A 115343-nucleotide genomic window follows, 5' to 3' on the forward strand; every position below is an offset into this window, starting at 1 on the left:
AATTACCGTATAGACTACCTTAAAGAGTTTTCTAACCATTTTTCAATAGGAGTTGGTTTACGTAAATGGACACAGGAACCCGCAGGATCCTTATATTTTGACAACAGTATAAACGGTTTGGCCAACCGCGTTCATGATCTTACCACATCTGAAGCAACGCTTACATTACGCTATGCACCGCACGAAGAATTTTATCAGGGCAAAGTGTACCGTAAATCATTTATTAATAAATACCCAATTATCACCCTCAATTATACTAAAGGCTTTAAAAACGTTTTCAGGGGTGAGTATGATTACAATGACATATCACTGAATATTTACAAACACGTTTTCATGAAGAAACTTGGCGAGGCTGATATATGGATTGACGGTGGTAACACTTTCGGGCAGGTACCTTACCCATTACTTACCATACACCGCGCTAACCAAACGTTTGCGTATGATCCTATCTCGTACAACCTCATGAATTTCCTGGAGTTTGTAAGTGATCACTATGCAAGTATCAACGTTGATCAGCATTTCAAAGGGTTGCTGTTTAACCGTATTCCGCTGTTAAAAAAACTTAAATGGCGCGAGGTAGCCTCTGTAAAATCTTTATGGGGCGGCATCCGTGATGAAAATAATCCCGACCTTCATCCATCACTATACGAGTTTCCAAAAGAAAGTAACGGCGCACCTATTACCTACGCTTTGGGTAGCAAGCCGTATGTTGAAGGCAGTGTAGGTATCGAAAATATTTTTAAGGTTTTAAGGGTTGACCTCGTTAGGCGTTTTAACTACCTCGATCATGCAAACATTGCCGATTGGGGTATCAGAACCCGTATACAATTTATTTTTTAATTAATTTAGCGCCGGAATTTCCGGTTTAAACAAATGGCACAGCAAACATCGTTACGTACAAATTTGCAGTTAGGCATTTACCGCGTAATCGATCCTTTTGTAAAGGTTTTGATTAAAGTTGGCCTTACTCCAAACGCAGTAACCCTTATAGGTTTTATTTTAAATATTGGTGTAGCCGGCATATTTATATGGGGAGCTGAAGAATCAACCCGCGACGATTTATCAGAAGTGGGCTGGGCAGGTGCGTTAATATTATTTGCAGGCTTGTTTGATATGTTAGACGGACAAGTAGCCCGTCTGGGCAATATGAAATCTGTATTCGGTGCCCTGTTTGATTCTGTTTTAGACCGTTACAGTGAGTTGATTATGTTTTTAGGCATATGTTACTACCTCGTTGCCAACCATTATTTCTTAAGCTCAATATTTGCCTTTGTAGCCCTTATAGGATCAATGATGGTAAGCTATGTACGTGCCCGTGCCGAAGGTTTAGGCGTTGAAATAAAAGGCGGGCTAATGCAGCGTCCCGAACGTGTGGTGACCATTGGCCTGTTTGCTCTTATTTGCGGTGTTACCTCGGCCTACATAGGCGGCGATTTTAAATGGTATATTCCAGGTATCAAATATCACGTATTTGAAACCATGTCAATATTCACTGTGCCAATTACCATATTGGCAGTACTAACCAACCTTACCGCATTCCGCCGCCTGATGGATGCAAAAAAAGCTTTAGGCGAACTAAATAACCAAGGTTGAAAAATTAGTAAATGAAACTGAACATCAAAATTGTATTAAGCGGCATTGTTTTAATGCTTGCTACCATTAACGTTGCCCAGGCAGGCAGTATACCTGCCGATACCGTTAAAAACATAAATGCACTGCCAGGCAACCCATACCCTGCGCTGCCTGCAGCTGTAAGCAGGTTGTTTTACGTACAACGTACACCCAACTCTAACACCATAGTTTACGAGCTGAATTTAGATAAAGACGGTAAACCTGATGAAGAAACGCCGGTACACCCCTACTGGATACGTTACCATGATAAAGGTGAGAAAGCAGAACTCAATTTCATTCAGCGAAAATTTGCCTATGGCGTTACCTCAAAAGCCTTAGGAAATGGCAAATATGATATCAGATTTGTGTCATACAAAAAATTTCCGCTTACGCTGATGAAGGGTGCTGACGGAAAATATCATATCTTCGCAACTGTTTCGCAGCGCCAGTTTATTGTTAACCGAATTTTTTTGAGAATAGAAGGTGGCTCATTTTGGGTTCCGAATGTGCGCTTTGTGGAATTTAAAGGAACAGACCCGGCAACCGGTAAAGAAGTTACTGAGCGTTTTAAACCTTGATTAGTGATGAAAAAGAATTACGTTTCCAACTCGAGTGAATCTGTGCGTATGTTTAAAAGCGACCTTTTAGAAGCGCTTTCAAAAGTACACTGGACAGTGCCCCTTTACGTTTTTATACCTATTATAGGCTTTTTAAGTTACTGGGCATTCACCCATACCGGCATTACTGTAGCCGGCTTTTTTGGCCTTATGGTGGCCGGGCTTGCTTTTTGGACTTTTGCCGAGTACATTTTACACCGCTACGTATTTCATTTTGTGCCAAAAGCTGAATGGGCTTTACGTATACATTTTATTTTTCATGGCGTTCACCATGATTATCCAAGTGATGCAAAACGGTTAGTAATGCCCCCATCGGCAAGTATACCAATGGCAACTATATTGTTTTTGCTATTTAACTGGATATTACCTGAGGGATATATCTTCTCATTTTTCCCTGGTTTTCTTATAGGTTACCTTGTATATGATATATCTCATTACGCTATACATCACTTTAACTTTAAAGGTGGTATGTGGAAGCGTATTAAACAACATCATATGCTGCACCATTACCAAGACCCAAGCAAAGGTTACGGTGTTAGCTCACCAATTTGGGATAAAGTTTTCGGCTCTGATTTCATAAAAAAGGCTAAATGAGTTTTGCCCTATCGAAGGGTGCCCCGGTAACTTTTAAAAACTTTTTAATTGTTACCCTGGCCGCTGTTTCTTACCTTCTGGCATCTTACTTCCTTGTTGGGTTTAAAAGTGATCAGATTGTGTTAATCTGTATCTTTTATACTCTTTTCTATGCCTCAGGGGTTACCCGCAAGTTTGTGCTCGGCTTTTCGATATTCATTGTATACTGGATCATCTTTGATTACATGAAAGCTTTTCCAAACTACAATTACAAAGCTGTTCACTTGTCTGAGCTTTATAATTTTGAGAAGCATCTATTTGGCATGGAACAGGCTGGCACTATAGTTACACCAAATGAGTACTGGCGCATTCATGGCACCACTTTCTTAGATATTTTAACAGGACTATTTTACCTCTGCTGGATTCCGGTTCCGCTCGGCTTCGCAGCCTATCTGTTTTTTACACGTAAACGTGAGTTCCTCTATTTTTCGTTAACATTTGTACTGGTAAACCTGCTTGGGTTTGTGGTGTATTACACGTATCCGGCTGCACCACCGTGGTATATTCAATATCATGGCTTTCACTTTTTTAAGGCTACCCCCGGCAATACAGCAGGTTTGAGCAAGTTTGATGCGTACTTTGGCATCTCGCTTTTTAAAGATATCTATTCCAAAGGTTCTAACGTATTTGCGGCAATGCCATCGCTGCACTCAAGCTATCCTTTAATAGTGGTTTATTACGGTTTAAAAAATAAACTTGGCTGGGCTAATATTTTTTTTATAACGGTTACTGTAGGTATATGGTTCGCTGCTGTATACACCAGCCATCACTATTTTCTTGATGTACTTGCTGGTATTACTACTGCTGCATTAGGTATTGCGTTATTCAACCTCATTGTAACAAAATCAAGGCTTATAACTGGTTGGCTGAACCGTTACGAAGCTATAATTCAATAATTTAGGTCCTAATTTTCCACAATTTTACTCCTTATTGTGGATATCCGTTAATCAGGCATGTGATTTGTATATTAAATTGTACATATCATTTCTGATTATGAAAAAGATTTTTTTACTACTTACTTATATATCAGCATTTACTGTAGGCGTTAAAGCCGATACTTTAGATAGCCTTAAACAGCAATTACAGCTTACTACCGATGATAAGGCAAAGGCTATAATATATAATAGCATGGCTGATTGCTACCTGTCATTTAAAACTGCACCCAACAGCTATACTAAACGCATTAACTACGAAAATGCTGTTAATTATACCATGCTGGCCATGAAAACATACTACAAGTATAGTGATACTACGGGTATGATTTATAGCTATAGCAACCTATCGCGTGCATACCGTTCGCAGCGTAAGTTTGCACAAGCTAAATGGTTTATTCTGCAAGCCAATACCCTCTCAAGACACCAGAAGGCTGTACCGTCAATCATAAATACTCTTGTTGATTTGGCTGCCATCAAAATTGATATCAAAGATTACAATTTGGCAAAAAAAGACTTGAAAGAGGCTCACCGCCTAGCAATGAAAAACAAATTAGCTGAACAGGACTCATCTGTAAAAATTGCTTATAGCCGTTTATATACCTTTATTCAGGTACCTCCTGCCGAAAATGTATTCCAGGGGCTTGATGAAACTATCAAAAATGAAGAGTTAGCATATGCAGCTAAGCAAAAAAAACTAGCTGCTCTGGCATCTTTAAAACAACTGAAGAAAACACAAACAGGCAAAAAGAAATTGCTTGCAGCAACTGCAGCATCAAAAATACCTGTACAACAAATTAAGCTAACGGCACCAACTATTAACTGGGAAACCCCTTCAAGTAAAACAAATACTGATAGTTTGAAAACAGTTTCGTTATAGCTGTAAGCTTGCAATAACCATTAAACAATAAAAGCAGCACTTGGGGTGCTGCTTTTTATTGTTTAATGTAGTGCCTTGCGCTTTAACAGGCCGCCGGTAGTATCATCAATACTGTGCTGTATAATAAACGCAGCAGGATCTATCTTTATAATCTTCTCCTTTAATGCCGGTACCTCTAAGCGGGTTACTACGGTGAATATAATATCTCGTGTTTCGTTAATATGACCGTCCTTACCATAACCGCTTTTGCCTTGATAAATGGTAACACCGCGTCCCATTTGCATGGTGATGACCTTTCGTATTACCTCACTTTTTAATGATATTACCGTTATACCGGTGTACTGTTCAATACCATTCAAAATCAAATCAATCATTTTTGAAGCCGATACGTAGGTTAGTATGGAGTACATGGCTCGCTCAATACCTAAAAAATATGCAGCTGTAGAAAAGATGACGATATTCAGAATTAATACAATGTCACTTATTTTAAGTAGCTGCGCCTTACGGCTCAAAAGTAGTGCAGCTATCTCGGTACCATCAAGCACCGCACCGCCGCGCATGGCAAAGCCAATACCCACTCCAATAAACACACCACCAAAAACCGCTGTTAACAGCTTATCAGGCGTTATATCAGGAAAATGCACAAATGCCACACACAATGATAACCCGATGATGCCTACAGTACTTTTAAATGCAAACTGTGCACCGAGCCTTTTATAGCCTAATATCAAAAACGGGATATTCAGCAACACAATATATATGGCAATAGATGTATCGGTTATATTGCCTATAAGCATTGATATACCCGTTACCCCACCATCAATAAAGTGGCTCGATAATAAAAAACCCTTTAACCCTAAAGCCGCCGAAAAAATTCCTAAAACAATTAACAACCAGTCTATAGCAATCTTTTCTTTAGTAACTTTCATATTGTAGTTGTTGCAAAATATTTTTAAATTTATATTAATGAATACCTGTTACAACACAGGTTTGGCGGTAAGATACAAAATCGGGCTTAATTTTTGATAAGAATGGGTATGGAAGGTAAGCAAAAAACGATACTAATTGCAGATGACGACCAGGCTATTGTTGACTCCATGACGGCTATACTTGATCATTCGGGGTATGAGGTATTAAAAGTTTTAGATGGAACATCGGTAATGCAAGCTGTTAAAGCACAGCCCGATTTGATATTGCTTGATATTCAGATGCCCGGCCATGATGGGCAAGCCGTATGTAAGCAGCTTAAGCGCCAGGCCACCACTAAGGATATTCCGGTCATCATGGTTTCGGCCAGTATGGATGTGCGGAACAAGGCTGCCCAGGCAGGCGCTGATGATTATCTTGAAAAGCCATTTGATATGGATGTTCTACAACAGAAAGTATTTTCGCTTTTAAACAGATAGCCTCGGCAACAGGAAAAGATTTATATATTTACGAAAGTTATTTAGCATTTATATAATTCAAACCGACCTTATTCATTAATGAAAAACCTTTCAACATGGGCATGTTGCGCAATCCTGTTGCTTAGCGCATGCAAAAAAGAGAAAATTCAACCCGATTTTTCTTTAACAAAATCTAACTATTACTTAAACGAACCTGTTTTATTTGACAACAAATCTGTAAACGCAAGTTCATACACTTGGGACTTTGGAGATGGAACAACCTCAAGTGAAACCAGTCCGATACATAACTACACCAAGGGGGGCGTATTTCAGGTGAAATTAAGCGCGGGTGATAAAAACATAGTTAAAAGCGTTAGAATTTACCCGGGTACATCAAGCTACCAGGTAGTCAATCAAACAACTTCAAGCGTACCACTGGCATCATTTGGTTTAGATGCTGGTAACAATTTGCAAGACTTTAAGGATCACGGTACAATGATCCCAAATGCAAAATCAGATACTGCATATACCATTTATACACAGGTTGGTATTGGCGGTTACATAGGAAGTAAAGCATTTATAGCTATACAGCCTTATACAATGACCAAATTTGGGCATAGCACTATAGCCATAAATAACAATACTCAAATTTACATGGGTACTTCGGTACAGGCAACCGCTATAAGCGTTAAAAATAAAGTACCGCAGGCAGCAAAATCTATTGCTGACGTTATCACCGATTCAAAATAAAAAACACCATTTAATGAGCTAAAAACTATCAAAAGCCAGCAACTGCCTGGCTTTTGTTGTAACAATAAGCTTTACTTATTGCGTTTGTTAATAAACGCTGATATAATTCTTATCTTGCCAAGATTATAAACATTGCGTGTGACTTTCAAAGACTTTAATTTTAATGAGCAGCTAACCGAAGGCCTGCTGAGCATGGGTTATAAAACGCCCACCGCCATACAACAAAGTGCCATACCTGTTGTAATGGAAGGCAAGGATGTTATTGCCTGTGCGCAAACCGGTACAGGTAAAACTGCTTCATATTTATTACCTGTTTTAAATTTAATTGGTGAGCATCCTAACCACCAAATTAAAGCTTTGATATTAGCTCCTACCCGCGAATTGGCTCAGCAAATTGATCAGCAGGTTGAAGGTCTTGCTTATTTTACCGAGATAAGTTCACAGGCCATTTTTGGTGGCGGTGATGGCATTGCATATGAGCAGCAACGCCGTGGAATTGACAACAAAGTTGACATATTGATTGCTACACCTGGTCGTTTAATTTCATTCCTGGCATCGGGTTCACTTAAGCTAAATCATCTTCAGTATTTGATTCTTGATGAAGCCGACCGCATGTTAGATATGGGCTTTCAGGAAGATATTATGCGCATTATTAGCCATTTACCGGCTAAACGCCAAACGCTGCTGTTTTCGGCAACTATGCCGGGCAAAATAAGGCAACTGGCGCGCACTATTTTAAATGAGCCCGAGCAAATAAACATTGCTATTTCACAGCCTGCATCAGGCATTAACCAGCAAATTTACAAGGTGCATGATGAGCAGAAAACCAAGCTTTTGGTAAGTATTTTAAAAAGCGGCGCATTCAACAGCATCATTATATTTTCATCTACCAAAGACCGCGTTAAATCCCTTAATAAAGAACTTAAAGCTACCGGTCTTAAAGTTGACGCATTCCATTCAGACATTAAACAAAGCGAACGCGAAGACATATTACTTGATTTTAAAAACAAGACGCTTCCTATTATAATTGGTACCGATGCACTTTCGCGCGGTATAGATGTTGAGGGTATTGACTTAGTGGTAAACTATGACGTACCGCCCGATCCGGAAGATTACATACACCGTATTGGCCGTACTGCCAGAGCAGCTACCACCGGCACCGCAATAACTTTTGTTAACCAGCGCGATTTCAGGCGATTTCAAAGTATACAACAGTTAATTGATCGCGAAATTGAGGAAGTAACGCTCCCGCCCGAATTTGGAGAAGCACCGAAGTTTAAAGCTGATGCAAACAACCGCCCACGCCGTGGCCGGGGCAATAACCGCAGTAATAACAATCGCAACCGTAAACCCGGCAGCGGCCCAAAACAGCAAGCCAAAGGGCAGTAATCTTATTGTAACCGTAGTTGCTGGCTACAAAACATAGCAATGGTTAATGAGTTACTACTTGGCCTTTAATAATTTTTAACACCCCATTTACTGGCCCAGGCTGCATATCGGTTTATCACCTTTTGCGGGCTATAAGTATACCACGCATAACCAGAGCGGCGCTCGCGCAATACCTCGGCTAATGAATATACCACTTTACTATCCCTGTTGCAGAATAAAGGTTTACGAGTATCTATTTCGTAATAGCGTGTCCAAATTTGTGGCGCGTTTATATCTTCTACCACTACTCTATCGGTGCGTGATATGGTAAACTTACTGGTATCAGGCTTAGCCTTTATCGTCTCTACCCTTGTACCTTTAATTGCCGATGCTTTGAACCACGCTACAGCGCTTTGCACGGCTTTTATAACCCTTGGTGCTGGCTTATCTAACTGCATCAGCAAAAGCACAATGCCAACGCTCTCTGCACTGCAAATTGCTGCCGGCTCAAACGCCCGTGCCCAGGCAGGTTTAAGCGTATACTCATCATGTTGCTGACACCATGCAGCAGAACCTACTTTATCGGTAATCTGCGTATTTAAAATACAGGTTATACCTTTATTAAAAGCCGCTTTTACGCTATTGCGCAACTGCTTGTCCAAAAAACCGTACTCGGTATCATTCTCACCAATTTCTTTTAGTAGTTTCATAATACCGATGAAAGCATCATCATTGTAAGTTATGTGGCTGCTATAATTTTTTTGAAGCGGATAATACTGTGGCCATCCGCCGTTACTGTACTGCGCGTTAAGTATAAATTTAATACCCTTTACAGCCGTTTCCTTAAACCTTGCAGCATGCGTAACGTTATAAACACCTGCCAGGTAAGCCACATGGGTGTACGAGGTGCCATTGTCAAATGTGGTATTTAAAATATTTTTAGCGCCTTTTATGCTATCTAACTGCTGTGGGGTAAGTATGGCCGTCATATCATAGTTTTTTGGCCAGCCTCCGTTTTCCTTTTGATATACTATGATGTTATCTCCTATGGCCTCTAACTGGTCTGCCTTGTATTTAGGTTGATTCTTCTTAGGATTGATAATATTATGCTTATCAGCAATGCCATACCAGTGCGATGCACTGCTGGAGAAATTGCTGATATCAGTATTTTTATGAAGCTGGTTTTGTGCAAACATTAAATTACTGCACAAAAGCGCAAAGGCTAACAGGAAAATTCTTCTCATAAAGGTTGCTTAAAGGTAATTAATACCCATTTATAAACAATAAGTTCCTGACGTAACTTGCTTACATATATGTAACAACAGCGTGACTTTAAGTTGATATGAGGTTTACCTATATTGGCTTTATGAAACTAAAACTTAACTCACTGACCTTTTTACCTGCCGTAGCTTTGCTCTTATCAAGCAGTTTTGCGCACGCTCAAAACAGCGTTATTGATCAGATTGTAAAGGAGGGCAATGAAAACTCTCAGCTCGAAACCCTGGCACGCGAACTAATGGACGGTATAGGTCCGCGCCTCGTGGGCACTCCGCAAATGCTCAAAGCAAACGAATGGGCTGTAGCCAAATACAAAAAATGGGGTGTAAGTGCCCGCAACGAAAAATGGGGTGAATGGCGTGGATGGGAACGCGGCATCTCACATATTGACATGGTTTATCCGCGCGTAAAATCATTAGAAGGTACACAGCTTGCCTGGAGCCCCGGCATGGGCGACAAAACAGTTACTGCCGAGGTAATTGCCCTACCCGACCTTGCAGATTCAGCTGCTTATCAGGCATGGTTACCATCTATCAAAGGTAAGTTCATTATGATATCAATGCCGCAACCAACCGGCAGGCCAGATTATAACTGGAAGGAATTTGCCATGAAAGAGTCGTTTGACAAAATGCAGGCCGACCGCACGGCCAAAACAACCGCATGGGCAAACCGCATCAAAAAAACAGGTTTTACATCACGTACACTTCCGGTAATACTTGAAAATGCCGGTGCCGCAGGTATAATCACCTCTAACTGGTCGGCAGGCTTTGGCGTTGATAAAATATTCAGCGCTTATACTAAAAAGGTTCCTACAGTTGATGTAGCTTTAGAAGATTACAGCTTACTATACCGCTTAACCGAATCAGGCATTAAGCCCAAAATAAGCATGCACACCGAATCAAAAGAACTGGGTGTAGTGCCAACCTACAATACCTTAGCCGAAATTAAAGGCGGGGCTAAGGCAAACGAGTACGTAATGCTTTCAGCTCACTTCGATTCGTGGGACGGAGGTACTGGTGCTACCGATAATGGCACCGGAACACTTACCATGATGGAGGCAATGCGTATTTTGAAAAAGGTATATCCTAAGCCTAAACGTACCATTTTGGTAGGTCATTGGGGAAGTGAAGAGCAAGGTCTTAACGGTTCACGGGCTTTTGTAGAAGACCATCCGGAAATCGTAAAAAATCTTCAGGCATTATTCAATCAGGACAACGGCACCGGAAGAGTTGTAAACATTGGCGGACAAGGTTATGCTAAAGCTGCTGACTATATAACCCGTTGGTTAAAGCCAGTACCATCATACATACGCGATTCTATAAAAACGAGCTTCCCGGGCGTACCAGGAGCAGGCGGATCAGACTTCGCTTCGTTTGTTGCTGTTGGCGCTCCCGGCTTCTCATTATCTTCATTAGGGTGGAGCTATGGAAATTACACCTGGCACACTAATCGCGACACTTATGATAAAATTGTGTTTGATGATGTACGCCGCAACGCTATACTAACCGCCATACTAATTTATATGGCCAGTGAGGATGCAGAAAGAACATCAACTGAAAGAGCACCTTTAGGCACCAATCCACGCACCGGCCAGCCCTTGAAATGGCCAGAGCAGGTTAAAGCAACCCGCCGCGGTGGACTTGATTAGTCTGCAAACGGATATTACACTTTTTAAAAGCGCTCATCTAAACTGATGAGCGCTTTTCATTTAAAGCAATACCAACAAATATTTTACAGGATTTAGGCATCAATTTTCGTATACAGATAATATTGTATAACAGGTTGTAAACATATTACACTAAACTTTATTGCACAGGTAGCATATTTGATATGTATACCCAATTAAACTAAATCGAAGTTTATTTATAAACCTGTTAAATGAGTAAAAAAGTATTAAGCACAATGATGCTGATGGCCACCTTTGCGGCGGCAAAAGCACAATATCCTGTTATTCCACCTGCTGTGCAGGCTAAAGCCGATTCAGCGCTTGCGGTAGAAAAAAAGTTAAGTGATGATGCATGGAATAAAGCACAGGCAGTTATAAAGCGCGACGAGAAAAACGGAAAACCTTTCGTTCCGTGGGCATCTAAGCCGTCTGATTTGCCTCAAGCAAAAATACCAGCCTTCCCGGGGGCTGAAGGCGGAGGAGCCTATACTCCCGGCGGTAGAGGTGGAAAAGTATACGTAATAACCAGCCTAGCAGACAGAGGACCAGGTACTTTTCGCGAGGCTTGTGAACAAGGCGGCGCACGTGTTATTGTTTTTAATGTAGCCGGTATTATTAAACTTAAAAGCCCGGTAATTATACGCGCACCGTACATTACCATTGCCGGCCAAACTGCTCCGGGCGATGGCGTTTGCATAGCCAATGAATCGGTATGGATTGATACGCACGATGTAGTTATACGCTATATGCGGTTTCGCAGGGGCGCTACAGACGTTGCTCGTCGTGATGACGGTTTGGGCGGCAATCCGGTTGGTAATATTATCATTGACCATGTTTCGGCAAGCTGGGGTTTAGATGAAAACATGTCGCTTTACCGCCATGTATATGATCGTGGTGGAGAGAAACAGGAAAAGTTACCTACAGTAAATATCACCATTCAAAACTCAATTTTTTCTGAAGCTTTAGATACTTACAATCATGCTTTTGGCAGCACTATAGGCGGCCTTAACAGCACGTTTATGCGCAACCTTTGGGCTAACAACATTGCGCGTAACCCATCGGTAGGTATGTATGGAGATTTTGGCTTTGTAAATAATGTTGTGTTCAATTGGTGGAACCGCAGTGCCGATGGTGGCGATGACAGGTCATTATTCAACTTCATCAACAATTATTACAAACCGGGGCCAATTACTCCATTAAATCAGCCCGTGGGTCATCGCATCTTAAAACCCGAGGGTAGCCGTGAAAAAGGCCGCCATGAAGTTTACGGGCGTGTGTATGCTAACGGCAATATTGTAGAGGGAAATGAAAAAGTAACCAAAAACAATTGGGATGGCGGTATACAAATTGGCAATATGCCTGATGCAGGACGTTACACCGATAGCATTAAAGCTGACAAGCCGTTCCCTATGGCAAAGGTTAAGATAGTGACAGCTAAAGAGGCTTACGACTACGTGCTGGCAAATGTTGGGGCTACCCTACCGAAGCGCGATGCCGTTGATACGCGCATTACCCAGGTAGTTAAAACAGGTAAAATTATTTACGAAGAGGGAACTGATAACACCATAGGTAAAGAATTTATTAAACACCGCCTACCGGCAGATTCATACAAACAAGGTATAATTACCCACCCCGATCAGGTTGGCGGCTATCCTAACTATAACGGCACGCCTTACAAAGACAGTGATAATGATGGAATGCCCGACAGCTATGAACTTGCACATGGCCTTAACCCTAAAAACGCAGCTGACGCAACACTTGCAGCAAAAAACGGAAGTGGTTATACCAATATCGAGGTTTATTTGAACAGTGTGGTTCCACTGGCAAAAGTGGTACCCGGAGCAAAATAATTAAGTCATTTTTTTTACGGCCTGCTATTTAAAATAAGTAGCAGGCCTTTTTTATGCTTCATACAGTAAGTAATATGCAGTTTGTTGCCTAACCGTCGCTCAAAACAAAAGCGATAACAACCTTAGTCATTATCGCTTCAAGAGTCTTTATGTATTATAGCTGTTAATTACCACCGGCGCCTTGTGCCGAACCAATAGCAGCAAGCTCTTTACCAGTTTTAGTTGCACCGGCTGCAAGGTTTGGAGCCGACACTTTTAACTTTTGCCCAGGTAAAGGCTTTTTACCTTTAACGTTATTCCAAATACGTAAGTCTTCTTCGTCTATTCCGTATTTTCCAGCAATAGTGCTGTAGGTTTCACCTCTTTTTACAATATGAGAAGTACCTCCTTTAGCAGTTATAGCTATATCCTCTTCGGGTTGTGGGGTGTATATCTTTTGTATAGGTGCAACCACTTCACCGTTTAGGGCGGCGTAAAGCTGAGGATACTGCTCTTTGCCAATTTGCGGTATAACAATACGGCGCGGAGCCTTGGTTGTTCCGTTGATAACGCGTTTGGTATATGATGGATTAAGCAGCGATAATTGGTTCACATCAATACTTAAGGCCTTAGCAATGTTACTCAATGATATAAACTTGTTAACCATTACCGTATCAGTGTTCATAGTAATATTGCAGGCTTGTGGCACAATGCCATGCTCGTTATGGTACTTCATAACATACATGGTTGCTATAAAGGCAGGTACATAACCGCGTGTTTCGGCTGGTAAATATTGCCTTATCGACCAAAAATCAACCGCATCTGCTTGCTGCATAGCGCGCTCAACACTATTTTTACCACAGTTGTACGAAGCAATTGCCAGCAGCCAGTCGCCAAACTCCTGGTAGGCATCGCGCAGGTATGCAGCAGCCGCGTAACTTGCCTGTATAGGGTCGCGGCGCTCATCAACATAATTATTCATATCCAAACCGTAAATTTTTGCGGTTGAATACATAAACTGCCATGGGCCGGTAGCGCCTACGCGCGATACGGCATTAGGATTTAGCGCCGATTCTACTATAGACAGATACTTGATTTCGTCAGGAATACCGGCATCTTTAAAAGCCTTTTCGTAAATAGGGAAATAGTATTTGCTTAGGCCTATAATACGCCCCATTTCATCTCTCCGGCCTGCAGATGTATAATTACTAATGTAAGCTTGTACAAATTCGTTATAATCAAGCTGCACATCGCCCTGAATTGCGTCAAGACGAGTACGGTACGGAGAATTTTGGTAAGATATTTGCTTTAACTGTGTAATTACAGGCGTATTAACTGCAGCGGGCCTATAGCTTTGCATATAGTTAGGCCTAAAATTTTCTTCATATAATGAAGTATCGGTGTATGCAGGTTGGGCAAGTGAGGTTAAAGACTGAAAAGTAGCAACACAAAAAATGATCGTAAATAATTTCTTCATTCTCAAGCTTATAATTACGCGTATTTCGATAAATTACTAAAGTATTAACTTTTACGCAATCCAGCAAAATAAGTTGCAAAGTTTAACAAATCGGCTTCGGCGAAGGCTTTGGTAACCAGTTGTAACCCTAACGGTAAATTTTTGCTATTGTTTTGCACTGGCAAAGATATAGCCGGCACACCGGCAAGTGATGCCTGTACTGTAAATATGTCTTCCAGATATGTTACTACCGGATCAATATCAGTACGCCCTATCTTAAACGCAGGCTCGGGCGCCGTAGGTGTAAGTATGAAATCGTATCGCTTTAAAATCTCATCGGTGCGCTCTTTAATAAGCCGCCTTACTTTTTGCGCTTTAGCGTAATAAGCGTCATAATAACCTGCACTCAGCACAAATGTACCAAGCATAATACGGCGCTTAACCTCAGTTCCAAATCCTTCAGAACGTGAACGCTTGTAAGTACTGGTCAAATCAGTTGCGTTTGCACTGCGGTAACCGTAATGAACACCGTCGTAACGGGCCAGGTTTGAAGATGCCTCGGCCATAGTAAGTATGTAGTAAGTTGGTACTACATAGTCCAGGTATTCAAAAGATACCGGTTCAACGGTATGTCCATCTGCTTTAAGCTGTTCAATAGCGGCTAAAAGGGTTTGTTTAACTTCAGCATCAAGCCCTTCGCTATCAAACACTTCTTTTATATAGGCTATTTTCCTTTTTTGATCAGTATTAATTTTCACGGCACTATAGCGCTCAACAGGCTTGCGCGATGCTGTACTGTCATAATCATCAGCACCGGCTATAACTTCAAGTATCAATGCAGCATCCTCTACCGAACGGGTAATTGGCCCCGGCTGATCAAAAGAAGAAGCATATGCGATAATACCATGCCTCGAAACGCGCCCGTAAGTAGGCTTAAGCCCTACCACACCACAAAAAGAGGCAGGCTGACGGATTGAGCCGCCAGTATCTGTACCGATGGCAGCATGGCACATACCTGCCTGCACAGCTACCGCCGAGCCACCTGATGAACCACCCGGAACGCGGCTTTCATCGGCCATGTTTTTTACAGGGCCGTAGTATGAATTTTCGTTTGCACCGCCCATGGCAAATTCATCACAATTGCACCTGCCAATAATAATGGCATCCTCGGCAAGCAAACGCTCCACCACGGTTGATGAAAAAATTGATTTGAAGCCATGTAAAATTTTTGATGAAGCAGTAACTTCATGGCCTTTATAACAGATGTTGTCTTTAATGGCAATCACCATTCCGGCAAGGCGTCCAGTGGTTTCGTTGCTTTGCAGGCGAAGATCCAAGGAATTAGCTTGTGCAATTGCTTCCTCTTCAAAAACCTCGTTATAAGCGTTTAAGTGAGCATATTGCTTAATATTAGCGAGGTAAGTATTTACCAGGTCTTTAACAGTAACCGTTCCGGATTTTAAATCGTGCTGAATTTCTATTAAAGTGGTATACATTTTTCCCATAGGCCGCTAAAATAAAAAAACTTATCAGTTGATAATAAAAATTACCAACCAATAAGTTTCAAAAGGTATAAATTACCGAATAAAATTTCCCTTACTGAGAAACTTTACTTTTTTCTTCGGCCGTATCTTTATTAGATGCGTCTTTAAATTCTTTCACGCCCTGACCTAAACCTCTCATTAGTTCAGGAATTTTGCGTCCTCCGAACAGAATTAAGATTGCAATGATGATCAGAATAATTTCTGGTGCTCCTAAACCCATGATTTAATGATTTTTGTTTTTAATATTCTTTTTTAACACTGGTTTCTGCCTTTTCGTGCTCTTCACTTACAGCAGTTGAGTTGTGTGTGTCGGTTTCAGTATCGGTATTATAGTTATTACGATATTCAGGTTCTGATGGTTTTTCGTCGAAGCTGTTTATTTGGTTGTGAATTTCACGCTTAACACCTTCTGACGCATCTTTAAAATCGCGGATTCCTTTACCTAGTCCGCGGGCCAGCTCAGGAAGTTTATTACCACCAAATAACAAAAGGGCAACAAACAAGATGAGTATAAATTCGGGTCCGCCGATATTAAACAACTCCAAAAGCACCGGACTATACATAATGATTTATTTAAAGGTACAAATATATACAATTATAACTTCACAATGTTCATACTTATTGTGAAGCCAACCACGTTTTAGGATTCACAATAGCTCCAGCCTTGTTCAATTCAAAGTGTATAACCGTTTCGCCGGTGAACGGATCGGTTGCTACGCTGCCTAATGTTTGCCGCGTATTTACCTTTTGCCCGGCACTTACACTAACTGAACGTAAATTGGCATAAGCTGTAATGTATGAACCATGGCGAAGCAATACCATATAGCTACCGCTAATATCATTAACACTTATTACAGTACCTTCGAATACTGCACGCGCAGCGGCACCACTTGATGTACGTATATCTATGCCGTGGTTATCATTGCGTATGCCATCACTCACGTAAGGGCCAAAATCCTGAATAATTTGACCGGTAGCAACAGGCCATGGCAGTAAACCCCTGTTACCCATAAAATCATTATTAAGCTTTGCAGCTTCCGGCGTGGCGGTAAGTGCTTCGGTTGCGGTGCTGCGTGTAATTGGCTTTGGCTTCGCCGCCTCGGCAATTTCGGCGGCCGATTTGTTTTCGGCTCTCGCCTTCTCAGCAGCCAGTGCAGCCCTGCGGGCAGCTTCTGCCCTTGCCTCAGCTTCGGCTTTACGGCGTGCAGCCTCAACCTCGCGGGCAATCGCGTTTTGTATTTGCCTGTCTATTTGCCGGCGTTGCGCCATTAAGGTGCGCTGTTGTTTCTTTAAAGTTCCTTCTTGTTTCGAAAGATCGTTCACAACGGCAGTTTGCGTGTTACGCTCTTTACCAAGAGTTTCCCTTTCCTTTTGCTGCTCCTCTAACAAATTACTTTTCTCGTTCTTCGTTCTGTCGAGCTGATTGATTTTTACATGCAGTTCTTTTTGCGTACCCTGTATTGAAGCTGCCTGGCGCTCCCTGTAAGTACCAAATTGCTGTAAATATTTTAAGCGTTTATAAGCTTGATTAAAGTCTTTACCAGCAAATACAAACATCATCTTGTTATACGCACTTTGATTATGGTAGGCAAAAACCACCATGGCAGCGTACTCCTTTTTAAGCTGATCTAACTGGCCCTGCAGTGTATGTACCGTATTGGTGTTTTCGTTTATCTGGCCGTTAAGCTGTCGTATCTCGGAGTTTACAGTTGTAATTTTTTCTTCTCTGAGGGCTATTTGCGCCTTTAATATATTCAACTGCTTAATAGTTGCCTTTTTGTTTTTGCGGGTTTCTTCGTACTCGCGGTTAAGGTCGGCAAGCTCACTGTTTAGCTTCTCTTTTCTACGCTTTAATTCGGCACTGCTTTGAGCATGTACCTGTACTACGCCTAATACGCTTACAGCAAAAAGTAAAACTTTTATAAATTTCATCCGCTTCAAAAATATTGATTTTAGTTGGCAGGTGAAAATCCTTGCGGAATGCTGAACGGATAATCAAGCGGGCGGTTAAACTCGGTACGGTTATACTCCAGTTCGGCCTGAATATTTTTATTGCTCACTGCAGATGCTATACTGATATGTGATGGTATAATGCGGTTATCTGCCTCAACAAACTGGCTATTGGTTACTTTTAATGATTGCTTTGCTGCCTGGTTTGTTAAACTGGTTTGCGTAACTTTTTGGTCAGGACCGATAAGCAGTGAATACACCAAACCCTGTAAACTTCCGTTGATGGTTGAATTCCCTCCTGCTCCGGGTTGTAATTGTCCGTTCTCATTAAGTAACTCATTTATTGCATTACCTATAAGCAGTGCCTCAACAGTTTGATAATTTACCTGCCTGCCTGCATAATTGTGAATATAACTGAAAGGCTTTTTAACGTAAACAGATTGCAGCTTGTTTATCACCTGTATACTATCGGGCGTAATAAGAGCACGGGCAACTTCCAAACCCAAAATTGCAGTAATGGAAACCCATATTTTTTTATCATGCTGAATGCGTATGTTAAGCGTAACATCATTGCTTTTGCCATCAATATTCAGCTTGGTTTTTGCACGACCCGAAAACGTGTTGAACGTAGTTTGCCTGGCCTTAACAGCTTCTATTTTTGCTACAACCGGGTTTGCTGCCTTAGTGGTAGTTGTTGTAGCGGCAGAATCGGCTTTGCGGGTTACCAGTTGCTTTTTAGCTTTACAGCTGAATAATGCGGTTGCTGCTAAAGCTATAAACAGCTTATTCAATATATTTCTTTTCATTTATTTTACGGTCTAATAGTGGTGATGAAGCACCGGCTTGTTTTGCTTTTTTCCAGTTGGCAACGGCATCTTCTGTTTTGCCAAGGTAAAAAAGTATATCGCCGTAATGTTCAACTTGTACAGCACTGCTTTTATTATGCTCAATAGCTTTTTCTATCCATTGCTTTGCCTCAGCATACTTTTTTTGCCTGAATAATATCCAGGCATACGTATCTTCAAACGAAGCTGTGTTGGGTTGCAGGTCAATACTGTGTTTTGACATTTGAGCGGCTTTTTCAAGCTGTTCACCACGTATAGACAGATAATAGGCGTAGTTGTTTAACGTGTACGAATTATCAGGATTGTAAGTTAATGCCTTATCATAAGCAGCGTCTGATTTGCCATTGTCTTTTATCTCGTGATAACAATCACCCAAAGCAGCATAAGCCTGCGATGCCAGGTCTTTATCATCAGGCTCTACAGCAACTACGTTCTTTAGGTAGCTTAACGCCTGTTGTGCATTTTTCTTTTGTAAATAAGATACCCCAACCAGGTAGTTCATCCAAGCCTGGTTTGGAAACATAGATAAGGCATTCTCTCCATGTTTAATAGCTTCATCAATTTTATTCTCGCTTAAATCAAGGCGCACCAATTGTTCATGAACAATGTACATCTCAGGGTTAAGCTGTACCGATTTCATAAAAGCCTCCCTTGCTTCCTTCATCTTATCGTTTTGCGCAAGCATGTCTCCGTAAAGGGCTTGCACGCGCGCCTCATTGGGGTGTATGGAAGCAGCAATGCGGCTAAGCTCAAGCGCGCTTGCCTTAGCGTTGGCATCCGGAAACTTAGGCACATAGCCCATAATTATCCGCACCTTTTGATCAACATCAAGGCTTGATGAATTAAACGCCAGTTCTAACTCTTTATAACTGGCATCCGTATTTTTGAGAGATCTGTATGTTTCGGCTAAAGCTAAGTGCAGCAAGCCATCATCGGGTTTTTTTTGTGCAGCACGCTGCAATACCTTCAAGGCCTTGTCCGGAACGTTGTTTGAGTTGTAAATTTCGGCCAGCAGCAAATAGTACCTGATCTGATCGGGGTTAGTTTCAATCAGCTTTTCCATCTCTGCGGCAGCCTGGTCAAGCTTATTTTGGCGCAGATAAATTTTTTGACGGTTAGCAACCAATTCATCGGTTAAACCAGTCATTTGTTCAAGCTTGCTATAAACACCCAATGCCTCATCATATTTTTTTTCCAGATAAAAGGCACTGGCTTTATCAAAGTAATATTCCGGCTTTTCGGGGTTTATTCTGAGTAACTGATCAAATACATTTTGAAGTTTAGGCAGGTTATTGGTTTTCTCGTAACTATCGGCCAGTGCTACCCAATACCATTCGTTATTAGGTTTAATGGCCACGGCCTTTTCCAATAACTGCTGAGCATCGGCCTGGCTGTTTTGAGCTTTATTAAGCATGGCCAACTGGTACATGGCTGCATCGTTGCTATTATCTAATTGCAGCACGCGGGTAAATAAATCACCTGCTCCCTTACTGTCTTCAATGGTTTTTTTACGTAAGCCCTCAAAGTACAGCTGTTGCATGGCCATGCTATCTGCCGGCGTTAATGATTTTTGCCCCTGAGCCGTACCCGTAGCTTTACTACTGCCTTGAGCAATAGCCAAAGCCGGAACCATCAGTAAACCAAGTATACAGTAAGCCGGTTTATTCATTTTTATACTTTGCCTGTATGCCCGTAACCGCCGGCACCGCGTATTGTTTCACTTAGTACATCAACCTTTTCCCATTCAACCTTCTCATGTTTGGCAACAATCATTTGAGCAATACGGTCGCCGGTGTTTATCTCAAAATCGGTATCAGAGAAATTAATTAATAAAACCTTTATTTCACCCCGGTAATCGGCATCAATTGTACCTGGCGAGTTAACAATGCCAATACCATGCTTAAACGCCAAACCACTGCGCGGGCGTATTTGCGCCTCAAAACTTTCCGGTAGTTCAATATGCAGCCCTGTGGGAATTAATTTACGTTCCATGGGTTTAAGCACAACAGTTTCGGCTACATCGGCACGCAAATCCATACCTGCAGCGTGCAACGTTTCATATGCCGGAAGGGCATTTTTAGAATTATTGATAATACGAATGATCATTACTTTTTTAGGATAGATGATATTTGCCTGCGTTCGGCCAAAAATGCTCCAGCTGCAAATAAAACAAGCAGGCCGTTGCCTATAAACAGGTTGCGTTTAAAAACGCTGAATGATAAAAATACAATTATGATTGAACTTACAATATAAGTAAGGTTTTTTTTGATGTTGTATGGAATTGGATAGTTTTTTTGTCCCCACAAATATGAAAGTACCATCATACTGGCATAAGCAACCAGTGATGCCCAGGCCGATGCCATGTAACTATACTTTGGGATAAACGCCACGTTTAATACAACAGTTAATACGGCACCCACGCCTGATATATACAGTCCGTAACGGGTTTGATCGGACAGTTTGTACCATATGGAAAGATTCATATAGATACCTAAACTAAGGTAGCCAAACAATAGTAACGGCACAACACCTAAACCCGACCAATACGATGGGCCAATAAAGTATTTCAGCAACTCAATATTTGCCATTAATGCCACAAAAATAACAGCAACGGCAATTACAAAATAGTCCATTATAAAGGCATAGGTGGTGCCTGCGTTTTTGTCTTTGGCCTTGCTAAAAAAGAAAGGCTCGGCCCCTAAACGAAACGCCTGAACAAAGAGATTTAAGAAAATGGCAATTTTACCACAAGCCGAATAAATGCCTAAATCTGTAGGGTTTTTAATGAACTTCGGCAGCAGGATTTTGTCAAGATTTTCATTTATAATGAATGAAAAATTGGCAACAAGCACCGGCCAGCTGTAACTCAGCATTTCGGCAAGCATAGCTTTGTCAATACGGGGTTTTACGCCGGCTAATTCGGGCAATAAAAGCAAAAGCGTTACTACGCTGGCAATAAGGTTTGATAGAAACACGTAACCTAACCAACCAGGCCTGAACCAGCTTTTAAAAAATTCGGCTCCCGGCAACTGGTGTTCTATAATGTACGGTAATACAATTATAAAAGCCAGGTTAAGCCCTATGAATGTAAATATGTTCACCAGTTTGAGCAAGCCATAGCGGCCCGGGCGCCCATCGGCCCGCAAACGTGCAAAAGGAATAACACACCAGGCATCAACCACCAGTATAGCTAAAAAATACCGGGTGTAATTGATGTAGTCCTGTGCGGGTGTTTTGGCATCTATACGTACCCAATTGGTTATAGGGCCAATAAAGGGTAGCGTAGCCAGCAGAAATATAATAGTGATTATAAAAATAGCGCCAAACGAGTTGTTGTAAACTGTTTGCTTATCATCGGCACGCTTGTTTAAATACCTGAAGTAGGTGGTTTCCATACCAAACGCCAAAAAAGCATTCAGCAATGATGCCCAGGCAAACATGTTACCAAATATGGCGTAAACGCTTGGCGGATAAGCCCTGGTATATAGTGATGTTAAAAAGAAATTAAGTGTACGTCCGGCTATGGTAGTTAAACCGTACACTGCCGTTTGGCCTGCAAATTTTTTAGCTGTAGACAATTAAGATACCTTTAGTTAATGGCTCATTGCTAATGATAAATGGCCGGTAAAGGAATTATTAACAAGGGGTTTCATTGCCATAATTATAAGCCTATTACCGTAAATTAAATCATCGCTTCACTACTTCAAAGTTACGATAGTTTTTCAGTTCAGTTTCGTTGCTTTTAACCTCGGTTACTTTAGCGTCTTGTGGGCCTTCATTACACCACTCTAAAAACATATCCAAAAACATGGTATCGGCTTCGGCTTCTATATAAACGTCGCCGTTGGGTTCATTACGTACAAAGCCCCGCACGCCCAACTGATCGGCAACGGCCTTTGTTGATGCACGATAAGATACTCCCTGCACCCTTCCTTGTACGGTTATGTTTAAATGCTTTATCATATATAGCCACAAATATCAGTTGCAATTATACGGCTTATGCTGCAATAATAGCACCATTTACAGCAAACGGGTTACCTGCGTTTCGGGCGTAAGTTTAAAGCCATCTAAATTGGTAAGCAAATTTAATCCAGGCGTTTTACCTGGTTCAATGGTGCCTATTTCATCATCAATACCTAAAAACTTAGCTCCGTTTATGGTAGCCCACTCTAGTAGTTTATTTAAAGGCAACGAGGGTATATGCTGTTGTAATACCTGCATTTCGCTTAAAATAGACAGCTTATCGTTTGATGCCAAGCTATCTGTTCCGAGTGTGATGTTGAAACCTTCATCTAAAAACAACTCAACCTTCGGTAATTTCCCTTCAATGTAAAGGTTTGCATTCGGGCAAAAACACCAGGTAATATTGCGGTCAAAGCGCTTTACAAAATAAATGTCTTTTAGGTTTGTGCAGGTGTTATGAACAAGCAACACTTTTTGCTTATTACTTAATAAAGGAATTACTGATTGAATAGAATTGCGTGCCTGCGGTTTAAAATAGCTGATGTCGATACCAAAACCATCGTACAAATCAATAAACTTGCCGTTCTTATAGCGGTAAAACTTATTTTCGTCCTCACACTCTTGGTTGTGCATGCTTAACAAGTTACTGCTTTCAGAATCACTATAGCTTTTAAGCAATTTGAATAGTTCCTTTGATACTGAGTAAGGTGCGTGAGGCACTACCGATGCCGCTAAAGGTTTAAATTGTCTTTGTAATTCAAGTGCAGCTTGAAACGCTCCTTCGGCACGCTCAGGTAAAAAGCCAAAAACCTCAACAAAGGTGTGGTAGTAAATTTTACTGGCTTTTTTTACTCCTACCGAATGGTCACTATTTGATATATCTCCAACGGCAACTATACCATTGTCATACATTTGTTTATCAGCGGCCAGAGTAGCCTGCTGTATAATATCGTCATCAACTTTACGTAATGCCTGCACGGCTCTTATAAATTCAACAAGACCAGAGGCTTTAGGTGTTTGCCCATACAGGTGTGAAAGCTCTACATGACAATGTGAATTAACAAAACCCGGACAAATGATGCCATTGAAGTGTTCGACAGCTACGCCCGGCTGTACATATGAACTTACTGATACTATTTTACCGTATTCATCTACGGTAACAACTCCATTTTTTATCGGATCGGCATTAACAGGAAAAACGTAATCGGCTCTAAAACTTTTCATTTAATGAAATTTAACTTCAATCCCCAACACCAATCTTTAATTTTTGTATCATAGTTGTACTATTGATTCATTTATACAATTAACTTTTAGTTGTTGTTTTTTAATTTTACATTTCCAAAACGGAGTTGTAAAATCACTCAATCAATTTTAAGTATCTTTGTAAGGTGAACGCAAATAAAAGCAAGATTGACATCCGCAGCCTCAGCCTTGAGACTCTGCAGCAACACTTTACCGCCATGGGCGAAAAAGCTTTCAGAGCCAAACAGGTTTATGAATGGCTTTGGAAAAAATCATGTTTTTCATTTGAGGACATGAGCAATATTTCAAAAGAACTGCGCAAAAAACTTACTGATCATTTTGTGATTAATCACATTGTTGTTAATAATTCACAGTTTAGTGCGGATAAAACTATAAAAAATTCTTTTAAATTGCACGATACGCACTTAATTGAGGGCGTATTAATACCAACAACCGAACGCATGACGGCCTGTGTATCATCACAAGTTGGCTGCAGCCTTACCTGCAAGTTTTGCGCTACCGGTTATATGGATCGCAAACGCAACTTAAACCCTGATGAAATTTATGATCAGGTTGTATTATTAAGCCAGCAGGCGCAGCAAAATTACGGAATTCCGCTTACCAATATTGTTTACATGGGTATGGGTGAGCCTTTGCTTAACTATGCCAATGTTTTAAAATCAATTGAGCGTATTACTGCTGAGGATGGCCTTAACATGGCTGCCAGGCGCATAACAGTTTCAACCGCAGGCATTGCCAAGATGATTAAAAAGCTAGGCGATGATAATGTGAAGTTTAACCTGGCGCTTTCGCTGCACGCTGCCAATGATACCAAGCGTAACGAGATTATGCCCATTAATGAACAAAACTCATTAAAGGCTTTGGCCGAAGCGCTTAAGTATTACTATAATAAAACAAAAAACGCAGTTACTTACGAGTACATTGTATTCCACAACTTTAATGATGAGCTGCAGGATGCAATGGAACTTGCAAAGTTTTGCAAGCATCTCCCCTGCAAAGTAAATATCATTGAATATAACCCAATTTCGTTTGCTGATTTTGTAAATGCAGGGGAAGATAAAATTGAAAGCTTTGCTGCTTACCTTCGTAAACAAGGCATTATTACCAATGTGCGTCGTAGTCGTGGTAAAGATATTGACGCGGCATGCGGCCAGCTAGCGGTGAAGGATAAGGCAGCTGCTGCTGTGTAGTTTTAATGCAGTGGTATTTTAATATTTATTTTGCAGCACTCAGCATATTAGTATGTATAACTTGCTACTAAATCCTACCTTGTTTCTTAGCTCCTGGCTCTATCACCAATGCGCAGCACCTATCTGTCCAATTTTATTGATTTGCTATTTCCGAGGCTTTGCCAGGCTTGCAAAGCAAACCTGCTTGGAGGTGAAGATTTAATTTGTACTGCCTGCCTTTATAATTTACCTTACACAAACTTTCACTTACAGACCGAAAACATTGTAGCAAGACAATTTTGGGGAAAAGTTAAACTGGAATATGCCTACGCCCTTCTTTACTTTGAAAAAGGAGGAAAGGTACAACATCTTATGCACCAGTTTAAGTACAATGGAATGCAAAAGATAGGTAATAAACTTGGTGGCATTGCCGGTACCCAGTTAGTTCAAAACAAAGCACTCCTTACAGTTGATTTTATTATTCCTGTACCGCTCCATAAATCGCGTTTGCGCGAACGTGGCTATAATCAAAGTGCAAACTTTGCCCACGGCTTGGCAAAGGCGCTTGGGGCAACCGTAATTGAGCAAACACTGGTACGGGCGGTTAAAACATCAACTCAAACCCGTAAATCGCGCTTTGCCCGGTTTGAAAACATGCAGCATGTTTTTGAATTGCGCAACCCGGCTTTATTGGAAAATAAACACATTTTATTGGTTGATGATATAGTAACAACGGGATCAACACTGGAGTCATGCGCACATGAGTTATTGAAAGTACCAAGCCTCAGATTAAGCATTGCTACTATTGCCTATGCTGTGTAAGCTCAGCTCAATCAGAGTTTTTAAATTTAAATTTAGCCGGTTGCAACTTTATCACAATCAATGGCGTATAAACACCCGGAGCGTTTGATCATAATTAATGGCAGGAGTATGTTGTAAAAGGCTGCTCCTGTTTTTTTGTAAGTATATAAAGCAGAAAGCCGGTTAACTAACCGGCTTTTTGCTTTATATATTTTAGATAACTATTGTTGTTGATACCGACTCAACTTATCATACAGGTTTTTTGGATCAAATGGCTTTAATATAAAATCATTCATGCCCGACTCCTCAATTTGGTTCAACTGATTGCTAAGCATTGATGCTGTTAAAGCAATAATAGGCAAGGTTTTAAAATAATCATCCTCCTTGGCACGCAATACCTGTGTTGCTTCCAATCCTCCCATTTCAGGCATGTGAATATCCATTAGTACCACATCATAGTTGCGGTTGGCCGTAACTTTTTGTACAGCTTCAAGCCCGTTCTCAGCAAAGTCGGCCTGAACGTTCCACTTTTTAAGTACCTTATTAATCAGCAAACGATTAATTTGGTTATCATCAACAACAAGTACATTTATTTTTAATCCTATTTCGGCGCCCTCGTTACTCATAGTGCTTGTATTGTCTGCTTTTTTAAATGTAATGGTAAACCAAAAGGTTGATCCGCGACCTATTTCGCTATCAACATTTATACGCGATTCGTGCAGCTCTACCAAACGTTTGGTTATAGCCAGCCCTAAACCTGTGCCGCCGTATTTACGGGTAGTATCGGTAGAGGCCTGCTTAAAAGATTCAAATATAGTATTTGTTTTATCAGCAGGTATGCCTATGCCCGTATCAGTGACTGCAAACCTTATACGGACCTCCTGTGCACTTTGTTCTATTACTTTAAGGTCAATTGTAACACCGCCATTTTCGGTAAACTTAACGGCATTACTGGCCAGGTTAAGCAGTATCTGAATCAGCCTAGTTCTATCACCAAGTATACACTGAGGCACATCACTGGCTATACTTTCTTTGAAGTAGATTTCTTTACCATTGATGTTGTGACGCATGGAACTTACCACGCTGTGTACCAGCTCGCGTAAATCAACGCTGGTTTTTTCCAACTCAATATTACCGGTCTCAATTTTGGTAAAGTCGAGCACGTCATTAATCAACGTCATCAGGTTTTCGGCCGAAAACTTAAGTATAGACAGGTTTTCCTTTTGCGATTCGGTAGGATTATCTTCAGCCAGCAAATGCGACATACCTATAACTGCATTGAGCGGTGTGCGTATTTCATGGCTCATTACCGATATAAACATGTCTTTAGCACGGCTTAGCTGCAGGGCTGCTTCCTTAGCCTGTATAAGCTCCATCTCGGCTTTCTTTTTGGCCGTTATATCAATAATAACTTCAATATACTTCTTTACTCTGCCTTCTTCATCAAGTATCACCGAATTGATGACCGAGATCCATAATGGCTGGCCATCTTGCCGGTAAACCAGTAAATCAACTTCAAAAGATTGCTTGTTTTTGGAAAGATCACGCGCGTGCTGAATGATGGACAAATCGGTGTGTTCGCCGGTAAGTACATCACCTAAATGCTTGCCTTTTACGTGTTCGATGTTAAAGCCGGTTATTTTTTCAAAGGCATCGTTAATCCACTCAACGTTACCGTTGGCATCATTAATTACTACGCCACTCATGGTGTTACCGGCAACTAATGATAGCATGGTGAGCTGCTCCTCGGCCTTTTTGCGCTCAGCAATATCAACACAAACTGTTATTTGCCGTTCAAGTTCACCTTCCTTGTTAAAGAACGGGCTATTGGAAAGGTAAACCCAGCATGGTGTGCCATCCTTTTTATAAATCTGTATTTCTATTTCGTAAGGCTTATTTTCATCATAAGCCGCCTTGGCAATCTGTAGCACATCAAGGTCAGTGTTTTCACCAATAAGCATATCGCCAAAAACTTTGCCCTTCAGTTCATCAAGTTTATAACCCAACGTATTTTCCAAAGCCTCGTTCATCCAAATGATGCGGCTTTCACTGTCACGTATTAACACACCACTAGGTGATTTTTCTGAAGCAAACGACAGAATTTCAATATCACGTTCGGCAGTTTTACGCGCCGTAATGTCAAGCAGCACTTTTATGTACTTTTCAACCTTACCATCTTTATTAAGCACCGGTGAATTCAACACTGACAGCCACATAGGCTGTCCATCCTTACGTTCGATGCTTACTTCAATTTCAAAAGCCTTACGCGTGTTTAAAAGCTCATCAATACGATCAGTTGTGTGCTGATCAATATAATCACCTTTAAAAACCTCGCGCATTTGCTTATCTGATACATCATCAAAGCTATAACCGGTAATTGTTTCAAAAGCTTTATTAATCCAAATTACCTTGTTTTGGTCATTGGTAATAGCTACGCCATTACTTACATTACTGGCTACTAATGATAATTGCTCAAGCTGTTCTTTAACCTTCTTTTGCTCGGTAGTATCGCGCCCGCTGCCATACCATTTGCCATCGGCATTGATAACGCTCCAGCTTATGCAACGCTCCTGCCCTTTGCTGTTCAGCAGGCAGGTATCCATTTCAAATGAGCGTTTGGTGCGCAGCCCCGTTTCAATAAGGTGAGCAAAATCATTACGTGTTTGCCCCACAACAAACTCCCACAATGAACGGCCTATGAACTGCTCGGGCTTTATGCCCAATGTAGTTTCAACCGCATTGTTCATTAATTGAATTTTGGAAGTTTCGTCGGCTATGTAATGAATTTCGGATGAACTGTTAAAAAGGATATAAAAATCTTCATGAAGCTTAAGATTCCTTTCCAGTTCTTTTTTTTGCTTACGAAGGGTGAGGTGAGATATTACCTCATTGGCTAGAGTGCGCAGGGCATCTTTCTGATTATCATCAAGGTATTTAGGCTGCTGGTCAAAAACACATAGGGTTCCAAGGCGGTAACCGTCAGGATCAATAAGCGGCGCGCTAGCATAAAACTTAACACCGAGGCCACCTTTTACATGCTCATAAGCTGCAAATTCCTCGTCCTGGCTTAAATCAGGAATTTCAACCAGTACATCATTAAGCAAGGTGTAGCGGCAAAAGCTTTCGGCGCGGGGTAATTCACCTTGCGGAAGGCCAACAGCAGATTTAAACCATTGTCGGCGCTCGTCAATAAATGTTATTAAAGCTAACGGGGCATGGCAAATGTACGAGGCTAACCGCGTAATAGCGTCATACTCTGCTTCCGGAAAAGTATCCAGAATATCATAAGTATGCAAAGCCTTTAAGCGTTCATCCTCATTATCAGGAATTACCATACCCCGTGTTAATATCATTTATTTATTTGTTCATCAATCGTACAACGGAAACTTCTCCGTTAACGCATGAACGCTTTTACGTACTTTCTTCAAAGAATGTTCGTCTTCAGGATTTTTTATTACCTCATCAACCAACTCGGCAATTTTCTCCATTTCCTTTTCTTTCATGCCTCTTGTAGTAACCGCAGCAGTACCTATGCGGATACCTGAAGTTACAAACGGAGATTTATCATCAAAAGGAACCATGTTTTTATTGACAGTAATATCAGCTTGAACCAAAGCGTTTTCAGCCGCCTTGCCCGAAATTCCTTTATTACGTAAATCTATTAAAATCAAATGATTATCAGTACCGCCTGATACAATTTCATAGCCGCGCTCAACAAAAGCCTTGGCAATAGCTGCACCGTTAAGTTTTACCTGTAATACATATTTCATGTAGCTATCACTTAATGCCTCATGAAAAGCTACAGCTTTAGCAGCAATAATATGTTCTAACGGACCGCCTTGTGTACCCGGGAATACGGCACCATCCAATAATGCCGACATTTTTTTGATCTCTCCTTTTGGAGTCTTAAGTCCCCATGGGTTTTCAAAATCTTTGCCCATCATAATCATACCGCCACGTGGACCGCGTAAAGTTTTATGGGTAGTAGTGGTAACAATATGGCAATGCGGAAGCGGATCGGTTAATAAGCCACGTGCAATTAAACCGGCAGGGTGTGAAATATCGGCCAGCACCAAAGCACCAACCTCATCAGCCACCTGGCGAATGAATGCATAATCCCAATCACGTGAGTAAGCCGAAGCTCCGCAAATAATCAGTTTCGGTTTCTCGGCCAAAGCGGTAGCACGCAATTGCTCATAATCAATTAAACCGGTTTCTTTAACTACACCGTAAAAGTGCGGCTGATACAGTTTACCTGAAAAATTTACCGGCGAACCATGAGTTAAGTGACCACCGTGCGATAGATCAAAACCCAGTATTTTATCACCCGGATTTAAAATTGCCAGCATAACGGCTGCATTAGCCTGAGCACCAGAGTGCGGCTGAACGTTTACCCACTCGGCATTAAAAAGCTGTTTTGCACGCTCAATAGCAATGGTTTCAATTTCATCAACAACCTGGCAGCCACCGTAGTAACGTTTGCCCGGTAAGCCTTCGGCATATTTGTTGGTTGCTACCGAACCGGCAGCTTCCATTACCTGCTTGCTTACAAAGTTTTCGGATGCAATAAGCTCCAGGCCTTCTTCCTGGCGTTTTTGTTCATCCTCAAGTAGTTCAAATATCAGTTTGTCTTTTTTCATGATCTTTACGAGGTGCCTAAGTTAACTAAAATGAATGGGCTGATTTAGGCGAAATCCAAAAATTATTGTAATCAAGCCCTAATTGAATATCAATCAGTTCCTGCTGAAGCATTTCCAGCATGGCTAAAAAGTTATAAATAAAATGTACGCGGTTTTCGGAGTTTTGCACCATGGCCTTAAAATCAAGCCGCTGGTTTATTTGCAATAAATCGGCTATGGCTTTCTTTTGCTTTTCAATAGTGTACGGGTATTGCACTACGGTGTGGGTAACTTCCTCGGCACGGCTAAGGTACCGGCGGTTTACACGTGCATAAACCTGCATCAAGCGGTACAAGGTAAGGTCAGAAAGTTCTTCGCCTGGTAGGGCCTCGGCTTCAATACTATTCAATTCATCGGCAATATTACCACGGCGCTCCTGCTTAAAGCGCTCATCTTCAAGCGGGCGCAGCTGTTCACAAACATCTTTAAACTTTTTATATTCAATGAGTTTGCGTATCAGGTCTTCCTTACTATCTGTTTCGTTTTCTCCGGTTTCCGCCTCATAACGCGGTAAAAGCATTTTGGCTTTTATACGCATTAGCGTTGCAGCCACAAATATAAACTCGCTGGCAACCTCCATATTGAGGCTGTTCATTTGATGTATATACTGAAGAAAATCGTCGGTAATTTTAGATATGGCTATTTCGTGAATGTCCAGTTCATCACGTTCGATGAAAAAAAGCAGCAGATCAAAAGGGCCTTCAAACTGCGGTAACCGTATAGCAAAACTGTCATCGGCCATGTTGCTGCCAAAGATAGTGTTTTTGAGCGAGTTGTGAGTAGTTAAAGGTGAGTGGTTTTATGATTAAAGCAAGCTCAAAACACAGTTTCACGCAATAATCCGTCGATTAGTATATTAAGCATTCAACCACCTCAACCTACCTTTGCCGGCAGTTGGGATGTTGATATTTTGCCTGCGTTTATATAATACAAACAACCCCGTAGATAACACACCTATCACGCCTTCCACACATACTGCACCACGCGGACCTAACGAGTTAGCCAGCCAACCAATTAAAAGGCTACCAACGGGTATCATTCCCTGGTAAGCCATTACGTAATAACTAATAGCCCTTGCCCGCATGGCCGGTACAGCATGCGTTTGTATGTAAGTATTTATGGTTGATGTTTGCGCCATCATACCAATACCTGTCATGGTCATGAACAGCAACGCTATCGGTAGCTTGGCCGCGTAACCTAAAAGCATTACGCTAACACCAAAAACAAAACTGGCTATAGTCATAATTTTAACAATATGCTTATCGGTTTTTAGAGTGGCCAGATAAACTGCACTTATAACCGAACCCAATCCTGCCGCACTTTCAAACCAACTGAACGTTTTTGCATCGCCGCTAAAAATATCTTTGGCAAAAATGGGCATGAGCGTATTAAAAGGTATAACAAACAAACTGCTCACGGTTAGCATTACAATAAGGCTGCTCAAATCTCGATCGCCCGATACGTATTTGAACCCATCCTGCAATTCAAGCCAAATGCTTTTTTGAGCTCGCGGTATAACTGTAATATTCAGCTTCATCATAAATAAACAGGTAAGCACCGGTACGTAGCTAATAAAATTACCAAAGAAACAGGCATCCTCACCAAACGTACTCAAAATGATACCGGCTATAGCCGGACCCGCTATACGTGCTATATTAGTCATTGTTGAATTTAGCGCAATGGCATTGGGCAGGTCTTCCTTGTTATCAACCATTTCGCTCATCATAGCCTGGCGTGTTGTAATATCAAACGCGTTGATAATTCCTTGTAATAAACTCAGCCCAATTATGGCCGGTATGTTATATACCTTAAATAGTATTAAAAATGCCAGTGCTCCTGCCTGCAGCATGGACACTACTTGTGTAATTACCAGTATTTTGTAACGATTGTGCCTGTCAACCACACTACCTGCATAAGGCGATAGTACCAGCGAGGGTATCAAACTTGCAAAACTTACCAAACCCAGCAGCAGTGCCGAGCCTGTAACGCGGTATACCAGCCAGCTTACGGCTGTTTTTTGCATCCAGGTTCCTATAAGGGATATGGATTGACCATAAAAGAAAAGCTTGAAATTACGGTATTTAAGGGAGCGGAAAACATTCATGCACTATGTCATTCAACCGGTAAACTTTAGTTGAGCGCGAATACCGTGCTACTAACTTTTACCTTGTACAAAGATCGGCATTATTGATACATTTGTAAAATAGATTGTTTTAATGATATTAATTGATAAAAACGATTAATTATGGAATTTCGTCAATTACAGTATTTTGTTAAAGCTGCCGAAACAATGAATTTTACCGAAGCGGCAGCTTCAGTTTTCATTACACAGAGTACGTTATCACAACAAATAAAACAACTGGAAGAAGAGCTGGGGATGCTACTGTTTGACCGCATAGGAAAGCATGTGCGCATAACCGAAGCCGGCCATGTGTTTTTAACACATGCGCAAAAAATACTGCGAGAGGTACAAAAAGGAAAGCAGGCAATTGCCGAGCTGAATAACGCCATTACCGGTGAGTTAAACATTGGCGTATCATACGCATTTACCTCGTTGCTTTTACCTGCACTTGCTCCATTTTCAACCAAATATCCGGGTATAAAAATTTTTGTTACCTATGGTAACCCCGAAGAACTTGAACGTAAATTGCGGCTAGCCGAACTGGACATGATCTTAGCTTTCCATAACGAATCAGATGATGAGGATTTAGAAATGCAGGTGCTATTTAGCTCGGGCATAGTAGCTGCAGTTTCAAAAGACAATCCTTTGGCTAAAAAGAAATCAATAAGTCTTGAAGAGTTAGCACGACAGGAATTGATTATGCCCGGCAAAGGTTTCAGCTCGCGTACTTATATTCTTGATCAGTTTTACCGTAGAAAAATTGAGCCCAACATTAAAATAGAAATGAACGATGTCCATTCCATACTGTCGCTGGTACAAAACGGCAACTGGGCAACCATACTCAACGAAAAAGCACTGCTTGGATGGAGCAACATAAAGGCCGTTAACATAGATATTAAAGAGGTTGAACGCCAATCGTACATTTTGTGGCAAAAAGGGGTATACCGTAAAAAGGCGGCCAAACTGTTTGCTGATGAGCTTTTGCTTGCCATGCAACACAAATAATAATTACTCGTAGCTATCCTCAATTTCAAAATGAGGTATTTTTTTCTTGTTCCAATCGGGCATACCGTTGAATACGGTATAGTATAAATACTTTTTGTTTTTGTCTACACCGGGCATTATCTTTCCTATAGTTTTTTTCACTGCCTCATGCTCGTGCCTAAGAGCAGCTGTATCAGTAACATTAATTTTTGATATGTAGTAGATCATCGGATAGTTGCCCTCTCCCCTATCCTGATTAAATATCTTTATGATCTGAGGCTTAGTATCTACGTCATTCAATACTACAGGAAACTTATACTTGTCATGCACCTCAGTAATAACCTTGTTGTAAAACCCATCCATATCGTCCAGCTCATCATACGTCCACATTGAATTCGGGTCGGCGCACTTATAGGCAAGTTCCATGGCCGTGGTAGCGTTCACTAAGTATCCTTTATCATAGTCTTGCCTGGCTTGTAAGTAAAGCTCGGGTGCTGTTTTACCCCAAATGGTATAAGGTTTTAATTCAAGCGCAGCAACTTTCCACCCGTATTTGTACTTGTTAAATATGGCGGTCAGCAACCATCTATCGCCATTTTGCTGTAAGGTATAGAGTGATATATAGCGTTCCTGAGTTAAAGGCTCGTACCGTAGCGAGTAACTGTTCATATCGTACTTAAATGTTTTAAGCGTTATTATTTCAGGTGTTGGGTGCACAATGTAATATTCGTCAAGCAGTACATTTTTATCATCGCGCATACGAATACTGCACAACTCTATCAGCCTGTTATTGCCCGGCGCTTCTAAAAACTCCTTCGACATGATGTTTTCCAGTTGACGGGGATCATTTGCTTTAAGCGATTTCAGCATCTCTGTGTTTAGCTGATGGAACTGTTCCTGCTTATTGGCAGGTATTTTTTCATTGATCCATGTACCTGGTGCGGGCTTACAGCTTATTAAAACGGTACTTATTAAAAGTAGCCAGGTAATAAATGAAGTTTTGATGTACTGCGAATGCATTTGCGGTGTGATAAGCAACTCAAATATGGAAAATAACATTTGCATTTGTAAATCAATACAATTAACTTTGAAATAAAAAGTACTTTTATTTTAAAAAGCTCTTGAGCTATAATTGCACTGCATGTGCCAAACAATTACAACACTAATTTGTCAATTCAATTACCAATAAAAATGCCTTACTTTGTAAGTTCAATACCGTTTCAAAATTCCATGCAAGTACCAGCCGGCGATTTACTTAAAAAAATTAATTCACCTTCTGATTTAAAGCAATTTAGCGAAGATGATTTAGAGCAGATCAGTCAGGAATTGCGCCAATATATAATTGACGTGGTATCTGTTAACGGCGGGCATTTTGGCGCCAGCTTAGGTGTAGTTGAACTTACAACAGCCTTGCATTATGTTTTAAACACACCATACGATCAATTAGTATGGGACGTTGGCCACCAGGCTTACGGACATAAAATACTAACCGGTCGTCGTGATAACTTTCACACAAACCGCATTTACGGCGGCTTAAGCGGTTTTCCTAAACGTTCAGAAAGCGAATACGATACCTTTGGCGTAGGTCACTCATCAACATCTATCTCGGCAGCGTTGGGCATGGCTGTGGCATCGCATTATAAAGGCGAAACCGACCGTCAGCATGTTGCAGTAATTGGCGATGGTGCAATGACTGCAGGTATGGCTTTTGAGGCATTGAACCATGCCGGTATAGCTAACAGCAACCTCTTGGTTATTCTTAACGACAATAACATGTCCATCGATCCAAACGTTGGAGCGTTAAAAGAATACCTTGCTGATATTACTACATCCAAACCCTACAACAGCTTCCGTGCTGATATTGGTTATGTACTTTCAAAACTTTCGGCCATTGGCCCGGATGCATTAAAATATGCCAAAAAGATAGAGAAAAGCATTAAAGGAACCTTACTTAAGCAAAGCAACCTGTTTGAGGCTTTACGCTTTAGGTACTTTGGCCCTATCGACGGGCATGATGTAAAGCATTTGGTAAAAGTATTGCGTGACTTACGCGATATTCCCGGACCTAAATTGCTGCACTGTGTTACTGTTAAGGGTAAAGGCTACGCCCTTGCCGAAAAAGACCAGACCAAGTGGCATGCCCCGGGCTTGTTTGACAAGATTACTGGCGAAATTAAAAAGACTTACTATGAAAAACCCCAGCCTCCTAAGTATCAGGATGTGTTTGGGCATACCATAATTGAGCTGGCCGAGCAAAACCCTAAAATTATGGGTATTACACCGGCTATGCCCTCAGGCTGTTCATTAAATTTAATGATGAAAGCCATGCCCGACCGTGCTTTTGACGTTGGTATTGCCGAACAGCATGCCGTTACATTTTCGGCTGGTTTGGCCTCACAGGGCATGGTGCCGTTTTGTAACATCTATTCGAGCTTTATGCAACGGGCTTTTGACCAGGTAGTACATGATGTTGCCATACAAAAGCTTAACGTGGTGTTGTGCCTTGATCGTGCCGGTTTTGCCGGTGCCGATGGCCCTACTCACCACGGTGCTTATGATTTGGCTTATATGCGCTGCATACCCAACCTAACGGTATCAGCCCCTATGAATGAGGAAGAACTACGCAATCTGATGTTTACCGCACAGCAGGAAAATGCCGGTCCGTTTGTAATACGTTACCCGCGTGGTAATGGTGTTATGGTTGATTGGCAACGCCCAATGAAAGCTATACCTATTGGTAAAGGCCGTAAAATTTGTGATGGCGAAGAAGTTGCTATTCTTTCAATAGGTGCCATAGGCAACGAGGTAGTTAAAGCCACTGCCGAATTGAACAACGAGGGTTACTACCCTGCCCACTACGACCTACGCTTTGTAAAACCTTTAGATGAAGCTATGCTGCATGAGGTATTTACCAAATACAGTAAAGTAATTACTGTTGAAGATGGTTGCCTTGACGGTGGCGCAGGCAGCGCGGTATTAGAGTTTATGGCCAATAACAAGTATAAGGCCGAAGTTATACGCTTAGGTGTACCTGATGCCGTTATAGAGCATGGTGAACAGCCAGAGCTTTGGGCTGAATGTGGTTTTGACGCGGCCGGAATAATGCGTACTGTAAAAAGCATCGGCATTAATCAAAACAGGCATATTATAGCTTCCTAAGCTTTTCTTTATAAACGATTTTAAGAAGTAACCTTAATTAACTATGGATACATTGCGAGGTTCTTCTATTAGGATTTCTATTGATAACGCTTCCAGCCCGAAAAATAAGCACCTTTCAGGAACTGTTATATATGAGCGCCACGGAAATAAACTCATTGTAAAACTATCTGAAACCTTGCAAAGTGGTGAAATGAGGAGCGACATGATGCTGCTTACACCGCAATTTAAAAAGGAACGCTTCGTTTTCGATACTCCCAAAACGGAGATTATGATCAACGGCACACTAATCAGCGAAGATGATGAGCATCAGCAGCCGGGCATAAGCGGTATTTTGAGTTTAAATTAACTCCTGCTTTTCAAAAATTGGGCTACAAGATCAACCATCATTTTGCCACTAACCTGATTCAGGTGTATGGTATCGGTAGTTACCTGCAGGCCGTTTAATCCTGCATAACTTTCCCAATCTTGTTTAAGCACTCTGGTACGAAAATGCATATTTACTTTAAGCCGCCAACCAAACGGACGGTATACAACCGACTTTGCTACAGGATTTGCCTCAAGATAGGTCGTTATAGCTTCGTTTAACGGCAGGTAGTGCAATGCATACTTTTGCACCAGCCGCTTAATTTTTTCATTATAATTACTTACCACTTTGTTGGCGCTATCCATTAAATCTTCGCCTATAACAGGTAATGATGTTAGCGCAATACTTGCGGTTGTTTCCTGCAATAACGTTACTATAATTTGCTCCAGATTATCAACATACCAAGCCATATCAGGCTCGCGAGGTAGAGCTGCGTTTCTTTTATAAAGCCTTGTGTTACCTTCAGATAGTGTTGCCAAAACATCGTTAGTGCCAACAAGTATTACTATAAAGTTTGGCTGAAGCGTAACAAGCTTATCAATCCGTTTTAGATTATTGTAAGCCAACTCACCGTTTACCCCAAAGTTGTAAAACTCATAATCAGGTAAAAGCTCCTGCTGTAAATCGGCTACCCAGTTATAACTATCCGTTCCCTGTGTTATGCTGTCGCCCAAACAGGCTACTTTTATGCTCGACATAAGTTAAATCTACCGCTGTTTGTGCTTAACAACGGTTTGCCCAAAGCGCTGTGTATCGGGTTTAAGGTTTAATTCATTCATGCGGTCGGTATCAACGTCAATAACAACGCCACGCTCCTGCAGTCCTTTACCGCTAAACTCCACCTCTACGCCCAAATTCAAAAAAGCCTGGCGTATCACATCACGCAAGGTTTCACCTTGCAAAACAGCGTTTAAATCCTCAACCAAAAATTGCGTTTGCTCCCCTTTTACTATACGGGCTACAAAATCGGTTATCTCTTCAACTGTTACCATCTTCTAAAAAAAAATAATCCTTTACACCTGCAAGGCATAAAGGATCACTTAAGCTATTTAGTTATCTTATTTCTTACCCTTTATTAATTTAAGGAGGTATTGCCCATAACCACTCTTGGTAAGCGGCTTGGCAACTTCGGCAAGCTGTTCAGCATCAATAAAGCCCATACGAAAAGCTATTTCTTCAATACAGGCAATCTTAATGCCCTGGCGTTCCTCAATCACTTGTACAAACTGTCCGGCTTGCATAAGTGATGCAAAAGTGCCGGTATCTAACCAAGCTGTACCCCTGCTCAAAATACCAACCTTTAATTTTCCGCGCTTAAGGTATTCCTTGTTAACGTCGGTAATTTCATATTCTCCACGCGGTGATGGTGCTATATTTTTGGCTATCTCCACCACATCATTATCATAAAAATATAAACCAGGTACGGCAAAGTCAGATTTCGGCTCAGTTGGCTTTTCTTCTAAAGATATTGCGTTATTATTTTCATCAAACTCAACTACACCGTAACGTTCAGGATCGGCAACCTGGTAGGCAAACACCATACCTCCTTCAGGGTCGCTGCTGGTTTGCAGTAGTTTTGAAAGACCGTCGCCGTAAAAAATATTGTCACCAAGTACCAAAGCAACCTTGTCAGTTCCTATAAAATCGGCACCTATTACAAAAGCTTGCGCAAGTCCGTTTGGCTCGGGCTGTACCGCATATTCAAAGCGGCAGCCAATACGTGAGCCATCACCCAGCAAGCGCTGAAACTGAGGCATATCATGCGGAGTGGAGATAATCAATATTTCCTTAATCCCGGCCAGCATAAGCACCGACAGCGGATAATAAATCATTGGCTTATCGTAAACCGGCATCAACTGCTTGCTTACAGCCAGTGTAAGCGGATGCAGACGGGTACCGGAACCTCCGGCAAGTATAATTCCTTTCACAGTTAGAGTTTTGTATGTTTTATACGCCTAATATATGAAAAGGTTTACACACCTGCTACCTTATCTTCAAGCTCCTGGTACCACTCCGAGCCATACTTACGAATCAGTGGTTCTTTCAAAAACTCGTGAACGTGAACTTTAAGTTCTGAACCAAAGCTGCACGCCGGGCTGCATATATTCCAGCGGTCATAGTGCAGCACATCAAACTCCGGATAATTGGTTATACGTATAGGGTATAAATGACATGATATAGGTTTACGCCAATCAACCTGGCCTTCTTCCCATGCCTTCTCAATAGCACACTTGGTAATTCCGTTTTCCCAGGTTACGTAAGCGCACTCCTTGTTTGTATCAACGCATGGGGTAGTATAATCGCCTTCAAAATCGGTTACATGTGTGCCTTGTTCTTCAACTGCCTGTATGCCCTTGGCTGTCATGTAGGGCTTTACTTTCGGATAGATATCGCGGAGTATATCTAACTCATTAGCGGCAAGCGGAGCGCCCGAATCTCCCTCAATACAACAGGCTCCTTTGCACTTATTAAGGTTGCAAACAAAGTTTTCGTTAACTACATCTTCGTGCACCAGGGTGCTTCCAACTTCAATCATTTTTGTTTTACTTCTTTATAGGATTTAAAGGGTATTTAAGTCCTTTAGCGGCTGTAAGGTCCATGGTTACACTACCTACAACCAATTCAACGTGTGCTTTAACGGGTATCCGGTTACCATCGTCGGTAACCCAAAGATACAATTTACTGTTCTTTCGAAATATGCGGCCGGGTATTATAGTAGGATTAAACTTTAAACAGCTAAACTTGCCTAATGAGCAATCAACTGTTTCCTTACCGAGGTAAGTAATGGTCATGGCCTGCACTGCATTATCTAAAAAATATTTCAGCTGGAAGGTCTCTCCTACCTTTAGTTTCGACACATCTAAACAACGCGCAAAATAATAGGCTGATGGAAAATCAAAAACCTGCCCGCTAAATGGGTAAGTACCGCTATTGGCCGTTATTTTCCCATTTTGATGGTCAAATACCACCTTATCCTGGTGCTTATATTTTGCCTCGTGCCTGTCTTCGGTATAGTAGTAAGGCAAAAGGGTGCTACGGTCAATGTAGGTTTCGTACCGGTTGCGTACCTTATAAAAAACATCAAAAGTTCCGGCAGTTTTACCGTCGGCTATAATATGCCAAGCTGGCTTGCCCCCTTCAAATTTCGTATCTGTTTCGGCAACTCGTAAATGAGCTTCAGCACCAGTGAACCAGCCGTACTTCAACTTGTAGCTAAGTTCTTCACCGGCCTTAAAGGCCGGTTCGGGCAACTTTGGTAACTGGGCATATACACTAAAAGTAAAAGCAATTAAAATTGGTGTAATAAGCAACAATAACCGCAACTTACTTAATGCAAGTGGTTGACCACCCGTACTCGTTTGTTTATATGTAGTATAACCTGTCATTTCATAAAAAATAAGAATACCTCACATTTATGACACTTATGCAGGGCGGTGGTTTAATGTTAACAAATGTGCCGCTGCTTGTATTAAACAGCAGAACGCAACCGGCATTTAGTCCTTACGTTTATAAATAGGCACTGTTGAACAAGGCTCACCAAACATTAAACTCTTGGCTACCGGAGTAAGCCGTTTTGTTAACTCAACATACGCCGATGTTGGAACGGGTATATCACCGCATCCTTTTAATACAATGCGCTGATCACGGTATTGTTCAAAGTCAACCTTGCTTATTTGCTTCTCAAACAGTACGGTTTCAAGTACGTCCATATCGCCAAATACAACTTCTTTAGCATATGGAGCCATGCGATTGGCCAGTAGCATGTATGCCCAGGCAGGTACAATAGCATCGGCAGTGCAGGTTATACCTACATTTTTGCCTGTATACTGTGACCAATCATGCCCTTTAACAAACTCTCTGAAATCCTTTTCTTTCAAAATTAGTTCCATAAAGAGATTACCTTTTATGTCATAGATTACACGTTCGCCTTCGGGGTAAAAGTCAGCAGGATCGAGTGTAACCAATCCGCTTTGTGCTACCTTGTTTATAAAGTTCTCCTGAATTTCCATAACTCCTTTAAATAAAAAATCCGGAAACAGCTACGCGCCATTTCCGGATATAAAATTAATTCAATTTTTGTTATAAGAACTTATAACGGTAATCTTTTACATTGGCCTTATCTTTCAAAGCTTCAATTAAGCGGCCGGTAGCCTGCTGAGTGATTGCTTGTGAAAGCTGTTGTTTCTCACGAACGGTATTGGTAAGCGCAGGTGGATTCTGGAAACTGTTAAGCGATACCACATAAACACCATGTGAACCATCAATAGGTTTTGAAATTTTGTTAGGCTGCATACCAAACACAGTACCAATAACTTTATACTCTAATGATAAGCCAGGAATTACCGGGTTAGCAAAAACTATGTTTTCAACAGGAACTGCTTTGGCTCCGGCTTTTTGAGCAACCTGCGCAATGTTTGAAGCACCATTTAAAGCTGATGACAATTTGCTACTTAGTTGCTTAGCTTTAACCTGAAGTAAAACCTCTGGTTTAATTTGATCTTTAACATCAGCTAATGATAAAGTGCCTTCTTCTTTAACTTTAGTTAAGTGAGCAACTACATACTGATCGCCCAGGGTATAAACCTGGTCAACAAGATCGCCTTTTTCGGCTTTGTTAAACGCCCATTTCACTAATTCACGTGCGTTATCCAATCCCGGAAGCGCTGATGCTGTACCGGTAACATCATCGGCATTACGTACGGCAAAACCTTGCTTTTTAGCTTCAGCACCAAAATTATCTTTTGACACGCTACCTAAAAATGCCTGAGCTTTGCTGTAAGCGCCTGATTGTGTTTTGTTGCTGGCAACTAATGGTTTATCAACTGTAGCCACCTTAACAACTTTTGATGAACCTTTTTGGCTTAACACATTAATTAAGTGAACGCCAAATTGTGATTCAACAATTTTTAAATCACCAGCCTTGCCGTTAAACGCTGCTTCCTCAAATGATGGAACCATTGCGCCACGACCAAAGGTGCCTAAGTCGCCACCTTTTTCGCCAGACTGTTTATCTTCTGAAAAGTTTTTAGCCAGTTCGGCAAACGGACGGCCACCTTCAATTAATTTCTTTAATGAATCGGCATTTGCACGTGCTTTATCAATACCACCGGCGGTAGCTGCACTAATTAATATGTGACGTGCACTAACCGAGTCAGGACCAACGCGGCTATCAACCAGCTTAGCAATCCTATAGCTGCCGTTGGCAACATATGGGCCGTAAACAAAACCTGGCGCTGCAGTAAACATAACAGAATCAAGCTGAGGCTCTAACTGTCCCTTACGCTGGTAAGCCAAAGGTGCTTTATCCTCTGAGTTTACCTGTACAAATAACGAATCATTTGTGCTTGCTTTAAATTCAGGGATTAATTTTTCAACCTGAGTTTTGATAGCAGCAGTATCTTCTTTTGAAGGTGATGCATTAAAGCTTACATACTCAAAGCTACGAAGCTCCTGAGTGTTTTTAAACTGACCTTTATGCTCATCGTAATAAGCCTGGTAGTCGTTATCTGTAATATTTACTTTATTGTCAGCAAGGCTGCTGTAAGGCAATTCTACATAAGTAAACTTAGCCAGTTTGTTTTTAGCCTCGTAGCTATCTTGTGCCTCAAGCGAGTTAACGTACAAGCCGTTACTTACAAGTGAAAAATACTTTTCGCTTCTTTTACCTTCAATTAATGAAGCAACAAGGGCATTCCATTGCTGTATCATCGGATCGTTTGGTTTAGCACTCTGCATCTGGCTTAAAAAGTTATTCAACGCCTGACGGTTCAGCTGACCTGTTTTTTGATCGGTAAAGTACTGGGCAATTTGAGGGCTTACGTTGTTACCGCTAACCATTGACTTGGTCTCATCGGTACCTACAACTATGGCAAGTTTCTCAAGTTCCTTTTTCAGGATGATTTGGCCAACTGCCTGGTTCCAGGAATTCTCCTGAACGTAATCGGTAATTTGCGGAGTGATGCTGGATTGACCAGATTGCTGCATAAACATTTCGGTGTTTTGCTTCACCTTGTCCATGTACTGCTCGTAGGCAATTTTTTCGCCGGCAACCTCGCCTAATGTATTGCGGTCGCCACTCATAAACGAGCGTCCGTATGTAATTACTTCACCTGCAATAAAGGCAAAAAGCGCAACGCCAATGATCACGACCAAAATCGTGCCCATACGCTCGCGCAAAAAACTCATGATACCCATATAACCTATAAAAAATAAATTTTACTTCTTTTAAAAGAGGGCGCAAGATACAATTTTTACTAAAAAATTGCGAAACAAAAATTACTGCCCAAAGTTTTGATTGACTGGAATTTGACCGGTGGTATTCTTGATGGTCCAGGGGTACATACTTTCGTTGGTATTTGCACCCGTTCCGTATAGTATTGTACCATCGGCAAAACTTAATTGAACGGGTTTGTTAGAGTAAATTGTTTTTTTACCCATATCCCAAAAAAGCTCGTCAGATTTAAAAGTTTCGCCTTGTGCATTTTTGGCTACCACATTTCTGCGCAGCTCAATTATATTTTCATTTTCACGCCGTATGCCATACTCAGCCGTAATTTCGCCATCCTGTTTACGGTTTGCATCGTAAGAAGTGATCTTAACTCCCTTAGGCATTTCCTGATAATGCTTTTCGTTATACTCAAGCATTAACGGGCTTGTTAAATGAAACTTTACTTTGCTCGAATCGCTCGTTATAATATCAAGGCCGGTAGTAGTGCTTACAGGTTTGCTAACCTCCTGCGCCGAAATTTTCTGAATGGCTTTCAGGTCGTTTTCACAAGAGCTAAACAATACTACCGCGGTTAAGGCAAACAGCATGCAGCTCCTTAGCAAAGGACTGGTATTAATCAAACTTGTATTTACGGAACCAGATGTCATTAAGCGTGAAGCCTATGTGAATATTGAAGAAGTTTTCTTTAATCAGATTGTTTGTTAAAGTACCACGCTGACCATATTCGGCAGCGATGTTTATTTTATAAAACGTACCACCATTTGGTGCTAAAGGCAAACCTAAACCAAACGTTCCGGCGTACTGATTAATATTTGTATTAGCAACGTTGATATAGGTTTTATCGTATCTGAAACCTAAACGATAATCAATTAAAGCAAAATAATTATGTAATGCATTTCCGTTAGGCGTAAACTGACCGCCAACGTTTAGGGTTTGGCTATTACGCAACACTTCGCTACTGTTTGGTATGCTTAGTTTTGACCAGTTGCCAATGCTATAATCAGCACCAATTAAAAACTTTCCATCTTTTTGGAATGATATACCAAAGTGATGCATTAAAGGCAACTTAATTTTACCATCATTAAGCACCTGGTTTGAAAGTGTATCAAGCGCTGCAGACTCATCACCCTGCGCTGATGTTTTATACTGGCTTACTATGTTCGTTACCTTTGAGTTTAACGTACTTGATGCCGAACCTGAGTAACCAAAAACAAGATGTTGCTCGCGCTCATCGCCAAAATCAAAGTTAACTTGTGTACCGTAATCAAAGTTTACGCCGCCTATGCTGTTGCTACGTTCGCTACGTGAGTTAAGATTGTTGCCAATAGAAGGTATTTCGGTTGAACGGAACTTGCGCAGGTTACCAAAAATGTAAGAAACGTTACCGCCAAAAGATATGTGCCTGCCAATGCCAAACCCATAACCGGCGTAAGCTTTTGATAGGCCTCCATCGCCACTGTATATGTAATTAACGGCACTAGTATCGGCCGGACTGCCGGTACCGAAGTTGGGTATGCTTTGGCGATAATTGTAACCCAGCTCAGAATATGGTACCAAACCAAAACTCAAAGCCGAGCGCTTGCTCACCGGCGCAGCAAAATTAAAGTGACTAAGCCTGAAGTTACCGTTCCGTTGGCTGCTAACAGCGTTTTGTTTAAGTGTTGAAAAACTACCTAAAACACCAATATCAATTGTTGTAAGATTGATAGAACCGTAAGACGCAGGATTTTGCAGATTGATGGTATTGTAGCCATTAATTTTATTTATAGCGGTTGATATACCACCCATAGCACGGGTTTGCGGCAGCAGGCCGGTATTAATATCACCCAGGCCAAACTGTGAGTATGGCGAACTGGTGGTGGCGGTTGACTGCGCCATTGCACCCAGGGCAACTGTGGTAAATAAAAAAGTAAAACCTGCTCTTATATGCTTAATCATTATGCTCTTGTATAGCTGCGTTCAATCCTTTGAGAACCAGGTACGGTTCAGTTTTAATATAGCCGGCAAAGATGCTGTTTTTTAGTACAGTATCCAAAAAAACACTATCGCCGCCTGTTAGTATAATATTGAGGCTTTCTGCCTGCTTGCTGTAGCTTTGTATAAACCCCAGCACTTCGTATAAAATGCCGTTTTGCACACCCGAACGTATGGCCGTTACGGTATCATCGCCATAAAATTTATCAAACCCGGCATCAGCTTCAACCTGTGGCAAAACGGATGTATAGTGTTGCAATGCTTTAAACCGCATTTGTAAACCTGGTGATATGCTCCCACCATAGTAATTACCGGCGGCATCTATACCATCATAGGTTATGCAGGTTCCGGCATCTATAACCAGGCAATCACTACCGGGGTAGAGGCTTTTTGCACCTAAAACTGCTGCCAGCCTATCGGCTCCCAATGTTTGTGGTGTGCGGTAATGGTTATGTATGCCATAAGCCATCTCGCGGTTAAAATACGTCACCTTGCAGCGTTGCTCTAAATAGCCAACCCAAGGCTCAACTTCCTTTTTTACAGTTGATATAATGGCACTGGTGATGTAGTAGTTAATAAAGAGATGACCAAGATCATCATCCATAACTACCGGGTAATGCCCCGCTCCTACTAATTCCTCACCGTCAAAAACAGCAATTTTGGTAAGCGTGTTACCAATATCGATTACCAGTTGGGCCATTTAGGCTTTAACCAGGCTCAGTATTGATTCAAAAATTGCCAGGCCGTCTTCATTAGCCAACAATGTATCGGCAGCACGCTCAGGGTGAGGCATCATACCAAATACGTTGCGGTTTAGGTTACATACACCCGCAATGTTCTCTAATGATCCGTTAGGGTTGGCTTCGTCGGTTATATTACCGGCCTCGTCGCTATAACGGAATAAAATCTGGTCGTTATCTTTTAATGATTGTAAGGTATCGGCATCAGCAAAGTAATTACCCTCACCGTGGGCAATAGGAATTTTAAGCGCTTTTTGCTCGTCAATTTGTGACGTAATAAGTGAATTTTTAGTTTGCGATACCAGGAAGGTATTACGGCAAATAAATTTGCGCTGTTTATTATGTAATAATGCCCCCGGTACTAAACCTGCTTCGGCCAGTATTTGGAAACCATTACAAATGCCCATTACGTAACCACCTTTAGCAGCGAATTGAATAACCTCCTGCATAATAGGCGAAAACCGGGCAATAGCGCCAGAACGCAGGTAATCACCAAAAGAGAAACCGCCCGGAAGAATTACCATGTCAACGCCTTGTAGATCATGGTCTTTGTGCCATAGGCGAACCACCTGCTGACCCATAACTTTTTCCAAAACGTAGATGATATCTTCGTCGCAATTTGAGCCGGGGAATATAACTACACCAAATTTCATGCTACAAAGCTAATATAACCGCTTGAACATGAACGAATGTAAAAGTTAAAAAGTGTTAAACTGGAAGTAAATTATACTGGTAATCAGTAAAAAAAACAGCGTTTCATACATCCAGCGCTTGCTTGCGTACAAAAAATAATAGGCAAAAAATATTGCAGCGGGTACCACGCATAGTATAAAATGGCTTAACCCAAACATTGGCCGCACGTAATATGATACCGATGCAATAAGTACCATGAAGAAAAACAGCTGAAACGCTTTGCGTATAAGCACGTAACTTTTAAAGAAGTTTTCCTGCAGTTTGAGGGTTCCTAAAACAAATATGGCTATAACCGGAATAAGCGACAGGAAGTCGTACTTATCTAAAACCTGCGGCCCCGCAAACTTGGCACCCAAGGGTAGCCATATTCTATACAGGTAAGGCAACTTATCGGTAAGGTAATATACGACGCCAATAAAGAAAAAGATGGTAAGGTAACCTATTAGCGTAGCCGCCCATTCGCGCCAATCAAACGGACGAAAAATGATCAAACCTATCCACACCACGGCCAAAAAGTAGGTAAACGGAAAATATAATAGCGAACCTACTGCCACCAGCATACCCAGGTCATAAGCCAGAGCTTTTGAGTCGTCAGTTTTGTAAAGCTCAAACAGCTTAAACAACATCCAAATGATTACAAAATTGCACAATAAAGGTGCACTTAAAACCAAAAATGGTGTAAAAAGACCCGATAGTACTACGTACATTAAAGCAGGTAAAAAGCTGGGCCGCCCTAAAAGATTGTAGGCGTTAATTAAATAATTAATTAATATAGCCTGTATAAGCACAACCAGTGCCGCACCCCAAATGCTTAAGTAAGCGGGCAGGGTTTTAACAATTGCTAACGGAAGTAGTGCTCTAAAAAAAGGCTCGGCTAATTGTAATGGGTATTCGTCCGGAACGGCATCACCAAATAGCAGATAAGCTCCCCGCAAAATAATTAGCAGTAATGCCAGCCACAAAATATTAAGCGGATTAAACCTCCTGAAAATATCAATCATGCACGCCTGAATTTCAACAGGCAATATTATCAAAAATATTTAAGCTAAAACAGCCTGCGGACGCGTATATTTCTTAACCATGTCCTCAACAATTTGTGCAGTTTCATCAGGAAAATCAACCTTAATTTGATTACTGCTTTGGATCCAGTTTTTTATGTGGGGTATGGCATGGCTGTTAATACTTGCAATTACAGGTACCCCAAGTTTTGATGCTGCCAGTGCGTTACAGCGTTGCTCATACTGACCGCTCATAGGCACCATCATCACCTTTTTTTGCAGGAAGAGCGCCTCGGCAGGTCCTTCAAAACCGCCGCCGGTAAGCAAACCCTCACAACTGGCCATGCTTTGATTAAACTTTAAATTATCAATTGGGCAAATATGTATGTTACCGGTTTGGTAAGGCTTTTTTTGTCGTTTAGAAAATATATGCCACTCCACTTCGCTTACCTGACTTAACATTTTTACCAGCGTTTTATCATCATATGCAGGCAAATAAACGGTGTAATGACCTTTATTGCAAGGCTCCAGCTGGCGTATTTCACTCCGAATAACAGGGGTGTGAATGAAAGAATCGTATCTATCGAAATGAAAACCTATGTGGTGTGTGGTAGGCGAATAATATTTGAACAGCCATTCGGCATAATTCCAGCGGGCCGGGCGGGGAGTATTAGGCGAAATAAATGAACACTGGTGGCTTAACGACACTGATGGTATACCTTGCAAACGGCAGGCCCAGGCACTTACAGGTTCAAAATCATTTATAATGAGGTCATATTGTTTAAGCGGTAGGTTATGAATATCGCGGTATAACTGCCACAGGTTCATGCGCTTATACGTTTCCCATTTATCAACGCCACCCTTTTTACCAAACACAAAGCTAAAGCCGTGAAACTGATGTTTCAGCGGTTGTGATAATGACACTTCGGCCTCAGTGCCGCTTACAATCAAATCTAATTCGCCATACTGCTGTAATAAAGGCACAATTTCACGCGCACGACTAATGTGTCCATTTCCTGTACCTTGTATGCCAAAAAGTATTTTCATTATAACTTAAAGCAGATGCCGCTTTAGCAAATATAAACGGGTTTTGCATTAAAGCGTTTGCAATAGTATAAACTTACTTTTAACAAACCATAACTTATATGTTAATCATTTGTACGGCGATGCAGTAGCCAGTACCAACCCAGGTTAAAGGCAATAACCGCATGATTAAAAATAGTAGGCAATAACCCGTAATGCTTGCGCATGATATCGAAGCGTTCCATCAAACTTTGGCGATGCTTCTTTTTAGACATGCCTCCTACCAGATATTTAGCCACGTAGCGATTAACATTCACTATTTTCTTCGCCTTTTTGGCGGCCTGCAGTATCCAATCAATATCAGCACTTAGCTGGTATTTAAGGTTGTAAGGTTGTACCAACGCACACTTTATGTAAATGGCTTGGTGGCTGATGCTCATGCCATACCTAAAATCTTCAAACCCAAATTGCTTTGGAGCCTTGTGGCGACGTTGGCCCAGGTTGTTCCCGGCCTCGTCCATCATTTCGGTTTCGCCATAGTAAATATCGGCATCGGGTGCCGTAGAAAAAACCTGCTCAACAGTATCAGGCGCGTAAAAAGTATCGCCCGAGTTCATAAAAATTACATAATCACCTGTAGCTAAAGCCAGACCTTTATTCATGGCATCGTAAATGCCATTGTCTTTCTCGCTTATAAGCGTGGCTATTTTGTCTTTATATCGATAGATAATCTCACGCGTGCCATCAGTAGACAAGCCATCCACAACAATGTACTCAATGTTAGTGTAAGTTTGATTAATTACCGATTGAAGTGTGCGTTCAATGTGCTGCACGTTATTGTATACAATGGTAATAACACTAAGCTTGGAGTTAAACATGCGGCCCTTCCTCCTGCGTTTTGCCAAGAACTCGGTTGTACAATTGCAGGTGCTTTTGCGCTATCACCTGTTCTGAAAACTTTTCCATTACCGTTTGCCGGGACTGTTGTTGCAGCATATTTCTATCAGGATGATGAATTACCCAATCCATCCCATCGGCAAAACTTTCAGATGAACGGTATTCGGCCAGGTAGCCGTTGTAACCGTGTTCAACCATATTGGGTATGCCGCCCGTAGTAAAAGCAACCACCGGTGTTCCGCACGACAGGCTTTCCATCACGGTATAAGGCAAATTATCTTCTAACGACGGAATCAAAAAAACATCTGCCGCGGCATAGCAATTAGCCAGCTTTTCATCATCATTTATAGTTCCTAAAAAGTTAGTCGTGAACGGAAACTCGGGTACGTTCTTCGCATCGCGGTTGCCAAACACCACCAGCTCCACGTTATCAGCTTTTGCACCTAGACGGGTTTTAAGCAGCTCGAGGCTTTCCATCAGGTAGCTGGCCCCCTTATGCAGATCTTTACGCGAAGGCATAAATCCGGTGAGGAAAATAAACTTTTCTTCAGGCAGGCCTAATTTACGTTTGGCTTCGGCTTTGTCAATCGGCCTGAAAACATCTGTTTCGAGCGTATTCGGAATTTGCACGGCAGGTTTATTGTGCATCAAACTGCTTTTCAAAACTGAATCGAGCATCCACGAACTGGGTGCTACCACATTAATGTTTAGCTGCTTGTAAGCCTCATTTTTTTGTTCCCAAATTTTGTGCGAAACATCATTAGCGTCCGGATTTTTAAGCAATGGACAATGGCCGCATTCGCGCAGAAAATGATCGCAAGTGTAACGTACGTGGCAGCCACCGGTAAAGGCATTGCTATCGTGAAAAGTCCAAACGATGGGCTTGTTAAGTTTAGCCAGCTCGGCTAAATGTGCCGGGTTTAAAAAACTGTGATTAATCCAGTGCAGGTGTATCACATCGGCTGCTTTAACATCAGGTTGGTTAATAACCGACCGCCCGAACCAGGTGAATGAAAACGGCGTACGCTTGCTGGGGTTAAGCACACGCTTAGCCAATATCCGTTCGGCAATAATTGTAGCGGCTGTATATGCCTTTTGTATAATGTTGGAGTTAAAAGTTAGTATTGATGGGTTTTTACCAAACTTGTAATGCACCACTACTTTCGAATCTATCCCCTCAGCAAGCAAAGCCCGGTTCAACCTCAAACAGGCCCGGCCGGCTCCGCCATTACCATCATACGTGTTTATGTGCACCACCTTTAACATGGCTTCAAAAATACATTTTATCAGTACTTAAAATTGATTCTCATTCATTATTTAACTCCCTCTCACCTGGAGAAGGCTGGGTGAGGTTTTTTTCTTTTATTTGCAATACAAATGAGCAACGAACTCACCGACCGCAAATTCTGGGCTAATTACTGGGAATCAAAAACAGGACTGGCTTTCCAGGTGCCTGCCAACTACACTTTTCACCAACTATTTAAAAAGTTGCTTGCCGAGAAACCTATCAAATCGGCCATTGAGCTAGGTGGCTTTCCGGGTTATTACGCCATCTTTTTAAAGAAATACTTCGGGCTGGAAACTTCGTTGTTTGATTTTTATGTACATGAGCCTATCCTGAAAGAGGTGTTGGCCGCCAACCAGCTCACCCAACAAGATGTAAAGGTTATAGAGGGCGACCTGTACAAACATGAGCCACAGGAGCAGTACGACCTAGTACTATCATGCGGATTAATTGAGCATTTTAACGATACCAAAGATATCATTGCTCGTCACCTCACCTTTTTAAAACCAGGCGGAACGCTGTTTATTACCCTACCAAACTTTACCGGGGTAAACGGCTGGGTACAGCGCACCTACGATATGGACAATTATAACAAGCACAACATCAACAGCATGAATCCCGGTTTACTAGCCAATTACTGTAAAGAGTTAGGCTTGAAAAATGTGGAGGCTTATTACTATGGCCACTTTTCTATATGGCTCGAAAACATGAAACAGCAAAGTGGTTTGACGAAAGGTTTTTTGAAGGCTTTGTGGTTTGCAGGAAAGGTGTTTACTAAGGTTATGCCTGTAGAGAGTAAGGGGTTATCGCCTTATATTGTGGTAAAAGCGGTTAGGTAGCCTATTAAACTTGTTATTTCGACCATCGGAAGAAACTTTGTTCGACTTTTCATTTATGCTTTTATTCTGTGCAGTGCCCTGTTAGTATAGGTAAAGTAGTTGCACCCAAGCCTGTGGATGTTACTTTTCTTTTATACAAAAGAAAAGTAACCAAAAGAAAACTTGCGGCTACGTTTATTTGCTACGCTAGTGCTGTACTTCAACTTGGGCTTGTACTACCCGCAAAACACTGATGCCGCGTAAGAAGGGTTATGTTAGGTCAGTGCTTTTATCTGAATTAGAATTTACGAATTTTTTAGAATTCACAGAATTATATTTTCTCTCATTAACTATTCAAAGAGCGCGGGGATTTCAGCGCACCCGGCCAGGAGCTGCCTGTGCGGGGGGCAGGGATTGCGATGAATAGGCCTTTTGGTTACTTTGTGGCTATGACAAAGTAACAGCCCCCGCGGCAATTGAGCGGAAAGCGTTAGGCTCGCAAGTTTGCATGGGAGACTTAAAACAAGATTATTTACTCAAGTACTTCTCTTTAACTTGCTTCAAAAACCTCACCCCTCTCTGCCACAAACTACCTTTCCTGTTCTTTAAAAACTGCTTAATAGCAGAATAAGCCTTTTCATCTTCTTGCAATACCGATGGGAACCACGTTACCGGTTGACGGCTAACCTGCACCTGATAAATATCTTCATTATTGGAGTGCACCCCAGTACCGTCATGCCCAATATTTTGAATGAGCGAGTGCGCCGGGTTGAGCGTTAAGCCGCCTTTTAAAAAGATTGAAGCGTACCAGCGTATAGCCCATGAGTTATTTTTGCCAGCTTTAAACTGCTGTATTTGCCTCCAGAAATTCATGGTGCCTTCTATCGAGAACTGGTTGATCTTAGCCTTATCAAACTGTTGTATGAGCTTATCCACATCGGGTTCAAAGTTTTTCCAGGCACGGCTCCAGGTAGCCCAGCCCCAACTGGTAGCAGCACGGTAAAAAAAGGATTGCGTTAAGCCTTGCGCTTTAAGATTGTACATGTAGGCGCCAACATGCATTACTTCCTCGTTAGCCGCATATCGGTCCAAAGCTTCGTTAAAGTATTGAAGGGTATAGGGCGATGATAGCAAATCATCCTCAAAAACGATAACCTTGCCGTAATCATTTACTAAATGCGTTACGCCGCTGATGATGGAGTTGGCAAGGCCTATATTAGTTTCGCGCTTAATAACCGTTACCGATTTAAAGCCCGTAACCGTTTGTGCGTAGCGGCGTATCTCTTCAACTTTTGCCTTGTCAGCCTCTGTTTTAGCACCATCCGAGTAAATGAAAAGGCGCGAATCATTGGCAAGCTGGTTTTTTTGCAGGTAGCTAATGGTGCGGCGCGTATGCTCGGGCCGGTTGTAAACAAAGAGGGCTATGGGTGCCAGGTTTTGCATGGCTTATGAGGGCTAAAAAATGTGGGCTTGTTTATCAGTTTTGCTGCAAAGCACAGTGTAAGCGTTAGCCAACTCTTCCTGCTTACTTTTGCCTAAAAAGGCACCAACAGCACTTTTAACCATAAACTCCGTAGTAATCTTCAAATCAGTCACAAAGCTTTTAGGCTTTTTTTGGTTTATGTAAGTATTGAATTTAGTTACCTCCGGTTCTATCATGGAGGTAAGGTCTGCTTCCACCTTAAAACCCTCGGTTAGCAGCAGGTAACGTAACGATGTTGGCGTATAAACATTAATATGTCCGTAAGCCAAAAAATGCTTAATGCGCCCATCCACATTCTTCTTATAATCGCGCGGAACCTCGATAACACACATCTTTGCTACACGCTTGAGTTCGCGGAGTAACATGCGCTCATGTTCAACGTGCTCAAGTACGTGCGAGAGGACGATAAGGTCAAAGCTGTCATCAGCGAAAGGCAAATGATAACCATCAAACACCTGTACTGATTTTAAGTTGCCAATATTGCGCGATTGAATATACTCCACGCCGCTATCCGAAATTTCGACAGCATGATATTCAGTAGCAAAGTTTTGTTCGGAAAGTATTTTGAGAATACTGCCATCGCCGGCGCCAACTTCGAGCACTTTGGCAAACGTGCGGCCTTTGCATACTTCGATAATATGCTGAGCTTTGTACTTTGCTCCCAGCATGCGCCAGGCCTCGTCGTGCGTTTTGTAAAATTCGTCGTAGGCAGTTTTTACGTTGCCGCTCAGCTTATCATCGGCCATTAAGTTATATTCCTAAACAGTTATCGGGTTTATAAAATACGGTAGTGGTTTTATAGTAAAACAAGCCCGGCGATATTCCACTAAACGGTATCTGCTTAAAGCCTTTATCCAGCAGGTAATTAATACCATCTCGGTAGCCGGGGCGTTCCGAGTCATCGAGCACGATAACACCATTTGCCGAAAGAGCCTCAACGGCCTGTATACAGCAGTTCACACGGTCGCGGCCATCAACAATGATGATGTCAAACTCTTCGCCCAGTTTTACCGGCATACGGCAGTAATCACCGTCGCGCTGTAATTCGCAAAAAATCATTTCGGCATTATCGGGCTTTGTAGATGTTATTTTGTCGAACCATTCCTTATCATGCTCAACAGATACCACAATACCGGTGCGCTGCGCATAAAATATGGTTGAATTACCCGAGCCAAATTCAAATACGGCGTGTTCGGGTTTTAAGCGGTCCTTTATAAAGTCTATAAAAGAATAAGTAACCCATGGAATAGGATTCCCGCGCTCATCAACAGGTGATTGGCTATCAAAAGCTTTAAACCAGCCAATTTTATCTAAATAACCTTTGCTATTGAACGACAACAACGAGCGCAACCTTTTGGGTTGCTTCAAAACATCTATAAGTAACGATAAATTGCTCAACGATTGAATGCTTTTTGAAAAAGTGAAATTAAGAATAAAGATTTTAACATTTGTACTCCCTGACCACGAGTTTTTGGTACAAGCAATATAAAAAACGTAGCTACCGCATAGGCTATGAGCGTTGCATAAGCAGCACCAATGATTCCATACGCTGGAATGAAGTATATATTAAGCACAATGTTAACCAATGCCCCTACCCCTGTGCGCAGCATTGATAGCTTAAAATAACCTTCGGCAATAAGGTATTGACCGCTTGCGCTTCCTAAAAACACAAATATACCCGCCCACACGTGTACCGCTAAAACCGGCGCTCCGGACCAAAATTCGGGATGATTATGAAATGCTATTTTATAAATATAGGATGAAGCAAAGGTCATGAAAATGGCTACCGAAAGACTTATGATGACCATAAGGTCATACATATTTTGCAGGCGTTTATAGTAGCGGTCAATATCTGTTTTCCGGGCATAAACTATAGCCGGAAACACAGATGTTACTACTGCAACCGGTAAAAAGTAAAAACTTTCGCTCAAGCTTACCACGGTAGAATATATACCCAATTGTGCTTCGCCAAGATAACTGGTGATCATGGCCTGATCTATTTTCATATAAATAGATACCAATATAGCCGAAAATGCCAGGGGCCACGATTTTTTGAATAAATATGCTGCCACCGGGGCTTTATACCTCCACTCATTTATACGGTTATGCGTGCTGTGGTAAACAATAATGTATCCTGTTGCAATAATTACAGCATCGAACAACAACGCCCAAACAAACCACAACAAGGGCATATGTAAAAGCACCAAGGTAAGTTTAATGCCTGCCGAGGTTAGGTTACCTGCCACCTGCACATACATAATATACTTGGCTTGCACTTTAGCCTGAAAGTAGCTTTCAATAATATTAAATGCCTGTATAATGGCTGTAAACGCCACAATAAGTACAAACGTGAACGGCGTATTAAGATGTTTGAAGTGAGTGATAACCTCATAAGCTACATATACCAATGGCAATGTAACTATGCCTGCCAGCAAGCGCATCCAAAAGGCGGTACCTAACAGTGTAAATTTTCTTTCAGGGTGATTGATAAGCTCGCGGGTAACGAAGCCATCTAAGCCCAGGGCAGCTACCGCCATTGAGAAAACTACAATAGTCATGGGGTAGTTGAGTATACCATTTTGCGTTGGCCCTAAATAACTGGATAGCACAAATGTATTGACAACCATCTTTATAACCATGCTGCCAACGCGCGCCATCATAAGCATACCGGTATTCTTAAAATACTTTTGAAAAGCCTGCTGATCGAATCCGGGAATACTGGGTATGCGCATATTTTACTGCAAATGTATAAAATGTGTGATTGTACGCTCACTTAAAATGCATTATGCTTAAGGATGATGCTAAATTTTAAGATATTTTATGCTTTTTTGCCTTTACACACATTAGTTTACATATGACAACCGACCATCCATATTTCAAACCATTGCATTCGTACTCACAAGATGGTGAAGACATGCTGCTGCGTTCTTTGTTGAAAGAAGCAACGCCCGGTTATGAAGACTATAAAGGATTTTTTATTGACATTGGTGCTTACCACCCGTTCCGGTTTTCAAATACCATGCACTTTTATGAGCAAGGCTGGCACGGTATTAACATTGAGCCTACGCCTAGTGCCATACAACTGTTTAACCAGTATCGCGAAAACGATATAAACCTCAATGTAGGTATAGGCCAAGCGCACTCCAAACAAACGCTTTATTGTTTTAACGATTCGGCCTATAATACTTTTGATGAACCTACTGCCCGCCAACGTGATAAAGACTCAAGCAGCTTTCATGTGGTTGAAACCGCCGAAGTAGAAATTTACACCCTGGCCGAGGTTTTAGACCAGTACCTGCCGGCCGGACAATCTGTTATTGATTTTATGAGTATTGATGTAGCCGGGCTTGATGTAAAAGTACTACAATCAAACAACTGGGATAAATATCGCCCTAAATTTGTATTGGTAGAGGATGTTGACAACAATTTCAGCCACCTCGATGCTTCTGAAGCACATAGTTTTTTAGCCGACCAAGGATACCGTATTGTTAACAAAACGTTGCGTACACTGATATTTAAGCAAGTATAGATGCTATATATAAAACAACAAAACCCCGACTATTGCCAGGGTTTTGTTGTTTTATATGCTAATTAATCGTTATTGATTAACAAACTTTTTAGCGTTGATTTTACGCTCGTTTTCAGTTAAGTAAATTTTACGTATACGCATGCTCTGCGGCGTAACCTCAATGTACTCGTCAGCCTGAATATACTCCATTGACTCTTCTAATGAGAATTTGATAGCCGGTGCAATACGAACGTTGTCATCACTACCTGATGCACGCATGTTGGTTAATTGTTTACCTTTTACCAGGTTTACAACTAAGTCGTTATCACGGATGTGCTCGCCCAGGATTTGACCTTCGTAAATATCAACACCCGGATCAACGAAGAAGCGACCGCGGTCTTGTAATTTATCAATAGAGAATGCAGTTGTTTTACCGGTTTCCATTGATACCAATACACCGTTTGCACGTCCAGGAATATTACCTTTCCAAGGCTCGTAAGCTTTGAAGCGGTGCGCCATAATAGCCTCACCAGCAGTAGCAGTTAATACGTTGTTACGTAAACCAATAATACCACGTGATGGAATTTCAAATTCTAAGTGCTGTAAATCGCCTTTTGGCTCCATTACTAACAACTCGCCTTTACGCTGAGTTACCAACTCAATTACTTTACCGGCAACATCACCAGGCACGTCAACAGTTAAAACCTCAATAGGCTCACATTTAACACCGTCAATTTCTTTAACAATTACCTGTGGCTGGCCAACCTGCAATTCGTAACCCTCGCGACGCATGGTTTCAATCAATACTGATAAGTGAAGAATACCACGACCGTATACTAAGTAAGAGTCCGGAGATTCGGTTTCAACTACTTTAAGTGCCAGGTTTTTCTCCATCTCTTTGTACAGACGGTCACGTACGTGGCGTGAGGTAACAAATTTACCTTCTTTACCAAAGAAAGGTGAGTTATTGATGGTGAACAACATGTTCATAGTAGGCTCATCAATTTTGATAACCTCTAATTGCTCCGGTTTTTCAAAATCGGCAATGGTATCACCAATTTCAAAACCTTCAATACCTACTACAGCACAAATATCGCCGGCGTTAACCTGCGTAGCTTTGACTTTACCTAAACCTTCAAAGGTGTAAAGTTCTTTAATACGTGATTTTTGGATAGAACCATCGCGTTTAACTAAAGATACCGGTTGGTTTTCTTTAATGGTACCACGGGCAACACGGCCAATGGCAATACGACCTACGAACGATGAATAATCTAAAGAAGTAATTTGCATTTGCAAAGTACCTTCATTATAAGGAGCCGGTGGAATGTTTTCAAGGATAGCATCCATTAATGGGAATATATCCTCAGTTTTTTTCTTCCAGTCGGTGCTCATCCAACCTTGTTTTGATGAACCGTAAATAACCGGGAACTCCAATTGCTCTTCGGTAGCATCAAGGTTAAAGAACAATTCAAAAATTTGCTCATAAACCTCTTCAGGGCGACAGTTTTCTTTGTCAACTTTGTTTACAACTACAATAGGTTTTAAGCCTAAAGCCAAAGCCTTTTGAGTTACAAAACGGGTTTGAGGCATTGCACCTTCAAAAGCATCACACAACAGCAATACGCCGTCGGCCATTTTTAACACACGCTCAACCTCACCGCCAAAGTCGGCGTGACCAGGGGTATCAATAATGTTGATTTTTACATCTTTGTACCTAACAGAAACGTTTTTTGATACGATGGTAATACCACGCTCACGCTCCAGGTCGTTGTTGTCGAGGATAAGCTCTCCAGTTTCCTGATTATCGCGGAAAATGGCGCAGCTATGAAGGATTTTATCAACCAAAGTAGTTTTACCGTGGTCAACGTGTGCTATAATAGCAATATTACGAATTTGATTTTGCATGAAAATGCCTCTTAAATTTTGCGCAAAGATACGCTTAATTTGTTGCATTTAAAAGGTTTGCCTGCTTTTTACAAATTTGTGAATATAATTAATAAACAAGGAGTTAAGGTGAGATAGCGGTTTTACAAATCAGCTGTAATTAAACTATCTTCCTGCCAATTGTGCCTGGTAAAGATAATCGACGTTCAGTTTTTACGTTACCATTATATAACAATCATTAGTTTTGCCATATGAGTTTTCAAACCCTTGTAATTATACTGCTGTTTGTTGCTGCTTTATGTTATGTAGGCCGTATGTTGTACAAAAGTTTGTATACAAAAAAAGGCTGTGGTTCGAACTGTAAATGCGGTGTTGATTTTTCAAATATCGATACTGCTAAATCCCGCTCGTAATTACTCATCTTCTTTTAATGCGGTTTTGCCTAAAACCGTTAGCTTTGCCTTTTTCTGAAACCTATTAAGTGCCAATGGCTCATAAACAGATATTTCAGGCTGACAACCCTAAACGTTGGAACAAGTTTAAATGGCTCAGCCGTGTTATTATATTCGTGCTTTTAAGTGGTGTGGTGGCTGCAGCCATCACGGTAACATCCAAACAATACCCTAGTTTACCTAACCTCGTACCCACACAAAAAAAACTAACTACCGATGAGTTGAATAAACTTAAGCGCTCGGCAGAATACCGCGACTTTAAGGTTGAAAAAGAACGCATTGAGGAAACCCGCCGTGCTTTGAAACGCCATCAGCTCAGGCACCCTAACAACGCCAACCGTATAAACGTAGGTTTTTACCTGGCCTGGGAACCACAGGCATACTTTTCACTTGCCGAAAATATCAAACGACTTGATATGATTGTAAGCGAGGGGTTTGCAATTACGCCCGGTAAAGACACCATTACAGCAAGGCTTGATACCGGCTTAATAAACCTTAACAAGCGCTATAAAAAACCGGTTATAGTAAGGCTTACCAATTACATTAACCTAAGCAATACTGAAGGGCGTTTTGATACGCGCGATGTTCAGCGCATTATAGCTAACAAAAAATTGCGTACGGCCTTTATTAGCAACATTGCCAACAAACTTTCACAGTATAATCTTCGCGGGCTTGATTTGAATTTTGACGATATTAAAAACCGCAAATCAGCCGACTACCTTGCCTTTCAACGCGAATTATATACCACTTTACACGTCAGGGGATTTTTGGTAACGCAAAGCTTTTGGCCCGAGGATGACGAGTACGACCTGCAGTTTTTGCAGAAATATAACGACTACCTGTTTGCCATGGCTATTGACCAGCATAACGAGAGTAGCAATGCGGGTGATATCTCTCACCAGCATTGGGTAGAGGAACAATTGGATGCCGTTTGCCAGAAAATTCCAAGCAATAAAATCATACTCACTTTTGCAGCTGGTGGTTATGACTGGCCCGAAAATCAATACGGCCGATCAATAGGTTATCAGCAGGCCGTGAGTACCGCTGCCGAAAACAAAAGCAAAGTTGTTTTTGATTCCGAGTCTGCAAACCTGATGTACACTTATAAGGGTACCGATACCCTTAAGCACACGGTGTACTTTGCCGATGCCGTAACCAATTTCAACATCATACGCATGGCTGATGATTGGGCAACCGGGGGCGTGGCCCTTTGGCGGCTGGGCTCAGAAGACCCACGATTATGGAGATTCTTTGCCAAAAACCTATCTACAGATTCGCTTAAAAAAACCGGGGTTGATACCCGATGGTTCACCAATAAGGTTGGCCTTAATAATCGTATTGATTATGCGGGCGATGGTGAAGTGCTTGACCTGGTAACGCAGCCCGATACCGGTAAAATCAACGTTCAGTTTAATGCTAAAACTTTTACTTTTACAAACCAGGAGTACCTCAAACTACCTACCAAGTATGTAATAAGGCGATATGGTTATGCACCCGGAAAGATTGTGCTTACGTTTGATGACGGGCCCGACCCTAATTACACACCGCGTATAATTGACATCCTGAAAAAAGAAAAAATTCCGGGTTCGTTTTTCGTGGTGGGTTCAATGGTTGAGAAAAACATACCGCTGCTTAAACGTATTTTTGACGAGGGTTACGAAATTGGAAACCATACATTTTTTCACCCCGATATTTCACAGATAAGTTTACAAAGGGTAAGCTTTGAGTTAAATGCCACCCGTAAACTCATTGAATCTATAACCGGGCACAGCACCGTTCTTTTCAGGGCTCCTTTCAATGCCGATGCCGAGCCACAAACTATTGCCGAGGTTATACCTGTAGCCAAAAGCAAGGAGGAGAACTACATTAATATAGGGGAATTTATCGACCCTCATGATTGGGAACCAGGCGTTACAGCCGATACCATTGTAGCCCGTACTATTAGGCAGGCAAACAATGGCTCAATGATTTTATTGCATGATGCCGGTGGCGATAGTAGGGAGGAAACTATAAAGGCCCTGCCACGCATTATTGAGTATTTTAAAACGCATACTTATGATGGTGTTCACAAATATGAGTTTACCACCATTGCCGATGTACTGAACAAAAAGAAAGAAGACTTAATGCCGCGTGTAACAAACGATGCCGACTCAGGAGTTACGGGCCGTTTGTATGACATGTTCAACGTTGGCTTGTTTTATACCAACTGGATATTGCTTTACCTCTTCTTGTCGGCTATATTTCTAGCGGTTGGTCGTATCATACTCATTGGTATACTGGCACTGCGTCAGTTTGCACTTAATAAAAAGAACCCCGATCATGACGTTGATATTGCCGCGCTTCCGCCAGTAAGCATTATTGTGCCTGCTTATAATGAAGAGGTTACAGCTATAAAGACTATTCAAAGCTTATTGCAACTTGAGTATCCTAAGATGGAAATTTTGTTTATTGATGATGGATCAAAAGACAAAACGTACGAAATTGTAAATAATGCGTACCAAAATCATCCGGCGGTACGTGTGCTTACCAAACCTAACGGCGGTAAAGCCTCAGCATTAAATTTTGGTATTGCGCAAGCCCAGCACGAATTTGTGGTATGTATTGATGCCGACACCTTGTTGAAAAATGATGCCATTATACACCTCATGGCTTATTTTACCGATGCAGAAATTGGCGCTGTAGCTGGTACCGTAAAAGTGGGTAATGAAACCAACATTATCACACGCTGGCAGTCAATTGAATACATCACAGCGCAAAACATGGACCGCCGTGCTTTTGATTTGCTTAATAGCATTACTGTGGTTCCGGGTGCTATAGGCGCTTTCCGTAAAGAAGCGGTGGCAAAGGCAGGTGGCTTTACTACCGATACGCTGGCCGAAGATTGCGACCTTACCATGCGCATACTAAAACAGGGCTATATTATACGCAATGCCGGAGAAGCCATTGCTTACACCGAAGCACCCGAAACAATACACATGCTGCTTAAACAACGCTTTAGATGGAGCTATGGCGTAATGCAAAGCTTTTGGAAGAACCGCGATGCGTTGTTCAGAAGCCGATACAAGTTTTTTGGCATGGTGGGTATGCCCAATATATTAGTATTCCAAATTATTTTACCCCTGTTTTCGCCCCTGGCCGATTTAATGATGATTGGCGGCATGTTTAGTGATCATCCCGAAAAAATATTTTATTTCTACCTGGCATTTATTGTTATTGATTTGCTTGTTGCTGTAATTGCCTTTAAAATGGAAAAAGAAGATTACCGCAAGCTAATTTATATCATACCTCAACGCTTTGTTTGGCGTCAGTTAATGTATTACATCTTATTTAAATCGTTGCGGCATGCCTTAAAGGGTCAGCACAGCGGATGGGGCAACTTAAAGCGCACCGGTAATGTAAAAGCCACGCAGCCAAAAACTGAATAATTACTTAAATGATAAAATTTATAAGCGTTATACTGCTGTCACTATCAACGCTTACTTTAAGCAGTAGCAAGTCTGATTGCGCAACATACCCTGATAAGGCAAGTGTTTTTAAAGGGAATTTTACTGATGATTATGGCATTAAATACACCATAAATGATACGCTTTGGGTACAGCATCCGCGTATCCAATTTCACATCATTAAATGGAACTATGAAGAGCAGTATCTTATTGCCCGCAATGATGCAAAAAACCCCGGCGAAGGTGGTTTGTACACACGTATTGATTTAATGCAGTTTGATAACATGCAGCCCTGGCTGTGGGGATACTGCTTGAGTGTTTTTGATGCCACAAGTGACGTTGCGGCAGAAGCCGTAGCCATTGCCGATCGTAAAAATCCTAGAAAAGGATGCAATGGCTACCCTTTTTCAAGAATGAAACGGGTAGAATAGCCGGCCCGCTTCATTTTGTATAAATCGTAAATTTATTTTTCTATAAGGCACACGGCATAAGCCACTACACCTTCTTCACGGCCTATGAAACCCATTTGCTCGTTTGTAGTAGCTTTTATAGAGATATCTTCTTCGCTTATACCGGCGGCCTGTGCAATGTTTGTCTTCATTGCCGGAATGTGCGGATTTATTTTAGGCGCCTCAAGGCATATCATGGCATCAATATTACCCACATTCCAGCCCTTTTCCTTCAACAGCTCTATCACATGTTGTAATAAAATAAGGCTGCTTATTCCGCGCCAGCGCTCATCCTTGTTTGAAAAATGATAGCCTATATCGCGCAGGTTTGCTGCGCCTAACAAAGCGTCGCATATGGCGTGTACCATTACGTCGGCGTCTGAATGGCCAAATGCACCCGAATGATGTGGCAATTGAACACCGCCCATTATAAACGGATGTCCTTCTTTCATCTGGTGAACATCAAACCCAAAGCCTACTTTTATTTTACTCAAAACAAATTCCTTTTTCCGCCAAAGTTAGCAATAAGCGTAAAACGAAGTGTGTTAGCCAACGCACTTTTTTGTTGTGCAGCCACAAGGTATGATAAATCGATATTGAAAATATCATACTTAAACCCTGCACCTACAGTTGCGTACTGCCGGTTACCTTTTGATGGATTTTCGTAAAAATAGCCGGCCCTTAAAAAGAATTGTTTATTATAGCCATATTCTGCACCGGCAGCGTAGCTAATTTCCTTTAACTCTTCACTAACGCCTCCAGGAGCGTCGGCAAAAGAACCAAATATCCCCGCAGGTATAGATCTGTTATCATCATAACCGCTAATAATTGCACCATTACTGCTTCTTATAGGCGGCGTAGGTGCCATTAGCTTGTTTAAGTCAAGCGTAAGTGTTAATTGGTTAAGCTTATCCAAATACCATGTATCGGCTACGCCTATGCGCATATTGGCCGGCAAAAAGTAGCTTGCTCCGTTATCGGTGTAGCTCATTTTTGTTCCCAAATTTGAAAAGTTCGCACCAAATGCCAGTAAGGCATCTTTACCAAATTGCTGCGTTTGCTTTTGATAGTAAGCCGAAACATCAGCAGCTAAAGCGTTGCCCGCTTTGGTTTGCAGCCCGTTAACCGCTGCCCCATTTGTTAAGCCCGAGTATATATACCGTAAGGTTAGTCCTAACGAAAAGTTTTCACCAAACTTACGTGCAAATGAGCCATCAATGGAAAACTCGTTAGGGGTATATGTTCCCTGGTCGGCCTGTGAGCCGTCAATGAGCTGAATTTTACCTAAGTTAAAGTAGCGCAACGAGAGGCCTATAGTGTTACGACTATCTAACTGGTGGGCGTAGCTCAGGTAAGCCAGGTTAACATCTGATATAAGCCTGCGTAACCAAGGGCTGTATGATAATGCAAGGTTATCTTTATCATCAATAAATGCAAGTTTAGATGGATTCCAGTAGTTGGCATTGGCATCAGGCGAGAGCGCTACACCTGCATCGCCCATAGCTCCCGAGCGCGAGTCGGGTGCAATGGTTAAAAACGGAACCGCTGTATTGATGCCGTTTACACTGCTGCCGTTGCTGTTGGTGTTAGTGTTGTTTGCCTGGCAAAAAGCCGCGGCCGGCAATAGCCAACTAACTATAAAAAAAGCGTTTAGCTTACTCATTTTCATTACCACAAATTAGCTGTAAATTTTTGATATAAACTATCGTTCAAAGCCTTGACAGATAAAATATTTCGGGCGGCTTAAAGATATTTTATGTGCTGTGTAACCAATATTAAAAACTGACGTAAAAAAGGCTAATTAACCTCCGCTACTTATCTCAGTTGCTACAATTTAGTGTTTAAGAATTTTGTATTTTTACTAATCAATTTTGTCAGGAAAAAACATGATCAAGCGTTTTACTAAATCTGCCTTACTGTTGGGAAGTGTAGGGTTACTATTAGGCAGTTGCAGTAAGCCCATGCGTTCACAAAAAACCGGTATTGCTTACAATAACAAAGACAATGGCGGTTATATGCGCTTTAAACAAACTCACCCCGCTCCGGGCCCCGGCCTGGTTGCTATTGAAGGTGGAACCTTTGTTTGGGGCGGCAGCGCAGACCAGGATGTAGCTTACGAGTATAATAACGTTAAAAGACGTATTACTGTAGGTTCATTTTACATGGACGAAACCGAAGTATCGAACCAGGACTGGCTGGATTACCTGCATTACATCAGCATTACTTTTCCGGGCGACAGGGAGTTGTATTACAATGCTACACCAGACACCTTGGTTTGGCGCAGGCCTTTATCATACAACGAACCATACGTTGAAAACTATTTAAGACACCCTGCTTTTCAGGATTACCCGGTTGTGGGTGTAACCTGGGAACAGGCTAAGGAATACTGCGTGTTCCGTACCAATCAAATGAATGAGAACATTTTGCGCGAAACCGGAAGATTGGCAAGCTGGAAAGATGCTTCAGGCAATGGTGGCGCAGGTACTGCAGGTGCTAACGGAAAATCAAGCATTACCGAACCGTTTGATACCGAAATTTACCTTAACGGACAAATTAAAGGCCAGGGTGTTGACGGTAAAAAAATGATGGCTGACATGAATCCTCTGGCTAAACCGGGTGCAAATGGCAAACCAACCCGTACGGTACGCATGGAAGATGGTATATTGAAACCGGCTTTCCGTTTACCATCTGAAGCTGAATGGGAGTACGCAGCTATGGGTCTTGCGGGTAATACTCAATATGAAAATATTGAAGACGGAAAAATTTATCCATGGAATGGCATGGGTGTACGCTCGCCAAAAAGACGTACCCGCGGTATGATTATGGCTAACTTTAAGCGTGGCGCAGGTGATAACATGGGTGTAGCTGGATCATTGAATGACAAGGCTGATATTACAGCTCCTGTACGCTCTTACGAACCCAACGATTTTGGTTTATATAATATGGCCGGAAACGTAAACGAGTGGACTGCCGATACCTATCGCCAAATGACGTTTGAGGATGCTGAAGACTTTAACCCTTTCCGTGGTAATGAGTGGACTAACAAAAAACTGGCCGACCCGGAAAAAGGTGTATACGCAAAAGATAAATATGGCCGTCCTATAAGAGAGGCAGCGAAATCTAACAAAAAACTATCGTGGGCTGAGTTTACTGCTCAACAACAAGGAGGTAACAGCGTAACCCCGCCGGCAGCCAATGCTGCAGGTACAACCGCAGCAATTGCAGCATCAGGCAAACCATTCAAAAACGATCAGCGTGGTGCGGCCGATTCAACTGATAATACACTTTACGGAGTAACCACTTTGGTTAACGACCGTTCAAAGGTTTACAAAGGTGGTTCATGGAATGACCGTGCAATGTGGCTTAATCCTGCAACCCGCCGTTTTATGGATCAGGGAGATGCAAGTGCCGAAGTTGGCTTCCGTTGCGCTATGACAATGGTTGGTGCGCCCGAAATTAACCCTAATGGCAAGGCACACTTCAGTGTTAAAAAACCTAAAAACTACAATCCTAAAAAGTAAGCATTTTTTGACTGCATTAAAAAAGGCGCCTGCTCATACCGAACAGGCGCCTTTTTTTATGTGATTATTATTATTGCTCGTTCTTAATAGTTTGCTGAAAAATAATCTTATAGTTAGCGTTTGTGCCCTCGTTATAAAGTTGTAATGACACGTCGGCCGTGTCCCAAGGCTGGTCTTTCATCGCGGTTGCAAAAGGTGCAAAAGCCGTTGTGTTTGATTGAAAGCCTCTGTAATCAGCAGCTTTAAAATTCAGCGCGCCGTAATTAACTACGTTTTCTGCACCGTTTATAACCTTGTAAACATAACGGTCAAAGTATACATGGGTGTAGCCAATAAGCGTTGGCGGCAAAAATAGTTCATAGTAAGCGTCGGTTGGTAATGCAGCTACGGCAAAGCTTATACCATAGTCAGCATTACGTAAAAACAGGTTGGTTTTCCAGTTATCAACCAGCCGGCCTGTGGGGCCAACAAACGTGCTGCTAACGGCTGTATTTAAGTTTGTTTCAAACCTGTACATCCTTGAATTTGATGTGTAAACCTTGATGTTAGTACTCCAAGTACCGGTAGACACGCCGTTTAACGATATGGTATAAAATGTACCACCTTTTGTTGCTCGCTTACGGATGGTTTTGCTGCCGTTGCTTAACACTGCAACTACCGAGTCGGTTGTATTAATATCAACGCTGGTACGCGGAAAGGTGATAACTACCTGGTTTTGGTTGTTAGCACCATCATCGGTTCCGTTACCACTGCCAGGGTTTACAGGCGTAACATCCTCACTGTTATCATATGTACGGCACGATGATACCGCCGCCAGCAAGCCTACAACAAGCACGGTATACTTCAATTGGGTAAATATTTTCATGTCTAATTTGTTCGTCTAAAATTATACCATTTATTGGGTAAGCGCATATTGCACCAAATTAGCACCCATCCGCAGTGCTTTAAGCCGGGTTTCCTGACTATCACCTGCATAGGTACCTAAATCTTCCCAACCGTTACCTAAGTCGCACTCCACATCATAAAAACACACCAGGCGGCCCTTATAAATTATGCCGAAGCCTTGCGGACGTTTATTATCATGTTCATGAACCTTGGGCAGTCCGTTCGGAAAGTCGAATTTCTGATGATATACAGGATGATTCAAAGGCAGCTCTACAAAGTTAAGTTCGGGGAATATCTTCTTCATTTGGGGGCGTACGAACTTATCAAGTCCGTAATTATCACAAATGTGAAGAAAACCACCACCTATTAAGTATTTACGTAAATTACGCACGTCCTGATCTGAAAAAATAACGTTGCCATGCCCCGTCATAAAGATGAACGGATAATTAAAAATTTCGGCGCTACCGGCTTCAACTGTTTCGTCTTCTGCCTTAAAGTTTGTTTTAATGTTTTGATTGCAGAATTTAATCAAATTGGGCAATGCTGTTCTATCGGCATACCAATCGCCACCTCCATTATATTTAAGCCGAGCAAGCGTATAAGTTGGCACAGGGGTGAAACTGCTTAAGGCAATGCTTAACACTAGCAAGATCAAAGCCGACCATTTGATGTTTAGTTTTAGCCTTAATAATTCCATCTATGCTCCTATTTCTCTTTCTAAATTCAATTTGGTTCCACTGACTCACTTTAAGAGTGAATATTACTCTGCATGGTCATTATCTATTGAGAAAATTCACCTCAAAGCATGCCTCCAAAGCGGCAGTTTCTGTACGCAGCCTGCTATCCCCTAAAGTTATAGGTTTAAAGCCGTTCTGCAAAGCCTCTTCAATCTCTTTTTCGGTAAAGTCACCCTCGGGACCGATAAGAACCAGGCAATTACCCTGCAACTGCAACTGAGATGCGAGGCTCACCTTATCCTGATCTGGCAAGCAATGGGCAACAAACTTTTGTCCTTCAAAAGGAGCATTCAGCAGTTTACTTAATGGCTGAACACCATTCAGCTTAGGGTGATAGGCCTTCAATGATTGTTTGACGGCTGATGTGATTATCTTGTCCAGGCGCTCGACTTTTGCTTCTTTACGTTCTGAACGCTGACATAAAATAAGCGATACTTCATCAATTCCAATCTCTGTAGCTTTCTCTAAAAACCACTCAATACGTTCAATATTTTTAGTTGGGGCAACGGCTATATGCAAATAATGATTGCGCTTACCATGTTCCTGCTCACTGGTTTCAACGGCCAGCAATGTTTTTTTTGGATGAGCATCCATAATGCCTGCCGTATAAAAACCTCCTTTACCGTCAACTAACTGTACCTTATCATTAGGCTGCAGGCGCAGCACTCTTATAGCATGTTTACTTTCTTCTTCGCTAAGCATGTAGTGCGTGGCATTCGAAGCTATATCGGGTGTATAAAATATGTGCATGCTCAATTGATTACAGTACCGCAAAAATAACAAACGCGGAAGATTGGCCTTAGCTTTTCTCCCGCGTTTATAGCAGCTTATTTAAAAAGATGATCAATGATCATCTTTCATATCTTCTTCGTTGATCAGTAGTTCGAGTTTAACCGATTCAATGTTTTGCTCCGATTTTCGCAATACCGTAATGTTATAGCCATTTGCTTCACGCTGCTCACCTACGTCAGGTATCTTTCCAAAAATTTCACTTACCCAACCCGATACTGTGTCAAAGTCACCATCTTCTGGCAAGTCATGTGGTAAATTTTCGTTCACATCGTAAATAGAGGCAACAGCGTTTACTATAAATTCGCGGTCATTTACTTTCTCAACAATAGGCTTTTCCTCGTCAAACTCATCCTGTATCTCCCCTACCAATTCTTCAACAATATCTTCGAGTGTAACCATGCCCGCTGTACCACCAAATTCATCTAGCACAATAGCGATTTGAATACGGCGCAGCTTAAGCTCGGCCATTAACTCGTTAATCTTTTTGGTTTCAGGAATAAAATAAGGTTTACGAATGATGTCTTTCAAATCAAAGTCTTCCTTGCGGGCCAGTAATGGTAAAATATCCTTGGCGTGTACAATGCCTACAATTTTATCAATCGAGTCGTCGTAAACAGGCATACGCGAATAACCTTCGGTTACCAGGCATTCCAGAACCTCCTCAGATGTGCTTGCCAAATCAATACCCGAAATTTTGGTACGTGGCACCATGATGTTTTTCACCACACGCTCGTTAAAGTCGAATACGTTTTTAATAAGCTCATGCTCAGCCGAATCAAGCGCCCCACTCTCTTTACCTTGTTCAAGCAGGTACTGCAGTTCCTCTGACGAGTGATGCGATTCTTCGCCATGAACAGTAGTAATACCAAACAGTTTAAGTATAAAGTTTGCAAAGTTGTTTAGCAACCATATTGCGGGGCGAAAAACCAGGAAGAAAAAACGCATGGGGTATGACACCGCTAGCGTTGTACGTACTGAACGTTGTATAGCAAGTGATTTAGGAGCCAGCTCACCAAATACGATATGGAGTATGGTAATAGTTAAGAACGCTACCACGTGGCTGGTGTTTTTAACCAGGTCAGACGTTACCTCCATGCCAAACATAGAGAATGTTTTGAGCATGATGTTAGAAACCACACTCTCACCTGCCCAACCCAAACCCAGTGAAGCAATGGTAATACCCAACTGCGTAGCAGCCAGGTATCCATCTAAGTTGTGCATTATACCCCGGGCAACTTTGGCCATGCTGCTGCCGGCCTTTGCCTGGATCTCAATTTGCGACCCCCGAACTCGCACCATGGCAAATTCGGCGGCAACAAAAAAACCATTTAACAATACCAAAAATATTGTAAGGAATATATGAAAACCGTTTATGTCAATCGTCTCGGGGTCCATGTAGTGGGTTATTGGTTCGAACGGAAAGTAGAATTATACAATTCTAAACTTTCTTGAATTACCTTAAGCGCATATGGTTTGCCCATTAAGTGCTCAATGGTTACGTTTTTGCCTTCCAGCTTCTTGTAATCCTGGAAGAAACGTACAATCTCTTTCATAGCATGAGGAGGTAACTCATTTAAATCGTTAATGTAATTAACAGACATGTCGTTTTTAGCAACAGCAATAATCTTATCATCCTGCTCGCCATTATCAACCATGTGCATAACGCCAATAACCTTAGCTTCGATTAATGACATTGGGTAAACATCAACCGAGCATAATACCAGTATATCAAGAGGATCTTTATCGTCGCAATAAGTTTGCGGAATAAAGCCGTAGTTAGCAGGATACATTACTGATGAAAATAGCACGCGGTCTAACTTCAGTAAGCCTGAATCTTTGTCAATTTCGTATTTAGCTTTTGAACCTTTAGGAATCTCAATGATAGCATTAACTACCTCAGGAAGATTTTCTCCCGGTGTAACCTGATGCCAGGGGTGTTGTGTACTCATTTGTAGAAATAGTGTGAATATTGAATAAATTAATGTTCGTCGTTTTTGTTTTCGCCTTTTCCTCGTTTTACAAAAGCAATTATAAGCGGTATGCTTGTTACCACTATCAAGGCAATTACAATATACTGTAAATAGTTTTTAATCTGCGGATATTTTATACCTAAAAAATACCCTAATAAAGTTAAAATGCTAACCCAGGCAATGCTGCCTACAAAGTTATATAAAGTAAACCGTTTAAGGTCTACTTTTACTACGCCCGCAAAGATAGGCGCAAAAGTACGTATTATAGGAAAAAAACGGCCTAACACGAGCGCCATACCACCATACTTTTGGTAAAACTCGCGGGCCATGCTTATGTGTTTCCGTTTAAAAAAGAGGGTATCTTTTCTGTTCTCCATCAACGGACCGGTACGAAAGCCAAACCAGTAACCGGTATAATTACCCAACACTCCTGCCGCTATTAGTGATAGTACCAGCGTATAAACCGGCACATCAAGCAGGCCCGTTGCACAAAACAAACCAGCCATAAACAGCAGATAGTCGCCCGGCAGAAAAAAACCGAAGAACAGTCCTGTTTCAGCATACACCACAATCAGCAACAGGTAAAAACCACCTTTGCTAATAATGGACTGCGCGTCCGTCAGATTTTGGAGATGCTCCCAGAAATTTTCCATTCACAATATTTGTAAAGCTACAAATATTATAACAATTGCTATATGTTATATGTAAGGTTGTGAATTATTGCAGGATAAATACCAATGATTAGCGTTACGAGGGCAGAGAAGCCTAAAACAAACTGGTAATACCCCGGCACAGTAAGCGCCTCGTGCTCAGCATTGCGGAAATACATGGCAATGATTACCCTGAAATAGTAGAAGATACTCACAATGGCGTTAATAACAGCAATGATTACTAACCATAAATGGAAACGACTCATAGCACCGCTAAACATAAAAAATTTACCAATAAAACCTGCGGTTAACGGTATACCAGCTAAAGAGAGCATAGCAATAGTTAAAGTAGCCGCCAGGAACGGGTTGCGTTTGTGAAGGCCATTAAAGCACTCAAAGCTATCGCTGCCTAATTGTTGCTGAACCAATATCAACACACCAAAGGCTACTATTGATGCAATAGAATAGGCAGTAGCGTACATAAAAACTGCGTTGCCTGAGGTAGCACTTAGCGCCACAATAGCAAATAGCAAGTATCCTGCGTGCGATATGCTGGAGAAAGCCAACATACGTTTAAAGCCATGCTGGTATAGTGCTGTAAGGTTACCTACAAACAATGTAATGATGGTAATTACCATTAATGTAGGCATCCAAAATTCGGCAACAGGGGCAAAACTTACGCTAAATAAACGCAGGAATGCTGCAAAACCCGCAGTTTTCACAACAGTTGACATAAAAGCGGTAACTAATGTAGGCGAGCCTTCATAAACATCAGGCGTCCAGAAGTGGAATGGTGCTGCGCCTACTTTAAAGCACAGACCAACAATTATAAGGATGATACCGGTATGAAAAAGAGGATCAATACCACGAGGATGTTGTACTGCCCAGTTACGGATAGCCTCCAAACCAAATGAGTGCGTTGCACCATATATAAGCGTAATGCCAAATAGTAAGAAGCCTGTAGAAAAAGCTCCCATCAGGAAGTACTTTAATGCAGCTTCGTTTGATGCAAAATTCTTTTTATCAATACCGGCCAGTATATACAAGCTCACCGACATAATTTCGATACCCACAAACAACATGGCCAGGTTATAGTAAGATACCATAACAACGATACCTGCCAGCGAAAAAAGCATAATGGCGATGTATTCGGCAACGTTATCGCTTATGCGCTCAAAATAGTCTTTTGATAACATCAGTATTAACAGGGTTGAAACAATAGCTATTGCCGAAAAGGCCACCGAAAAATTATCGAACAGCATCATGCCGCTGAATATGGCCGATGCTCCGTTATTCCATTGCATAACGGCCGATGCCAATGCCACCAGTAAACCGGCAATAGTAACCGGCAGCAGCAATTTATTAGCCTTGTACAGGCCAATGTACAGCAACACGATGGGTAATATGGCTATGATAATTAATGTGGTCATTGTATATCTGAAATTCGAATCTCCAATAGTTTAGTTGTCAGTTTTACCGGCTACAAGCTGCTGGCAGGTACTGATTTATTTTTTATGCAGCAAGGCTGCGCTTATCTTACTGTTAACATCGTTCATCAATTGTGTAACTGATGATTCGGTAAGGTGAAGCACAGGTTGCGGGTAAACACCAATCACGATGATAAGGACGCAAATTATACCCAATATAAGCCTCTCGCCGGCAGTAATATCAGTGAAGGTTGCGGTAAGTGCATTGGTTTGGCCCTGCATAATGTTTTTGTAAGCCCTAAGCATATAAACAGCTCCCAGTATAATGGTTAAACCGGCAACAATACCCATCCACATATCGTAGCGGTAAACACCGTTCAATAATAAAAATTCGCCAATGAATCCGTTAGTTAAAGGTAAACCCACCGATCCTAATACGATAATGAGGAATGCAATGGAAAGCTGAGGCGCTACTTTAGCAATACCACCAAGCTGATCAACATCGCGGGTTTTTAATTGACGCTCAATAATATCGAGCACAAAAAACACACCTACTACTTCCAAACCGTGGTTAAGCATTTGTATCATGGCGCCCTGTAAGCCTTGAATAGTCCATGCTAGTAAACCTGCAGCTATCAAACCAACGTGGGCAATTGATGAATATGCTATTAAACGCTTGCTGTCTTTAACCCTGAAGGCAATAATAGATGCATATAAAATACCGGCAATGGCTAACCAAAGCGGGTTATTTTGCCATTCGTAAAACCCTACCGGCGCTATGGGAATCATCCAGCGGAGGGCTCCGTATATGCCCATCTTTAGCATAATACCTGACAATAGCATGGTTCCGGCGGCAGGAGCCTCGGTATAGGTATCAGGCTGCCAGGTGTGCAAAGGGAATATTGGCATCTTAATAGCAAATGCTAGTAAGAAAGCTGCAAATACCCATGCCTGCTGAGTGGGATTTAATTGCAATGCATAGAACTTATAAATATCAAAGCTATGCTCGGGCGTTTGCAGGTACAGGTAAATTAATGCCAACAGCATAAACAGTGAACCGGCAAATGTGTAGATGAAAAACTTAAGCGTAACCTTAACACGGTTTTCGCCACCCCACATACCACATATAAAGTAAATAGGTATTAGCGCTGCTTCCCAACCTACATAAAACATAAAGCCGTCTAACGCGGTAAATACCAGCATCAAGCCAAACTGCATGAACATGATAAGCGCATAAAACGCCGAAGCATTTTTATACTCGCGTTTAAATGTTGTTCCTATAATAAGCGGCACTAAACCTACGGTAAGAATAACAGGAATGATATTGATACCATCTATAGCTGCTGTAAAGTATATGCCCAGCTTAGGCATCCAGGCGGCATCAAATACAAACTGCGGGCTGCTTATATTGGTTTGAAATTGAGTAATAAAGTAAACACCTAAGGCCAGTTCAATTAATGAGAAAGCCAGTGCTATGGTTTTTACAGCATCGCCTTTAATAAAAAGAAGCGCAAGGGCTGCCAGTAAGGGTAAAAGAAGTAAGATACTAACCGTCATTTTTATATGCAGTAAACGCTTGTTTTAAAACTTAATTAAACTGTATACGAGCACGCCAATTATGCCAATAACCATCATAAAGAGGTAAAAACCCACATTACCGGTTTGTAACAGGCGTAAACCTCTTCCGGCCTCACAAGGTGCCTGCCCAAGGCCGTTTACTAATCCATCAATACCCAATTTATCAACCACCTTAAATAAAAAGCCTGAAAGCGCGTCAAGTGGGCGACGGACAATAGCATCATAAATTTCATCTATATAAAATTTATTATACGAAAGCTTCACCAAAGCAGGGCGTTCTTCAGTATCAGCTATCGGAATATCAGCCTGCTTAACGTATTTAATGTAAGCATAAATTAATGCCAGTACCGCCACTCCAACTGATACGCCCATGAGCATAAATTCAGTGTTGTGAGCAATAAACATTTTACCGGTTAGTGCTGATGATTTACTCATTACCGGCTCTAACCAATGCTCCAGCCAATGATGACCACCTAATGCTTCGGGCACGCCCATAAAGCCACCAACTGTTGACAGCACTGCCAATACAATTAACGGAATGGTCATGCTTGGTGGCGACTCGTGCAAATGATGTTCCTGCTCGTGCGTTCCGCGGAACTTACCCCAAAAGGTTAAGTACATTAAGCGGAACATATAGAATGAAGTGAACATGGCACCCAACACACCCAATACGTAAAGTATAGGGCTATGCATATAAGTATGCGCCAGTATTTCGTCTTTTGAAAAGAAACCTGCAAACGGGGGAATACCAGCAATGGCTACGGTACCAATTAACATAGTAATAAATGTTACCGGTAATTTGCCTTTCAATCCGCCCATATTTCGCATGTCCTGCTCACCGCTTACTGCGTGTATAACCGAACCGGCTCCTAAAAATAACAATGCTTTAAAAAATGCATGGGTTAATACGTGGAAGAATGCTCCGGTGTAAGCACCTACGCCTAATGCTAAACACATATAGCCTAACTGTGATACCGTAGAATAAGCTAACACTTTTTTAATATCGGTTTGAGTTAGGGCAATGATTGCTGCCAACAGTATAGTGGCCACACCAATAATAGCAATTACATGCTGAGTAACCGGGGCCAGGGTAAATAAGATATTTGAACGGGCAATCATATATATACCTGCGGTAACCATGGTAGCCGCGTGTATTAACGCCGAAACCGGGGTTGGGCCCGCCATTGCATCAGGCAGCCAGGTAAATAAAGGTATTTGTGCCGATTTACCTGTAGCGCCTACAAACAGCAGCAAGGTAATTAACATGATAGTGCCGTCACCGCTTTTCATGTTTGCAGCATGGGCAAATACTTTGGTGTACTCAATACTGCCAAATGTTTTCATGATTACGAATACCCCAATAAGGAAACCAAGGTCACCAATGCGGTTCATTACAAAGGCTTTCTTAGCGGCATCAGCATAAGCTGCATTGCCATACCAGAAACCTATGAGCAGGTACGAGCATAAACCTACACCCTCCCAGCCAATAAACATAATAACATAGTTTGAACCCAGCACCAGCAGCAACATAAAGAACACAAACAGGTTCAGATAAGCGAAAAACTTACCGAAACCCTCATCGTGGCTCATATAGCCAATAGAATACAAATGGATTAAAAAGCCAATGCCGGTTATAATCAACAGCATGATGGCGCTCAACTGATCGATCAGGAACGCAAATGGTATATGCAGATCGCCAACCTTTATCCAATCAAACAGGGTTACGTTGATAGGTGCGCCGGTTGATTTTACCTGTAAAAATGCGCCAACACTTAAAGCAAATGATAACAAAACCATCAAACTAGCTAAACCGCCAATGATGCTTTTAGGTAAGGTATTACGGCCCAATCCGTTAATTACGAATCCTGCCAGGGGCAGCAGCGGAATAAGCCAGAGGTATTTATCCATTTTTTGTTAGTTGTCTGAATCTGAATTTTCAGAATTTATGAATTAACAGAATCTTTTAATATTATGAGTGAGGCAGTTATGATATAAATCTAAAATCGAACATTCGAAATCCGAAATCAAGTAACTACCATTTCAATCTGTTCAATATATCTACGTCAATAGAGTTTGTATTGCGGTGTATCATCACAATAATGGCCAAACCTATGGCAATCTCTGCCGCGGCAAGCGCCATAATAAAAAATACAAACACCTGCCCGTTAGGATCGTTGCCGTACACCGAAAATACGGTAAGCAACAGGTTAACGGCATTCAGCATTAGCTCAACCGACATAAACACCACAATAGCGTTACGGCGTATTAATACCCCAATAACACCTATTGAAAATATGATAGCGCTTAACAGTATATAATGGTTAAGCGGAACAACTTTTACAGCTTCAAGAAAACTTTCCATTATACAGTAGTAGCTTTAGGTTTACCTTCTTTAGTGGCCAGCAATACAGCACCCACCATGGCCGATAGCAGCAGGATAGACGATACCTCGAACGGCAATAAAAATTCGTTAAATAATACCTTGCCCAGGTTTTGCACCGAGCCGAGGTTTACATCTTGCAGCACCACGGGATTTGACTTTGCAGTTAGTTTAATAGCGCCTACCAGGGTTACCAGCAATACACCGCCGCCTATGATACCCGCCAGTTTTACATAAATGCTTTTGGTAGGCTCAGTATCTTCATTCAGGTTCAGCATCATAAGCACAAACAGGAAAAGCACCAATATAGCGCCCATGTAAACAATAAAGTTTACCACTGCCAAAAACTGGGCATTCAAAATGATGTAATGAATGGTGAACGTAAAAAATGTAATAATGAGGTACAGCACACTATGCACCGGGTTTTTTGCAAAAATAACCAGCAGTGAAAACAGTATGGACAAGAATGCGATAAAGTAAAATACACTCATAGCTCGAGATACAGAAAAATACCTTTACCGGTTAATTGGTTGCCGGCAAAGGTATCATTCTTTTTTTATTGGTTTAAAGGCGGCTCAACTAATTTGTCTTTGCCGTATATAAAGTCTTTACGTAAAAAATCGGTTGGCACAATGTCGCCGTCGAGGTAAATGGCCTCTTTAGGGCAGGCTTCTTCGCACAGGCCGCAAAAAATGCAACGTAACATGTTTATCTCGTACACCGCTGCGTACTTTTCCTCGCGGTACAGGTGCTCTTCGCCTTTTTGGCGTTCACCGGCAGTCATAGTAATAGCTTCGGCCGGGCATGATAAAGCACACAAACCACACGCGGTACAACGCTCTTTACCGTCTTCATCGCGCTTTAGCGAGTGCATACCACGGAAATTCTCTGAAAACTCTCTTTTTTGTTCGGGGTAACGGATAGTTACGTCCTTCTTAAAAAAGTGCTTCATGGTTATGCTCAAACCCTGAGCAATAGCAGGCAGGTAAGCGCGCTCCCAAAAATTGAGCGGCTTAACTTCTAATACTTTTCGCTTTTTACTTAATGGTTCCATATATAGGGTTAAGCAAACTTTTCAATTAATGTAGATATAATACCGGTTAACACAATGTTGGCAATAGCAAGCGGTATCAGGGTTTTCCAACCCAAGTGCATCAGCTGATCATAACGGAAACGCGGGATAGTCCAGCGTACCCACATGAAAAAGAAGATGAAGGCAAATATTTTCGCAAACAGTACTACTACTCCAATTATAGGCGCAATGGTAGGGCCTGCATGTGCCGCCACCCAATCCATACCCGGATAATTATAACCGCCCCAGTACAGGGTAGCCATAACAGCCGATGATACGAACATATTGATATACTCGGCAAACAGGTAAAAACCCAGTTTCATGGATGAATATTCGGTATGATAACCACCTACCAGCTCTGTTTCACACTCAGGTAAATCGAACGGGCTGCGGTTGGTTTCGGCAAAGGCGCATACCATAAATATTAAAAAGCCAAGTGGCTGGGTAAGTACATTCCAATGCCAGCCATGCTGCTGCTCGGCGATTTCTTTTAAGCTTAAAGTACCGGTAAGCATCAATAAGGCAATGATAGATAAGCCCATCGAAATTTCGTAGCTGATGTTTTGTGAAGCTGCGCGTATTGCTCCTAATAATGAGTATTTATTATTAGATGCCCAACCACCAATCATGATGCCGTATACCCCCAACGATACTACGCCAAAGATGTATAAGATACCCACGTTAATATCTGTTACCTGCAGATCGATCACACGATCGCCTATTTGCATTTGTGGTCCCCACGGAATAACCGCCGAACCTATACAGGCTGTCATGATAGCCAGTGACGGACCAACGATGAACAGGAAACCGCTGGCGCGGGTGGGAATGATTTCCTCTTTCATGAACATTTTGGCACCATCGGCCATAGGCTGTAAAATACCAAACGGACCGGCACGGTTAGGGCCTACCCTATCTTGTAAAAAAGCAGCAACCTTACGCTCGGCATAAGTAGAATACATGGCTACTACAAGGCTTATGGCAAAAATCACTACCACAAGCACCAATTTTATGATTAAGTCAGCAATCTCCATTATAATCTAGTCTCCCGTTCAAATTGTTCTTTATTGGCTTCGAGTAAAACCGGGTTAGTTTTTACTACAGGCAATGGTCTTAATGTGTCGTAATGGTTTGCGCTGATTACCGATTGGTTTGATACCTTGCGTGGACCTTCAATAACCCAGTCGGCAGTTTTCTTTTTATCAAAGCGGCAGGTATTGCAAATAAATTCCTCTACCTCGCCATACTGATCTTTACGTGCCGTAACGCGTATTACGTCTTCACCTTTATACCAAAGTGTTACTTTACCGCTGCATTTTTCGTGGTCGCAATCACGGTGCGCTTCTACGGGTTTGGTAAACCAAACGCGGTTTTTAAAGCGGAAAGTTTTATCGGTTAAGGCACCTACGGGACAAACGTCTATTACGTTGCCCGAAAAGTCGTTATCAACTGCTTTTTTAATGTAGGTAGAAATTTCGGCATGATCGCCGCGATTTAATACGCCGTGTACGCGTTGCTCGGTAATTTGGTCGGCCGTAAAAACGCAACGGTAGCATAAAATACAACGGGTCATGTGCAGCTGTATTTTATCGCCAATGTCTATTTTTTCAAAAGTACGGCGGTCAAATTCGTAGCGGGTTTTAGCGGCACCGTGTTCGTAACCTAAATCTTGCAGGTGGCATTCGCCAGCCTGGTCACAAACGGGGCAATCAAGCGGATGATTGATTAGAAGCATCTCTACAATGCCTTTACGAGCTTCAATAACCTCAGGCGAGGTAATGTTTTGCACCTCCATACCATCCATAACACCTGTACGGCATGAGGCTACCAGCTTAGGCATAGGGCGCGGGTCTTTTTCTGAGCCCTTTGTTACCTTAACCAAACAGGTACGGCATTTACCGCCGCTGCCTTCCAGCTTAGAGTAATAGCACATAGCCGGCGGAACAATATCGCCTCCTATCTGCCTTGCAGCATTCAGAATGGATGTGCCGGGTTCAACATCAATGCTAATTCCGTCAATAGTTACTTTCATTAACCTTATCTCTAATATAAGCGAGGTAATCGCCGTTTATAATCTTTATATGTGATGGATGCAGTTCTTGTATAAAAACATACACCCAACAATTGATCTCTTTTTGGTTACCAAGCTTCACCGTTTTTACAACGCGGTTATACTCGTCCCCTTCGTACTCATCAAGTACCGCAAACACCGCTTGCGCATTGTTGGTGCGGTATACCTCGCCTGTAATAGTATCGGTTGCACTGGCAACTTCAACAAGGCCGGGGTATTGCCCTAAATCGTACAGTTGGCCCAAAATAGAGCCTTTTCCTTCAAAATGAAGATACTCTTGCACGCTGCGCATCACCCCGGCATTAAAAGTCTTTAACAAGGTGCCATATACAAATATGTATTCCATATATAACCTTGTTAAACCAGCGTATTATAACTGGTATTCCTTTATAACAGGGGTACCATCAGCGGCGGTACCCATTTCTATGTCAATTTTTGCGCCTTTCAATATTGGCGACTGCTGCAAAATAGGAGCAATATTCTTGAACAAAACTTCAGGGTTAGCAGCCGTTAAATAAAACAGCGCTCTGTTGTTTTCTTCATCAAGTTCATAAGTATCGTACTCTCCTACGTTATGATAATTAACTGCATTTTCTATCTGATCCTGCAAATCATCTAAGTAGTCAAAATCCTCTACTTTGTAATCAAACTTTATAACAACCGGATGTATTTCTGCCATGTTTTTTCAATAAGTTTAGTAAAACGTTATAAATATAATAACTTATTGCATATCAGAAATATTGCCTTCTGTTAAACCGCAGCTTCGGGCTTTGGCAATGGGTCGGCGTAATGTGCTAAACCATAGTTATGGCTTACCGCCTCAGCTCCGTTTGTTACGTGCCATTCAAACTCATCACGGAAGTGACGAATTGCGCTTGCCACCGGCCATGCAGCCGCATCACCCAGCGGACAAATTGTGTTGCCTTCTATTTTTTTCGATACATCAACCAACAAATCCATATCGCTCATTTTGCCGTGACCCATCTCTAAGCGGTGCAGCACTTTTTCCATCCAGCCAGTACCCTCACGGCAAGGCGAACACTGTCCGCAACTTTCGTGATGATAAAAGCGGGTAAAGTTCCAGGTATTGCGAACAATACACTGGTCTTCGTCAAAAGCAATAAAACCACCCGAACCCATCATGGTTCCGCTTACAAAGCCACCTTCCGACAGCCCTTCGTAACTCATAACCCGGGCATTGCCCTCAATGGTTTTGAGGATAAGGTTAGCCGGTAAAATTGGCACCGATGAACCACCGGCAACTACTGCTTTGAGGCGTTTGCCGTTGGCTATACCGCCACAGTATTCGTCCGAGTAAATAAATTCTTCAACCGGAACACCTAACTCAATCTCGTAAACACCCGGTTTAACCAGGTTACCACCTGCAGATATCAATTTAGTACCGGTACTTCTACCAATACCAATTTTGGCATACTCATCTCCACCATCACGAATGATTGGCACAGTTGCAGCAATTGACTCTACGTTGTTTACCACGGTTGGGCAGCCATACAAACCCGCAATAGCCGGGAACGGCGGTTTAATACGCGGATTACCACGCTTGCCTTCCAATGATTCAATTAGTGCCGTTTCTTCACCGCAGATGTAAGCGCCGCCTCCGGGTTGTACGTACAACTCCAGATCGTAACCGGTGCCTAGTATGTTTTTGCCTAAAAAGCCTGCATTTTTTGCTTCGGCTATGGCTCTTTCCAGGATGCGTATCTGTGGCATCATTTCGCCACGCACGTAGATGTACGAGGTTTTGGCGCCCAGTGCAAAGCTGGCTATAATCATCCCCTCAATTAAAAGGTGAGGGATGTGTGTCATTAAATAACGGTCTTTAAACGTACCGGGTTCCGATTCGTCGGCGTTGCAAACCAGGTAACGGGGCACACCTTCGGGCTTGGCCAAAAAGCTCCACTTCATACCAGTTGGGAAACCCGCACCACCACGGCCACGCAAACCCGATTTTTTAACCTCTTCCACCACTTCATCGGGTGTTAAAGTTTTCAGGGCTTTTTCCATGGCAGCATAACCACCTTTCTGGCGGTAAACTTCCAGGGTATTGATGCCGGGTACGTTTATATGTTCAAGTAATAATTTGCGTCCCATTGTTTAATACTCACTATATATGCTTCCCATTTTTGAACCAGTAACTAAAGGGTTATCTTGATTTAATAAATGGCCTTTAAAATTAGCTTTGAATTGCGCCCTCTCGATTTGGTGCCTCATTTGCTTATCTTTTTGGTTACTTTTCCGGGTTGAATTTCTACGGCGTCTATCACTAACCATCGACTTAAACCCGTACTTAGACCATATTTTTCTATATCTCGCATAGGCTTCAGCATTTACCTTATTCAAGTAGCCATAAGTATCTCCATTCGCAGTCATTAATTCTGAATACTTATCAGAATTTCGAAGCATATGGTAGTCCTTATCCTTTTGCGAAGCCATTTATTTAGTTATTTGCCTTAGCTTTTAAATCACTAACTAACCGGTCAACCGACTCAGGCGTTAGTTTTTCGTAAAACGTATACTCGGGGCCAATTTGCAGTACCGGGCCAAAACCACAGGCAGCAAGGCACTCTACTCCGCGCCAGCTAAACAGGCCATCGGCAGTAACTTCACCTTCTTTAACGCCCAGCGTTTGCTCAATATGGTCCATTATTTTTTCGGCACCTACCAAACAGCAAGGCCCTGTGCGGCAAACCTCTAACACGTACTTGCCCTGCGGGCGTAAAAAGTACATGGTGTAAAAGGTAGCTACCTCATAAACTTCAATCGACTCTATATTTAAATACTCGGCAACTTTATCCATTGCCTTTGCGCTTAACCAGCCATGCTCGGCCTGTACGGCATGCAGCATAGGCAACAAGGCCGATTTTTGCTTGCCTTCAGGATAGCGGCTTACAAAATCAGCAAACTGCTCAAGCAATGCGGCCGAAAACTCGACCGGTGTTTGGGTATCTTCTACTTTAAGCATCTAACTCTCCGGCTATAACGTTTAAGCTACTCATGTTAATAATGGCATCCGAAAGCAACATACCACGGCTCATATCGGCATACATGCTGTAATTGATAAAGCTTGGCCTGCGGAAATGCAAACGGTATGGGCTACGGCCACCATCGTTCACCAGGTAAAAGCCCAACTCGCCGTTAGTTCCTTCAACCGCATGGTAAACCTCTCCTACCGGTGCATCAATCTCACCCATCACAATTTTAAAATGATAAATAAGGGCTTCCATGTTGTTGTACACTTCCTCTTTTGGAGGCAAGTAAATTTCCGGAACATCGGCATGAAAAATGGCCGAGTCTTCTTTTTCTATCTTGTCCAAAGCCTGCTGTATCATGCGCATGCTTTGTTTCATTTCTTCGTTACGAACCAAAAAGCGGTCATACACATCGCCCGTAGTACCCACCGGAACTTCAAAATCAAAGTCCTCGTAAGAGCAATAAGGGTTCATGGCACGTACATCGTAATCAACGCCTGTAGCACGCAAAATCGGGCCGCTCCAGCTGTAATCAAGGGCAGTTTCGGCAGTTACCGGGGCTACGCCTTTGGTACGGTCGATGAAGATACGGTTACGGTTAAACAGCGCTTCAAATTCGTTCAGCACTTTAGGAAAATCTACCAAGAACTTTTTAATCTTGGCAAAAGCAATATCATTGAAGTTACGCTCAAAGCCACCTAACCTACCAACATTGGTTGTTAAGCGCGAACCGCAAACTTCTTCATAGATTTCATATATGGCCTCGCGGTATTCCATCATGTAGAGGAAACCCGTGAATGCTCCGGTATCAACCCCCAATACACCGTTACAGATAATATGGTCGGCAATACGAGCAAGCTCCATGATGATTACCCGGAGGTAATCAACGCGTTTTGGTGTTTGTATCTTCAACAGCTTTTCAACCGTCATGTGCCAGCCCATGTTATTAATAGGGGCTGAACAATAGTTCAGGCGGTCGGTTAGCGGGGTAATTTGGTAGAATGGACGGTGCTCGGCAATTTTCTCAAACGCACGGTGGATGTAACCTATGGTTGATACGCCGCTTACAATGCGCTCGCCATCCATTTGCAACACATTTTGGAATACGCCGTGCGTAGCCGGATGCGTTGGCCCCAGGTTAAGGGTAGATAACTCACTTTGCAGGTTGGTATCTGTATTACTATTTGTATTTAACGAAGGAAAATTCTGCATAGGTTATCTTCCAAAATAAAAATCTTTTTTATCTACACGGTTCGGATCTTCCAGCGGATACTCTTTACGCATCGGAAACACGGTCATATCGTCCACATTTAGTATACGCACAAGGTTAGGATGGCCTTCAAAGTTCACCCCAAAAAAGTCGTAAGTTTCACGCTCCATCCAGTTAGCACCGTTCCAAAGCTCAGTAGCTGATGGTATACGCTCATCACCTGCCGGTAAAAACACTTTTGCGCGTATGCGCACATTGTGCACCAAGCTATGTACATGGTATATTACCCCAATTGGGTTTTCCTGCTCAGGATATTGTATGGCAGTAATATCGGTAAGGTATATAAACTGCAGGGCCGCATCAGTTTTGATGTAGCGCAGCAAGTCTATAATGGTATCGCGGTTGGTTTCAACCGTTAACATGCCGTAATCTTCAACAACAGGCTTTACTAATTCGCCAAATTTGCTGGTTAGGTTTTCGAGCAGTATATCGTTATTTAATTCACCCATTACTGGATTCCGTATTTAGCTAGTAATTGCTGATATTCCGGTGTGTCGCGACGACGCAACGACTCGGTTTGTACCAGTTTTTGAATATTCATAAAACCATCAATAATGGCTTCAGGGCGCGGCGGGCAACCCGGTACATAAACGTCAACCGGTATAACCTCATCTATTCCCTGCAATACCGAGTAAGTATCAAATATACCACCGCTTGATGCGCATGCACCAACAGCCATCACCCAACGGGGCTCGGCCATTTGCAGGTAAACCTGGCGTAAAACCGGTGCCATCTTTTTAGAGATAGTACCCATAACCATCAATAAATCGGCCTGGCGCGGCGAAAAACTTAAACGCTCGGCACCAAAGCGAGACAAATCATAATGCGAGCCCATGGTGGCCATAAACTCAATGCCGCAGCATGAAGTAGCAAAAGGCAACGGCCACAACGAATGCGAACGCGCCAAACCTATGGCCTTATCTAACGATGTAGCGAAAAATCCCGAACCTTCGACACCCGGAGGGGCATTAACTATCTGTACATCACTCATTGGTTATAATTGCTAAAATTCCGCCTAAACGGATGCCTACAAATTTATTATTATAAACGTATTTTGGTATAGTGTGATATGTACAACATTGTATTTAGAAACAGTCTAAACAGATTGATTATGTGCATTATACCTTAAGCTTTTATTGAAAAATAAAGCATTAAAACGCAAAACGCCCAATAGATTTAATAACCTATTGGGCGTTTGTTTATGATAATGATAATATTAATATATTTCTAATTAGTTCCAGTTCAACGCTCCTTTTTTTAGCACATAAATAAAGCCTAAAAGCAGGGTTGCCATAAAGATGAACATCTCTATTAAACCGTCGGTACCCATGGCTTTAAAATTTACCGCCCATGGATACATGAAGATAACCTCCACATCAAACAACACAAACAATATAGCTACCAGGAAGTATTTGATTGATACCGGTGTGCGGGCATTACCCACTACCTCAATACCCGATTCAAATGGCGTAAGCTTATCGGCAGTGACACGCTTTGGCCCTAATTTGTGGGTGGCCAGCATGGTTGTAACAACAAATCCCACAGCTACCAGCATTTGAATAATGATGGGCAAATAATTAACCGGTAAACTTTGTGCTTCCATAGGGCAAATATAGTAGTGGGTTTCATAATAACAAAAAAGGTGCAGTTTAAACTGCACCTTTTAATAATATAATTTTTAAAAGCATTAATTATTTGCCTTTACCTTTTGCTGCGGGCTTGTTTTTCCTGTTAAAGAAATTTGAAGCTTGGGCATTGTTAGGATCATTTTCGCGGGCTTTAGTGTAATTTTCTGTAGCCTTTGCCATATCCTTTTCTTTATATTCAGCAAATGCACCTAAGTAAGCATATGCTTCGGCAAGATTCTTTTTATCAGCTTCTGCAACTGTTTCTTTTGCTTTTGTAACCTCGATTAGCTTTTCATAGTAAGGTTTTGCAAAGCCTTGGATATTATTACGGTCTTTCTCTTTTAAATCGTACAAACGTGCACGATAAAGCGTAACTGTAGTGTTTGGCGTTGGCACTTTTGATTGAATATAAGCAAAAGCAGAGTCAGCCTTTGCTAACAACATGGTATCAGCAACTGGTTTTGGAGTAGCTTTGCTTGCAAGCTGATCGCCGTAAGCAAAGTAATAGCTAAACCCTTCTGAAAAATAATCATTCAAAGTTGCCTTTTTAGATTTAGATACATACTGTCTGTAAGCATCACCAGCTTTTTCATACTGACGTTTTGCGTAGTATATTTTTGCTATATCAGCATATAAATCACCTTGAGTTGTATCTAACTTAACAGTTTTCTCTAAAGTTTGTAAAGCGGCGGTGGTATCTTTGGCTTTTAACTGAATACGACCTTGGTAGTAATAGTCATAAGGAATGATACGCTTAGGATCAGCCTTGGTCATCCATGAATTCATAGCACTTTGAGCTGTAGCTGAGTCACCGTTTTCAAAAGCTGAATAAGCTAGGTAACGGTAAGCACGCGCGTTGGCATTAGGCATTTGGCTTAAAGCTGTAGCTTCGGTTTGAAGTTCTTTAAATTTACCTGCCTGGTAAAGGAAGTCGGCATAACGAAGACGAGATTCTACCGAGTTATCAGTTAAGCTCAAAAACTTGCTATACTTTTCAACCGCTTCATTCACTTTAGCTGACGCCTGAGTAGGAACTTTTTGTGCCCAACGAATATCAGTTTCAGCCCACTCACGGTAAGCAGGACCAAAATTCGGATCAATTGCTAAAGCAGCTTTGAATTCTTCTTCAGATGCATCCCAGTTGTTAGCCTGACGCCATACCACACCTGTTGCAACTTTTGCAGCTGCGGCTTTAGGGTTAATTTTCAACGCATCTTCATACGCCTTAACCGCATCAGTATTTTTTAATTGAGTACGATAAGCATCGCCTAAAGCAATATATAACTCAGGATCTTTTGCACTTACAGCAAGTCCTTTTTGCAATACTGCAATAGCAGCATTACCATCAGGCTCTCCTAACAAATAAGCTTCACCAACGTATTGAAACGGTTTGGTTTCTTTACCTGCAAGTGTAATTGCCTGGTTGAAGTTTGATTGTGCACCAGCCTGATCCTTACTTAAACGGGCAACCGCGCCTAAACCTGCATAGTTTAAAGCTGATTTAGGATTAGCAGCTATACCTTTAGTAAAAACGGCTTTGGCCGAATCAACGTAATCCTGTTCAAGGTAAACCCAGCCCAGGTAAAAGAAATTTTCATCTTTATTAGCCTGAGTCGCTGTTAAGTTTTTTAACATCGACTTAGCTTTCTGGTATTGTTCGGCGTCAATGGCTTTCTTGGCGTCGGCAAGACTCTGCGCAAAAACATTTGAACCTATAAATACCAGCCCTGTTGCAGCTACTGCCGCTTTACTAATCATATTCTTCATGGCTTTTTTTATAGTTTTAGTTACTTATTTATTTTAAAATCATTTCCCGCTGCGGTATCGAATCAGGCAATAAACCCGATTTCAAAATTATCCTTTGTCCGCGGTCGCTCTTTATAAAAGCAGCAAACCCTGCTGCTAATCCCATCTTCCCGGTGCTGTTAAGTATATACAGACCACGAACAAGCGGATATTGTTTTAGAGCTAATGTAGTTTGGTTAGGTTTAAAGTACTCTGTCGGCGATTTGTCATTACTTTCATCTTTAACGCCAACTATTTTAACCTTGCTTACTGCATCCGCATAATCCTTATCAGGGTCGTCAAGCCAGCTAAAGCCAACTATGCCTATTGAATTCGGATGCTCGCTTACATACTTTATTACATCTTTATTTGACTGTAAAGCATAAATATTTTTCTCTTTTAACTCTTTATTACCCGAAAAGTCTTTCAAATACCTTACCAAACTCGAATTTGGGTTATCAAACACAATGTTCTTATCGATCATTGTTTTACCGTTAAGCATATCTTTTATTTGCTTTACAGATATCGTTGTATCGGCAGATTCTTGATTCACTATCAGCGTAATAGCGTCAATCGCAAACCTATTTACATCGGGCGGTAAACCACGGCGCTCAAGTATCCCCAACTCAGATGGATTTAGCTCACGTGACAAAATGGCAACCCGTATGCTATCTTCCAAAAAAAGCTTTAGCGCTTCATTCTCTGATTTATATACAAACTCCGGCTTGGCCTCTGTAAACAGCGCCTTAAATACATATGCTTCCTGATCTAATATAGGTTTAAACGATTCATCGGCCAGAAATAGTGCCTTACCTTTAACAAAAGTATCATCACCTTTTACTTGTGAGGCCTGTTGCTGACGGCACATACCGAAAACAACGATGACAAGAATGCTGCAAATAATAATTTTTATGCTGTTGCTCATCTGCGGTTGTCTGTTCTTACAATGCGGATAAAACGCAGTACGCCGTATACAATAAAAAGTCCACCGAAGGTGTACCGTTGCGTTTGCGATAAGTTAAGAGGAAGCTTGTCCCAGAACATAATCATCAAGCCGAGGATGATGACTACGATGAATAAGGCTGCGCCTAAAATAAACAAAAACCGCCTTTGGGGCGATTTTTGTTCATCGTTATTTGAATTTAACATGAATAATCTTATTGATCTTGCAAAGTAAATACAATAGGAACGGTGTACTGTACACGTACTGCACGGCCGTTTTGTTTACCTGGTGACCATTTTGGAGAATTCTTTAATACACGGATAGCTTCTTCTTCTAAACCTGAGCCTAATGTACGGCCAATTGGTTTAATGTCGGTTAAGCTACCGTCGCGTTCTACTACGAAGGTTACGTTTACACGGCCTTGTACACCGTTTTCAGATGCTACCGCAGGGTAACGCAAAGCTTTGTTAAGATACTTACCAAAGCCGGCCATACCACCCGGAAAGTCGGGTAACTGCTCTACTGAGGTAAAAATCTCATTTGGATTTGACTCTGTTACTGCAGCGCTCACTGGTGCGTTACCTACCGGCTCGTCAATACGAACTGTTTGCGTAGGGTCACCCTTGATGTCTTTCTGTCCAGGGTCGGCCACTTTAAGATCTTCCTGGCTTGGCGGATCTTTCTCGCGTACCTGCTCATCTGGTTTAACAACCGGTGGCGGGAATTTCACCTGGTCAACCTTTGGCTTTTGAGGCTCAGGGCTTGGCGGTGGCGGCGGAGGTGGCTCTGCTTCGTTCAATGGTGGTGGCGGCGTAAGCACCACTTCTTCAATTTTAACCTTCTCTTTTGGCTTAGGTATAAAACCTTTGATCTTGTTAATGATGGTTGGCAGTGATACTGCAAACGCAAACAAACTTATCGTAATAAAAAGCGCAATCATGGTGCTGCGCGGATTAGTTTTACGTAGTTCATATGCACCGTAAGATTTGTTACGGTCAGCAAAAACAACATCAAGCCATTCAGGTTTCAGTATGTCTAATTTTGATCCTAAAATAGCCATGACATTAGTTTTTCAAATTCAACACAAGTGCTGATGATTAATAAATTTTATCTCTTTTAAGCAATTCTACTTCAACTGGTGTAATATCAACAATTGCGTATAGCTTGTTGTTTGTAATGTTAAGCTCGTCGATAACGTCAATCATGTTTTTGTAAACAGATTTATCGCTTGGCTTAATAATCACAAACATCTCTTTACCGGTAGTTTGCTTAATTCTCTGACCTTGCTCTACAAGGACTTTACGGAAACCTTCTTTACCGTAACCATCAACTGTTGGCGGGGTAAGTGATTCTCCAGGTACACCAATAAACCATTCCAGTTTATTGTTGCTTCCCAATAACACTGTAAGTGTTCTTGAAGCGGCAATAGGCTCCTGTACATCAGGCTTCTGATCATCTTTATCAGGCATGGCTAAATCCATTGCCTTTGCTTTTGACAGGGTAGTGGTAAGCATAAAGAAGGTTACCAGTAAGAAAGCTAAATCCACCATCGCGGTTAAGTCAACGCGGGTTGATTGTTTTTTACTTCTTACCTTACCACCTTTTTTCTTACCCCCACCGGAGGTATCTAATTCTGCCATGTTATTCTTTTCCTCTTAATGATGTAATTAAACTGAATTTGTTTACTTCCTGCTTTTGCAGAATGGCAATAATTTTTTGAATAGTTGGGTACTCTTCCTGGCTGTCACCTTTAATGGTAACACGAAGCTCTTTACCCGAAATATTTTTGGTTACTATACGGGATTCATAAATCCAGTTGAACAACTCGTTGCTAACCGAATCGGTTGGGATACCCGGAGCTTTAAACTCTTTCATTTGGTCGCCATCAAAGCTCAGGTATTGTTTTACCTGTGCAATAGGCACACCAATGTTTGGCATAACCGAAAACTTGTTTACCTCTGAAGGGGTAAAGCTAATTTTATATCTGTCGCCCATACGCAACAACAATTGCTTACGTACTTCAAAACCCTCAACACCAAAAAACACTTTGCCTTTACCGCCAATAGTTAGCGTGGCAATATCACTTTCCGGAAGAAGTGTTTGTGCTGTAGAAGCAGGAGTATCAACCGGAACCGGATCCTCCACCTTAGGTTTTGCCGTTAATATAAAGAAGGTAAGCAAAAGGAACGCAACGTCACACATGGCCGTCATGTCAATTGCTGTACTCTTTCTTGGAATTTTTACTCTTGGCATTTCTGTTTGTCTCTTAAATAAATACTATAACCGGTTAATTATTCAAACCTGCCCGCCGCTGTAAATGCAGGCGGCGGGCAAGAATGTTATATCAAAACCAAATTTTAGTATCTTGCTTTGTTCTTGTGTGAAGCAGCAAATGTTTGTACAATGCTGAAACCAGTCTCGTCAATAGCGTAAGTTAATTTATCAATTTTAGACGTAAATACGTTATAAGAGATAATTGATAACGCTGAAGTTAAGATACCCAATGCAGTGTTAATTAACGCCTCAGAAATGTGAGATGATAATTCAGCCTGATTAGGAGCACCTGAAGTTGCCAGTGCACGGAATGCACCAATCATACCTACCACTGTACCTAATAGACCAATAAGTGTACCTACTGATACTAAGGTTGCAATGATAGTTAAGTTTTGCTCTAACATAGGCATCTCTAAAGCAGTAGCTTCTTCAATGTCTTTTTGAATAGCTAAAGTTTTTTGATCTACGTCAAGGTTTTCTTCAGCTTCCATTTCGCGGTATTTTTTCAAACCTGATTTGATAACGTTTGCTACCGAACCTTTTTGTTTGTCACACTCAGCGCTGGCAGCGTCAATGTTACCTTGATTTAAGAAAGCATTGATTTTTCTAACGAAAGCATCAACGTTACCGGTACCGGCAGCTTTGTTGATAACTACGAAACGCTCAATTGAGAATACCGCCATCATCAGGAAGCAGGTCATTAACACAGGAACGATTGGACCACCTTTGTGGATAGTACCAAAGTAATCGGTTGGCTCTCCGTGTTCAACATCACCACCTTTGTAATGGCTTGGATCACCCAAAACGAATATAAACAGTAACACTGCTATAACGAAACAAATAGGAATAACTAAAGATGCAAAAGTACTTGAGGTACCTGAGCTTTCTTTTTTAACAGGAGTAGTTGGTTTTGATGGTGCGGTTGCCATTACTTAAAAATTTAGTTTTAGTTTTTGTTTATAATATTTAGTTAATTAAATATACGCTGTTGTGCGAATAACAAATTTATAATTTAAATCAGATAAAACTATTCAATTTGAAATTCTTCATAATTATTTAACGTTTGTTTTTACAAGCTTATAATACGTTTGAAGTTTATTTATAACGTAATTAGGGCCACATATTATGTTTCAACAAACAATTTTTTGCAATGAAAGCCATTTTTTTTAAAACTATCAAGGCTATGGTATCAAAAAAGTGTAACTAAACTGATATAGATGCAGTTTAAAGCATTTTTTTAAAACTTAAGCCGCACAATATACGGTTTGTGCTTGCCTACCCTAACCAAAAACGTAAAAAACTGTATCTTTTTGAAAATTTTTTATAAAAAACAACAGCTAAGCTTCTTAATTTTCAAAAAAATGTCTCGAATATTGAAATTTAAACAAACACTATGTTAAATTCAACCTCCCGCCTTTTTAGCCTTATAACCATCATTGGTAAGTTGTAACAGAATTTTATCTCTGAAATCGCCCTGTATTAAAATTTCATAATCTTTAACCGAACCTCCAACACCACATTTAGTTTTAAGTTTTTTTCCTAAAGCTTCCAAATCTGCCTCGACACCTGCAAAACCGGCAACTCGTGTAACCACTTTTCCACCTCCTTTACGGTCGAGGTATATTTTAAGGTTTTGTTGATTGGGAGCGGGCGTACTTACGTTGCCATTGTCATCATTATTGTACTCAAACTCGGGGTTGGTTGAGTACATAATGCCATCATTTTGGCGCTGTTTTTTTTTAGACATAACCTGATATTTTAAACGCGGTGGTAAGCGGTACCTACAATAACGTTTAGTGAACGCGGAACAATATGCACTTCGGCTGTTACGCCTGCTGTTTGCGGCTCGCCGTCAACGTGTACGGCACCAGGGTTTCCGCGTTTTATACTAATGTTTTTACCACGTATAATTTCAACGTATTTCGATTTATCGGCTGTTTTGGTAAACATACGCATTCCCATTTCCGGAAACCGGTATAAAGGGAATGGCTTAATAACGCAAACGTCCAGCAAACCATCCTGCACCGAAGCCCGGGGCGATACGTGTGCATTATTGCCATATTGCGACGAGTTAGCAAAACTCAGCATGAATGCTTCACGGTTGTAATCAGCGCCATCTATTTGCAGATGATAGTTTTCTGACCGGTAGTTAAGTATTTCTTTTACGGCCGATTTGAAGTAAGTAATGAAACCTCTTGCCTTTTGTTGTGCAAATACCTGGCTTATGTGCGCATCAAAGCCCATACCAGCCATATTAAAAAACCATTGTCCGTTTAGCTGGCCGGCATCTATACTCTCAACCTTGTTATTATTAATATTGCGGATAGCCTGACCGGTATCCATAGGTATACTTAAAAACCGGGAAAGACCATTACCCGAACCGAAAGGCAACACACCTAAAGCTGCGTTTGTACCAACTACGGCTGATGCTACTTCGTTAACCGTACCATCTCCTCCTACTGCTATAATTGATTGGTAGGTACTTACAGCATCTTTAGCCAGCCAATGTGCATGGCCTGCTTCTTCGGTAAAAACAATGGTATAGTCAATAGCCGAACCGTCGATATGTTGTTGTATAAGCCCCGGAACATGGTTCTTGGCTTTGCCCCCGGCAATAGGATTTATAACAAATAAGACTTTCCTTTTCAACGAGCTATCTTTTTCGCAGCCAAAAGTAAGCCTATTTTCGGCTTTTGTAAAATTGTTTTACTTTTGCTACCCGAAAGTGGACTGATTTGATTATACTACCTGATGGTAGTAAGGATTGCAACCACGTAAAAAAGTGCTAAACCCATTCTTTTCCCTTTTTTACCAATCCGGTTCAATACGCTTACTTTCGGTTAACTTACGTTTATTATTGACTGATTTTTTATGCCTTATTTATTCACTTCAGAGTCCGTTTCAGAAGGACACCCGGATAAAGTAGCCGACCAGATATCGGACGCACTGATTGATAATTTTTTAGCATTTGACGCTGAATCGAAAGTTGCCTGTGAAACCCTGGTTACCACCGGACAGGTAATTTTAGCGGGTGAGGTAAAATCAACTGCATACCTCGACGTGCAAAAAATTGCGCGTGATGTAATTAACCGTATTGGCTACACTAAAGGCGAGTACATGTTTGATGGCAACTCATGCGGTGTACTTTCGGCTATTCATGAGCAATCTCCTGATATTAACCAGGGTGTTGACAAGCAAGACCGCGAGCAGCAAGGTGCCGGAGACCAGGGTATGATGTTCGGTTACGCAACCGTTGAAACAGAAAACTACATGCCTTTAGCATTAGATATAGCGCACGCTCTATTAATTGAACTTGCAGCTGTACGCAGGGAAGGTACCGACATAAAATACTTACGCCCTGATGCAAAATCACAGGTAACACTGGAGTATGATGACAACAACCAACCTCAACGTATTGATGCTATTGTAATATCAACCCAGCACGATGATTTTGCTGATGATGATGCCATGCTGGCAAAAATTCGTGAGGACATAATAAACATCCTTATACCTCGTGTAAAAGCGCGTTATCCTAAATACGCTCACTTCTTTAACGATAATATCAATTATCATATTAACCCAACCGGTAAATTTGTTATTGGCGGCCCACATGGTGATACCGGCTTAACAGGACGTAAAATTATTGTTGATACTTACGGTGGCAAAGGTGCACACGGTGGTGGTGCATTTTCAGGTAAAGACCCTTCGAAAGTTGACCGTTCAGCTGCTTACGCCACCCGTCACATTGCTAAAAACCTGGTAGCTGCCGACATTTGCAACGAGGTGTTGGTTCAGGTATCATATGCTATTGGCGTAGCCGAGCCTATGGGTATTTACGTAAATACTTATGGCACAGCAAAAATTGGCCTTTCTGACGGTGAAATTGCTAAAAAGGTTGAAGCTATTTTTGATATGCGTCCATACGCAATTGAAACCCGCTTTAAACTTCGTAACCCAATTTATAGCGAAACTGCGGCTTACGGTCATTTTGGCAAACCAAGTGAAACCGTTACTAAAACCTTTGTAAGCCCTGAGGGTCGCCAGGTAACAAAAGAGGTTGAGCTGTTTACCTGGGAAAAGCTTGATTATGTAGATAAAGTAAAACAAGCATTCAGCTTATAAAACTTTACTACAACTATACTTTAAGCGGCCCGTTAATTACCGGGCCGCTTTTTTTTGCCTGTGTTTTTATATCTTAGGGCAATGCCTTATTCAAATGCTCCCTCACGCCTGCTTATTGTATTGTCGTTTGCGGCAGTATACATTATTTGGGGGTCAACTTATTTAGCGGTAAGATTCGCACTAACAGGCTTTCCACCTTTTATTTTAGTGGCCATGCGCTATTTGGTAGCCGGCTTGCTCATGCTTGCGTTTTGCATTTTAAAACGCGAGCGGTTCCCAAACTTACCAGTATTTGGCCTGCAGGCATTAAGCGGTATACTTATGCTGGTTGGCGGCACCGGCATGGTAGCTTGGGCCGAACAGTACATAACATCGGGGCAAGTTGCCGTTTTAATAGCAGCGCAGCCTTTATGGTTTTTACTTTTGGATAAAGCCAACTGGCGTAAGTACTTCTCTGATAAATTTATCATCTCAGGTCTTTTAATAGGCTTTATAGGCATTGTACTCTTCATTAACATGGGCGAGCACGAAGCCAAACAATCATCCATGAAGCTGATTGCTATGATTGGCGTGCAAATTGGCGCTATGCTTTGGGTTGTTGGCTCGCTGGTAACAAAAAAACACAAAGGCAGCAGTTCGGTAATTATGAACAGTAGTATACAACTTGTTGCTGCAAGTTTATTCAGCGCATTAATTGCCTTTTGTGCAGGTGAATTTTATGCTTTTAAAATTGACACTATACCGTTGAATGCATGGCTTGGTATGGCCTTTTTAATAACCTTCGGCTCGCTCATAGCTTATGTTGCCTACATTTGGTTACTAGGGCATGTTGCACCGGCACTCATTAGCACCTACACCTATGTTAACCCCGTAGTTGCAGTTATATTAGGCTGGCTTATGGCCGACGAAAAATTATATAGCGGACAACTTTTAGGCCTTGCAGTAATTTTAATTGGCATCTTATTGGTAAACGTAACCGGTTATAAACAGGCGCTTTCAAAAAAGCAGGCGGTATAGTATATTACATTTATATTAGTACATGCAAAACCACGAAGAAAATCCCTGGAAAATAACCTCTGAAAAGGAAATTTACGACAACCCGTGGATTAAGCTTACCCATTACAATGTAGTTACGCCAACCGGCACTAATGGCATTTACGGCAAAGTGCATTTCAAGAACCGTGCTATCGGTGTTTTACCGTTAGATGAAGAGATGAACACCTACCTTGTTGGTCAGTATCGTTTTACCATAAATCAATACAGCTGGGAAATGCCCGAAGGCGGCGGTCCGCTTGATGAAGAACCGCTGGATGCGGCCAGACGCGAACTATTGGAAGAGACAGGCTTAAAGGCCAACCAATGGACCGAACTGGTGCGCATGCATCTTTCAAACTCTGTAAGTGATGAATATAGCATTTGTTACCTAGCGCAGAATCTTGAACAATTTGAAGCTGAGCCCGAAGAAACAGAACAGCTTATTGTTAAAAAAGTACCCTTTGCAGAGGTTTATAAAATGGTTTGTGATGGCACAATTACCGACTCCATGACAGTGGCAGCTGTACTCAGGGCACAGCTTTTGATTTTGGAAGGCAAACTGTGATCTTAACTATTTCAGTAAGCCGATGATAAGGTAATAGTCAGCCTGTCAAAATCTTGACTCCTGATTCTTGGCTCTTGCCTCTTAATTATTACCTTTGAGGTTCTGTTATGCGAAAACTTTTAGGCTATATTTTTTCGGCACTGCATTACGTAGCTTTCGGGTTTATATTACTTGTATTTCAACCCATACAATGGATGTGCTACAACTGGGGTGGCTACGGTCCGCACAAGCGCTCTGTTGATATTTTAAACGGATTTTTAACCTCAACCTACTATTTGCTTTTTAATCGGGTAAGGTTTAAAAACAAGCAAAATTTACCTATTGGCCGCCCTATTATTTTTATAGCCAACCATCAAAGTATGTATGATATACCGCCGCTTATTTATCACTTGCGTGCTTATCATGCGAAATTTATTTCAAAAATTGAGCTCACGAAAGGTATCCTTTCTATATCGTACAACCTAAAGGTGGGCGGAGGTGCCAATATTGACCGTAACGACAGGCGGCAATCAATCACCGAGTTAAGTAACTTAGGCTTGCGCATGAAAGAACGCAATTGGTCGACCGTGATTTTTCCGGAAGGCACCCGATCAAAAAACGGGCATGTAAAACCTTTCCAATCGGCCGGCATTGCAACCATATTGAAAAAATGCCCTAATGCGCTCTTGGTTCCTATTGCTATTAACAATGCCTGGAAAATGGTTCAGTGGGGGATTTATCCTTTAAGTACGTTTGAACATTTAACGTTTGAAGTGCTTGCACCTATTGAACCCAATGGGCGCCCGGCTGATGAACTGGTTAACGAAGTTGAGGAAGCGATTAAACTCAGAGTACAGAATACGTAGTCAAGAATACGAACTTCATTATAGCACATGTACGCAAAGGAAAATTTTCTTTTACAAAAGAAGGTTCGGACTTACGCGCATCTTGACTCCTAGCACTATACTCTTGACCCTTTTTTTTAAATATTCTTCTCTTCTACCATTTTAAAGAAATCATCGCGGTAGGTATCACCTATGGGTATTATTTTGTCGCCAATAAAAATGCGGCTTCTCTCAATGCTGTCAATTTTATTAAGGGCTACGATGTACGACCGGTGCACTCGAATGAAATGGCGTTCGGGCAATGCATCCTCTACCTTTTTCATATTTTGAAGCGTAATAATGCGCTCTGTGGGTGTAAAAATTGAAATGTAGTCCTTTAAGCCTTCGATAAAAAGGATACTATTGAGATAGACCTTTTGAATTTTATGCTCGGTTTTTACGAAAATGAAGTCGTTTGATATATCCGACTGAGCTTGCTGCTGAACTTCTTCCTTTTCAGCAGGCTTGGCGCTGCTTGGAAACAGTGTTGCCTGTACCTTTTGAGCAGCCCTGAAAAACCTGTCGAACGCTATAGGCTTAAGTAAATAATCCACCGCATCAAGCTCGTAACCTTGTAAAGCATACTCTGGGTAGGCTGTTGTTAAAATAATTTTAGCTTTACCGTTGGCAATGCGCATAAACTGAATGCCGGTAAGCTCGGGCATTTGCACATCTAAAAAAACAAGATCGATGCTGCCATCCTGCACTAAAGTAAGTGCTTCAATGGCACTGGTGGTAGCTTTAACTAATTGCAAAAACGGGATTTTTGCAATGTAATCTTCCACCACATTTAAAGCCAATGGCTCGTCATCAACTACCAAACATCGTATCATGGTTATAAAACTAATGATAATTCACAAGTATAAGTATCGTTAATATCGCTTATATTTAAGTGATACTGGCCCGGGTATAATAGCTTTAACCGGCGCTTTACATTTACCAGGCCAATTCCTCCGGCTGCATCACGGTTAAGCAAATGCTTTTTGTTATGCATGTAAAAATGAAGACTACCTTCATCAACCGATATTTTTAACAAAATTGGCGAAGCAGGATCATTAGCTACACCGTGCTTAAAGGCATTTTCAATGAATGATATAAGCAGCAACGGTACAATTTGCTGTTTGCTAATAATGCCATCAATATCAAAGTTAACGTAACATTTTTCACCAAACCGTATTTTTTGCAGGTCAATGTAATTCTGCAAATACTGTACTTCCTTAGCTAAATCAACCTTGTTATCATTACACTCGTACAGCATGTACCGCATTATTTCCGAAAGTTTAAGGATGGCATCGGGCGTGTTATCAGCACGCTGATAGGCTAAAGAATAAATACTGTTTAACGAGTTGAATAAAAAATGGGGATTAATTTGTGACTTGAGCAAAGCCAGTTCGGCAGTAAGGCGTTGGTTTTCCAAATCACGCTGTATACGTTCATTTAAAAACCAATCGACCGTAAAATGCAGCAATAAGCTTAAAAGTATAAATATAATGCTGGTAAATAAGGCACTGGTATAGTACGATGCAAAGTTGATGGTTTTTCCGTTGCGCCCGGTAAGAATATATTCATGAAATATCCACCCTACCCCATATTTAAAAAAACCCACAACAACTACTGCCAGAAGCACATAGAGCACATATTTTCCATAGTTCTTTTTATCAAGAAACTTAGGGATGAAGGCGAGATAATTGAGATAAAACAACCCGATGTTTATTGCTCCATACCCAACAAAAGTTACCAGCAAATTAACCGTTGCTATTTTAGAGTTATTGTGAGCAATAAACATGAAAAATGAGATCATGCTTATCCAAAAAAAGAAATGCCAGAATATTTGCCAGCTTTTTTTCATTGCTCCTAATATAGGTTTTAAGCTGTAAATGCCACATCAAATTATATACACCACCTTATTTTGCCGATGAACGGGCATTTAAAATCGATGAACCGATTCGTCGGTTAAAATCCTTGTTCATCTATAAATGAGGGCAGTTGGTCTAATTAAGTTTAACACATCAATTTTTTGAATTTACTTTGTTTCATCAAATCAGTCACAATGAAAAAGCTATCAAACATCAACCCTTTTATATTACTATTAGTACCAGTAGTATTTGCTTTAATACTTGGCGTTAGCTACCAGTTTGAACAAGCTAAAGCGTTAACCCAAGGTAGTGAAATTGCCGCAGTTGAGCACACCACATCTTTATTTTCAAAAGGTGTACACTTTGTGAAAGCTGTTTGTGCCATTTCACAACAAAAAACATGGTAATAAAAACCGAAAACCTAAACTTTTACTTTGGCAACCAGCCTGTAATAAAATCACTGGCGTTACAGGTACCGGAGGGAAGCATATTTGGCTTTTTAGGGCCAAACGGTGCAGGTAAAACAACCACTATAAAATTGCTGCTTAATCTGTTAAAACTACAGGAAGGCAGCATTTCTATTTTTGGGCACGAGCTGCTGAGCAACCGGCTGGAAATACTCAGACAAATTGGGTCGCTTATTGAGCAACCCGCCATTTACACACATTTAACAGGTAAAGAAAATTTAATTAATCGTGCGCGTTTGCTTGAAGTGCCGGTTGACCGGGCCGATGACATGCTTAAGCTGGTAGGTTTAAATGATGCCGGCCTGAAAAAAGCAGGCAACTACTCTTTAGGAATGAAGCAGCGCCTGGGCATAGGACTGGCTTTATTGGCAAATCCTAAACTACTTATACTTGACGAGCCTACAAACGGCCTCGACCCAAATGGCATTATTGAGGTGCGCGAACTGCTTATTAAGCTTGCCAAAGAAGAAGGAAAAACTGTATTTGTAAGCAGCCATATGCTGGCCGAGGTTGAACGCATGGCAACCCATGTGGGTATTATAAACCGGGGCGAGTTAGTATTCCAAGGCAGTATTCAGGATTTGGAAAGTATTAGCCAACCAATGGTACAGGTTGAAACAGATAACACTGCCGATGCCGCCAATTATTTAAAGCGCAACGGATATGAGATTGGGCATGTAACTGATAGCTTTATTACGCTGCCTTTTACCTCTAAAGACAACACAGCTACTATTAACGCTGCGCTGCATAATAACGGCCACCGTATATACAGCATTGGCAAGGTGCAAAAAGACCTGGAACAACTGTTTTTAAACATTACCCAAAAAAGCTGAACCTAAGCCATGAAAGGATTTTTATTATCACTGCAATCTGAATTTTATAAAAGCCGTAAAACGCTGGGCTTTTGGGGTGCCATATTACTACCTACGCTTATTATGTTTTTTATGAGTGTAGGCTTCTATTTTAATGCTCACAAGCTGGTGAATCACAAACCCGAAATGTTATGGGGCCAGTTTGCGGGCATTCCCTTAGCCATAATGGGTTCATTGCTGCTGCCCATGTTCATTATATTTGTTGCCTACTCGGTTAACGTAATTGAACATAAATCAGACACGTGGAAAACACTCTTCACTTTGCCTATTCCCAAATGGTCAATTTATACAGCAAAGTACTTGTTTGCGGTGATATTGATACTCATTACCCTTACCCTATTCTTTGTATTAACAATCGGATTTGGCACCTTATTAGGTAACATTCAACCTAAACTCAAATTTAGTGGTTTTCATATTGAAACACAGTTATTCCAGGTTTATGCAAAGTTATTCTTTGCATCACAAGGAATAATAGCACTGCAATTTTTGATGAGCCTGCTTTGGAAAGATTTTTTAAAACCCATGGGAATTGGCTTTGTAGGCACTATTGCAGGCGTTATACTAACGGGGCCGGCTCGCTGGGAGTATGCTTATCTGTTTCCTTATGCTCAGCCATTGCTATCTGTAATGGGCGTTGGCAATAAAAAAATACGCCCTACCGAAACGCCGGTATTTTTTACCAATGAAGTATTAATTAGCATGGCTATTGCCGCAGTAGTATTCATTGCGGGCTACTTTATACTACAGCGCCGCAGCATAAAGTAATCACTCAACCCTATCATACATTAAATACCGAAGGCCCGTAAAGGGCCTTTGGTATTTAATGATTATTACGCTGATATCAATAGCGGTATTTCCAGACATGCAGCGGTTTTTTCTATGGAAAGTTGATTTTATTTCACCGGCTTTGGATAAACCGCAAGGCTTTCATGCCCTTCGGCATCCACAGCCTGTACGGCAAAAAAGTAATTATCTTTTGAGTAATCAGACGTGAATTCGTTTATTGTTACAAAAATCTTTTTTTCCCAATACGGGCTTATGGTTTCGCGCATCAATACGTAATATCCGGCCGGCTTTTTACCTTTCGGCTCTTCCCATTTAAGGGTAGTTCTATTTGTTAAACCGCTGGTACTAACGCCTACATTTTGCGGCTGGGCAGGAGCCGACGCCAGGTTGGCCAATACAGATAAATTCATACGGGCTACTTTCTGAATATATGAATAATCAGCAAAATCAGGTAAGTCGCCATAGTCAACACCTTTTTCTTTACGAATATCCTGATGCTGACGGGTAAAATCCTCATTCATTTCAGTAAAGCGCACTGCCGTAAATCCGTTTTGTAAAAAAGGAGTTTGATCACCTCCCCGCAAAAACCTGTCACGGCGATAAACCATCTTAACATCCAAATGGCTTACATAGCGTTCAGCAACTTCTTTTACGTAACGGGCCAATTGCCTCGAAGGGCTATCATTTTCGCCACCATTGCCAATCAAGGAAGTAAGCATCTTCGAATCTTTTGCGGCTACTGATGGTACGCCTTCGCTAAATACACGCACGTTAGTATTATTTTTTATGCCGTTTTCCATACCCAGGGTGTTACCTACAATGTCATTGTTTAAAACCGCATCAACATTCCATTTTTCGGCAGTTGCCCGCTTAGCTACGTTGGTTGACCCATTTAACCCTTGTTCTTCCCCCGCTACAGCCATAAAAATTATTGTTGCCGGAAATGCGCGTTTTGACATAACCCGCGCCAGCTCCATTGACACTGCCGTACCCGAAGCATCATCTACCGCGCCCGGTGCAACAGATGCCGAATCCATTACATTGTTAACCCGCGAATCATAATGACCGGTTACTATATACACACGCGTATCATCAGGGTCGGTACCTTTAAGGGTAGCAAGTACATTTTTTAAAACGGTAGGTTTGCCAATACGGCCTCCGGCGGGTTGCGTAAAAGTATCAAACTCAACTTTCATTCTTCCATTTGCTGCTATTGCATAACGTTCATATTCAGCCTTTATCCAGTTACGGGCAGCCCCAATACCAGTGGTTTTGCTAGTGGTATCGCTCAGGGTATGGCGGGTTTTAAAGCTTACCAGTTTACGCACAATTGCCTCTATGTTTTGGGCCGAAACTTCATCGTTCATTTGCTTTATAACGGCATCCTGCTTAATGGTTGTTTGAGCCACAACAGGCCCGGCAAATAGCAAGGGAAGTAGAAACTTATATTTCATACAGAGTTTGAGTTAAGTAAACCAATATACTGTACATACTTTGCAACACCACATACCGAACAACATTTTTACCAATTATAAATGGTGTCCAGCAATTAAACTTTCATGCCTTAAAAGTCTAACCATTAAATGTTTAGCCAAATTAAACAATGTGGCTCTAAAGCAAACTAAATTTTTGAAAGTCCTGTTAAAACATAAATTAATCAAAAGTTAATAAAATTCTTTTGTATGCAAAAGCTGAGTTTACTTACAATTGCTGCTATGCTTATATGCCTGGCAGCTTGTGAAAAGGGGCCCGAAGCAGAAATTCAGGATACCGTATCACAGCAAGAAATTGAAGGCCCGGGCATATCTAATCCCGGAGACCCTGATGGCGTTGACGAGCCGGATAGTGCTATAATTGCGGATGAACCGGTAGATCCGCTTGATTTTACTATTCCTAAAGTTTGCTTTGATAAGGTTATAGCGGGTGAGGATACGTCGGATGTTGAGACTAACGGCGTATTTGTTCGCGGAAACAAATGGCCGGTTGGGGCAACACTCAAGGTTTACTTTATTAACGGAAGTACTTATTTGCGCGGCAAGGTAATGGAATACGCCCGCTATTGGTCAAGGCATGCTAATATCAAGTTTGTTAAAACTAACAATAAGGCGCAATCTGACATTAGAGTTGGATTTAAAATTGACGGAGATAAAGGCTCGTGGTCGTACATTGGTAGTTATGCCAATCAACTTAAAGGCAAGCAAACCATGAATTACGGTTGGTTTAACCGGCAAACTGAAGAACGAGAGCTAAGACGTACCATTGTACATGAGTTTGGCCATGCCATTGGTTTGGGTCATGAACAATCAAACCCCGACGCAGACATTAACTGGAATAGACCGGCTGTTTATGAATATTACATGGGACCACCTAACAACTGGACCCGCGAGCAGGTAAACAGCAATGTATTCTTTAAATACCGTAAAAAAGATGTTCGCAATACCTCGTGGGATAAGGAATCGATTATGCAGTACCCAATTGATGCCGCCTTTACCCGCGACGGACTGGAAATTGGCTTTAACCGAAACCTGTCTGATAAGGACAAAGCCTTTATTGCAAAAATATATCCGGCAGGCAACAACTAACAAAAAAGAGGAGCAAAAGCTCCTCTTTTTTGTTCAACACGTAATGCTGTTAACGGCTTAAAAGTGCAACCAATAGCGCAAGTATTGCCGGTAGCCCTTGCTTTAATAAAATTGACTTTGAGGCTGTAAAAGCTCCATAAATTGCTGCCACCATTACACATGACAGAAAGAATACTGCCACGTTAAAAGCCCATTGTTCATCTTCTATCAATAATGACCATATTAAACCCGCAGCTAAAAACCCGTTATACAATCCCTGGTTTGCAGCAAGCACTTTTGTTTGTTCAAATAAATGCGATGGCAATGAGGTAAACGTTGCTTTACCTTTGGTTGTCCAGGCAAACATCTCTATCCATAAAATATAGAGGTGCTCAATTGCTACCAAACCAATCAAAATTGCTGAAAGTAATTTCATGTTGTTAACGTCTTAGTTATTCTTCTGCACCTTCTAAAATATCTCCTGCCTGCTTGAAGTTGCTTCGCACAAAGTGGCACCAGCTACATTCGGGTTTGCCGCAGCCGGTGGCAAAATCATGGGCCATAATTTTTTGATAGATATTGGTAAGTTGCCTTGTTACAGTAGCTTCATCACCCGGAATAACAACAATTTTTTCTTTATGATACTCTCCTTCGTTTATAGGTTCAACAAAGTCAAATGTAGTACCGATAACTTCCCAATCTTTATTGCGGTCGGCATCTATAAGCATTTTATAAAATACTGCCTGGCGCCAGTAATCGCCCCCATTAGGATTATCGGTAGTTGGACGTATAAACTTTTCTTTGGCATACTTCAGCTTGCCGGTTTTATAGTCAACAATAGTGGCTTGCTTACCGTTAAACTCAATTTTATCAAGATGCCCTTTCACCGGAACCCCATTTATAACAACGTTACGTACAGGTAATTCCACCTTTGCAATTTTATTCCAAGTTGGTAAATTTTGCTCGTAGTAAGCGGGCAGTATCTTATCACCGTAATCCATACGCAGTTTAAAATCTTCTTTAGTAAATGAATCACGGCTGCGCATCATAAACCAACGAAATTCACGCATAAAATCATCAGTGGTTGCAAAAACCTTGTCTTCGCTTTTTCCCATCCTGTCAAACACTTTGTAAAGCGCAAAGTGTACCGCCGAACCAAATGCCATAGCCGGACTTTTGCCTGCGGGCACCCGTATTAAGTTTTGGAAATAAAACTTAAGCGGACAATCTAAATATGCATTTAAATGCGTAACCGACAGCACATAGTTTTGCAGTAACTGATCAATATAGTTTTTATCGAGCAACTGTACCACAGGCTTATCAGCTTCAGTAAACTGGGTTGAAAGGTAGCTCATTAAAGCATCAGGGTGTACCTGCGGGTATTGAACACGAATATGCGTGGCGGCAACTATTTCGCCTACAAACTGTGAAGCTTCCTGGTCTTTATCATTACGGTCTTTAACGGTGTATGATATATTGAGGCACTGCTTTGCCCGGGTAATTGCTACATAAAATAACCGGCGTGATTCCTCCTGCTGGGCAGTGTCATCGGCAGCGCTTTGCATAAGTGTATCAGGAAAACTGAAGCCGCTGTTGCGGCCCTTGGCATCCCAAACACGTTTATTACAGCCTACCAAAAATACATGCTCATACTCCAATCCTTTAGAACCGTGTGCAGTTACAAAATTTACACCATTATCGGCATGTATTACCTGGTTCAGTTCCAGGCGTATGCCGTTACGTTTCATGAGGTCAATAGTTAGTATGACATCCTTAAGCTTACCTTCCGGATTTTTGCGGGCTTCATCGCGCACAAAATTAAACAGGCTGTTAAGTACCTCCATATGCCACCCTTTATCGGGCTGCTGCATAACGTACCTTAAAATACCCAATGAAGTAATTACGTGCTGAAACAGTACCTGAACGGTGAAACTCATAGATACCTTAAGCAGTTCTTCGATATTGCCAATTAACTGGCGCAGCGGCTCTTTGTTGTCAACTTCAAAAAGGTTACCCTGACGCGGTCCCTGCATTTCGGTAAGGTAGCGGCGTATGGACGTTTTTTGATCGTCGGCCAGCACTTTATAGTTGGCCTGGGCTACAGCAATACTTGCTTTGGCTATCTTTATGGGCTTAATGTCAAAGAAATCATAGTGCATGATTTCAAACAGCATTTCATCGCCGCTGTACGGCGAATCAATTTCCATAGCCAGGTACTGAAGTATGTTGATAATTTTTTCGCCAAATGGCAAAGTAAATATGTCGATTTTACGACGTGTGTTTACGGCAATTTTTTTTGCATCCAGATAATGTATAAGCTGTTCAACCTGGTTATGGTTGCGGTATATTACAGCTATCTCATTGGCATCAACCCCCGCCTGTATCAGGTCTTCAATTTGATAAGCAACGTCAACCAGTTCATGATCTGGGTTAGCATATTCGCTTATAACCGGTTCCACAGTCTCAGTGGCAAAGCGTACGTTTGCCGCCTGCAGGTTTTTGTCGAGCCTTAACTGGCTGGTTAAACGCTCATTATTGTTACCGATAAGCGCCCTTGATATGTCAAGAATGGTTTGATTTGAACGGTAATTTTGCTTAAGTACAACGGTATAAAGGGCATCTACATAATCTCCGGCAAAATCGAGGATGTTTTTCATGTTGGCACCCTGAAAGCGGTAAATAGACTGGTCGTCATCGCCCACCACAAAAACGTTAGGCGTGTCCCAGTAGCTTAGCATAAATTTCAACAGTTCATTTTGTGAACCGCTGGTATCCTGAAACTCATCAACCAAAATATACTGGTAACGCTCCTGGTAACGGCGCAGCAAATCTTCATTATTGGCAAAAGCCCGCAACACCCACATAATCATGTCGTCGTAATCATAGCGCTTGGCTATGTCTAAACGGTTTTCATAATTATCAAACTCTTTAACGGCACTTAACAGCTTCTCCATTTTGTCTTTGGCAGCCGTAATTTCTTTTTCTTTGATATCGCCTACTTTAATGCCTTTAGCAGCGTTAGCACGCTTATAGGTAAACTCCTCACGGTTTGGTAAATCGTCAATATAATCCTTTACGGCCTGCTCAATAAATGAGGCCGTCCAGTTTTCACGCTTCATAGTACTGAACAGGCTTTTTAACCTCGACGTTTCAAAATATATATCGCCGGTAAACCGCTTTAACGGATGATCTTTGCCAAACCCGTCTATCAAGTCGCGAAACAGCATGGCCGAGTCTAAGTCGGTTAAGGGTTCAAGCCCTAGCCTGCCAAAATATTCAAGGTTTTCCTGTATAACATCATTACAAAAGGCATGAAATGTGTAAATATTTATGCGGTATGCATCGGGGCCAATAAATTCAAACAAACGCTTGCGCATGGCCACTGCACCGGCATCAGTATAAGTTAAACAAAGTATTTCGTTGGGCTGGGCATCAGTGTCTGATAGTATTTTACCAATACGTGCAGCCAGTATTTGCGTTTTACCTGTACCGGGACCAGCAACCACCAGCACCGGGCCATCAAGTTTGTTAACGGCTGCTAACTGCTCTGGGTTAAGACGCGCTAATATTTGTTGGAAATTCTGGTTATATCTATCTGCGGAAGGCTGTATCATCTTAAGAGTAAAGATAAGCATTTTTTGCAGCGGCAGCCATCAAACCAACCATCCGGCTTAGCAGCACAGGCATGCCTTGCGCTTATTATAATTTTTATAAAAGTGATTATACGCCGAACATTCAGGCTTTAAAAGCATTGATTACTATAGTTTAATACTATTTTTATAACATTACAGCATGTATTGGTACGAGGATGAGGTTAAACGCCTTGAAAAGGACAGACTTAAGCTGCACTATGAACCTGAAACGCTGTTTTATGGTAGTTCGACCATACGGCTTTGGAACAGCTTATACGAAGACTTTGCTCACTTAAAGCCTGTTAACCTTGGCTTTGGCGGTTCAACCTTGGCAGCTTGTGTTTGGTTTTTTGATAGAATAATGATGGCCTATAAACCTAAACAATTGGTTGTGTACGCCGGCGACAACGACTTGGGAGATGGACGGCACCCCGAAGAGGTATTTATTTTTTTTAAGCAAATGGTGGTTATGGCTGCTGAGCGCTTCGGCAATATACCTTGTTACTATGTATCGTTAAAGCCCAGCCCGGCGCGGTGGCAAATTGCCGAGAGCTTTAAATACGCAAACAACCTTATTGAGAATGAAATTGTGAAGCAACAAAACAACTGGCGCTTCATTAATATATTTAGACCGATGCTTGATGTTGGCGGCAGACCACGGCATGAGCTTTATGCTGATGACAACCTGCACTTAAGCCAGCAGGGATATGAGGTTTGGAAGCATGTAATTGGAAGCAGTCTTTAATTCAGTGCTAACATGCCATTTATGCGGAGGTAATATTAAATAGGGACATTTCTATCACATTTTAATTGAAGCTCGAATATAAATGGAAAGAGCATATCATAAATGGCATAGTCCTGCGCTGCAGCGCGACATGGAATTGCTTGTTTTCGGGCATGCAGGCCGTGCCGTTGTTTTTTTTCCAACACGTATGGCCCGCTTTTATGATTATGAGAACTGGGGCATTATAGGTTCATTATTTGAGAAAATTGAAGCGGGGCAGCTCCAGCTTTTTTGCGTTGACAGTGTTGATGCCGAAAGCTTTTATAACAAAAGCATTAGTCCTGCTTTACGTATACAACGGCACCTACAATATGAATCATACATCATCAATGAGGTTATCCCTTTTATAAAGGTTTGTAACGCTGATGGATGTATTGAGGCAGCGGGCTGTAGCATGGGGGCCTATCATGCACTCAATATTGCATTCAGGCACTCAACTATTTTTAAAAGGGTTGTGTCTATGAGTGGCCGTTATGATTTAACAGTTCAACTGCCTGATTATAATGACTTATTTGACGGCTATCATGATGATGATATTTATTTTAACATGCCGCAGCAATACATTGCCAACCTTACCGACAGTTACCTGCTAAATAACCTGAGCCTTATGGATATTACCTTAGTAATAGGTAATGATGATCCGTTTTGTCCCGGCAACCAGCAATTTAATCAACTGCTTTGGTACAAAAATATTCCGCACCACTTTTTTATTTGGGAAGGCAATGCACATAAGCCAAAGTACTGGCGCGAAATGGTTAAGCTATACCTGTAGGCAGTTGAAGCCAAAATGTACTCCCCTGCCCCATTACACTTTCAACCCATATTTTTCCGTTGTGCCGCGCAACTATTTCATGTGAAATGTAAAGCCCTATACCCAGGCCAGATATATGAGGATTAAGTTCTTCTACTCTGAAAAACCTTGAAAATATTTGCGAAAATTTCTCTTCTGGTATACCAATGCCAAAATCGCGAATACCGATAGTAACCTTATCATCTTCAAATTCCATACTCACTTCTACCTTACTGGCACCATGCGAGTATTTAATTGCATTGGTTAATAAATTAATGAGTACCTGCTCAATCCTGTGTGGATCGCCGTGAATATTTACGTTTTCGATTACTGATTTCAGGACTATTTGATGAGTTGTATGCGACAGCTGGATAAGCTCAATTACATCATCAAGCAAAGTACCTATATTAAAGACCTGGTTTACAAACTGTAGCTTACCTGCTTCTATTTTTGAAACATCAAGCAAATCAGACACTAATGCGTTCAGTTTTTTAACCTGCTGTATGGTTTTAGTAACAAACTTACGGCTGCCTTCATTTTTCTCGGTTCTGTCTAATATTTGCAGGTAACCGTTTATACTTGTTAAAGGTGTTTTCAACTCATGGCTTGCCAAACCAATAAATTCATCTTTCTTCTCATTAAGGAATTTCACCTCTTCATACAAACCTGCATTATCAATACCAATAGCAGCCTGCGCAGCAATCGGTATTACAATATCCTCATGCTCGGCAGTAAATTTACCCTCTTCCGCATGTTCGAAAAACAAAACGCCAATTACTTCACCTAATCTTGAAACAACCGGCACGGTAAGGCAACTTACCAAAGACGTTTTATTGTTTAAGCCTAAACCACTAAAAAGATTTGAAAGTAACGCAGACGAATTCTGCTTAAAATTTGCTACTCTTAAAACCTGAGGATTTGAAAAAAGCGGGCTGGTTAAAATTTGTTCGTTATTGTATTGTTGTTTTGTGGTGTTATGTGCGTAGGAGCAAACAAGGTCAAAGTGGCCATTTGAATTGGCTTTTTTATAAAAGAAGGTACCGGCTTGTGCTGCTGTAAGCTCGGTAGTAGCATCTATTACCTTTTGTAGTATCTTGTTTAAATCAAGCTCATCAGATATTTGCTTTATTACCTGATTTATAACCTCTAGCCTACGGGCATATTCGGCCATTGCATCTTCAGCCTGCTTTTGCGTACTTATGTCACGTGCAATTTTTGACGCGCCAATAATATTTCCCGATTCATCTTTTATGGGCGAAACAGACAATGATATAGGAATTTCTTTACCATGCTTGGTAACCCTTATAGTTTCAAAATGCTCTACACGATTTCCTTGCGCAATTTGTCCAATTATGTACTCCTCTTCAGATAGGCGCGACATTGGTATGAGCATTGAAATATGCTTCCCAATAGCTTCGGCCTGGGTATAACCAAACATTCGCTCGGCGGCTTTATTCCAACTGGTGATGATACCCTGCAAGGTTTTGCTTAAAATGGTATCGTCTGACGAATCAACAATGGCAGCTAAACGTGCCTGTTTACTTATGTTACCTTCCTCGTGGGTTACATCAATAAGGGTAACGATGATGCCTTGAAGGGTTCTATTTTCTTCAAACTGAGGTACACAGTGTGATCTCATTTTTATACGGCTGCCATCGGGCCTTTGCATAATGATGACCTGTTCAACTATTTGACCTTGTTCAGCGGCTCGAGCCATTGGGCTTAATCCAGCCGGAAGCGGCTCATTGTGGTGATCGTAAAACTTACAGCTTGGACACCATTGGTCTTTACCGGTAACGGGTGCAAAACCCCATAAAGTTTTTGCGGCATTGTTGAATGCAGTGATATACCCTAATGCATTGCATGTATAAATAGCTACTGGTATGCTTTCGAGCATATTGTTGTAGTTTAAACTATTACTGGTGAATCCTGATACCGGCGATGGCACCCGATTACCTGAAGAATTATCGATCATTATGCAGGCAAATCTTATACTCCTTTAAGGAATAAAAGATACAAAATTAAACAAAGTAGTTGTAATATCAACCTGAGTTAAGCATTTATGTTTTACCAGTTTGCACATTAATTTAAGCGATTAACTAATTGGGATTGTGTTTATAAAATATAAACAAAGTGAACCGGCTAAAACAACAAAGGCGCGGTAACTTACCGCGCCTTTGTTGTTTTATATTGAATTTATTTAGTATCTGTAGTATTCAGGTTTAAACGGACCTTCAACTGTTACACCAATATATTCAGCCTGATGCTGATCAAGTTCTTCCAGCTCTACGCCAATTTTGGCTAAGTGCAGGCGTGCTACTTTTTCATCAAGATGTTTAGGCAAGGTATAAACTTTGTTTTCATACGCACCACCGTTAGTCCAAAGCTCTAACTGGGCTAAAGTTTGGTTAGTGAACGAGTTTGACATTACAAAGCTTGGGTGGCCTGTAGCACAACCCAGGTTAACTAAACGACCTTCGGCCAAAACAATAACGTCTTTACCGTCAATTGTATATTTATCAACCTGTGGTTTAATTTCAACCTTAGTGTTACCGTAAGTACCGTTTAACCAAGCCATATCAATCTCATTGTCAAAGTGGCCAATGTTACAAACGATAGCTTTATCTTTTAAAGCACGGAAGTGCTGCTCGCGTACAATATCACAGTTACCTGTTGCGGTTACAACAATATCAGCCTCGGCAATAGCGGTTGAAAGCTTTTTAACTTCAAAACCTTCCATCGCAGCTTGTAATGCACAAATAGGATCAATTTCAGTAACAATAACACGTACGCCTGCGTTGCGTAATGAATCGGCAGAACCTTTACCTACGTCACCATAACCACAAACAACAGCTACTTTACCAGCCATCATTACGTCGGTAGCACGACGGATAGCGTCAACCAATGACTCACGGCAACCGTATTTATTGTCAAATTTTGACTTGGTTACCGAATCGTTAATGTTGATTGCCGGAATTGGCAAAGTACCATTTTTAACGCGCTCATATAAACGGTGAACACCGGTAGTAGTTTCTTCCGATAGTCCTTTAATAGCACTAACCAGTTCAGGATACTGATCTAGTACCATATTGGTTAAATCACCACCGTCATCTAATATCATATTTAGAGGGTTACGCTCTTCACCAAAGAACAACGTTTGCTCTATACACCAGTTAAATTCTTCTTCGGTTAAACCTTTCCAGGCATAAACAGAAACACCAGCCGCAGCAATTGCAGCAGCTGCATGATCTTGTGTTGAAAATATATTACATGATGACCAGGTAACTTCAGCACCTAATTCAACCAATGTTTCAATTAATACAGCAGTTTGAATAGTCATGTGCAAACAGCCTGCTATACGTGCACCGGCCAACGGCTTTGATGCACCAAATTCAGCACGTAATGCCATTAAACCAGGCATTTCGGCTTCAGCCAGTTCTATCTCTTTGCGGCCCCAATCGGCCAGCGACATATCTTTTACTTTGTATTTAACGTAAGTGGTCTCTACTGATGACATACTTTTTAATTTTGAAATGCAAAAATAGGCAATAACAAGGTGTTAAACAAACACATAAGCGCAAGCCTGTTTATAAATGATATTGCAATGAAACAAAGATTTATATTTGTACATCTTTCATGAATCTTCAGCAAAAAATTATTTCGGCGCGCAAAAAACAGGGTTTAACGCAAGAACAACTGGCCGACTTATGCAAGGTTACTGTGCGTACCATTCAGCGTATTGAGTGCGGCGACAGCACTCCCCGCAGCTATACCCTTAATGCTTTGGCTACTGCATTGAATATTCCTTTTGAAGAATTTGCACAACCTGCAACAACACCAACACATGAACAAACGCTGCAGGCTCCTGATGATGCGGCGGAAAGTATGAATTTCCTAAAAATGCTATGTCTTTCATGCTTCAGTTACCTGGTTATTCCATATATACACTTTTTAATACCTGCTTATTTACTCCGGCAACAACAAGTGCAAAATAAACAGGTTAAAAACCTGGCTCGTAAAATAATTAGGCAGCAGGTTTTTTATATCGTGCTTACCTCCGGTTTACTACTTGTAACGTTAGCTTACAACCTTGCACAGGCAGCCTTACATCATAAAGGTTATATTATAAGTTACCTTGCGGTATTCTTTATTTTGTATGGAGCAAATGCAGTTTTAATTGTAAGCAATTACATCAACGTACAAAAGCTAAAAAACGCATAAACATTACTTTAAAGCCAATTACTGCATAATGTCGGGTAAATGTCGGGTGTGTAAACAGGCACATACATCTACATTTACGGCATCAATAATACAATATGCATTTAATTAGTTTTTTAAAAAGAGGCCTGTTTATAGCCTTTCTTATGGTGGCGGTTTCAACATCTGGCTACTGCCAAAGCACGCCCCAAAAAGCAAACCAACTAAACATTCCTGATAGTGATTTAACCATACATTTTAAATGGCAGGGTGATACCACAGCAATAGGCTTTGAGCCGTATGCCGTACTGCTGATACCTGTTAAGTTGCCCCATTGCGCAAAGCAGTTCTATATGCAATTTGATTTGGGTGCTCCGCAATCAGTAATGTATTCAGGGAAAATAGCGGCTATACATAATAAATATCCTAAAAGCGTTGGCCGGCAAGATTCCACTAAACTCATCAGTCAGCAATTGATAATAAGCAACACCACTCTATCAACTGCCAGTATTGCCATTAAAGCCTTCGGTAATAACAATATTAACTGGACTGATAAAAACAGTGTAGAGGTTATTGGCACCATAGGTGTAGATTTTTTGCAAGACAAGTGTATTACTTTTAATTACCCTAAAAGCACAATATATCTTACTGCTCAACTACCGCAAGCTTTTGAAGAGAAAACAACACTCACAAACTTCATGCTTGTACAAAACAGCATTTTGCTGCCTGTAACGCTGCAAGGCAAACGCACAATGTTATTTTTCGATACAGGCTCAAGCGCCTTTGAATTGCTTACCAGCAAACAAATTTGCCTATCATTAGCAAAGCCTGGTACACAGCCCAAACAATACGAGGTATCATCATGGGGGCGTATGTTAACTGCTAACGTTTATGCAACCAATGACAGCCTAATTATTGCCGGCCAAAAACTACCCATTAAAAGAGCTACCTACATGGAGGGCGCCAGCGATAGCCAGGCAGATAGAATGATGAAACTTGGCATGGGTGGCATGACAGGTAACAAGCTATTTATAAACAGTGTACTGTTTATAAATATGAAAGCAAAAAAGTTCGGTGTTATATCAAACCCTTAACCGGGTGTAAAATATTAAGGGCATCTTGCCCGCGCAAAATGCCCTTAATATTTATTTTTACAATGCTTAATTTAAGCTTAAATACTGTTTAGGGTTTACAGCCTTACCGTTACGGCGTACCTCGTAATGCAAATGAGGACCGGTTGACCGGCCTGTTGAACCAACTTTACCTATAAGCTGTCCAACGTTTACACGCTGCCCCTCACGTACATTAATGCGTGATAGGTGTCCGTACCATGTTTCAATATTGTCGGTATGCCTTATTTTAACGCAGTTTCCATAACCGCCCGCACGCCCGCTGAAAACCACTTTGCCGCTGGCGGTGCATTTAACCGGGTCGCCCATGCGGCCTTTAAAATCAAGCCCGGGATGAAACTCGCTGCGGCCGTCTCCAAATGGATTGCCCCTGCTGCCAAAGAAAGAAGTGAACCCGCTTACACGCGGATAGCCCATTGGCATACGTGCAATGTTATCAACAAGTTTATCTAGGTAGCGGTTGTAACGGCTGTACACATCTAAGTGAGCGCCCTTGGTTTCCTTACGGGCATTGATTTTATTAGTTTTAAAAGCTATGCTACGCAGCCCACGCTTAGTAAGGTAGTTGTTTATTTTACTGAGTTTTGAT

The 115343-nt window shown here is 41.6% G+C and carries 112 protein-coding genes (2 of these 112 cut by a window edge); 33 read left to right on the forward strand and 79 right to left on the reverse strand.

Annotation, left to right across the window (positions count from 1 at the left end; translation table 11 throughout):
• The 6 genes from GO816_RS14625 to GO816_RS14650 form a co-directional block, all read left to right on the forward strand.
• On the forward strand, positions 1-840 hold the final stretch of the coding sequence (locus tag GO816_RS14625; protein ID WP_232336589.1) for a DUF5686 and carboxypeptidase-like regulatory domain-containing protein. It extends 1785 nt beyond the left edge of the window; 840 of the gene's 2625 nt are visible here — the last part of the coding sequence; its start codon lies off the left edge, out of view; the stop codon is at positions 838-840.
• Between the two features lie 33 nt (positions 841-873).
• Complete coding sequence (locus tag GO816_RS14630) at positions 874-1593, forward strand: CDP-alcohol phosphatidyltransferase family protein (RefSeq protein ID WP_157542688.1); 720 nt, start codon at positions 874-876, stop codon at positions 1591-1593.
• A gap of 11 nt (positions 1594-1604) precedes the next feature.
• Positions 1605-2189: a DUF4833 domain-containing protein gene (locus tag GO816_RS14635; protein ID WP_198171529.1), complete on the forward strand. Its 585-nt coding sequence runs from the start codon at positions 1605-1607 to the stop codon at positions 2187-2189.
• A gap of 6 nt (positions 2190-2195) precedes the next feature.
• Entirely contained in the window at positions 2196-2822 is a 627-nt protein-coding gene (locus GO816_RS14640) for a sterol desaturase family protein (protein WP_157542689.1), read from the forward strand.
• Entirely contained in the window at positions 2819-3757 is a 939-nt protein-coding gene (locus GO816_RS14645) for a phosphatase PAP2 family protein (RefSeq protein WP_157542690.1), read from the forward strand. The genes GO816_RS14640 and GO816_RS14645 overlap by 4 nt, the downstream gene beginning before the upstream one ends.
• Positions 3758-3854: 97 nt before the next feature.
• Complete coding sequence (locus tag GO816_RS14650; protein ID WP_157542691.1) at positions 3855-4673, forward strand: hypothetical protein; 819 nt, start codon at positions 3855-3857, stop codon at positions 4671-4673.
• A gap of 62 nt (positions 4674-4735) precedes the next feature.
• Here the strand turns inward: GO816_RS14650 and GO816_RS14655 are convergent, their stop codons facing one another.
• Positions 4736-5602, reverse strand: coding sequence for a YitT family protein (locus GO816_RS14655; RefSeq protein WP_157542692.1), 867 nt, complete (start codon positions 5600-5602; stop codon positions 4736-4738).
• A gap of 102 nt (positions 5603-5704) precedes the next feature.
• Between GO816_RS14655 and GO816_RS14660 the strand changes: the two genes are divergently transcribed.
• The 3 genes from GO816_RS14660 to GO816_RS14670 all read left to right on the forward strand — a co-directional run bounded on the left by GO816_RS14660 (position 5705) and on the right by GO816_RS14670 (position 8197).
• On the forward strand, positions 5705-6079 hold the full coding sequence (locus tag GO816_RS14660) for a response regulator transcription factor (RefSeq protein WP_232336590.1): 375 nt from the start codon (positions 5705-5707) through the stop codon (positions 6077-6079).
• Between the two features lie 78 nt (positions 6080-6157).
• Positions 6158-6808, forward strand: coding sequence for a PKD domain-containing protein (locus GO816_RS14665; RefSeq protein ID WP_157542694.1), 651 nt, complete (start codon positions 6158-6160; stop codon positions 6806-6808).
• A 138-nt stretch (positions 6809-6946) separates the two neighbouring features.
• Complete coding sequence (locus tag GO816_RS14670) at positions 6947-8197, forward strand: DEAD/DEAH box helicase (RefSeq protein ID WP_317163641.1); 1251 nt, start codon at positions 6947-6949, stop codon at positions 8195-8197.
• A gap of 65 nt (positions 8198-8262) precedes the next feature.
• Here GO816_RS14670 and pelA read toward each other — a convergent pair whose 3' ends face one another.
• Entirely contained in the window at positions 8263-9420 is a 1158-nt protein-coding gene (pelA, locus tag GO816_RS14675; RefSeq protein ID WP_157542695.1) for a pectate lyase, read from the reverse strand.
• Positions 9421-9542: 122 nt separating this feature from the next.
• On the opposite strand from pelA, the gene GO816_RS14680 reads away from it, so the two are divergent.
• On the forward strand, positions 9543-11102 hold the full coding sequence (locus GO816_RS14680) for a M20/M25/M40 family metallo-hydrolase (RefSeq protein WP_157542696.1): 1560 nt from the start codon (positions 9543-9545) through the stop codon (positions 11100-11102).
• A gap of 230 nt (positions 11103-11332) precedes the next feature.
• Positions 11333-12970, forward strand: coding sequence for a polysaccharide lyase (locus GO816_RS14685; protein WP_157542697.1), 1638 nt, complete (start codon positions 11333-11335; stop codon positions 12968-12970).
• A gap of 163 nt (positions 12971-13133) precedes the next feature.
• On the opposite strand, the gene GO816_RS14690 is transcribed toward GO816_RS14685, so the two are convergent.
• The 11 genes from GO816_RS14690 to GO816_RS14740 all read right to left on the reverse strand — a co-directional run bounded on the left by GO816_RS14690 (position 13134) and on the right by GO816_RS14740 (position 23931).
• Positions 13134-14426 (reverse strand): lytic transglycosylase domain-containing protein, encoded by a 1293-nt coding sequence (locus GO816_RS14690; RefSeq protein WP_157542698.1) that lies wholly within the window; start codon positions 14424-14426, stop codon positions 13134-13136.
• A 44-nt stretch (positions 14427-14470) separates the two neighbouring features.
• Positions 14471-15910, reverse strand: a complete 1440-nt coding sequence (gatA, locus tag GO816_RS14695; RefSeq protein WP_157542699.1) for an Asp-tRNA(Asn)/Glu-tRNA(Gln) amidotransferase subunit GatA — start codon at positions 15908-15910, stop codon at positions 14471-14473.
• Between the two features lie 91 nt (positions 15911-16001).
• Positions 16002-16169, reverse strand: coding sequence for a Sec-independent protein translocase subunit TatA/TatB (locus GO816_RS14700; RefSeq protein ID WP_157542700.1), 168 nt, complete (start codon positions 16167-16169; stop codon positions 16002-16004).
• Between the two features lie 19 nt (positions 16170-16188).
• Positions 16189-16512, reverse strand: a complete 324-nt coding sequence (locus tag GO816_RS14705) for a Sec-independent protein translocase subunit TatA/TatB (protein WP_157542701.1) — start codon at positions 16510-16512, stop codon at positions 16189-16191.
• Between the two features lie 55 nt (positions 16513-16567).
• Positions 16568-17881: a murein hydrolase activator EnvC family protein gene (locus GO816_RS14710; protein WP_157542702.1), complete on the reverse strand. Its 1314-nt coding sequence runs from the start codon at positions 17879-17881 to the stop codon at positions 16568-16570.
• A gap of 20 nt (positions 17882-17901) precedes the next feature.
• Positions 17902-18705, reverse strand: a complete 804-nt coding sequence (locus GO816_RS14715; RefSeq protein ID WP_157542703.1) for a DUF4292 domain-containing protein — start codon at positions 18703-18705, stop codon at positions 17902-17904.
• Positions 18683-20413, reverse strand: coding sequence for a tetratricopeptide repeat protein (locus GO816_RS14720; protein ID WP_157542704.1), 1731 nt, complete (start codon positions 20411-20413; stop codon positions 18683-18685). The genes GO816_RS14715 and GO816_RS14720 overlap by 23 nt, the downstream gene beginning before the upstream one ends.
• A 2-nt stretch (positions 20414-20415) precedes the next feature.
• Positions 20416-20850 carry a dUTP diphosphatase gene (gene dut / locus GO816_RS14725; protein WP_157542705.1) on the reverse strand — a complete coding sequence of 145 codons (435 nt, stop codon included), beginning with the start codon at positions 20848-20850 and terminating at the stop codon, positions 20416-20418.
• Positions 20850-22322, reverse strand: a complete 1473-nt coding sequence (locus GO816_RS14730) for an oligosaccharide flippase family protein (RefSeq protein ID WP_198171530.1) — start codon at positions 22320-22322, stop codon at positions 20850-20852. The genes dut and GO816_RS14730 overlap by 1 nt, the downstream gene beginning before the upstream one ends.
• Before the next feature lie 109 nt (positions 22323-22431).
• The gene (locus tag GO816_RS14735; RefSeq protein ID WP_394350666.1) at positions 22432-22704 is read right to left on the reverse strand and encodes an acylphosphatase; all 273 of its coding nucleotides are present in this window, start codon (positions 22702-22704) and stop codon (positions 22432-22434) included.
• Between the two features lie 60 nt (positions 22705-22764).
• Complete coding sequence (locus GO816_RS14740) at positions 22765-23931, reverse strand: amidohydrolase family protein (protein ID WP_157542707.1); 1167 nt, start codon at positions 23929-23931, stop codon at positions 22765-22767.
• 164 nt (positions 23932-24095) lie between these two features.
• On the opposite strand from GO816_RS14740, the gene rlmN reads away from it, so the two are divergent.
• Positions 24096-25160 (forward strand): 23S rRNA (adenine(2503)-C(2))-methyltransferase RlmN, encoded by a 1065-nt coding sequence (gene rlmN / locus GO816_RS14745; protein ID WP_317163642.1) that lies wholly within the window; start codon positions 24096-24098, stop codon positions 25158-25160.
• 108 nt (positions 25161-25268) lie between these two features.
• Positions 25269-25961, forward strand: a complete 693-nt coding sequence (locus tag GO816_RS14750; protein WP_157542708.1) for a ComF family protein — start codon at positions 25269-25271, stop codon at positions 25959-25961.
• A 200-nt stretch (positions 25962-26161) separates the two neighbouring features.
• Here GO816_RS14750 and GO816_RS14755 read toward each other — a convergent pair whose 3' ends face one another.
• From GO816_RS14755 to GO816_RS14770, 4 genes are all read right to left on the reverse strand, one after another.
• Positions 26162-29293, reverse strand: coding sequence for a PAS domain S-box protein (locus GO816_RS14755; RefSeq protein ID WP_157542709.1), 3132 nt, complete (start codon positions 29291-29293; stop codon positions 26162-26164).
• A 15-nt stretch (positions 29294-29308) separates the two neighbouring features.
• Positions 29309-30580, reverse strand: a complete 1272-nt coding sequence (locus GO816_RS14760; RefSeq protein ID WP_157542710.1) for a serine hydroxymethyltransferase — start codon at positions 30578-30580, stop codon at positions 29309-29311.
• 25 nt (positions 30581-30605) lie between these two features.
• On the reverse strand, positions 30606-31361 hold the full coding sequence (locus GO816_RS14765) for a segregation and condensation protein A (protein ID WP_157542711.1): 756 nt from the start codon (positions 31359-31361) through the stop codon (positions 30606-30608).
• 114 nt (positions 31362-31475) lie between these two features.
• The gene (locus GO816_RS14770; RefSeq protein WP_157542712.1) at positions 31476-32723 is read right to left on the reverse strand and encodes an MFS transporter; all 1248 of its coding nucleotides are present in this window, start codon (positions 32721-32723) and stop codon (positions 31476-31478) included.
• 141 nt (positions 32724-32864) lie between these two features.
• On the opposite strand from GO816_RS14770, the gene GO816_RS14775 reads away from it, so the two are divergent.
• Complete coding sequence (locus GO816_RS14775; protein ID WP_157542713.1) at positions 32865-33746, forward strand: LysR substrate-binding domain-containing protein; 882 nt, start codon at positions 32865-32867, stop codon at positions 33744-33746.
• Between the two features lie 3 nt (positions 33747-33749).
• Here GO816_RS14775 and GO816_RS14780 read toward each other — a convergent pair whose 3' ends face one another.
• Positions 33750-34790 (reverse strand): hypothetical protein, encoded by a 1041-nt coding sequence (locus GO816_RS14780; RefSeq protein WP_198171531.1) that lies wholly within the window; start codon positions 34788-34790, stop codon positions 33750-33752.
• A gap of 165 nt (positions 34791-34955) precedes the next feature.
• On the opposite strand from GO816_RS14780, the gene dxs reads away from it, so the two are divergent.
• Together dxs and GO816_RS14790 are read left to right on the forward strand one after the other, a co-directional pair.
• Complete coding sequence (gene dxs, locus GO816_RS14785; protein WP_157542965.1) at positions 34956-36884, forward strand: 1-deoxy-D-xylulose-5-phosphate synthase; 1929 nt, start codon at positions 34956-34958, stop codon at positions 36882-36884.
• Positions 36885-36927: 43 nt separating this feature from the next.
• A complete protein-coding gene (locus tag GO816_RS14790; RefSeq protein WP_157542715.1) occupies positions 36928-37230 on the forward strand; it encodes a hypothetical protein in 303 nt (100 codons plus the stop codon).
• Here GO816_RS14790 and GO816_RS14795 read toward each other — a convergent pair.
• The 15 genes from GO816_RS14795 to GO816_RS14865 form a co-directional block, all read right to left on the reverse strand.
• Positions 37227-37946, reverse strand: coding sequence for an SGNH/GDSL hydrolase family protein (locus tag GO816_RS14795; protein ID WP_157542716.1), 720 nt, complete (start codon positions 37944-37946; stop codon positions 37227-37229). The two genes, GO816_RS14790 and GO816_RS14795, sit on opposite strands and share 4 nt — an antisense overlap.
• A 9-nt stretch (positions 37947-37955) precedes the next feature.
• Complete coding sequence (locus GO816_RS14800; protein WP_157542717.1) at positions 37956-38240, reverse strand: hypothetical protein; 285 nt, start codon at positions 38238-38240, stop codon at positions 37956-37958.
• A 66-nt stretch (positions 38241-38306) separates the two neighbouring features.
• Entirely contained in the window at positions 38307-39176 is an 870-nt protein-coding gene (rfbA, locus tag GO816_RS14805; RefSeq protein ID WP_317163643.1) for a glucose-1-phosphate thymidylyltransferase RfbA, read from the reverse strand.
• 44 nt (positions 39177-39220) lie between these two features.
• A complete protein-coding gene (locus GO816_RS14810; protein ID WP_157542718.1) occupies positions 39221-39784 on the reverse strand; it encodes a DUF3109 family protein in 564 nt (187 codons plus the stop codon).
• 7 nt (positions 39785-39791) lie between these two features.
• Positions 39792-40634 carry a DUF3108 domain-containing protein gene (locus GO816_RS14815; protein ID WP_157542719.1) on the reverse strand — a complete coding sequence of 281 codons (843 nt, stop codon included), beginning with the start codon at positions 40632-40634 and terminating at the stop codon, positions 39792-39794.
• Between the two features lie 108 nt (positions 40635-40742).
• A complete protein-coding gene (locus tag GO816_RS14820; protein ID WP_157542720.1) occupies positions 40743-41258 on the reverse strand; it encodes a DUF2480 family protein in 516 nt (171 codons plus the stop codon).
• 70 nt (positions 41259-41328) lie between these two features.
• Positions 41329-43434: a peptidylprolyl isomerase gene (locus tag GO816_RS14825; protein WP_232336591.1), complete on the reverse strand. Its 2106-nt coding sequence runs from the start codon at positions 43432-43434 to the stop codon at positions 41329-41331.
• A 90-nt stretch (positions 43435-43524) separates the two neighbouring features.
• Positions 43525-44064, reverse strand: coding sequence for an LPS export ABC transporter periplasmic protein LptC (gene lptC, locus GO816_RS14830; protein WP_198171532.1), 540 nt, complete (start codon positions 44062-44064; stop codon positions 43525-43527).
• Between the two features lie 25 nt (positions 44065-44089).
• Positions 44090-45415 (reverse strand): hypothetical protein, encoded by a 1326-nt coding sequence (locus GO816_RS14835; RefSeq protein ID WP_157542723.1) that lies wholly within the window; start codon positions 45413-45415, stop codon positions 44090-44092.
• Positions 45408-46151 carry a type III pantothenate kinase gene (locus GO816_RS14840; protein ID WP_157542724.1) on the reverse strand — a complete coding sequence of 248 codons (744 nt, stop codon included), beginning with the start codon at positions 46149-46151 and terminating at the stop codon, positions 45408-45410. Before GO816_RS14840 ends, GO816_RS14835 begins: the two co-directional genes overlap by 8 nt.
• Complete coding sequence (gene purQ / locus GO816_RS14845) at positions 46152-46844, reverse strand: phosphoribosylformylglycinamidine synthase subunit PurQ (protein ID WP_157542725.1); 693 nt, start codon at positions 46842-46844, stop codon at positions 46152-46154.
• A 45-nt stretch (positions 46845-46889) separates the two neighbouring features.
• Entirely contained in the window at positions 46890-47909 is a 1020-nt protein-coding gene (locus GO816_RS14850; protein ID WP_232336592.1) for a DUF6427 family protein, read from the reverse strand.
• A gap of 15 nt (positions 47910-47924) precedes the next feature.
• Positions 47925-48929: a glycosyltransferase family protein gene (locus tag GO816_RS14855; RefSeq protein WP_157542727.1), complete on the reverse strand. Its 1005-nt coding sequence runs from the start codon at positions 48927-48929 to the stop codon at positions 47925-47927.
• A gap of 101 nt (positions 48930-49030) precedes the next feature.
• Positions 49031-49783 (reverse strand): glycosyltransferase family 2 protein, encoded by a 753-nt coding sequence (locus GO816_RS14860; protein WP_157542728.1) that lies wholly within the window; start codon positions 49781-49783, stop codon positions 49031-49033.
• Positions 49776-51068 carry a glycosyltransferase family 4 protein gene (locus tag GO816_RS14865; RefSeq protein WP_157542729.1) on the reverse strand — a complete coding sequence of 431 codons (1293 nt, stop codon included), beginning with the start codon at positions 51066-51068 and terminating at the stop codon, positions 49776-49778. Before GO816_RS14865 ends, GO816_RS14860 begins: the two co-directional genes overlap by 8 nt.
• Positions 51069-51179: 111 nt before the next feature.
• Here GO816_RS14865 and GO816_RS14870 point away from each other — a divergent pair, with 111 nt between their 5' ends.
• Positions 51180-51926 carry a class I SAM-dependent methyltransferase gene (locus GO816_RS14870; protein WP_157542730.1) on the forward strand — a complete coding sequence of 249 codons (747 nt, stop codon included), beginning with the start codon at positions 51180-51182 and terminating at the stop codon, positions 51924-51926.
• Positions 51927-52433: 507 nt separating this feature from the next.
• Here GO816_RS14870 and GO816_RS14875 read toward each other — a convergent pair.
• The 4 genes from GO816_RS14875 to GO816_RS14890 are packed head-to-tail and all read right to left on the reverse strand — an operon-like array spanning position 52434 to position 56120.
• Positions 52434-53348, reverse strand: a complete 915-nt coding sequence (locus GO816_RS14875; RefSeq protein WP_157542731.1) for a glycosyltransferase — start codon at positions 53346-53348, stop codon at positions 52434-52436.
• Between the two features lie 12 nt (positions 53349-53360).
• Entirely contained in the window at positions 53361-54134 is a 774-nt protein-coding gene (locus GO816_RS14880; RefSeq protein ID WP_157542732.1) for a class I SAM-dependent methyltransferase, read from the reverse strand.
• 4 nt (positions 54135-54138) lie between these two features.
• Complete coding sequence (locus GO816_RS14885) at positions 54139-54786, reverse strand: FkbM family methyltransferase (RefSeq protein ID WP_157542733.1); 648 nt, start codon at positions 54784-54786, stop codon at positions 54139-54141.
• Positions 54783-56120: a flippase gene (locus tag GO816_RS14890; protein ID WP_157542734.1), complete on the reverse strand. Its 1338-nt coding sequence runs from the start codon at positions 56118-56120 to the stop codon at positions 54783-54785. Before GO816_RS14890 ends, GO816_RS14885 begins: the two co-directional genes overlap by 4 nt.
• A gap of 122 nt (positions 56121-56242) precedes the next feature.
• Here GO816_RS14890 and GO816_RS14895 point away from each other — a divergent pair, with 122 nt between their 5' ends.
• On the forward strand, positions 56243-56917 hold the full coding sequence (locus GO816_RS14895) for an FkbM family methyltransferase (RefSeq protein ID WP_157542735.1): 675 nt from the start codon (positions 56243-56245) through the stop codon (positions 56915-56917).
• Between the two features lie 69 nt (positions 56918-56986).
• On the opposite strand, the gene typA is transcribed toward GO816_RS14895, so the two are convergent.
• Positions 56987-58801: a translational GTPase TypA gene (typA, locus tag GO816_RS14900; protein ID WP_157542736.1), complete on the reverse strand. Its 1815-nt coding sequence runs from the start codon at positions 58799-58801 to the stop codon at positions 56987-56989.
• A gap of 466 nt (positions 58802-59267) precedes the next feature.
• Between typA and GO816_RS14910 the strand changes: the two genes are divergently transcribed.
• Positions 59268-62657 (forward strand): glycosyltransferase, encoded by a 3390-nt coding sequence (locus tag GO816_RS14910; RefSeq protein WP_157542738.1) that lies wholly within the window; start codon positions 59268-59270, stop codon positions 62655-62657.
• A gap of 8 nt (positions 62658-62665) precedes the next feature.
• The gene (locus GO816_RS14915; protein ID WP_157542739.1) at positions 62666-63106 is read left to right on the forward strand and encodes a hypothetical protein; all 441 of its coding nucleotides are present in this window, start codon (positions 62666-62668) and stop codon (positions 63104-63106) included.
• Positions 63107-63138: 32 nt separating this feature from the next.
• Here GO816_RS14915 and ispF read toward each other — a convergent pair whose 3' ends face one another.
• A complete protein-coding gene (ispF, locus tag GO816_RS14920) occupies positions 63139-63618 on the reverse strand; it encodes a 2-C-methyl-D-erythritol 2,4-cyclodiphosphate synthase (protein WP_262884877.1) in 480 nt (159 codons plus the stop codon).
• Positions 63615-64793, reverse strand: coding sequence for a type IX secretion system outer membrane channel protein PorV (gene porV / locus GO816_RS14925; RefSeq protein ID WP_157542740.1), 1179 nt, complete (start codon positions 64791-64793; stop codon positions 63615-63617). Before porV ends, ispF begins: the two co-directional genes overlap by 4 nt.
• A gap of 217 nt (positions 64794-65010) precedes the next feature.
• On the opposite strand from porV, the gene GO816_RS14930 reads away from it, so the two are divergent.
• The gene (locus GO816_RS14930) at positions 65011-66645 is read left to right on the forward strand and encodes an SUMF1/EgtB/PvdO family nonheme iron enzyme (RefSeq protein WP_157542741.1); all 1635 of its coding nucleotides are present in this window, start codon (positions 65011-65013) and stop codon (positions 66643-66645) included.
• A 70-nt stretch (positions 66646-66715) separates the two neighbouring features.
• Here GO816_RS14930 and GO816_RS14935 read toward each other — a convergent pair whose 3' ends face one another.
• The 31 genes from GO816_RS14935 to GO816_RS15085 all read right to left on the reverse strand — a co-directional run bounded on the left by GO816_RS14935 (position 66716) and on the right by GO816_RS15085 (position 93743).
• Positions 66716-67510, reverse strand: a complete 795-nt coding sequence (locus GO816_RS14935; RefSeq protein ID WP_157542742.1) for a hypothetical protein — start codon at positions 67508-67510, stop codon at positions 66716-66718.
• A gap of 30 nt (positions 67511-67540) precedes the next feature.
• On the reverse strand, positions 67541-68227 hold the full coding sequence (locus tag GO816_RS14940) for a DUF4159 domain-containing protein (protein ID WP_157542743.1): 687 nt from the start codon (positions 68225-68227) through the stop codon (positions 67541-67543).
• 79 nt (positions 68228-68306) lie between these two features.
• Positions 68307-69017: a 16S rRNA (uracil(1498)-N(3))-methyltransferase gene (locus GO816_RS14945; RefSeq protein ID WP_157542744.1), complete on the reverse strand. Its 711-nt coding sequence runs from the start codon at positions 69015-69017 to the stop codon at positions 68307-68309.
• Positions 69018-69110: 93 nt separating this feature from the next.
• Positions 69111-70454, reverse strand: coding sequence for a hemolysin family protein (locus GO816_RS14950; protein ID WP_157542745.1), 1344 nt, complete (start codon positions 70452-70454; stop codon positions 69111-69113).
• Positions 70455-70462: 8 nt separating this feature from the next.
• A complete protein-coding gene (locus tag GO816_RS14955; RefSeq protein WP_157542746.1) occupies positions 70463-71008 on the reverse strand; it encodes an inorganic diphosphatase in 546 nt (181 codons plus the stop codon).
• Between the two features lie 29 nt (positions 71009-71037).
• Complete coding sequence (locus tag GO816_RS14960) at positions 71038-71682, reverse strand: DedA family protein (protein ID WP_157542747.1); 645 nt, start codon at positions 71680-71682, stop codon at positions 71038-71040.
• A 38-nt stretch (positions 71683-71720) separates the two neighbouring features.
• Positions 71721-73109, reverse strand: coding sequence for an NADH-quinone oxidoreductase subunit N (locus GO816_RS14965; RefSeq protein WP_157542748.1), 1389 nt, complete (start codon positions 73107-73109; stop codon positions 71721-71723).
• 75 nt (positions 73110-73184) lie between these two features.
• The gene (locus tag GO816_RS14970; protein ID WP_157542749.1) at positions 73185-74663 is read right to left on the reverse strand and encodes a complex I subunit 4 family protein; all 1479 of its coding nucleotides are present in this window, start codon (positions 74661-74663) and stop codon (positions 73185-73187) included.
• A gap of 24 nt (positions 74664-74687) precedes the next feature.
• Positions 74688-76592 (reverse strand): NADH-quinone oxidoreductase subunit L, encoded by a 1905-nt coding sequence (nuoL, locus tag GO816_RS14975; protein ID WP_157542750.1) that lies wholly within the window; start codon positions 76590-76592, stop codon positions 74688-74690.
• A 124-nt stretch (positions 76593-76716) separates the two neighbouring features.
• Positions 76717-77046 carry an NADH-quinone oxidoreductase subunit NuoK gene (nuoK, locus tag GO816_RS14980; RefSeq protein WP_157542751.1) on the reverse strand — a complete coding sequence of 110 codons (330 nt, stop codon included), beginning with the start codon at positions 77044-77046 and terminating at the stop codon, positions 76717-76719.
• Positions 77046-77555: an NADH-quinone oxidoreductase subunit J family protein gene (locus GO816_RS14985; protein WP_157542752.1), complete on the reverse strand. Its 510-nt coding sequence runs from the start codon at positions 77553-77555 to the stop codon at positions 77046-77048. The genes nuoK and GO816_RS14985 overlap by 1 nt, the downstream gene beginning before the upstream one ends.
• Positions 77556-77620: 65 nt before the next feature.
• Complete coding sequence (locus GO816_RS14990) at positions 77621-78118, reverse strand: NuoI/complex I 23 kDa subunit family protein (protein WP_157542753.1); 498 nt, start codon at positions 78116-78118, stop codon at positions 77621-77623.
• A gap of 8 nt (positions 78119-78126) precedes the next feature.
• Entirely contained in the window at positions 78127-79167 is a 1041-nt protein-coding gene (nuoH, locus tag GO816_RS14995; protein WP_157542754.1) for an NADH-quinone oxidoreductase subunit NuoH, read from the reverse strand.
• A complete protein-coding gene (locus GO816_RS15000; protein WP_157542755.1) occupies positions 79167-80165 on the reverse strand; it encodes a 2Fe-2S iron-sulfur cluster-binding protein in 999 nt (332 codons plus the stop codon). Before GO816_RS15000 ends, nuoH begins: the two co-directional genes overlap by 1 nt.
• Entirely contained in the window at positions 80149-80550 is a 402-nt protein-coding gene (locus GO816_RS15005) for a gamma-glutamylcyclotransferase family protein (RefSeq protein WP_157542756.1), read from the reverse strand. The genes GO816_RS15000 and GO816_RS15005 overlap by 17 nt, the downstream gene beginning before the upstream one ends.
• Before the next feature lie 24 nt (positions 80551-80574).
• Positions 80575-80883, reverse strand: coding sequence for a hypothetical protein (locus GO816_RS15010; protein WP_157542757.1), 309 nt, complete (start codon positions 80881-80883; stop codon positions 80575-80577).
• A 71-nt stretch (positions 80884-80954) separates the two neighbouring features.
• A complete protein-coding gene (gene nuoF / locus GO816_RS15015; protein WP_157542758.1) occupies positions 80955-82316 on the reverse strand; it encodes an NADH-quinone oxidoreductase subunit NuoF in 1362 nt (453 codons plus the stop codon).
• Between the two features lie 3 nt (positions 82317-82319).
• Entirely contained in the window at positions 82320-82658 is a 339-nt protein-coding gene (locus GO816_RS15020) for a hypothetical protein (protein WP_157542759.1), read from the reverse strand.
• A gap of 4 nt (positions 82659-82662) precedes the next feature.
• Positions 82663-83187 carry an NADH-quinone oxidoreductase subunit NuoE family protein gene (locus tag GO816_RS15025; RefSeq protein WP_157542760.1) on the reverse strand — a complete coding sequence of 175 codons (525 nt, stop codon included), beginning with the start codon at positions 83185-83187 and terminating at the stop codon, positions 82663-82665.
• On the reverse strand, positions 83180-84406 hold the full coding sequence (locus GO816_RS15030; protein ID WP_157542761.1) for an NADH-quinone oxidoreductase subunit D: 1227 nt from the start codon (positions 84404-84406) through the stop codon (positions 83180-83182). Before GO816_RS15030 ends, GO816_RS15025 begins: the two co-directional genes overlap by 8 nt.
• A 3-nt stretch (positions 84407-84409) precedes the next feature.
• Positions 84410-84913 (reverse strand): NADH-quinone oxidoreductase subunit C, encoded by a 504-nt coding sequence (locus GO816_RS15035; protein ID WP_157542762.1) that lies wholly within the window; start codon positions 84911-84913, stop codon positions 84410-84412.
• Entirely contained in the window at positions 84913-85455 is a 543-nt protein-coding gene (locus GO816_RS15040) for an NADH-quinone oxidoreductase subunit B (protein WP_157542763.1), read from the reverse strand. Before GO816_RS15040 ends, GO816_RS15035 begins: the two co-directional genes overlap by 1 nt.
• 240 nt (positions 85456-85695) lie before the next feature.
• Entirely contained in the window at positions 85696-86067 is a 372-nt protein-coding gene (locus GO816_RS15045; protein ID WP_157542764.1) for an NADH-quinone oxidoreductase subunit A, read from the reverse strand.
• An 88-nt stretch (positions 86068-86155) separates the two neighbouring features.
• Positions 86156-87859 carry a tetratricopeptide repeat protein gene (locus GO816_RS15050; protein WP_157542765.1) on the reverse strand — a complete coding sequence of 568 codons (1704 nt, stop codon included), beginning with the start codon at positions 87857-87859 and terminating at the stop codon, positions 86156-86158.
• Positions 87860-87887: 28 nt separating this feature from the next.
• Positions 87888-88802: a PstS family phosphate ABC transporter substrate-binding protein gene (locus GO816_RS15055; RefSeq protein ID WP_157542766.1), complete on the reverse strand. Its 915-nt coding sequence runs from the start codon at positions 88800-88802 to the stop codon at positions 87888-87890.
• Positions 88803-89034: 232 nt separating this feature from the next.
• Positions 89035-89880: an energy transducer TonB gene (locus GO816_RS15060; protein WP_157542767.1), complete on the reverse strand. Its 846-nt coding sequence runs from the start codon at positions 89878-89880 to the stop codon at positions 89035-89037.
• A 37-nt stretch (positions 89881-89917) separates the two neighbouring features.
• Complete coding sequence (locus tag GO816_RS15065) at positions 89918-90460, reverse strand: ExbD/TolR family protein (protein ID WP_157542768.1); 543 nt, start codon at positions 90458-90460, stop codon at positions 89918-89920.
• Between the two features lies 1 nt (position 90461).
• Positions 90462-91073, reverse strand: coding sequence for an ExbD/TolR family protein (locus GO816_RS15070; protein WP_157542769.1), 612 nt, complete (start codon positions 91071-91073; stop codon positions 90462-90464).
• Positions 91074-91177: 104 nt separating this feature from the next.
• Positions 91178-92023, reverse strand: coding sequence for a MotA/TolQ/ExbB proton channel family protein (locus tag GO816_RS15075; RefSeq protein ID WP_157542770.1), 846 nt, complete (start codon positions 92021-92023; stop codon positions 91178-91180).
• A 473-nt stretch (positions 92024-92496) separates the two neighbouring features.
• Positions 92497-92841, reverse strand: a complete 345-nt coding sequence (locus tag GO816_RS15080; RefSeq protein WP_157542771.1) for a translation initiation factor — start codon at positions 92839-92841, stop codon at positions 92497-92499.
• A gap of 11 nt (positions 92842-92852) precedes the next feature.
• The gene (locus GO816_RS15085; RefSeq protein WP_157542772.1) at positions 92853-93743 is read right to left on the reverse strand and encodes a diacylglycerol/lipid kinase family protein; all 891 of its coding nucleotides are present in this window, start codon (positions 93741-93743) and stop codon (positions 92853-92855) included.
• A gap of 222 nt (positions 93744-93965) precedes the next feature.
• Between GO816_RS15085 and metK the strand changes: the two genes are divergently transcribed.
• The 4 genes from metK (at position 93966) to GO816_RS15105 (ending at position 97661) form a co-directional block, all read left to right on the forward strand.
• Positions 93966-95216, forward strand: a complete 1251-nt coding sequence (gene metK / locus GO816_RS15090) for a methionine adenosyltransferase (RefSeq protein ID WP_157542773.1) — start codon at positions 93966-93968, stop codon at positions 95214-95216.
• Positions 95217-95297: 81 nt separating this feature from the next.
• Positions 95298-96233, forward strand: a complete 936-nt coding sequence (locus tag GO816_RS15095) for an EamA family transporter (RefSeq protein WP_157542774.1) — start codon at positions 95298-95300, stop codon at positions 96231-96233.
• A 22-nt stretch (positions 96234-96255) separates the two neighbouring features.
• Positions 96256-96816 carry an NUDIX domain-containing protein gene (locus tag GO816_RS15100; RefSeq protein ID WP_157542775.1) on the forward strand — a complete coding sequence of 187 codons (561 nt, stop codon included), beginning with the start codon at positions 96256-96258 and terminating at the stop codon, positions 96814-96816.
• Positions 96817-96923: 107 nt separating this feature from the next.
• Positions 96924-97661 carry a lysophospholipid acyltransferase family protein gene (locus GO816_RS15105; RefSeq protein ID WP_157542776.1) on the forward strand — a complete coding sequence of 246 codons (738 nt, stop codon included), beginning with the start codon at positions 96924-96926 and terminating at the stop codon, positions 97659-97661.
• A 116-nt stretch (positions 97662-97777) separates the two neighbouring features.
• Here GO816_RS15105 and GO816_RS15110 read toward each other — a convergent pair whose 3' ends face one another.
• Positions 97778-98512 carry a LytR/AlgR family response regulator transcription factor gene (locus GO816_RS15110; protein ID WP_157542777.1) on the reverse strand — a complete coding sequence of 245 codons (735 nt, stop codon included), beginning with the start codon at positions 98510-98512 and terminating at the stop codon, positions 97778-97780.
• Positions 98513-98514: 2 nt separating this feature from the next.
• Positions 98515-99528, reverse strand: a complete 1014-nt coding sequence (locus GO816_RS15115; RefSeq protein ID WP_157542778.1) for a sensor histidine kinase — start codon at positions 99526-99528, stop codon at positions 98515-98517.
• 201 nt (positions 99529-99729) lie between these two features.
• On the opposite strand from GO816_RS15115, the gene GO816_RS15120 reads away from it, so the two are divergent.
• From GO816_RS15120 to GO816_RS15130, 3 genes are read left to right on the forward strand one after another with little or no spacing between them, the layout of a single operon-like run.
• The gene (locus GO816_RS15120; protein WP_157542779.1) at positions 99730-99942 is read left to right on the forward strand and encodes a hypothetical protein; all 213 of its coding nucleotides are present in this window, start codon (positions 99730-99732) and stop codon (positions 99940-99942) included.
• Positions 99936-100835, forward strand: a complete 900-nt coding sequence (locus GO816_RS15125; protein WP_157542780.1) for an ABC transporter ATP-binding protein — start codon at positions 99936-99938, stop codon at positions 100833-100835. The genes GO816_RS15120 and GO816_RS15125 overlap by 7 nt, the downstream gene beginning before the upstream one ends.
• A gap of 9 nt (positions 100836-100844) precedes the next feature.
• Positions 100845-101639, forward strand: a complete 795-nt coding sequence (locus tag GO816_RS15130; protein WP_157542781.1) for an ABC transporter permease — start codon at positions 100845-100847, stop codon at positions 101637-101639.
• A 128-nt stretch (positions 101640-101767) separates the two neighbouring features.
• Here the strand turns inward: GO816_RS15130 and GO816_RS15135 are convergent, their stop codons facing one another.
• A complete protein-coding gene (locus tag GO816_RS15135) occupies positions 101768-103114 on the reverse strand; it encodes a M20/M25/M40 family metallo-hydrolase (protein WP_157542782.1) in 1347 nt (448 codons plus the stop codon).
• Between the two features lie 228 nt (positions 103115-103342).
• Here GO816_RS15135 and GO816_RS15140 point away from each other — a divergent pair, with 228 nt between their 5' ends.
• Complete coding sequence (locus tag GO816_RS15140) at positions 103343-104242, forward strand: M12 family metallopeptidase (RefSeq protein WP_157542783.1); 900 nt, start codon at positions 103343-103345, stop codon at positions 104240-104242.
• A 49-nt stretch (positions 104243-104291) separates the two neighbouring features.
• Here GO816_RS15140 and GO816_RS15145 read toward each other — a convergent pair whose 3' ends face one another.
• Both GO816_RS15145 and GO816_RS15150 read right to left on the reverse strand, forming a co-directional pair.
• A complete protein-coding gene (locus GO816_RS15145; protein WP_157542784.1) occupies positions 104292-104657 on the reverse strand; it encodes a DUF1304 domain-containing protein in 366 nt (121 codons plus the stop codon).
• Between the two features lie 16 nt (positions 104658-104673).
• Positions 104674-107835, reverse strand: coding sequence for an ATP-dependent helicase (locus GO816_RS15150; protein ID WP_157542785.1), 3162 nt, complete (start codon positions 107833-107835; stop codon positions 104674-104676).
• 178 nt (positions 107836-108013) lie between these two features.
• Between GO816_RS15150 and GO816_RS15155 the strand changes: the two genes are divergently transcribed.
• Together GO816_RS15155 and GO816_RS15160 are read left to right on the forward strand one after the other, a co-directional pair.
• The gene (locus tag GO816_RS15155; protein WP_157542786.1) at positions 108014-108598 is read left to right on the forward strand and encodes a GDSL-type esterase/lipase family protein; all 585 of its coding nucleotides are present in this window, start codon (positions 108014-108016) and stop codon (positions 108596-108598) included.
• Between the two features lie 82 nt (positions 108599-108680).
• Positions 108681-109409: an esterase family protein gene (locus GO816_RS15160; RefSeq protein ID WP_157542787.1), complete on the forward strand. Its 729-nt coding sequence runs from the start codon at positions 108681-108683 to the stop codon at positions 109407-109409.
• Here the strand turns inward: GO816_RS15160 and GO816_RS15165 are convergent.
• Positions 109393-111402, reverse strand: a complete 2010-nt coding sequence (locus GO816_RS15165; protein WP_157542788.1) for a sensor histidine kinase — start codon at positions 111400-111402, stop codon at positions 109393-109395. The genes GO816_RS15160 and GO816_RS15165 overlap by 17 nt on opposite strands.
• Before the next feature lie 225 nt (positions 111403-111627).
• Complete coding sequence (gene ahcY / locus GO816_RS15170) at positions 111628-112944, reverse strand: adenosylhomocysteinase (RefSeq protein ID WP_157542789.1); 1317 nt, start codon at positions 112942-112944, stop codon at positions 111628-111630.
• Positions 112945-113063: 119 nt separating this feature from the next.
• Here ahcY and GO816_RS15175 point away from each other — a divergent pair, with 119 nt between their 5' ends.
• Positions 113064-113648 (forward strand): helix-turn-helix domain-containing protein, encoded by a 585-nt coding sequence (locus GO816_RS15175; protein WP_157542790.1) that lies wholly within the window; start codon positions 113064-113066, stop codon positions 113646-113648.
• 95 nt (positions 113649-113743) lie between these two features.
• Positions 113744-114718, forward strand: coding sequence for a hypothetical protein (locus GO816_RS15180; protein ID WP_157542791.1), 975 nt, complete (start codon positions 113744-113746; stop codon positions 114716-114718).
• Positions 114719-114784: 66 nt separating this feature from the next.
• On the opposite strand, the gene GO816_RS15185 is transcribed toward GO816_RS15180, so the two are convergent.
• Positions 114785-115343, reverse strand: the 3' portion of a protein-coding gene (locus GO816_RS15185) for a M23 family metallopeptidase (RefSeq protein WP_157542792.1). 326 nt of this gene lie beyond the right edge of the window; only the last 559 of its 885 coding nucleotides appear in the window; its start codon lies beyond the right edge, outside the window; the stop codon is at positions 114785-114787.

The sequence above is a fragment of the Mucilaginibacter aquatilis genome (assembly GCF_009755275.1).
Classification (GTDB): Bacteria; Bacteroidota; Bacteroidia; order Sphingobacteriales; family Sphingobacteriaceae; genus Mucilaginibacter; species Mucilaginibacter aquatilis.

What these genes read in the sequence shown, in the direction of transcription:
- GO816_RS14790 (WP_157542715.1), top strand. Translation starts at nt 36,928, where the DNA reads ATGGATACATTGCGAGGTTCTTCTATTAGGATTTCTATTGATAACGCT.
- GO816_RS15100 (WP_157542775.1), top strand. Translation starts at nt 96,256, where the DNA reads ATGCAAAACCACGAAGAAAATCCCTGGAAAATAACCTCTGAAAAGGAA.
- GO816_RS14795 (WP_157542716.1), bottom strand. Translation starts at nt 37,946, where the DNA reads ATGTCGAGCATAAAAGTAGCCTGTTTGGGCGACAGCATAACACAGGGA.
- GO816_RS14750 (WP_157542708.1), top strand. Translation starts at nt 25,269, where the DNA reads ATGCGCAGCACCTATCTGTCCAATTTTATTGATTTGCTATTTCCGAGG.
- GO816_RS15000 (WP_157542755.1), bottom strand. Translation starts at nt 80,165, where the DNA reads ATGAAAGTAACTATTGACGGAATTAGCATTGATGTTGAACCCGGCACA.
- GO816_RS14965 (WP_157542748.1), bottom strand. Translation starts at nt 73,109, where the DNA reads ATGACCACATTAATTATCATAGCCATATTACCCATCGTGTTGCTGTAC.
- GO816_RS14990 (WP_157542753.1), bottom strand. Translation starts at nt 78,118, where the DNA reads ATGGAACCATTAAGTAAAAAGCGAAAAGTATTAGAAGTTAAGCCGCTC.
- GO816_RS14940 (WP_157542743.1), bottom strand. Translation starts at nt 68,227, where the DNA reads ATGGAATTATTAAGGCTAAAACTAAACATCAAATGGTCGGCTTTGATC.
- ahcY (WP_157542789.1), bottom strand. Translation starts at nt 112,944, where the DNA reads ATGTCATCAGTAGAGACCACTTACGTTAAATACAAAGTAAAAGATATG.
- dut (WP_157542705.1), bottom strand. Translation starts at nt 20,850, where the DNA reads ATGATCATTCGTATTATCAATAATTCTAAAAATGCCCTTCCGGCATAT.
- GO816_RS14765 (WP_157542711.1), bottom strand. Translation starts at nt 31,361, where the DNA reads ATGGCCGATGACAGTTTTGCTATACGGTTACCGCAGTTTGAAGGCCCT.
- GO816_RS14650 (WP_157542691.1), top strand. Translation starts at nt 3,855, where the DNA reads ATGAAAAAGATTTTTTTACTACTTACTTATATATCAGCATTTACTGTA.
- GO816_RS14865 (WP_157542729.1), bottom strand. Translation starts at nt 51,068, where the DNA reads ATGTTAAAGGTGGTGCACATAAACACGTATGATGGTAATGGCGGAGCC.
- GO816_RS14945 (WP_157542744.1), bottom strand. Translation starts at nt 69,017, where the DNA reads ATGCACATATTTTATACACCCGATATAGCTTCGAATGCCACGCACTAC.
- GO816_RS15035 (WP_157542762.1), bottom strand. Translation starts at nt 84,913, where the DNA reads ATGGGTGAATTAAATAACGATATACTGCTCGAAAACCTAACCAGCAAA.
- GO816_RS14640 (WP_157542689.1), top strand. Translation starts at nt 2,196, where the DNA reads ATGAAAAAGAATTACGTTTCCAACTCGAGTGAATCTGTGCGTATGTTT.
- GO816_RS15155 (WP_157542786.1), top strand. Translation starts at nt 108,014, where the DNA reads ATGTATTGGTACGAGGATGAGGTTAAACGCCTTGAAAAGGACAGACTT.
- GO816_RS14700 (WP_157542700.1), bottom strand. Translation starts at nt 16,169, where the DNA reads ATGGGTTTAGGAGCACCAGAAATTATTCTGATCATCATTGCAATCTTA.
- GO816_RS14825 (WP_232336591.1), bottom strand. Translation starts at nt 43,434, where the DNA reads ATGAGTTTTTTGCGCGAGCGTATGGGCACGATTTTGGTCGTGATCATT.
- GO816_RS14665 (WP_157542694.1), top strand. Translation starts at nt 6,158, where the DNA reads ATGAAAAACCTTTCAACATGGGCATGTTGCGCAATCCTGTTGCTTAGC.
- GO816_RS14840 (WP_157542724.1), bottom strand. Translation starts at nt 46,151, where the DNA reads ATGGCCCAACTGGTAATCGATATTGGTAACACGCTTACCAAAATTGCT.
- typA (WP_157542736.1), bottom strand. Translation starts at nt 58,801, where the DNA reads ATGCAAAATCAAATTCGTAATATTGCTATTATAGCACACGTTGACCAC.
- GO816_RS15180 (WP_157542791.1), top strand. Translation starts at nt 113,744, where the DNA reads ATGCATTTAATTAGTTTTTTAAAAAGAGGCCTGTTTATAGCCTTTCTT.
- GO816_RS15040 (WP_157542763.1), bottom strand. Translation starts at nt 85,455, where the DNA reads ATGAGTGATGTACAGATAGTTAATGCCCCTCCGGGTGTCGAAGGTTCG.
- nuoK (WP_157542751.1), bottom strand. Translation starts at nt 77,046, where the DNA reads ATGGAAAGTTTTCTTGAAGCTGTAAAAGTTGTTCCGCTTAACCATTAT.
- GO816_RS15070 (WP_157542769.1), bottom strand. Translation starts at nt 91,073, where the DNA reads ATGCCAAGAGTAAAAATTCCAAGAAAGAGTACAGCAATTGACATGACG.
- GO816_RS14930 (WP_157542741.1), top strand. Translation starts at nt 65,011, where the DNA reads ATGATCAAGCGTTTTACTAAATCTGCCTTACTGTTGGGAAGTGTAGGG.
- GO816_RS14775 (WP_157542713.1), top strand. Translation starts at nt 32,865, where the DNA reads ATGGAATTTCGTCAATTACAGTATTTTGTTAAAGCTGCCGAAACAATG.
- GO816_RS15115 (WP_157542778.1), bottom strand. Translation starts at nt 99,528, where the DNA reads ATGAAAAAAAGCTGGCAAATATTCTGGCATTTCTTTTTTTGGATAAGC.
- pelA (WP_157542695.1), bottom strand. Translation starts at nt 9,420, where the DNA reads ATGAGAAGAATTTTCCTGTTAGCCTTTGCGCTTTTGTGCAGTAATTTA.
- GO816_RS14835 (WP_157542723.1), bottom strand. Translation starts at nt 45,415, where the DNA reads ATGATTAAGCATATAAGAGCAGGTTTTACTTTTTTATTTACCACAGTT.
- GO816_RS15060 (WP_157542767.1), bottom strand. Translation starts at nt 89,880, where the DNA reads ATGGCTATTTTAGGATCAAAATTAGACATACTGAAACCTGAATGGCTT.
- GO816_RS15025 (WP_157542760.1), bottom strand. Translation starts at nt 83,187, where the DNA reads ATGCTTAAAGTAGAAGATACCCAAACACCGGTCGAGTTTTCGGCCGCA.
- GO816_RS15055 (WP_157542766.1), bottom strand. Translation starts at nt 88,802, where the DNA reads ATGAGCAACAGCATAAAAATTATTATTTGCAGCATTCTTGTCATCGTT.
- GO816_RS14770 (WP_157542712.1), bottom strand. Translation starts at nt 32,723, where the DNA reads ATGAATGTTTTCCGCTCCCTTAAATACCGTAATTTCAAGCTTTTCTTT.
- GO816_RS14655 (WP_157542692.1), bottom strand. Translation starts at nt 5,602, where the DNA reads ATGAAAGTTACTAAAGAAAAGATTGCTATAGACTGGTTGTTAATTGTT.
- GO816_RS14950 (WP_157542745.1), bottom strand. Translation starts at nt 70,454, where the DNA reads ATGGACCCCGAGACGATTGACATAAACGGTTTTCATATATTCCTTACA.
- GO816_RS14630 (WP_157542688.1), top strand. Translation starts at nt 874, where the DNA reads ATGGCACAGCAAACATCGTTACGTACAAATTTGCAGTTAGGCATTTAC.
- GO816_RS15160 (WP_157542787.1), top strand. Translation starts at nt 108,681, where the DNA reads ATGGAAAGAGCATATCATAAATGGCATAGTCCTGCGCTGCAGCGCGAC.
- GO816_RS14880 (WP_157542732.1), bottom strand. Translation starts at nt 54,134, where the DNA reads ATGGCCGATGATAAGCTGAGCGGCAACGTAAAAACTGCCTACGACGAA.
- GO816_RS14890 (WP_157542734.1), bottom strand. Translation starts at nt 56,120, where the DNA reads ATGCGCATACCCAGTATTCCCGGATTCGATCAGCAGGCTTTTCAAAAG.
- GO816_RS15095 (WP_157542774.1), top strand. Translation starts at nt 95,298, where the DNA reads ATGCCTTATTCAAATGCTCCCTCACGCCTGCTTATTGTATTGTCGTTT.
- GO816_RS14810 (WP_157542718.1), bottom strand. Translation starts at nt 39,784, where the DNA reads ATGATTGAAGTTGGAAGCACCCTGGTGCACGAAGATGTAGTTAACGAA.
- GO816_RS15130 (WP_157542781.1), top strand. Translation starts at nt 100,845, where the DNA reads ATGAAAGGATTTTTATTATCACTGCAATCTGAATTTTATAAAAGCCGT.
- GO816_RS14910 (WP_157542738.1), top strand. Translation starts at nt 59,268, where the DNA reads ATGGCTCATAAACAGATATTTCAGGCTGACAACCCTAAACGTTGGAAC.
- GO816_RS15010 (WP_157542757.1), bottom strand. Translation starts at nt 80,883, where the DNA reads ATGGCAGAAATACATCCGGTTGTTATAAAGTTTGATTACAAAGTAGAG.
- GO816_RS15065 (WP_157542768.1), bottom strand. Translation starts at nt 90,460, where the DNA reads ATGGCAGAATTAGATACCTCCGGTGGGGGTAAGAAAAAAGGTGGTAAG.
- GO816_RS15150 (WP_157542785.1), bottom strand. Translation starts at nt 107,835, where the DNA reads ATGATACAGCCTTCCGCAGATAGATATAACCAGAATTTCCAACAAATA.
- GO816_RS14740 (WP_157542707.1), bottom strand. Translation starts at nt 23,931, where the DNA reads ATGAAAAGTTTTAGAGCCGATTACGTTTTTCCTGTTAATGCCGATCCG.
- GO816_RS15105 (WP_157542776.1), top strand. Translation starts at nt 96,924, where the DNA reads ATGCGAAAACTTTTAGGCTATATTTTTTCGGCACTGCATTACGTAGCT.
- GO816_RS14635 (WP_198171529.1), top strand. Translation starts at nt 1,605, where the DNA reads ATGAAACTGAACATCAAAATTGTATTAAGCGGCATTGTTTTAATGCTT.
- GO816_RS14960 (WP_157542747.1), bottom strand. Translation starts at nt 71,682, where the DNA reads ATGGAAAATTTCTGGGAGCATCTCCAAAATCTGACGGACGCGCAGTCC.
- GO816_RS15165 (WP_157542788.1), bottom strand. Translation starts at nt 111,402, where the DNA reads ATGATCGATAATTCTTCAGGTAATCGGGTGCCATCGCCGGTATCAGGA.
- GO816_RS14820 (WP_157542720.1), bottom strand. Translation starts at nt 41,258, where the DNA reads ATGGAAATTCAGGAGAACTTTATAAACAAGGTAGCACAAAGCGGATTG.
- GO816_RS14705 (WP_157542701.1), bottom strand. Translation starts at nt 16,512, where the DNA reads ATGTATAGTCCGGTGCTTTTGGAGTTGTTTAATATCGGCGGACCCGAA.
- GO816_RS14915 (WP_157542739.1), top strand. Translation starts at nt 62,666, where the DNA reads ATGATAAAATTTATAAGCGTTATACTGCTGTCACTATCAACGCTTACT.
- GO816_RS15110 (WP_157542777.1), bottom strand. Translation starts at nt 98,512, where the DNA reads ATGATACGATGTTTGGTAGTTGATGACGAGCCATTGGCTTTAAATGTG.
- GO816_RS14955 (WP_157542746.1), bottom strand. Translation starts at nt 71,008, where the DNA reads ATGAGTACACAACACCCCTGGCATCAGGTTACACCGGGAGAAAATCTT.
- GO816_RS14685 (WP_157542697.1), top strand. Translation starts at nt 11,333, where the DNA reads ATGAGTAAAAAAGTATTAAGCACAATGATGCTGATGGCCACCTTTGCG.
- lptC (WP_198171532.1), bottom strand. Translation starts at nt 44,064, where the DNA reads ATGCTGTTTGCCTTAACCGCGGTAGTATTGTTTAGCTCTTGTGAAAAC.
- GO816_RS15080 (WP_157542771.1), bottom strand. Translation starts at nt 92,841, where the DNA reads ATGTCTAAAAAAAAACAGCGCCAAAATGATGGCATTATGTACTCAACC.
- GO816_RS14680 (WP_157542696.1), top strand. Translation starts at nt 9,543, where the DNA reads ATGAAACTAAAACTTAACTCACTGACCTTTTTACCTGCCGTAGCTTTG.
- porV (WP_157542740.1), bottom strand. Translation starts at nt 64,793, where the DNA reads ATGAAAATGAGTAAGCTAAACGCTTTTTTTATAGTTAGTTGGCTATTG.
- GO816_RS14800 (WP_157542717.1), bottom strand. Translation starts at nt 38,240, where the DNA reads ATGGTAACAGTTGAAGAGATAACCGATTTTGTAGCCCGTATAGTAAAA.
- GO816_RS15145 (WP_157542784.1), bottom strand. Translation starts at nt 104,657, where the DNA reads ATGAAATTACTTTCAGCAATTTTGATTGGTTTGGTAGCAATTGAGCAC.
- GO816_RS14760 (WP_157542710.1), bottom strand. Translation starts at nt 30,580, where the DNA reads ATGAAAAAAGACAAACTGATATTTGAACTACTTGAGGATGAACAAAAA.
- GO816_RS14780 (WP_198171531.1), bottom strand. Translation starts at nt 34,790, where the DNA reads ATGCAAATGTTATTTTCCATATTTGAGTTGCTTATCACACCGCAAATG.
- GO816_RS15125 (WP_157542780.1), top strand. Translation starts at nt 99,936, where the DNA reads ATGGTAATAAAAACCGAAAACCTAAACTTTTACTTTGGCAACCAGCCT.
- dxs (WP_157542965.1), top strand. Translation starts at nt 34,956, where the DNA reads ATGCAAGTACCAGCCGGCGATTTACTTAAAAAAATTAATTCACCTTCT.
- metK (WP_157542773.1), top strand. Translation starts at nt 93,966, where the DNA reads ATGCCTTATTTATTCACTTCAGAGTCCGTTTCAGAAGGACACCCGGAT.
- GO816_RS14870 (WP_157542730.1), top strand. Translation starts at nt 51,180, where the DNA reads ATGAGCAACGAACTCACCGACCGCAAATTCTGGGCTAATTACTGGGAA.
- GO816_RS15020 (WP_157542759.1), bottom strand. Translation starts at nt 82,658, where the DNA reads ATGGCTTCGCAAAAGGATAAGGACTACCATATGCTTCGAAATTCTGAT.
- GO816_RS15045 (WP_157542764.1), bottom strand. Translation starts at nt 86,067, where the DNA reads ATGGAAGCACAAAGTTTACCGGTTAATTATTTGCCCATCATTATTCAA.
- gatA (WP_157542699.1), bottom strand. Translation starts at nt 15,910, where the DNA reads ATGGGAAAAATGTATACCACTTTAATAGAAATTCAGCACGATTTAAAA.
- nuoL (WP_157542750.1), bottom strand. Translation starts at nt 76,592, where the DNA reads ATGGATAAATACCTCTGGCTTATTCCGCTGCTGCCCCTGGCAGGATTC.
- GO816_RS15175 (WP_157542790.1), top strand. Translation starts at nt 113,064, where the DNA reads ATGAATCTTCAGCAAAAAATTATTTCGGCGCGCAAAAAACAGGGTTTA.
- GO816_RS15005 (WP_157542756.1), bottom strand. Translation starts at nt 80,550, where the DNA reads ATGGAATACATATTTGTATATGGCACCTTGTTAAAGACTTTTAATGCC.
- GO816_RS14895 (WP_157542735.1), top strand. Translation starts at nt 56,243, where the DNA reads ATGACAACCGACCATCCATATTTCAAACCATTGCATTCGTACTCACAA.
- GO816_RS15075 (WP_157542770.1), bottom strand. Translation starts at nt 92,023, where the DNA reads ATGGCAACCGCACCATCAAAACCAACTACTCCTGTTAAAAAAGAAAGC.
- nuoF (WP_157542758.1), bottom strand. Translation starts at nt 82,316, where the DNA reads ATGGGACGCAAATTATTACTTGAACATATAAACGTACCCGGCATCAAT.
- purQ (WP_157542725.1), bottom strand. Translation starts at nt 46,844, where the DNA reads ATGAAATTTGGTGTAGTTATATTCCCCGGCTCAAATTGCGACGAAGAT.
- nuoH (WP_157542754.1), bottom strand. Translation starts at nt 79,167, where the DNA reads ATGGAGATTGCTGACTTAATCATAAAATTGGTGCTTGTGGTAGTGATT.
- GO816_RS15030 (WP_157542761.1), bottom strand. Translation starts at nt 84,406, where the DNA reads ATGCAGAATTTTCCTTCGTTAAATACAAATAGTAATACAGATACCAAC.
- GO816_RS14970 (WP_157542749.1), bottom strand. Translation starts at nt 74,663, where the DNA reads ATGACGGTTAGTATCTTACTTCTTTTACCCTTACTGGCAGCCCTTGCG.
- GO816_RS14755 (WP_157542709.1), bottom strand. Translation starts at nt 29,293, where the DNA reads ATGATATTAACACGGGGTATGGTAATTCCTGATAATGAGGATGAACGC.
- GO816_RS15050 (WP_157542765.1), bottom strand. Translation starts at nt 87,859, where the DNA reads ATGAAGAATATGATTAGTAAAGCGGCAGTAGCTGCAACAGGGCTGGTA.
- GO816_RS15120 (WP_157542779.1), top strand. Translation starts at nt 99,730, where the DNA reads ATGAAAAAGCTATCAAACATCAACCCTTTTATATTACTATTAGTACCA.
- GO816_RS14815 (WP_157542719.1), bottom strand. Translation starts at nt 40,634, where the DNA reads ATGACAGGTTATACTACATATAAACAAACGAGTACGGGTGGTCAACCA.
- GO816_RS14720 (WP_157542704.1), bottom strand. Translation starts at nt 20,413, where the DNA reads ATGAATAAACCGGCTTACTGTATACTTGGTTTACTGATGGTTCCGGCT.
- GO816_RS14985 (WP_157542752.1), bottom strand. Translation starts at nt 77,555, where the DNA reads ATGAGTGTATTTTACTTTATCGCATTCTTGTCCATACTGTTTTCACTG.
- GO816_RS14935 (WP_157542742.1), bottom strand. Translation starts at nt 67,510, where the DNA reads ATGAAAATATTTACCCAATTGAAGTATACCGTGCTTGTTGTAGGCTTG.
- GO816_RS14660 (WP_232336590.1), top strand. Translation starts at nt 5,705, where the DNA reads ATGGGTATGGAAGGTAAGCAAAAAACGATACTAATTGCAGATGACGAC.
- GO816_RS14690 (WP_157542698.1), bottom strand. Translation starts at nt 14,426, where the DNA reads ATGAAGAAATTATTTACGATCATTTTTTGTGTTGCTACTTTTCAGTCT.
- GO816_RS14875 (WP_157542731.1), bottom strand. Translation starts at nt 53,348, where the DNA reads ATGCAAAACCTGGCACCCATAGCCCTCTTTGTTTACAACCGGCCCGAG.
- GO816_RS14715 (WP_157542703.1), bottom strand. Translation starts at nt 18,705, where the DNA reads ATGAAAAGAAATATATTGAATAAGCTGTTTATAGCTTTAGCAGCAACC.
- GO816_RS14645 (WP_157542690.1), top strand. Translation starts at nt 2,819, where the DNA reads ATGAGTTTTGCCCTATCGAAGGGTGCCCCGGTAACTTTTAAAAACTTT.
- GO816_RS14710 (WP_157542702.1), bottom strand. Translation starts at nt 17,881, where the DNA reads ATGAAATTTATAAAAGTTTTACTTTTTGCTGTAAGCGTATTAGGCGTA.
- GO816_RS14855 (WP_157542727.1), bottom strand. Translation starts at nt 48,929, where the DNA reads ATGAAAATACTTTTTGGCATACAAGGTACAGGAAATGGACACATTAGT.
- GO816_RS14860 (WP_157542728.1), bottom strand. Translation starts at nt 49,783, where the DNA reads ATGTTTAACTCCAAGCTTAGTGTTATTACCATTGTATACAATAACGTG.
- GO816_RS15135 (WP_157542782.1), bottom strand. Translation starts at nt 103,114, where the DNA reads ATGAAATATAAGTTTCTACTTCCCTTGCTATTTGCCGGGCCTGTTGTG.
- GO816_RS15140 (WP_157542783.1), top strand. Translation starts at nt 103,343, where the DNA reads ATGCAAAAGCTGAGTTTACTTACAATTGCTGCTATGCTTATATGCCTG.